Below are 96368 nucleotides of genomic sequence, written 5' to 3' on the forward strand. Positions count from 1 at the left end.
TAATTCCCAACTGCCATCTCCATTATCTGTTAAATCGCCATCACCTTCTGTGTAGGTAACTCCGTTTACTAAGACAGAAATCTCATCAGCAGAATCTAATGTTCCCGTGATTGTTGGTGTGCTGGTGTTTGCTATAAGTTCATCAACTGTTGGAACTGTGGGTGCCACGGTGTCGATAATTAACTCATCTACTGTTGCATCATTAGCAGTATTACCCGCGTCATCAGTTACCATTACTTCAACATCATAAGTGCCATCAGGAATTTCATTTCCTACTGGAATAACTAATTCCCAACTGCCATCTCCATTATCTGTTAAATCGCCATCACCTTCTGTGTAGGTAACTCCGTTTACTAAGACAGAAATCTCATCTACAGAATCTAATGTTCCCGTGATTGTTGGTGTACTGGTGTTTGCTATAAGTTCATCAACTGTTGGAACTGTTGGTGCTACAGTGTCGATAATTAACTCATCTACTGTTGCATCATTAGCAGTATTACCCGCGTCATCAGTTACCGTTACTTCAACATCATACGTACCATCTGGAATTTCATTTCCTACCGGAATAACTAATTCCCAAGTGCCATCTCCATTGTCAACTAAATCTCCATCTCCTTCTGTGTAGGTAACAGTATTTACAGTAACAGATATCTCATCAGCAGAATCTAAAGTTCCCGTGATTGTTGGTGTGCTGGTGTTTGCTATAAGTTCATCAACTGTTGGAACTGTAGGTGCAACGGTGTCGATTGTTAATTCATCAACTGTCGTGTCATTAGCAGTATTGCCTGCAGCATCAGTTACTGTTACTTCAACATCATACGTACCATCTGGAATTTCATTTCCTACTGGAATGACTAATTCCCAAGTGCCGTCTCCATTATCTTTCAAATTACCATCACCTTCTGTATAAGTAACTGTATTTACTGTAACAGAAATCTCATCAGCAGAATCCAATGTTCCGGTGATTTTTGGTGTGCTGGTGTTTGACGCAAGTTCATCAACTGTTGGAACTGTGGGTGCTACGGTATCGATAATTAACTCGTCTACTGTTGCATCATTAGCTGTATTACCTGCAGTATCGGTTACCGTTACCTCTACATCATAAGTACCATCTGGAATTTCATTTCCTACTGGAATAACTAAAGTCCACGTGCCATCGCCATTGTCAACTAAATCTCCATCTCCTTCTGTATAAGTAACAGTATTTACTATTACTGAAATCTCATCAGCAGAATCTAATGTTCCCGTGATTGTTGGTGTGCTAGTGTTTGTTATAAGTTCATCAACTGTTGGAACTGTTGGTGCTACAGTGTCTATGATAAGTTCGTCCACTGTTGCGTCATTAGCAGTATTACCCGCAGCATCGGTTACCGTTACCTCTACATCATAAGTACCATCTGGAATTTCATTTCCTACTGGAATAACTAAAGTCCACGTGCTATCGCCATTATCTGTTAAATCACCATCACCTTCTGTATAAGTAACAGTATTTACTAAGACAGAAATCTCATCTACAGAATCTAAAGTACCGGTGATTGTTGGTGTGCTGGTGTTTGCTACAAGTTCATCAACGGTAGGAACTGTAGGTGCCACGGTGTCGATAATTAACTCGTCTACTGTTGCATCACTGGCAGTATTGCCTGCAGTATCAGTTACCGTTACCTCTACATCATAAATACCATCAGGAATCTCATTTCCTACCGGAATAACTAATTCCCAGGTGCCGTCTCCATTATCAACTAAATCTCCATCGCCTTCTGTGTAGGTAACTCCGTTTACTAAGACAGAAATCTCATCTACAGAATCTAAAGTACCCGTGATTACTGGGGTACTGGTGTTAGCCGCAAGTTCATCAACTGTAGGAACTGTAGGTGCAATGGTATCGATAATTAACTCATCTACTGTTGCATCACTGGCAGTATTTCCTGCAGTATCAGTTACTGTTACCTCTACATCATAAGTACCATCTGGAATTTCATTTCCTACTGGAATAACTAATTCCCAAGTGCCATCTCCATTGTCAACTAAATCTCCATCTCCTTCTGTGTAGGTAACAGTATTTACAGTAACAGATATCTCATCTGCAGAATTTAAGGTACCCGTGATAGTTGGAGTATTTGTATTAGCTACAAGTTCATCAACGGTAGGAACTGTAGGTGCTACGGTATCGATAATTAACTCATCTACAGTTGCATCACTGGCAGTATTACCCGCAGCATCAGTTACTGTTACTACAACATCATACGTACCATCTGAAATTTCATTTCCTACTGGAATAACTAAAGTCCACGTGCCATCGCCATTATTTGTTAAATCACCATCACCTTCTGTATAAGTAACAGTATTTACTGTAACAGAAATCTCATCAGCAGAATCTAATGTTCCGGTGATTGTTGGTGTGCTGGTGTTTGACACAAGTTCATCAACTGTTGGAACTGTTGGTGCTACGGTATCGATAATTAACTCGTCTACTGTTGCATCATTAGCAGTATTACCCGCAGTATCAGTTACCGTTACCTCTACATCATAAGTGCCATCAGGAATCTCATTTCCTACTGGAATGACTAATTCCCAGGTGCCGTCTCCATTGTCAACTAAATCTCCATCTCCTTCTGTATAAGTAACTCCATTTACAATCACTGAAATATCGTCAGCAGAATCCAAGGCACCCGTGATAGTTGGAGTAGCTGTATTTGCTACAAGAGGATCTACCGTTGGAGCGGTTGGCGCTACAGTGTCGATTGTTAATTCATCAACTGTCGTGTCATTAGCAGTATTGCCTGCAGCATCGGTTACTGTTACTTCAACATCATACGTACCATCTGGAATTTCATTTCCTACCGGAATAACTAATTCCCAAGTGCCATCTCCATTGTCAACTAAATCTCCATCTCCTTCTGTGTAGGTAACAGTATTTACAGTAACAGATATCTCATCAGCAGAATCTAATGTTCCGGTGATTGTTGGTGTGCTGGTGTTTGCTATAAGTTCATCAACTGTTGGAACTGTTGGTGCTACAGTGTCTATGATAAGTTCGTCCACTGTTGCGTCATTAGCAGTATTACCCGCAGCATCGGTTACTGTTACTTCAACATCATACGTACCATCTGGAATTTCATTTCCTACTGGAATAACTAAAGTCCACGTGCCATCGCCATTATCTGTTAAATCACCATCACCTTCTGTATAAGTAACAGAATTTACTATTACTGAAATCTCATCAGTAGAATCCAAGGTTCCTGTGATTGTTGGTGTACTAGTGTTTGCTATAAGTTCATCAACTGTTGGAACTGTGGGTGCTACAGTGTCGATGGTAAGTTCATTTATAGTTGCATCTGTAGCTGTTCCACCTATGCCAACTACGGTTGCTTTAACATCATATATACCATCAGTTAAAGCTGCAGGTATTACTAGCGTCCAAGTATTATCGGTATTATCGGTAAGATTCCCATCTCCTTCGGTATAAATTACACCATCTACTGTAACGGTAAGGACATCATCGCTATCCGCAGTTCCAGTTATTGTTGGCGTTGTATTACTAGTTACTTGCGGTACTACTGTTGGCGTTGTAGGAATGGTATTATCGATAATCAACTCATTAAGCGTAATATCGCTCGAGCTATTTCCTGCTAAATCAACAGCTGTAACTGTAACATCATATATACCATTTGCTAATTCATTTCCTACAGGTATAATTAGTGTCCAAGTCCCATTAGCATTGTCTACTAAATTACCATCTCCTTCTAAATAAGTAATTGAATTTACACGAACTTCAATTAAATCAACTGAATCTGCAGTACCCATAATTGTAGGTGTAGTGTCACTAGTTATTTGTGGAAAGACCGTAGGAATGGTAGGATCTATGGTATCAATGATTAGTTCATTTGTAGTATCATCACTAGCTGTGTTTCCTGCAGCATCTGTAACAGTCGCCACCACATTGTAGGTTCCATCAAGAATTTCATTTCCTGAAGGAATAATTAATGTCCAGGTACCGTCTCCATTATCTGTTAAATCACCATCTCCTTCTAAATACGTAACTGTATTTACTGTGACAGAAATCTCATCAACAGAATCCAGAGTTCCTGTAATTGTTGGCGTGGTATTATTTGTAATTTGAGATTCAACGGTAGGTTTTGTTGGTGCTACAACATCTAGTAGATAGGTAATACTGGTTGAAACTGTTGTTTGACATAGCAGTTCTGTAGCCGTAACCTCAGCTTCAATCGTTAAATCTGTATCACCAATAAGCTGATTCCCGGGAACATTAACTGTAAAAGTTAATCCTGCAAGAACTGTTGTATCATACTCAAAAGTATTTACAGTAACTGTTACAGGATCTCCCACTTGCGCATCTCCTCCTACAGTACCAGTTACAGCAACTGGTCCTAAAGACTCCGATTTATTAATAATTCCATCACCGGTTATTGGATCTAATGCAATTGTAGGTTGTGGCCCTGTATTTAAGGTTATTTCTACGACCTTTAGATCACCAGGTGCATTCTCACAGCCGGTAACCGCATCCACAAGACTTATATAGATTTGCGTAGGGGTATTTGCTCCCGTCAAACCTTTAATTTCTAATTCACCTTCGGCATTTATTTCATACGTTAGATCTCCATCAACCAGACCATTAGTTATTTCTACACTTCCGTTTGAATCTAAGTAATACTTAAAATTTCCTTCTAAAGTAGTTGTGGGTATAATATTTAAAATTTCAGGAATACATATAGGAAGATCTAGTCCTAATACTGTGATATCTCCCGACTCTGGCAATGGATTAACAGAAACTTCGACAGGAATTCTACCCGACTCCTCTGCGCAGCTTGGAAGATATGAAGCCACATAAAATGTGGTATCTTCAGTTAAAGCATCAGTTGTAAACGCGTCACCACTATTAACCGTGGCCAGTAAATTACCACCACTTACGCTATCATACCATCTCAATTGTGCTCCAGCTGTATTTGTAGTTGCTGTTAATGAAGCGCTTTCTCCTACACATACTTCAGCATTTAATGATGCACTATCTAAAATAGGAATCCCCGAAGTTATTGCAACATCAAAAAGGTCTATGCGCTGAAAAAGACTGGCGTTTACTAACGATTGATAACGTACTACTATACGATCTGCCGGACCAGCCACATCAAAAGGAACTTGTACAATAGCATTACTTTGTAATAGCCCTAGAAGATCTAAGTTTAAAAGAGATGTTAGATTTGAAGAACTTACTAATTGTGTGCCGTTGTATGCTACTAATTCGATATTGTTTGCCAGACCAACTGCTAGCAGCGTTGGATCTACTCTCAAGCTTACTTTAAAATCCTCATCAGGTTGTGATGGTGTCTCAAAATAAATATTTTGCTCGACTGAACCGGCTACTGCCAATAACCCTAAACTTATCTGTGAAAAAGTAGTTGGATCTGAATCAATTGCATTTTCCGGATTTGTAACTCCGGCTCCAGCTAATCTTAAGGCGTCTAGCGTAATACCGTTTGAACGAAATGAAGTAAATGCCGGCTCATTACAAATTGCATTTCCTGATGCAGTGAAAGCACCTGAAACATATGCATCCCGTGTGGTTCCTAATCCTAACAGCCCATTTCCTGTAGAATTTGTAATACGAATGCTTGAATAAGTTTGATTCGGTTTAAGTGCTATAAAAAAATCACCGTTAGCATCAATTACAACGCGTACCCTATTTGTATTAAATGTATTTGGCTGCCGTGTGTCTGCCGTCAATACTGTAGTGTTTCCGTTTTTTGCCTCTATAACTAGACGTTGTCCACCAAGCACAATATCTAATACATCACCTACTAAGCCGCCAAGGGTTCCACCTAATAGTACATCTATAATTTGATCTTCGGCTTCTATTTTTACATAGGTTACAGCTTCGGCGGGAATGGGGCTATCATATCCTAACTCAAGAACTCCTATCGTAGGAGGATTTAGAACTACACCCAATGCAGTAATTCCTGAGTAGGCGCGAATACGTGCTTCTGTATTTAAATTACCATCTATTGCAAACGGTACAGATGTCACAAATTGACTATCTAATTCATTGGTCGCAAATGTTCTTGTTTGAGAAAATACTGACAAAATGGGAACTGAAAATAAGATCAAGAAAAATAACAGATTGATTTTTATTTTCTGAAATGTAGAGTTCTGCATAATAGTTAGGTTTAAAAATGAGAGTTAAACGAAAGTGATTCACTTAAAAAATTGACAATAAGAACTTAGATCGAAAATGCATATAGCATTCAATCAATAGTCTAGGGGATTTTTTTGAAATTTGGAGAAGGACTTAAATAACTCTAGAATGCACTAGAATTCTGACACTAGCTTTGAGAATTGTAATTTTGGAATCATAAATGAGAGTTTAATAGTTCTATATTAAAATTACATAAACACTCCTTTAAAGACATATTTAATCGATGTAATGCACATATTTAAATGTTATTACTTAAAAATAGCAATATTTTACAAGTGTAAATTAATTACTATAACAACTTTTAAGTATGAATATCGGACACAAAACACAATTTTACTGAGAAATTTTTATAATATATGTATATAATACAATAATTATATAACTCAAAAAAAGTGTAAGCGCTTCTTCTGAAGTTTAATTTTTGTAAGAATTTATTTGTAGGAATTATTTGTTAAAGGTTACTTGAAGAGAATTAACCTTTAGAATCATCGGTCGATGAAATACTCTTTTTGGGTCTTATAATGAGACGTAAATCTTGGTTTTTGGTTAAATATTCAGTAGACCAATTGTAAAAGGTACGTACCCGGTTGCGATAGTCAATTAATGCAAATAGATGAACAAATAGCCAAGCTCCCCAAGCGATAAATCCGTTAAGATGTAATCGTGGACTAGGCACATCTGCCACGGCTTTATTGCTTCCTATAATAGCCATTGATCCACGGTCTTTATAAATAAATGGAATCTGAAGCTTATTAGAATTTTGTCTTTTTAAATTTTTTGCTAGTAATACACCTTGTTGCATAGCTACTTGGGCTAACTGAGGATGCCCTTCAGGAAAACTCGGGTCTGCATAACAAATCGATGAATCTCCTATTGCGTATATCGCTTCCTGACCCGTAATTCTGTTATAAGCATCAACCATTATACGGTTACCGCGTTTATAAACCTCATCGGGTATACCTTGAAATTTATAACCAGTTACACCTGTCGCCCATATAAGATTTTTGCTATAAATATGCGATCCATCTTTCATCATTACTTTCTCACCATCAAAATCTACAACACGAGTATTTAATAAGATCTCAACCCCCATATCCTGCAGCTTTTTATACGTGTATTCCTGACTTTTCTTACTCATAGGTGAAAGCAGTTCTCCTCCCCCATTTACAAGATAAATTTTTGATCCCGATCCTATAAGTTCGGGAAATTCTTTACGGATGGTATTATTGCGTAATTCGGCAAAGATTCCCGAAATTTCAACTCCGGTAGGCCCACCTCCTGCGATAACCATATTAAGGTACGGTAATCGCTCTGACTTATCATTTATTCTGGTAGCCTGCTCCAGACGTTGGAGTAACAAATTACGCATTTCTAAAGCATCCTCCAGTGTTTTCATAGGGATGGCATAACGCTGACATTGATCTAAGCCAAAAAAGTTGGTTTGGGTTCCTGTTGCCATCACCAGATAATCATAAGATAATTTACCAGTATCTAATACTATTTGTTTTAATTCTGGTTTTACTTCAAGCAACTCCCCCATTCTAAATCTAAAGTTTTGCTTTCCTCTAAAAAGATTCCGAAAAGGAAATGTTATACTGGAAGGATCTAAAAAGCCGGTTGATACTTGATATAAGAGTGGTGGGAAAAAATTGTAGTTGTTTTTATCTACGAGAGTAACCTCAAAGTCTGAAGATTTAATTAAATATTTCACAAGATTAATTCCTGCAAATCCTCCTCCTATTACTACTACTCGTTTACTCATATCTTATAAATAATTCTGAAAATTAAAAGTTTTAAGGCAGAACGATATCGTATTTATGTCAAAATTAGGGTTGAATTTAGTTATGTATTCAAAATAACTGGTTAAGGACCTAGGAGGTAATTACATATACGCTACGGATATCTCAAAATACCTTATACATAAGTTAGAATAGCATATTAATTTGATACTAAATTGATAAATTTTCGACCTCATAAAGAGGTAATTTATTGTAATTTGCAATCATTAACTTAATAATCAGCCCTTTTAAGACAACCACCATACATTATGGAAAGACACACTACACTAGGTGAATTTATTATTCAGAATCAAAAAGATTTTCCATATGCAAAGGGAGAACTTAGCTCTCTTTTAAGTGCTATTCGTTTAGCCGGAAAAATGGTAAATCAGGAAATTAACAAAGCGGGACTTGCCGAAATTCGAGGTAAAGCCGGTCAAGAAAATGTACAGGGAGAATCACAAGCAAAACTAGATGTTCTTGCAAATGATATGTTTATAAGTACTCTCAAAGATCGTGGTGAAATTTGCGGATTAGCATCAGAAGAGTTGGAAGATTTTTTAGTCTTTAATGAAGAAAAGCACAAAAATGCAAATTATGTAGTTCTAATTGATCCACTAGACGGTTCTTCTAATATCGATGTAGATATCACTGTGGGAACAATCTTCAGCATATACAGACGTATAAGCCCGGTAGGAACTCCGGTAACCCTAGAAGATTTTCTTCAACCGGGAATTAACCAGGTTGCTGCGGGTTATCTTATCTATGGGACATCGACTATGCTGGTTTATACTACAGGTAATGGCACCCACGGATTTACTTTTGATCCTGGGATAGGTTCATTTTTCTTATCACATCCTCATATGAAACATTCTGAATCTGGACGCATTTATTCTATCAACGAGGGTAATTACGTACACTTTCCGCAGGGAATTAAAAAATTCATACGATGGACGCAAGAGTTAAATGAAGAAGAAAACAGACCTTTTACATCAAGATATATTGGTTCTTTAGTGGCAGACTTTCACAGAAATATGCTACTTGGTGGAGTTTATTTATATCCTACCGGAACAACTTCTCCTAAAGGAAAACTGAGACTTTTATATGAATGTAACCCGATGGCTTTCTTAGCAGAACAAGCCGGCGGAAAAGCTTCAGATGGATACGGCCGTGTTATGGAACGCATCCCGACAGAGCTTCATGAGCGCGCTCCTTTCTACTGTGGTTGTAAAACTGAAGTTGAAAAAATAGAGTGGTTTCTTAACGAAGAAAAAACCAATTAAATGAAAATCCGGAGTAGCTTACTACTCCGGATTTTTTTTATAAAATATAAACCCACCATTACGTTATCGGATAATTTCCGTTAATGTGGATATTTTCCTTCTTTAGCATTTCAGAATATCTTAATTTTGAGTTATGGAAGAAGCGAAGTTTGCCATCATAGATGTTGAAACTACAGGTGGCGGAATAAAGGATAATAAAATTACGGAGATTTGTATCATTGTTCTGCAAAACGGTGAAGAGGTTAATCGTTTTGTAAGCTTAATTAATCCACAGCGTGATATTCCCTATTATATAGAGAAACTAACAGGAATTAATGATGCGATGGTTGCCCATGCTCCTCGATTTGAAGAAGTAGCATCAGCGATAAATGAAGTCACTCGTGATTGTATTTTTGTTGCGCACAATGTGGGTTTTGACTATAATGTTGTTCGCTCTGAATTTGAATCTGCAGGGATAGACTTTAATCGTAAACGACTGTGCACCGTCCGCTTATCTAAAAAATTGATTCCGGGATTATTTTCTTACAGCCTCGGAAATCTTTGTACTTCTATAAACATTCCCCATCGCGACAGACACCGCGCCCAAGGAGATACGGAAGCAACCGTACTATTGTTTAAACGTTGTTTAGAACTTGATCCGGATTATGATGTGATTTCGGGGTTTTTAAATAGAAATTCTAAAGAATCTTATTTACCGCCTCATTTTAAATCTTCAGATTTTGAAAATTTACCTACAACTGCAGGTGTGTATTTCTTCAAAGATAAAAAGGGCACTCCGCTGTATATTGGCAAAGCTATCAACATTCAGAAAAGAGTATTATCGCATTTTAGAGAGAAAAGCAATCGTAAATATGCATTGTTACAAGATACCCATACTATAGATTATGAACGTACTGGCAGTGAACTTCTTGCTCTTCTCAGGGAAGCCGAACTCATTTTAAAATATTATCCAAAATTTAATAAAGCACAAAAAAATCCTGCAAAACCATATAAGCTTACCTCCTATTTAAATAAAAAAGGAATACATCAATTTGCACTTCATAAAAATAAAATAGCTCCGGTAAGTTGGATGCAATTCTACACGCGTGAAGAAGCTATATTTTTTTTAGAATCAATTTGCGAGACTTATAATTTATGTCCTAAATACTGCAGCTTACAGCAAAATAATGGAGAATGCAATCATTATAAAATCAAAGACTGTAGCGGTTTTTGCAAAGAAGAAATAGACCCTGTTACATACAACAAAAGAGTCGCCGAAGCTTTTGAATTTATTAGTACCTATGATGACTCCTGTCTCATTCTTACTGAAGGAAGAACCACAGAGGAGAAATCTTTTATTTATCTGAAACAAGGCAAATATGCCGGTTACGGTTTTATAGAATCTACTGAAAATATAACCAAGGTTGAAGATTTTACAAACCAATTAATTCCTCAAAAGAGTTCAGCTTATGCAGATCGTATTATAAGTAGGTATTTAACGATGTCAGCAAATATTGAAAAAATACAATTACAAAAAGAAGCTGTTTTTGAGTATGACATTTTTGAGCGCTGGGTTTCTTAGTTTTCATCAAATAGCTTCTGGTCTTCTTGCATATCGAGACGCGATCGTACTTATGATCATAATTTGTGATGCGTGAAATAACATAAGTGGCAACAGTATAATTCCTAAAGTTGCCATATTGCCAAAGAGTATTTTAGAGAAAACAGTACCGTGCACCAGTGATTTTTTGGTACCACAAAATTGAGCCGTTATTTGATCTTCGGTATTAAACCCTAAAAGCTTACTCCCATAACTTGTAATTAGAAAAACACACACAAATAATACAATAACACCTAACAATAAAAGACTTAGATCTATAACAGAAACCGTACTGAATAAATTCTCAGAAAACGATTCTGCAAAACTCTTGTAAATTATAAGCAAGATAATTCCCTTATCAAATAGGGTTAGTTTAGAGCTGTGTTTTTGAACAAAATCGCTTAAATTTCTTTGCAATAACATCCCAAAAACTACTGGTAAAATTATCTGAATGATAAGTTTTACATATATATCTGTAAAATTGAAATCACTCTGAGCAGGATCTACAAAAAGTCCCATCCACAAGGGTGTAAGAAGTATACCTATAAGTCCCGAAATACTCGCATTAAATATTGCCGAAGGAATATTTCCTTTTGCTATTGACACCATTACCACAGACGAACTCACAGTAGATGGCAGCGCTGCCAAGAAAAAGAATGCAAGCCATATTATTTCTTGAGATTCAGTAGCTATTAATGGCTTAGTAAGCAAAACTAAAAAAGGGAATATTACAAATGTTGAAGCCTGTATAAGTACGTGAAGCTTCCAGTTGCTTAAACCTTCTTTTAATTTTGACGGACTCAACTTTACGCCATAAAAAAAGAAAATTAATGAAACTCCAATTGTAGTAATTAGATTGATAGGTATCAAGTCCTCTTGAACTCCCCAATCTGGAAAGAGATATGAAACCACTAATACTGCAATAATTGAAAGAACAAATTTATCAGGTTTTATCGCCATATTCATATTTAAAAATTAACTCGCTATTCATCGATCAAAGTTATATCAGAAGTTTTGAAAATATATTGGAGGCGATCATCTATATAGTAAGAATGTAATAATTATAAATTTTTATTGATGTGACAAAAAAACATCAGAAAATGCATAACTTTTCATTCCAAAAACTAAAATATTCAGAATAATGAAAGAAAACTCCAAAACAGCCTCTACACCCAGAAGAGATTTTATCAAAAAAGCATCGTTGGCATCTATAGGAATATCTATTGTTCCGCGTCACGTGCTAGGTGGTGTAGGATTTACGGCTCCCAGTGATAAACTATTGATTGCAGGAATAGGTGTAGGCGGTAAAGGAGAAAGTGATATTAAAAGTTTTGCAGATTCTGGCAAAGCAGACATCGCTTTCTTATGTGATGTTGATGATCGTAGAGCTGCAAATTCAAGAGCTCGTTTTCCTAAAGCTAAATATTATAAAGACTGGCGAGAACTACTTGATAAAGAAGAGAAGAATTTTGATGCGGTTTCCATTGCAACTCCAGACCATAATCACGCAGCTCCTGCAATAGCTGCTATGAAATCTGGTAAGCATATTTATCTACAAAAACCGCTTACTCACGATATTTATGAAGCGCGACAATTAACCAAAGCTGCTGAAAAATATAAAGTAGTTACGCAAATGGGAAATCAGGGCGCTTCTAATGATGGTACGCGTATTATGAGCGAATGGTTTGATGCAGGACTTATAGGTGATATTCAAGAAGTTTATTGTTGGACAGATCGTCCTGTATGGCCTCAGGGGATCCCGTGGCCTAAAACAGCTGCTCCTGTTCCCAGCGAATTAGATTGGGACTTGTGGTTAGGTACGGCTCCATACAAAGATTATGTAGGAGGATTGGTTCCTTTTAACTGGCGAGGCTGGTGGGATTATGGCACAGGTGCTTTAGGAGATATGGGATGTCATCTTGTAGAGGTTCCTATTCGTGTATTAAATCTTAAATATCCTAAAGATGTTCAATGTAGCGTAGGAAGTGTATATGTAGATGAGTTTAAGCGTGGTTACTTCCCAGAAGCTTGCCCTCCATCTAGTCATGTCACTATGACTTTTGCACAAACAGATAAAACAAAAGGCGATGTAAAATTACATTGGATGGATGGTGGAATACAACCGGCACGTCCTGAAGAACTGGGTCCCAATGAAGTTTTTGGAGATGGAGGAAATGGTGTGTTGTTTATAGGTACAAAAAGTAAAATGATGTGTGGTACCTATTCTGAAAACCCACGTCTCATCCCTACTTCAAAAACAGATCAAGTTCAGGTTGCTGAGAAGTACGAGCGAGTTCCAGGAGGTGCTAACGGTCATTATGCGCAATGGGTAGAAGCTTCACTTGCCGGCTACGGAAAGAAAGAAGTGAGCTCGCCATTTAGCGTAGCAGGTCCTTTGACTGAAACATTACTTATAGCCAATTTAGCCATACGCGGTTTTGATGTGCGTAAAGAACGTAGCGATGGACGATTTGATTATCCAGGCCGCTACATTGAAATGCTTTGGGATTCTGAAGCTATGCGTGTTACTAATTTTGAGGAAGCAAACCAATTTGTAAAACGTAATTATCGCGAAGGCTACACATTATAAATAGTAATAACTGTAACGCAATGCAACACCCTATTATGAATAGAAAACTTCGCCTTTTAATGTATTTGTTTCTTATTACTTTTGGTTCTTTATTTAGAGCAAATGCTCAGGATTGGGCAAATCTTAATAAGTATACTGAAGCCAATAAAATGATAGATAGTACTAGTAACCTTCAGAAGAGGGTAGTCTTTATGGGGAATTCAATTACGGAGGGTTGGGTTACAAATGATCCTGATTTTTTCACTAAAAACAATATTGTAGGACGTGGAATTAGTGGTCAAACAACACCACAAATGCTATTAAGATTTAGGCAGGATGTAATTGATTTAAATCCACAGGTAGTTGTTATATTGGCCGGCACAAATGATATTGCCGGAAACACAGGACCTATGACTGAAGCACAGATTGTGGGTAATATAATTTCGATGGCAGAATTAGCTGAAGCCAATTCTATAAAAGTTATTATAGCTTCGATTTTACCTGCTGCAAAATATCCCTGGAAACCCGAAGTGAAATCAATAGAGCCCATTAAAAGAATCAATAACCAACTTCAAGCATATGCTGAACGTAAAGAGTTTATATATCTCGATTATTATTCCGCAATGGTTAATGCATCTTTCGGTATTAAAGATCCGCTTTCTTATGATGGTGTTCACCCTACGCTAGCAGGCTATAAGGTTATGGAACCATTGGCGCTAAAAGCTATTGAATCTGCTTTAAAAAAGTAGCTATTTCAGAACTTTACATAACTTAAAAAGCCGAATACCAGTTTGAATATTGATATTCGGCTTTTCATATGGATTATCATCAAATTATGCCGCACCACTTTGAGGGGCCCAATGTGAACAAAGCATTTCTGGAGCTGCCTTTAAAGGATTTGCACAAGTAGGGCCATGAAATCTTGTACATGTAGTACAATTAGGATCATTTTTTAAAGCCTGCATCATAGTAAAACTATCACAGGTATAATTTGCATTTACTTGTACCCCGTGAATTTTACATTGATTTGTTGCCAAAAGATTCTCACAATTCGAACAACTATTACCGAGTCTGATTGCCATCTTATTACACTTTTTGAGTTAATTATCTTGAATTTACGAATTAGATGATGGAGAATCAGTATAAATAACTAAATATCAGTAGTTTATATTTAGACCTTTTAAAATTAAACCTCGCGTTTCCTCTAATAATTCGTAAATGAGGCCTTAAAATCTAGATAAATTCGATTAAAATATCACAATACGAGGCGCACAAAATTGATTGTTAAATTAATTTTAATGAGTAGAAAATGTATAGTTTAACTTCTAATATATAGTACTTTTAGCCCCCCCTAAAACTTAAAGAATTGATACCCAAAGATATTGTACGCATTCAGAAATTGGCAGACTTAGATCTGGACTACGAGGCTTTGCGCAATGAATTTGGTCCGCTTAGCACCTTAGCGGCAAAAGTTGCAGGCACCGAACTTTCTGAGGTTAATTTAATCGATAACTATACGCAGTGGACAGTTGCAAGTTCGTGTAACGAATTTTCTCAAATGAATCGTGAAGATTCTATTTGCAATATCACGATTCAAGAAGATACTGACTTTAAGTCCAGAGTCGATTTAGATCCGCGGTTCAATCAGTCATCATTTGTCACAAAAGAGGGATACAAATTCTATTATGGTATTCCGCTTAAACTTAATGATAATATCGCAGTAGGAACACTTTGTGTAGGTAGTAAACATATCGAAGACCTGTCTGAAGCACAGATTCAGCAGCTACATATAATTGCTAAACAAATTGTAAAACAACTCGAATTAAAATACGAATTACAAAAGGCAAAGCAATCTATCTATGATGAAAAACTTATTAAACTAAGACTCGCCCACGATATTAGAAGTCCGTTGAGCGGTATATCTCAACTTGTCGAACACATAGATTATGAGAATTTATCAAAAACTGAAATCAAGGAAATCGTCGATTCGATTTCATCCGCTGCTGCAGGTATTCTCCAATTAACCAGCGATATCTTAAAAGATGACAATTTTGGTTCTACACATGTAGACGAAGCTACATTTACAGTTGAATCTTTAGGTAAAAAGTTAACTGATTTATATGCACCGCAGGCAAAATCAAAAGGAATTTCTCTTTCAATAAATGCGGAGTCTAATCCTTTAAAGTTTCCTAAGCGAAACTTATTGCCTCTAGTGGGCAATCTAATTGCAAATGCGATAAAGTTTACTCAATCACAAGAACAAGTTGAAGTAGCGCTTAATATAACAAACTCAGAACAAAGAAAAATCCTTTCTATTACTGTAGCAGATTCAGGAATTGGAATGACACAATCACAGGTTAATTCTATTTTAAATACCCAATCTGTACATAAAAATGGCACCTCTGGTGAATTAGGTTATGGAATGGGACTATTGTTTGTAAAAGAACTAGTAGCAAACTTAGAAGGAATAATGTCGATTGAAAGCGAGAAAAATAATGGAACAAAAATTCAAATTCAGATTCCTATTGTTGAGTAGGACCTAAGTTTGAAAAAATAAAAAGCCCTTAGAATTAAATTCTAAGGGCTTTTTATTAATGATGTATTTAAAACTATTTAGAAGCTATTTTTAAAGCGCTCCCATAAACTAGGTTGTGTTTGTCCATATGCATAACCATATTTATTACCATAACCGAAGTTTGCATTTTTCACATCATTTATTACAAAACTTACATCGTGTAATTTACCCTCATTTGTCGAATCTACGGCAAATTGTAACAAACGTTTCTCGGTGTAACCTGCTCGCGTAACATATAAAATTAGATCTGCGTGCTTGCTAATTAAAAATGTGTCGGTAACGAGCATTGACGGTGCAGTATCTACAATTACATAATCAAATTTCGCCTGAAGTTCCTTTAACATTGTTCCAAATTTGCTCTGTCTTAATAATTCAGATGGATTAGGAGGAATACTACCTGATAAAAATAATTTAAGATTATCATGAAATTTAGAATCGTGTACCAAATCTTTGAGATCGTGATCATTATTCACTAAATAATCACTTACACCTAAAAGACTTTTAGAACCCGTATCGTAACGCTGTAATTGCGGGTTACGTAAATCTGCACCAATTAACACAACCTTTTTACCGGTATTAGCTAATGTCATAGCGAGGTTGATTGAGGTAAAGGTTTTCCCTTCTCCTTTTACAGTTGAGGTAGTATAGATACAATACCCTTTATCCTCATTTTTTGCATTAACTAATAAATATTGCAAATTAGTTGTAAGTATTCTGAAAGACTCCGCTAAAACAGAACGGTCATTTTCTACAATAAGATCAGACTCTCCTTTTGCGATGCTAGGTAGCTCTCCAACAATAGGTATAGATTTAGTGATTTTCTCAATATCCTCTCTACGCTCAATTTTATTATTAAGTAAACGCTTAATATAAATTACCAGAAAAGGTATTGCCAAACCTAGCAATATAGCAGCAGCTAAAACAATTTTAGGTTTTGGAGATAGGGGTATGTTTAAAGAATAGGCACTATCTACAATTTTTGCTTTAGGTGCTGTTGCAGCTAACGATAAAGAATTCTCTTCCCGTTTTTGTAGCAAAAATATATATAATGCTTCTTTGATATTTTGTTGTCTTGAGATATCTCTAAATTGACGCTCTTTAGCAGGAACCTTAGAAATTTCAGAACCTATTAAACGAGATTGTCTGTTTAAATCATTCTCAGCAATTCGTAAGTTAGATAAGGTTTGTTCAAGCCCGTTTATAATATTAGCCTTAAGCTGATTAATCTGAGAATTTAAACGGGTAACGGTAGGGTTCAACTCCGTAGCACCGGCTAAGATACGGTTGCGTTCTAAAACCAATTGGTTATAGTTGGCAATTTGTGTGTTTACAGATTCGCTCTCTAATCCTACATTAGCGGGTAACAGCCCACTGTTGTCGGAATCATTTTTAAGAAAACTCAGCATCGATCGCGATATAGACAGTTGTGTTTGCAATTCCTGCTCGCGCTTTCGATACTCACTCGCATTTTCAATAATAAGAGAGGCTTCGGCTTCGATGTTGGTAAGGCTGTTGTCTTCTTTAAATTCTTCAAGCCCTACCTCTACCGTGTCGAGTTCGCCACTAATTATTTTCAAACGCTCGTCAATAAAACGCGCGGTACTTACCGCCACTTCATTTTTATCTTCAATGGCCTCTTTATTGTATTCAAAAATTAATTGATCTAAAATATTTTGAGCCTTTTCTTTAACCGTACTTCCTAAGCTGAACTCCAGAAGTGTGGCATTATCATCTATTAAATTAATTTGTACAGCTTGTCGGTATTTATCGGCTACGTCAGCAACTTTTTTAACCTTTACCAATACCCGGTTTTTTGCAGAGACCTCTTCTCCATTCCCATTAAAACGATTATCCTTAAACATAAACGTACCAAATGGTAAATTGACCAGTTCCCCAATTTTTACCAATTGGGAGTTCCCGGTTTCCACAAAGGTTAAGGTCAGGGTTCCTTGTTCTTTAGGTTCTACCGTAAACACATTTAACGCTGCGCTGGCGGCTTTACTAAGTAAAGCTTCATCTAAGGTGATAACTTCAACGAGAAAGGGTGTATTTAAATACAACTCATCTTCCTTAACACCCTCTAAATCATAATACTCTACATTCGCTTTAAGCGCCTGTATTGTACTAATCATCAAACGACGGGATTTTAGAAGTCCTATTTCATTTTCTATACTATTGGTGCTCATACCTCCCAGGAGACCCAAATCGGCAAATCCGGCAGCATCACCTAACCCACCACCTTTGCTTTCTTCATCTTTGATGATGACACTGGCTACGGTCTGGTAAACAGGCACACTCAATTTTAAATAAACAAAGGCAATAATTAAAGCGGTAAGCACGCCTAAAATAAACCATGGCCAGTAGCGTAAATACTTATCAAGTTCTTCTCTAATATTGATTTCTTCATTCAGATCATTCATACGTGTATTCAAGTTTAATCTTTTATCTTACAAATAAAACCACTAGAGATATCAACACGGAAGCAACTGATATAAATAACCCACTATTCGGGTTTAAACTTCCTGCCTGTCGTTGAGAATCATTGAGCTCTACGTATAACACATCATTTTGTTTTAAATAATAATATTCCGAATCAATAATGCTGTTATCGGTAAGGTCTAAGTAGGCTTTGGTAACTTTATCATTTTCCTCACGCATTACCAGAACATTATCACGACGTCCAAAGATCTGCATATCCCCGGCTAAACCTAAGGCTTTGGGTATGGTTAAATATTCATTTGTAATCGTATAGGTACCAGGATTCCGTACGGCTCCCAATACCGAAACCTGAAAGTTAGAGAGTTTTACATTGACAATAGGTTTGGTTACATAGGCAGTAATCATTGTTTTCAATTTCTCCGCCAGAGCAACACGGGTTAGACCTCGTACATAAATAGTACCCAATACCGGAAACTCAATATTCCCGTTCTGATCTACCAAATAGGTTTGTAACTGAGAGCCGCCCCCTATGTTGACGGACCCTCCAGATATTCTGCTAGAACCTGTTATTGGGGGATTGAAAGGAAGTGCGGCTTCTTGCTCAATTGCACTCACCGTAATGGTCAATTCATCATTAGGCTGTATCGTAAGAAATGATTTTGAAGGCTGCTCCATGGTTATCGTCGCGGGTATATGCAATTCTTTAGACTCGTAAAAGTAGGTAGTATCTTTACGAGATACGCAGGAGCTAAAGAATAACAACAGTCCAACTATATAAAAACTAAAAATTGAAATACGTTTCATAGGTAAATTTTGCTCAAAAATAGTATTATCTTTTTAAGAAGAAACATTTAATTTAGGTTAGTAAGCTTTCTCCTCGCCCTGAATGGCGTTTAGCACTGTTTTGATAATTATTTTAATATCCAACCGCAGCGACCATTTTTCAACATAAAAGATATCGAGTCGCGTACGGTTGACAATATCAGCCTGTTGTACGATTTCACCCCGGTATCCACGTACCTGTGCCAAACCGGTTATTCCGGGTTTGACAAAATGCCGAACCAAATACTTATCTACAGAGCTTTGATACAGCTCGGTATGCAATTCCATATGGGGTCGTGGCCCTACTACGCTCATATCACCCAGCAGTACATTATAAAACTGCGGTAACTCATCAATACTGGTGCGGCGCAAAATACGCCCCAGCTTGCTCACCCGTTTATCGTTTTTGGTCATCATAGTTTTGTCGGCATCGGCTGTAGTGGTCATCGATCTAAATTTATAACACCAGAATACCTTGCGATCTACCCCATGCCGCTTTTGCTTAAAAAACAGGGGTTCATGAGAATCAAAACGCTGCAAGATAAAAATTAGAGGACTCAACCACGACAAAATGCAAACGATTACTAATAATGAAAAGATCACATCAAAAGTACGCTTAGACCAGTGCGCCCATAGCGTGTCTAGAGGCAATTCCCGCATATTTAAAACGGGTACAGATCTATACATCTCAATCGTCATCGCCCGGGTAAATATTTCTTTATTATCAGGAATGATTTTCAGCTTTTTCATATTGTTATCTGCAAAAGCCATCAGGTTGAGCAGTTCTGCCTGTGACAAGCGGGAAACAGTACAAAAGATCTGATCGATATTGTAGTTCAATACATACTGAAAACACTCTTCTATTTTACCCAAATACGTAGGGCTTTTTGAATGTTGATTGTCAAAATAGCCTTTATAGCGATACCCCAAATCGCCTTCATCAAAAACACTACGCAATTTTTTTAAATTCCGGTCCCGACCGATCACCACGACATTGACCTGATTCCCCCCCATCTCGCGATAGCTACTACGCGCCCAAAAAAACGAAATCCGATAGACCAAAAGGCACGCGTAAATAACACCTAAGGCAAAGGATGGATTCCCAGATGCTGTGATACCCGCTCTTCTAAAGCCAAACCAGGCAAAAAACGCCAACCCAAAAACGATTAACAACTGTACAAATCGGTGGAAGTTTTCCCAAAAACGTTCCTTACGCGCAGTAGGATAGAAATTAAGCCAGTAGGCGCTCAATATCCAGGAAAAATTGAAGTACACAATTGCCCAAAAATTCAGATAGGTTTCGGGTACAAAAAATCCGAGAATTCCATTGATAAGAACTAAATGGATAACAATAGATATCGGAATGGTATATTTTGAGAAGCGCACGAACTACAGGTTTAGGTAGGAGTATTAAAAATACGAGGTGCCAGATATTGCGGGATTTTACGCGCAATTTTGAATGCTAAGGTAAATACACCCCACAGGCCATAGCGCCTGATGATGTGTAAATCTTCTGCAGATTTCTTTTTCTGAAGTGCAGCGGTCGTACTTTTTCCTCCCAAACGCATTTGGACCAACCATCGGTCTAAAAAATAAAACTGAATATCGGGATTTTTAAACCAGCGTAAACTCAGCTCATAATCCCCAGCAATGCGATACCCTTCTTCATACATTCCATACGTTTCAAATACAGCCGCTGTAGCATACATGGTGGTATGTAAGGGTACCCAGCCGTAATTCAGCAAAGCTTTTCTAAAGGGAGCACTTTTATACACCCGCTTGATCTGAGAAGGATCTTCCCGGTTTACAAACATCCCGTTCCCGTAAACCACATCGGCATGGGTCGCTTCAAAAGCGGCTGCCACCTCGCCTAATGTGGAAGAATTAGGATAAAAATCATCGGAATGTAAAATACCGATGATATCTCCCGTAGCTGCACGTATTCCCTTATTTAAGGCATTGTACAGCCCGGTATCGGGTTCCGAAATATAATAACCTAGATTATTTTGGTATTTTTCAATAAGTTGCTGCGTTCCGTCTGTAGAACCACCATCAATTACTACATGCTCTATATTGGGATAGTCCTGACTTAAAACCGCTTGTAAACAGGATTCGATCGTATTTTTATTGTTATAGACTATGGTAATTACCGAAATTTTTAGCATAACGTATTATAGAAGTGTTTCAAAATACCTGATGGTTTTAGACAAACCGGTTTTTAAATCTGTTTGAGCCTTCCAACCCTCTAATTGAGAAAACGCTAACGAAACATCGGGCTGCCTTTGCTTAGGATCATCCTGAGGTAAGGGCATAAATCGGATTTGAGAGGCAGACCCCGTTAAACTCAAAATTGTTTCCGCCAGTTCAAGCATCGTAAATTCTTGGGCATTTCCTAAATTAACAGGACCAGAAACGGCTGATCCCGTATTCATCAGGCGGGTTAGACCTTCAATCAAATCACCTACATATTGAAACGACCGGGTTTGTGTACCGTCACCAAATATGGTAATATCTTCGCCCTTCAACGCCTGTACGATAAAATTAGAGACCACGCGCCCATCCTGAGGATGCATATGAGGCCCATACGTATTAAAAATACGTGCGATTTTAATGGCTACATGGTTCTGGCGGTGATAATCTACAAATAAGGTTTCGGCACAACGTTTCCCCTCATCATAGCACGACCGCGGACCTATAGGATTTACATTACCCCAGTAGCTTTCGGGTTGTGGGTGTACGATGGGATCGCCATATACTTCAGAGGTACTGGCCTGTAAAATTTTGGCTTTTACCCGTTTGGCAAGCCCCAGCATATTGATGGCTCCCATAACCGAAGTCTTCATGGTTTTAATAGGATTATACTGGTAATGTACGGGGCTGGCGGGACAGGCTAAATTGTAAATCTCATCCACCTCGGCATAATAGGGTTCGGTGACATCATGCCGCACCAACTCAAAATAGGGGTTGTCAAGCAAATGAATAATAGTTGATTTGCTACCGGTAAAATAATTATCTAAACAGATCACTTCGTGCCCCTCCTTTAAGAGACGTTCACATAAATGCGAACCAATAAATCCGGCGCCTCCGGTAATTAAAATACGTTTCAATATAACTTAATTTTTCGTTCACGAATAGCCTTTGCCGGATTTCCTTGATAAATCATATTTTCCTCAAATATACCAGAGCCAACAGAACCTGCTGTTAATATTGAATTTTTTTTTAAATAAGAATTTGGGCCTAAAAAAACACTTGCTCCAACCCAAGAGCCATCTTCTAAACTAATAGGTCCATTGCGATAACGAAATGATACATCGCTATAATCGTGATTTCCACCGCATAAAAAAGCACGTTGACTAATACAAACATTATTCCCTATAGTAATAAATTCAAAATTTAATATAAACACTTCCTCTCCAATCCAAACATAATTACCAATTTGTAATTTCCACGGCATATGAATGTTTACTCGAGGCTTAACTACAACGCCTTTTCCAATTTCTGCGCCAAAAAGCCGCAGTAAAATACATTTAAATTGATTAGGATAAGGCAATGCGCTCAAAAAGAACAGAATCTTGGTAAGATACCATAGAATTTCTTTTGATTTTGAGGCACCGCGGTCCAAGCCATGGGTAGAAGTAAATTTATCTAGTCTAATGCGATTCATTCTAATCCACAGTATGTTTCTTGGTTAAAAATTTAATGAGATTTTTTGGAAGAGTACTAAATGTTTTAAAGGAATAAAATTTGTACAATTTTATAGCTCTTATTGGATCAATAAACAAATAAACTAAATGCGCGTGATTCTGTTTTTTTAAATAATTTCTTATTGTCTTTTTAATAGCACTTTCCGAATATCCATAGTTAGATGAATCGAGCAGTATTTGAATATAATACCTAAATTTTAGTCTTGAAACTTTTCGCAAGCTAGCATAACTTGCATTTCCCGGATTAAAGATTATATATTTTTTACTGGTGACATAAACGTTCCCTAAAGAACAGCTATAAAGTGAAAATATTAAAGGTGCTGCTAGATTATGAAATAAATTATGACCTCTCAATATTAATATATTTTCAGGTCTATAAACACAAGCAGTTATAAATAAAAGCGAACCGTAGTTTTCTTCAAATAAATTTAAACCTATATTTTTATTATCTTTAAAAAACCCATTTATTCTATGGGCTGATTTATCAAATACCGTATAGTTCAACAAAAGAAAATTTAAATCTGGATTTCTATTTAGAATTTCAAGTACAAATTTGAAAATACCTTCTTTTAAGTGATCATCATCACTAACAAACCACAAAAAGTCAGTTTTACAATCTTTTGCAACAACATGGAGATTACCGACCAATCCCAAATTCTCAGTATTAACCCGATAATCTAAAAAATTATATTTCTGCTGATATGACTTTACTATTTCAAAAGTATTATCATCAGAACAGTTATCACTAATGACAAACTTAATGCTTTTAAGAAGTGTTGGATAGCACTCAACCTCTTTACCTATAAAATCCAAAGTACGATTTAAATACTTGGAGCGATTATAAGTTGGTATACACACTGTCAACTTACTTGTTGAATGATTGTTATTCACTTTGAATTACGCTTTTAATAATGGAAATTTGTCTCTCAGGATTAAAATAATTATCAATTTGAGCATAACAGGAATTACGTATAATCTCTTCTTTCCCATTACTCAAACTCAACCACTTTTCTATCTTGCTAGCAAGATCAGTACTATTTTGATATTTAAAGAACATTCCTGTTAGACCTTCTTTTATTGCTTCAAATTCTGGCATTTGATTTGGAAAGTTATCATGGGTAATAACTGGACAACCATAAGTCATTGCGTGAATAGCAGTCAAACCCACATTACCAGGGGAGACACAAACGTCCGCAAGTTTATATAAACTAGCAAGTACAGATTCTTCATAACAAGCTCCAAAAAAATGACAATTATCTTCCAAATTTAATTCTGTGACCAATTTTTTTAAACCTTTGCATTCGGGTCCATCACCAATTATAAGAGAATTGACAATAATTCCTCTTTTTACTAGTATTTCTTGTGCCTCTAAAAGTAAATCAATGTTTTTAATTTTTGTTAAACGCCCTGTAAAGATTATAACAGGTGCTTTATCCTTAAAATTAATGTCTTCTATTGATGTGGATGGAGCTGAGTCTCTAAATTGAATTTGATTAAAGTAATCTAAAGAATTATAAATAACGTGTAATTTGTTAGCCTTCAAACCTTCTTCGATCATTAAGTCTCTAGCATAATTACCATAAAGCAAAACCCCAGTTGATAATCTAAAAAAGACTTTTTTTAAAATTTTCTTTACAAGATTCTCACGGCCATACCATCCATGACACCACAAATATGTCTTCTTTCCTGTTATATAATTAATTATTAGCATTACCCAAACGGAAATTATAAATGGGTCTCCAGTTAAAATATAAGATTCATAAGGAGCAAAAGATTTTCTAATAGATTTTTTTAAGATTATAAAATTACCAATGACTTTAATTGTCTCTAATTTCTTTGGATTGCCTTCGAATAAATTATAGTCTATGGGCTTGATCTTTCCTTCCTCGACATCCCCAAAATAAAAGTCGCATCCTAATTCCTGTTCCATTATCAGAAATATAGCTTCTCTATAATGAGGAGGATAATTGAAAATACAACATACTTTGTTTTCCATCTAAATTTTAAAAATTCGTTATTACAGTTTTTGAAGAATGGTAATTCAAGAAAAAAAGTGGAAGGCACGACCAAAAATAACTAATCGTGAAAATACCACCAGAGGTCATTGTTGTAATGAACAAAAGAAAACATAGAATAGATATTAAAACATTAAAATCGTTTTCTCTTGAAAAATTAAACTTTATATGCTTATAAATACTGTAAAATAAAAACAGGATTGGGATTAAACCAATTATCCCGGTCGCCATCAAAACTTCTAAAAAAAAATTATGAGGATAAAAATTATCGAATTTATTTAAATAAGAGTCTCCAATAAAAGGAGAATCCTGGAATTGATTCCAAGCACTTTCCCATTCAAAATCTCGGGCTTCTTTCTTATCCATTTTACGATTATCAATAGACTCGGTAATTCTAATAAATGTTTTTGTTTGAATTAAATTGTCATAATACAGTGTAACAAGTGCTATAAATCCCAAAAAAGCAAATATGATAAAAAAGAAAATTTTATGAATTTTATATTTGTTCTTTTTAATATAATAAAAAATAACAAAAACACTACAAATTAAAAGATTTAGAACGGGTCCTCGTGAACCTGCAATTAATACTGCGATAAGACCAAAACCAAATGTCATTACATAATGCCACTTGTAACGCAAGATCAAAATATTGAATAAACTCGATACTGCTAAAGCAGAACCATATATACCTATTAAGATAGAGTTTATTACAAACTCCCCTTCTGTAGCATCAGTAGTCCCTGACAATTGTATACGTGTATTAAATTGACCAAAAATAGCAAACCCATATTGAATGCCTATCAATAAGAGTAACAGAGTTACTGTTATAGTCAATACGAGATGAATTTTTGATTTTAATTTCTTTACATCTATTTCTCTTAGATATAAAGAAATAGCCAATATTGGTAACAGACCATTAGCTATAGTCATAGCGAAGACAAAATAATCGGGTCGAGAGGAAAAAGAAATATTTTTAAAAATTATATCAATACTCAACCTTATTATATAAATAACAAAAAAGATTACCGTTGCTATTAACCAGCTTTTTGGTCTCCGGAAAGAATTAAGTTTTAATATAAATAATAACATAAAAACTCCAGCATACAAACCTCTACTTAAAATATTTACTATACCTGAATCTAAACCAAATAAAAGTGCGAAGGCAGACTGTAGTGGATACCCAAATGAGGATAAAACACAAAACCAAAGAGCAATTTGTACGCTATTGAACCTCATTGAAATTATAATCAATTATAAATAACACGATGAGCGAATTCTAATGGATTTCGCTCATTTAAAAAAACTAAAGTTTCTGGTTCTACTTCTTTCTCTGATATGTCTAAAGTCGAGATTATAGCATTAGCAATCTCATTTGGTGTAATATCGCTAATCAAGAAGCCTATTCTATAGTTCTCAACCAGCCTTTTTATCAAGCCGGAATCAAGAGCGATAATTTTCCTATTGGAGGCGACTGCATGACCTAAAATCCCACTTGATGCCTCTGTATTTTTATTAGTCATCAATACAATATGTGCAGCATTAAAAGTAATCTTCATCATCTCGTTAGTAACAAAGTCTTTATACCATAAAATTTGTACATCACATAACTTTTTAGCTTTTTCAATGGTTTCACTAATTTTTAATCCAAATTCTTCAGAACTAGATTTGCCGACAATTAATAGGCAAATTTTATTCTGTAAAGCTGAAGGTAGTAAACTACAGGCTTCAATACATTCAAGCGTACCTTTTCTATCACTTAGACCTCCAAAATGTAAGTAGATCAATTTTTCTTTACTTATTCCCTTATAAAAATCATCGAACTTAATATGCCCAGAAATATTAATTTTAGGTATTGGATCTGGCAGTGTTTTAAATATATGAGTGTTGAAAGAAGTATTTAAAGATTTTACAGATTTAGCATCATTTAAGATAAAGATGCTCTTGATACGACTGTTTTTAAGATACAATAAGGTTGTAATTTTTTTTCTAAAATACTTTAGATTATTCTTAACACCAGAAATATCCATAGCAGAAAATTGCTGAAAAAGAATTCCTTTAATTCTATATTTATCTCTTTTGAGAATGCAAGATATTTGTAATGTATTAAAATATAGAGCGATAATTTCATCAACATTGTACTTTTTTGCGTACTTCATCATCAAAGAATACTCTAGAAACGATCTTCTAATTAGATTAGACCGAAATATTTTTTTTAAGCTTTCTCCCTCTACATATTTCCAAAATACATTATTTAAATCCTTAGTCTTATCTACTATAAAACTGAAATCTGAATAAAAATTTGTGTTAACAACAAAAATAAATAAACCTTTAGGTTTATTTGTTTGTAAATACGTAGCTATATGGTCAATGTATTCAGAATGGTGCCCTGTCGACTGAATATCAAAAAACAGAACCTTCATAATTTAAATTTTAGTTTATACTTAAGATGGCTCATAAATAGATTTAGAATTGCTATAATTAGATAAATCTTATTAGATTTTAAAGGAAATATAATCAACAACGACTTAATTCTCTCTAAATAAACCGGATTGCTTTTTGTATATATATTAGATATACGCTCTTGATCATGCCTCAAATAAATATAAAGTGGCTTTTCTATGTAAATCAACGTATCTGCCAATAATGCTGCTTTTTGAAAATAATCGACATCTTGATTTCTATTTAACTTCTCATTCCATTTTACCTTATCTGCCAATTTTCTTAAAATTAGTGGCGATCCACACCCAAATGATCCGTGGGTTTTTAAAATTTTTTTTATTCTAGCAGCATTAGAATGATATACAGTAGTGCCTGAAGGTATATACTTCATAATAAAATCACATAGCATAAAATCAGCTTTGAGACTTTGAGAATTTTTAATTTGAATAGAAAATTTATTGGACTCAATTAAATCATCACTATCCAAAAATTGAATAAAATCACCACTACTTAAGCTATAGCCATAATTGCGAGCAGCGGGAGCACCTTTATTAATTTGCTTTTGAGCTATTATTTTAAAATCTACGGCATTTTTCTTTTGTTGATAATTCTTAATAATTTCAAATGATTTGTCACTTGAACCATCATCAATCAAAACTAACTCTATAGGTCTATAGTCTGAATTATAAACACTATCTAAAGTTTTTAAAATAAATTCTTCCCGGTTATAAACAGGTATTATAACAGAAACTAAGTTATCTGACATCTAAACTATTTTTTTCTATTGAAAAAATTCTTTCCTCTAATTTTATTCTTATAAAAATTCAATAGCAACATTTTAAATTCTGAATTAAAAAGTAAAATAACGAAAAAAGATATCCCAAATAGCACTGATTTTAGGATTAAAAAAATAACGTGTGAATCTATTATTAAAAATTTTTCGACAAGTTTAAACTCAAAACCTATAATTAAAGTAGATATCAATGGAAAATAAAAAATCTTTAAAAAATTCTTAAATGATTTCTTTAAACCAATATGTATTAAAATATAGAAACCCTGGTTAAAATTTATTATAAAAGCAATTAATAAACTTATAGGAATAAAATATATCTCGTTTTTAACATAAACCCCATAAATAATGGCGGTCAGCATTACAAAAGCGCTAAGTAATCCAGATTTAAACAACAAGTCTGTTCTATTTATAGCCTGAAAAATTGATCCAGAACTTGATAAAACCATCTGTATGCCTATTGAAAGGGATAAAATCTTAAACACCGGAATTGCCGCTATCCATTGATTACCATAAAGAATAGTAATAATTTGTTCACCACTAAAATATAAGAACACTGAAAGCGGAAAACCGATTGTAGCAAGGACTTTGACCACCTTTTCATATGCTTTATAAATACGAGAATAATCATTTTGGAAGTCTGATAAAACCGGTAATAGAACTGGCGTTATTACGTGAGTTAAATTCTGAACAGGCATCATCATTAAACGATAGGATTTATCATATAACCCTAGAGGAGCAGCACCAAAAACTTTACCTATCAATAAATTATCTGCATTTCTTGAAAAATAATTAATAAAATTAAATAGGAATTGATAGCTCGCAAAACTGTAGATTTTTTTCAAAGCAGATTTTTCTATTTTGAAATGAATACCTAGTGGCGAAAGGTAATAACTGCCTAAAAATATAAGGAAACTGTCGAGTAAACTTCTTATAACTAATGCCATGTACCCCATTCCACGAAAAGCTAAAACTATAGCAAGGGCTCCGGTTATCGCTTGTACAACAATTTGTATTACACCTATTTTTTTAAATAAAAGTCTTTTGTAGTTTAATGATTTTGGCACAATGTTACAAGCGTACAAAAAAAGTGCTAAAGAAAGATATCTCAACACATTAGTCAACGCATCTTGATTATAAAAAGCACTAATTATCGGAGCAACTGTATAAAAAAGAGCAGCTCCTAAAAAACCTATTATAATGGTAAAAAAAAATATAGATTTTATATCCCTTTCACTTAAAGCTTTGCTTTGAATTATTGCAGGGCCGATTCCAAAGTCACTAAGCAGCTGAAAAAAAGTAATAAACACCAATGCTATAGCAACTATACCAAATTCTGCGGGAGTTATTAATCGCGCTAGAATTGATGTAATTACTATCGTTAATCCTATTCCTGAGTATTTGGATAATGCGGTATAGAAGATACCTGTAGTAACTGATTTTTGGGTTGAGCTCATAATAGCCTGACCTCGAATGAAATTAAGTCTACATTAGGAATCATGTCTATGAAAATATTTTAAAAAGCTCTGGTAATATTTAAGTCGAAATGAATAAAAATAAAAAGAGCTAAATGAGTAATCTGAGGAAGTTATGTAAGTATTTCTAATATAATTAATTTTAGGCGGCATAAAGTCTTTAACAAAATCTATCAAGCCATACTTCTTTTTTAAAAAACCAAATCGATCTGGATATTTGGTAATAAGAATCCGCTGCCCATCTTGAACCCGTTTCAATTTAATTTTTTTTTCTTTATGGTTTCTGGGTGGATGATATACTTGACAACTAGCATCAAATATTTGACTTAAAGACGCGTTATGTACTCGATTCCCAAATTCAAGATCTCCTCCAGATCTTAATTGATTATCAAAGCAACCCACACTATCAAACACTTTTTTCTTAACAAAAAGATTAGCCGTAACCCCAAAAAACAAGTTACTCATGTAACTCTCTATCTTAAATGCAGTACAATAATCGTGGTATTCAGAAATACTTTTAACCTGGTCTAAAATTATTTTTACATCACCCGCTAAATAATCATAGTTAGTGATGCCTTTAACTCCCCGTTCAAGCCATGTTGGCGAGACAATGATATCTGCATCTAAAAAAGCTAAAATTTCACCACGTGCACTTTCTACACCCCTATTTCTAGCATTGTAAGAACCTTGATTAGGATAAATATTCTCAACTTTTATATTTTTCTCTTTACAAAAACTATCAATACGAGTATCTCCACCATCGTTAACAACAATAATCTCAAAATGAGAATACGACTGTTGTTGCAGAGAATTAAGTGTGATTTTAAGACCTTCAAGGTCTCTATAAACAGGAATTATGATGGAAACTCTTGAAAAACTCATTTTTTATACTAATCCCTATATTAACTAAAATTATTTAATAAAAGCTTTTCTATTGATTTCTCAAAAGATGAAATACTAAAAAGTTTTTTAAATTTAAGTTCGGTCATTTTCTGATAGCCTTGAATATCAAATTCTGTGTTCATTAAAATATTTATAGTAGTAGCAATAGAATCTGAGTTTAAATTTTCTGATAAATAAAGTAAATTACGATCAAGACCAAACTCAACGATTGCATTAGACTTTTGAGTAACCATTGGAATACCCAAACTGATTGTATCCACAACCTTATTTAAAAGAACAGTTTTTGCCATTAATGTGTCTCCAAAACTTCCTAAGGAAATATCACAGTTATTTATTAAATAACTTTCCAATCCATTAGAAAAAGTCAAATTATCATAAACATTGACTTCGATATCAAAATTACATTCAGATACTAATTTTTTGAGATAGTTTGCGCGAGATTTATTATTTTCAAAAAGATTTAATTTAAAATCTTTACGTATTCCTTGAAGGTCTTTTAATCCTAACAATAAATTTTCAATACCATGCAACTGTGAGGCTTTACCCCACCAACATATATTATAAATGCTTTTGTTTTTAAATGCTTTCAACTTAGCTTTTTTTCGAAGAGGTCCTTTTAAAGGTATAATATTAACATTCTTATTCTTCAGCTTAGGGTCAAGTAATTCTTGATAAAAGGAGACTTCACTTTCGCTTAAAAATATAACTGCAGTAGAATATTTTAAAGAATATTGGTCAAATTTCTTTGTATATTTTTTTTCCGAATTTTTTCCAAGTTTGATGTTTTCAATACTTACTAAATACCGAGAATTATAAAAATCGAAAATTGTTTTTTTTCCAAAAAAATTCGCAAGTTTTAATGTCCATAGAAACCTAGTATTCATTGGCAAATAAAAAAGAATATCACATCTAAGAATTGCCAAAATAGCTAAGAGGCTATACAAGAGATATATGAAGAAATTTAAAAATTTAGAGATAAAGCTACTACCAGAAAAGAAATAGTAATTTACAGGTAGTAAAGTAACTGAATATTCATAATTTCTATTGCTGAAATAATTCAGTATTAGCTGTGATCTATAAGACCCAATAATATCACCGACTAAAAATATTCTTTTCATAAATATTTCTTTGCTGCCTTAAATCCACTTTCCATTGCCTGATGGCTCCAGTAATATTCCCAAGCTCCAAACCTTCCCGCTAGTGTCACTTCTTTTTTCTTAAGCCAGGCACGCACAACTTCCCTATCATCTTCCATACCCTTATAAAATACCACATTACCGTGGGATAAATGATCATATTTTATAAATTCTATATCCTCATCATTCGCCAACTTCATTTTCTTGAGAGCATATAGACAATTTGCCTTAAGCTCGTCGACCGTGTGCTTTAAGGGGGTTAAAGCAGAATAATAGATTTCAAATTGAACAGAAGATTTTCCTTCTGGGCAATTATCAGGTGATTTTAAACTTGGCGAATAAACTCTTGAAGCTAAAATGTCCTCATCATAAATATAAAACCATAAATCTTTGGGTATATCAGGCTTATTAAAGCCAATGGAAATAAGATGTAATTTGGTAGACCAGAGCCTTGCTGCACGTTTTTTTACCTCATCAGGCACTTCTTTGATACATTCAATCAACTCTGGTAGTGGAATAGTACTAATCAAATTAGAGAATTTATATTGATTTTGATTTTCAGTTTTCAAAATCCGATTATCTAAATCTAATTCTATTATTTTTTCATTATAACTAACATCCAGTTTCTCAATCAAGGGATTTAAAAAAGCTTTGTAACCACCCTTCTTTGGATAGCGCATTTCTTTAGCATAATAAACGTTTTCAGTTTCAGAAGTATAAGATCCTTTCAAAACTTCTTCTATATCCGGGCGATACATTCTATTACCAATCCAATCAACACCTAAATTTTCAGCATTTACAGTCCAATATTTTTTAGTGTACTTTATAGGATAATCTAATGCAAATTGTTCACCGTATTGATAAATTAGCCAATCTCTATAATTTTCAATATCAATCTCTGGTCGATTTATAAAATCATTTATTATCTTAACTTTTTCATCAACTGGCAAAGGTGCTAAATTATTCTGAACAGGATGTCGTAACCAATACTTTCGATCAAAATTTTTGGCTTCTGGATTGTGCTTGTAATAGGGGGTTTGATCAAAAATAGATCTAACTTCCGGTTGATCGGCAAATGATAAATGTATTGCTTTATCAAAACGGAAACCCCGATATTCAATTTTGTCTAGTAACCCACCATAGGTATTTTGCATTTCAAGAATTTCAAATTCTTTACCTGCTTTTTTTAATTGATATGCCGCAGAAAGACCAGCTATACCTGCACCTAGTATAATAGTTTTCATTTCAAATTAAAATTAGCCCATTCCAAACTTTGCTCAATACCCGATCGGGTATTTGTATTGATTTTCCAATCTAAAATTTTGTTTGCTTTGGTATTGTCTGCGACAAAAACTAGTTGATCGCTTTCTCTAAATGGCAGCTGCTTATATTCCATTTTTATATCTAGTAATTCTTCTAAAAGCTTAAAAAGTTCTAAAAGGGATAAACTGTTCACAATACCTCCACCTATATTAAAAACATTGCCTTTTGCTGTAGCAATATTATCTACTGCCTTAAAATACAGATTTACAACATCATCAGCGTGTAATACATCCCGCACCTGCTTACCATTTCCAGATATAGTAAACTTTTGCTGGACACTACCCTTCTTGATTTCTAAAGCTTTTTGGATAAACCAGCCTACCCAACCCTGATCTATAGTTGCATGCTGGTTACCACCATACATAGAAGAGTGTCTAAACACAACCGTCTTTAAACCATAAATCCTATGAAAATCTAATAAATATTGATCTGCTGCTCCTTTTGAACAACCATAGGGAGAATGAAAATCTAAAGGATACGTTTCTGGAAAACCCTTAGGATATTCTGTACAAACATATCGGGTATCTTTTTCTTCAAAATTTAGATCGGCAAAATCTCCATATACTTTATTGGATGAAGAATATAGTATTTGAGCATCAGGTGCATATTTGCGAATACTTTCTAATAAGTTGAAAGTACCTAATGCATTAATTTCAAAATCCATTCTGGGATTTGCAATGGAAGTTGTCATAGCAACCTGACCGGCAAGATGAAATACAACATCTGGCTTTTCCGTTCTTATAACGGTTTCAACATCGTTCGCATTTCTTATATCAAATGGGTAATATTTAAAATCACCTTTTAACCTTAGCCAATCGAGATTTGAAGAACTTCCAAAACGAAAAAGATTATCAAAAACAACTAACTCTTCACCTCTTTTTAGTACTTCTGCCGCTAGATTACTTCCTATAAATCCACATCCGCCTGTTATTAAATATTTCATTTATAATTTTTTAAAGTTTTTTGTATTCCTTCATCAAGGCTATACTTAGGTACCCATCCTAAATCTGCTAAAGTTGAGTTATTTAAAACAGGTTCCATAATTTCAGCTTCCCTGTAAGCTACTGCACCAAAATTCAACTTACTAACAACATCTAACCCTTTAAGATCATATAATTGCTCTGCAATTTTTAATATAAAGGCTTTTACGCTTGTAAATTTTTGAGTTGCTAAATCTAATTCGTTCCAACCAGAAAGTTTGTCTCTATGTTTAATAACTAAATTAAATGCGTCAACTACATCATCAATAAAAATAAAATCTCTCTTTTGTATGCCAGAAGTTAAGTTTATAAGTGACTCATTAGAATCAATCATCTTAGAAACTAACCAGTTTATAAATTTATTAGAATCATCTAATGGTCCATACATATGCTCAATTCTAAAATTTATAACATCAATAACATGAGACCTAGATTTTAACCAAGTTGCAAATTGCCCCTTAGACAAGCTGTAATCATTAATGCTACGCGGCAATAATGTATCTGTATTAATAAATACCTTAACGCCTACTCTTACCGCCTGTTCTAAAATTTTACATCCAAGCAGTATGTTAGTATCAATTAATTCACTGAGATCACTTCCTTTTCTGCCATAATTGCAAATAGTATGAATAACTAATTCTGGTTTAGATTCTGAAAATATTTCTTCAATAGGCTTTTCATTAATATTAAAAGCTTTACATACTTTCAATTCTTCTTCTATTCTCCAGATATTTGATTCTGATCTTTTTAATATTATTACTTCAAAACCTCTACTTAGAAAGTTCTTTACTAGATAACTTCCCAAGAATCCCGTAGCACCAGTGATTAGTATTTTTCGCAAAATTTAAAAATTTAATCCAAAAAATTCTTCCAGTTTTTCCCCAACAAAATCAAAATGTTCCTGTCCTAAAGCAGGATAAATGCCAATCCAGAAGGTACTGTTCATTGTTTCATCTGTGTTTTTCAGATCCCCTACAACTCGATAATCAACATCCTTGAAGTAAGGTTGTTTGGTTAAGTTTCCTGCAAAAAGTAGTCTAGAACCTATTTTATTGTCATCTAAGTATCTCAATAAATCTACTCTATTAACTCCTGCTTCTTCTTTAAGAGTTATAGGAAATCCAAACCAGGAAGGGTTACTATTGGGAGTTGTCACCGGTAATTTAATAAAATCGGTCAATGATTCCAGTCTGCTATATAGTAACTTAAAGTTTTCTCTTCTCTTATCAATAAATCCCTGAGCCTTATCAATCTGAGCAAGACCACAAGCCGCCTGCATGTCTGTTATTTTAAGATTATACCCTGAATGTGAATAAACGTATTTATGGTCATAACCGTACGGTAACTCGCCATGTTTTTGCTCAAAGCGGCAGCCGCAAGTGTTATCACAGCCCGGTGGACAATAACAATCTCTACCCCAATCTCTAAAAGATTCTGCAATTGTTTTTAATTCTGAATTGTTTGTAAATACAACTCCTCCTTCACCCATGGTGATATGATGTGCAGGATAAAAACTTAAGGTAGCAAGATCTCCAAAGGTTCCGCAAAGTTGACCATTGTAGGTTGCCCCCAATGCATCGCATGTATCTTCAATTAACCAAAGCTTATACTTATTACATAGGGCACGAATTTTACCTAAATCAAAAGGATTACCTAAGGTGTGTGCCAGCATGATTGCTTTAGTCTTAGGCGTAATTGCTGCTTCTACAAGGTCGGCATTGATGTTGTGTGTATCTATATCAACATCAACAAAAACGGGAACTGCCCCAAATTGGATAATGGGATTTACAGTTGTGGGAAAACCGGCTGCTACTCCTATTACTTCATCTCCCTTTTTAATGGCGCGATCACCCAATTTTGGAGAGGTAAGTGTTGAAAACGCAACTAAATTTGCTGAAGATCCTGAATTCACAGTCAAACAATGTTTAACCCCAAGAAATTTTTCAAGCTTCCGCTCAAAAAGTTCATTAAATCGACCGGTCGTTAACCAGCCGTCTAATGAAGCTTCAACCATATTTAGAATTTCGTGCTTGTCTAAGACTTTTCCCGCAGGAGGTATCACCGTTTTCCCGGGCTCAAATGCTTTAGGTTTGTATTTTTCTTCTGCAAATTTCGTTACCAGATCTGCAATTTCTTTACGCAATATTTCTTCTTTATTTACTGTTTCCATTTTACCTAATTATAATTAGCAATTTCTTTTTTACACAATTCTTGAACATCAGCCCCCTTTAACCAGGATTGATGCCAGGAAATAATTCTCGAGAGCGTTTCTTGTAAATTCCAGGTGGGCTCCCACTTTAATTGGGCTTTGGCTTTAGAACAATCTAATTTTAAAAAACCCGCCTCATGAGGATTCGTGTTTTTATCCAATTCCCAGGTTGCTGTTCCCTCCCATTTTTCGACCATTTCATCCAATATCCAGGTCACCGGTCTACAATCTTCGTCCTTAGGACCAAAATTCCATCCTTCTGCATAAGAAGCTCCTTGTTCATATAATGCTTCTGCCAAAATTAAATAACCAGACAAAGGCTCCAATACATGTTGCCAGGGGCGCGTAGATAGGGGGTTACGTATCACTACAGCTTCCTCTTTCTCAAAAGCTTTTAAAATATCTGGTATCAACCTGTCTACAGCCCAATCTCCACCTCCGATTACATTTCCTGCACGTGCAGAAGCAAGATTAGCGGTATTCTCTGTTGAAAAAAAAGATTTCCGATAAGCAGCTGTTACCAATTCTGCACAACCTTTACTAGCACTGTAGGGGTCGTGCCCTCCCATAGGCTCATATTCGCGATAGCCCCAGGGCCACTCTTTATTTTCATAACATTTATCTGTAGTAACAGATACGATAGCTTTTAAATTCTTAGAACTTCTGGCAGCTTGCAAGACATTTGCAGTACCCATAACATTGGTCTCAAATGTTTCAAGTGGCTCTTCATAAGATAGTCGCACCAAAGGCTGCGCTGCCATATGAATAAGTACATCAGGATTAAATTCTTCAATAGATTTTTTTAAATTTTGAAAATCACGTATATCCCCTATTTCAGAATTTACCAGTTCAGCTATTCGAGCTTCTTCAAACAGAGCCGGTGTTGTATTTGGAGCTAGTGAATATCCTTTGACTTCAGCACCAAGTTCAGATAACCAAATGGATAGCCAACTTCCTTTAAAACCGGTATGCCCTGTAAGAAATACTTTTTTTCCCTTCCAAAATGAGGGATTTACCCTTCTATTTAATCCTTCCATAATTTCCAGGGGGCTTTATTAGAATCCCAGAGCTCTTCCAGCATATTCTTATCTCTCAGCGTGTCCATAGGTTGCCAGAATCCATTATGACTGTAACTCATAAGCTGGCCATCTGTTGCAAGACCTTTTAAAGGTTCTTGCTCCCAAGTTGAATCATCTCCGGGAATACGATCTATTACTTTTGGTGAGAGCACAAAAAAGCCACCATTAATACGAGCTCCATCTCCTTTAGGCTTTTCCTGAAAGCGCTTTACCTGGTTATCTTGAATATCTAAAGCTCCAAATCTTCCCGGAGGAAATGTTGCTGTTAGTGTGGCGTCTTTACCATGAGATTTGTGAAAATTAATCAATGCCTTAATATCGATATCTGAAACTCCATCCCCGTAAGTAAAACAGAAAGCTTCTTCATCTTTCAGATACTCTGATACGCGTCTAAGTCTACCACCGGTCATAGACTCATCACCAGTATCTACAAGGGTTACGGTCCAGGGTTCAGCTCGCTTTTCATGAACAATCATTTTATTATCTTTCATGTTAAACGTAACATCCGATTGATGCAGAAAATAATTAGCGAAATATTCTTTTATAACGTACCCTTTATACCCACAGCAAATGATAAAATCATTAATCCCGTGATGAGAGTACATTTTCATAATATGCCATAGAATAGGTTTACCCCCAATTTCTACCATAGGCTTTGGTTTTGACACCGTTTCTTCACTTAAACGGGTTCCGAGCCCGCCTGCTAAAATTACAAGTTTCATACTTAAATTAATTTGAGATTACAAAGGCATCAGAATAAAAATTAGATTCCTGAAGGCCGTTATCAGTTAACAATTTTTGAGATGTATTGATCATGGCTTCAGAACCACAGGCATATACCTGAGCATTCGTAAGGTTAATATTTTGTTGTATCACTACATCTTGAACATAACCTATATCACCAGTCCAATCTTGATTTGATCTGGATAAAACAGGTATATACTTCAAATTTAACTTTTTAAACTCCGGCTCCCAGAAAAAATCAGGAGTAAAACGACCTCCCCAAAAAAGATAAATTTCCGTTTTAAGAGTTTCTTCTTGTTCGGCTAGTTTTTCTAAAATAGCTTTTATTGGAGCTATACCGGTACCTGTAGCCAGAAAAATAACGGTCTCCACGTTCGCTATATTTCTTAAAAAAAAAGTACCTAACGGACCTTCAATTCTTAAAAGATCTCCTATGGTAGCTTCATTAAACCAGTAATTACTCATCACCCCACCTGGATAGTTTTTGATAAGGAATTCCAGCTTACCGTCAGAACGTAGGGAATTTGCGATTGAATAACTCCGCTTGATATCTGCTTTAATAATGTTTACATATTGACCTGATAGAAAATTAAGCTTCTGTGCGGGTGGGGTACGAAATACGATTTGAACAACATCTTTTTTAAGATAATTAATCGCATCAATCTTTGCGGGGATGGTTTTAGTATCTGGTATATTATACGAACCTAAATCTTCAATATCCAATTCTATATCTGAACACGGCTTAGCATTACAAGTCAAGGTATATCCTAGTTCTTTTTCTTCGCTTGATAATACAAATTCATCTTGGATGTTTTCAACTTGACCCTTTATAATTAATGCTCTACAACTTTTACATCGTGCAGTCAAACAACTATGCTCCAATAATATACCATTTCGTTTCGCTCCTTGGAAAATGGTTTCTGAGCTTTCGCAAGTAAAAGTTTTTGAATCTTTTAATTTTACTTCAAACATGCTTTAATTTTTATACCACTGGTAGGCTTGTTCAACTCCAGATTCAAGCATTACCTCATACTCCCAACCCAACGCTTTTAATTTGGAGACATCGGTCAGTTTTTTCATGGTTCCATCAGGCTTCTCGGTATTAAAATAGAGTTCTCCGTTAAAACCTACCGTTGTTTTAACTAGATGTGCCAGATCGTAAATGGAAATATCTTCTCCCGTGCCAATATTGATGTGGGTGTTGCGAATTTCACCGGTATTGCCCTTTTGCCCCTCGACTGCGCTCGGGGTGACATCACTAAAATCGCGGTTTTCCATAATAAAGACACAGGCATCGGCCATATCTTCACTCCACAAAAATTCGCGCATAGGTTTACCAGTTCCCCAGATCTCCACCCGTACCGAGTTCCCCTCCTGACCTTCCCCAAAGGGGAAGGTACTACGTATTCCGTAGTTGCCTAATATTGTAAGTATAGCCTCTTCTGAAGCATTACCATCTACGCCTTCAATCGGCAGCTTATTCAAGTCTTTCCGAAGCGCTTCCCAGTTATTTTGCTCCAGAGCTTTACCTAGATGCATTTTACGAATTAAAGCCGGAAGTACATGTGATTTCTCTAAATCAAAATTATCATTAGGTCCATACAAATTAGTAGGCATCACCGAAATAAAGTTGGTACCGTATTGCAGGTTATAACTTTCACACATCTTAATCCCCGCAATTTTTGCAATAGCATACGGTTCGTTCGTATATTCTAAAACATCGGTCAGCAGATACTCCTCTTTCATAGGTTGCGGACAGTTCTTCGGGTAAATACAGGTACTCCCCAAAAACAACAGCTTTTTCACCCCATGTAAATACGCCTGATGAATCACATGGTTTTGAATCATGAGATTCTCATAAATGAAATCGGCTCTATACGTGTTGTTCGCTACTATACCTCCAACTTTTGCCGCAGCAAGAATCACATATTCGGGTTGTTCAGCTTCAAAAAATGCAGCTACTGCATTAGAATCTCTTAAGTCAAGTTCGCTACTGGTACGATACACCAGATTGGTATATCCCTTAGATGTGAGATTATTTACAATCGCAGAACCCACCAGTCCGCGATGTCCTGCTACATATATTTTAGAATCTTTATTCATACGTTTATATCACAGATTTTAATTTTGATTGCGCGGATTATGCTCAGATTGCTGACGTATTAATTAATCGTTTCCAGGTCAGACTTTTTTCACCGAAATTAATTAGCAGTCCGACCTGTTTATGTGTTGCTTTTAAATAGTTAATCACCTGTTTTTCCATTGATTTATTTATAAAGGTAGCAGTCTTTAATTCTAAAATAATACGATCAAAACACAGAAAATCAGCCCTATAATACTTATCTAACTTTTGACCCTTATAATAAATGGGTAGTAGTTTTTGATCCTCAAAAGGTATTTCTTCTTCTATAAATTCTCTGCATAACACTTCTTGATAAACAGATTCTAAAAACCCAGAGCCGAGATTACGATGAACGTTCATACACACGCCTATTATTTTAAAGGTTTGATCCTCATATAATAATCCTGACATTTGATTCTAAAAATAAAGGCAAATGTGATCTTCATTTATAATCCGCGTAATCAGCTTTTCGAATCTGCGCAATACCATCTCTATTTACTCGAAATAATTTAAGATACGATACCCGCCATCCTTCAAGTACTGATCCTTTTTCATAAGCTTCAAATCACTCTGCATCATATCAGTAACCAGGTCTTTCAATTCATATTCCGGAACCCAACCTAATTTTTCTTTGGCTTTGGTCGCATCTCCAATCAATAAGTCAACTTCCGTAGGTCTAAAATATTTAGGATCTACCGCTAAGACTTCCTTCCCAATTTCAAGTTGGTATTCGGGGTTGTTACAGGCTTTGACATAACCTTTCTCTTCAACGCCTTCACCTTTAAATTCGAGTTCAATACCCGCGTGTCCAAAAGCCATACGTACAAAATCACGTACCGGTGTAGTTTTATTGGTTGCGATTACCCAGTCTTCAGCTTCGTCTGCCTGTAAAATCATCCACATCATACGTACATAATCTTTGGCATGTCCCCAGTCGCGTTTCGCATCCAGATTTCCTAAATAAATTTTATCCTGAAGTCCTAAAGCAATACGCGAAGCTGCGCGGGTTATTTTACGGGTTACAAAAGTTTCTCCACGTATTGGAGACTCGTGATTGAATAAAATACCATTACACGCATACATCCCATAGGCTTCGCGGTAATTCACAGTAATCCAATACGCATACATTTTTGCAACTGCATATGGAGAACGTGGGTAAAAAGGAGTCGTTTCCGTTTGTGGAACTTCCTGTACTTTACCATATAACTCGGAAGTAGACGCCTGATAGATTCGTGTTTTATCGCCTAAGCCTAATAAACGCACGGCATCTAGAATACGTAATGTTCCTAAACCATCTGCATTACCCGTATATTCCGGAACTTCAAACGACACCTGAACATGACTCATCGCCGCAAGATTGTAGATTTCATCAGGTTGTATTTCCTGTATTAAGCGGATTAGGTTTGTACTATCGGTCATATCCCCATAATGCAATATAAAATTACGATGTTCTACATGAGGGTCCTGATATAAATGATCAATACGATCGGTATTAAACAACGAAGATCTACGCTTTAAGCCGTGTACCTGATATCCTTTTTTTAATAAAAACTCACTTAAATATGCGCCGTCCTGCCCCGTTACGCCGGTGATTAATGCTACTTTCATAATTGATGGGTATAAAAAATAAAATTTAAATGTGTTACGAACCTATGGCATAAAATTCAAATCCCAGAGCTTCCAGTTCGTGACGGTCTAATAATCTGCGTCCGTCAAACAGAAATGCCGGCTTAAGCATATTGTGATACACTTGCTTCCAGTCTAATGTTTTAAAAGCATCCCACTCAGTCATAATGGCAACAGCATGGGCTCCCTGGGTTGCTTCCAAGGCGCTATTCACTACGGTAATGTTTGCGCGGTTTTCTTCGGCGCTTCGGGTGTTTAAATAATCTAAATCGGCTAAGATTTGCTCTTCACTCACTTTAGGATCATAAACTACGACTTCGGCCCGCTCATTCAATAAATAATCAGCTACATAAATCGCGGCAGATTCTCGCGTATCATTGGTATCTTTTTTAAACGCCCAGCCTAGCATGGCTATTTTCTTACCCGAAACAGTATTGTACAAGGTCTTTACCATCTTAGCTGCAAAACGACGCTTCTGGTGATCGTTCATGATAATTACCTGCTCCCAATAATCGGCCACTTCAGTTAAACCCAATGATTTTGAAATATAAACCAAATTCAAAATATCTTTTTGAAAGCATGACCCCCCAAATCCTACAGAAGCCTGTAAAAATTTAGGTCCTATACGACTGTCCATACCTATAGCCTTAGCCACTTCTTTAATATCTGCACCTGTTTGCTCACACAATTCCGACAAGGCGTTAATGCTGGAAACACGCTGCGCTAAAAAGGCGTTTGCCGTTAATTTAGAAAGCTCGGAAGACCAAACATTGGTTGTTAATATATTTGTTCTAGGAACCCAATGTGCATACACGTCAACCAGTGCGTTAATCGCTTCTTTACCGGCTTCGGTATCGAGATCACCTCCTATCAACACGCGATCGGGAGCTTGTAAATCGTTAACAGCAGTTCCTTCCGCTAAAAATTCAGGATTGGAGAGAATTTGAAAATTCACCCCATTACCCGTATTATCTAAAATACTCTTCAAGGCTTCTGCAGTTCGTACTGGCAAAGTAGATTTCTCCACTACAATCTTATCGGTTGTAGAAAACCGTGCTATTTGTCGTGCACACAACTCGATAAACTTTAAATCAGCAGCCATCCCTTTACCAATTCCATAGGTCTTGGTTGGCGTATTTACCGAGATAAAAATCATATCGGCTTCATCAATAGCTTTATCAACTTCCGTGGAAAAAAATAAATTACGACCTCTGGCTTCTGCTACGACTTCAGCAAGTCCCGGCTCATATATCGGAATATTTTTAACATCTGCATCATTCCAGGCTGCGATACGTTTCTCGTTGATATCGACAACAGTTACTTTAATACCAGGTGCTTTTTGAGCTATGATCGCCATCGTAGGACCTCCTACATAACCCGCACCAATACAACAGATGTTTTTAACTTTCATTATATCACTTTTTAATTAATCTTATTTCAAATTCTTATCACGGCTTCGCCGTTGTAAGTCCCATTTAGGACTCACTTATAAATTACCAATCTCAAATTATCTCAGCTAATCGCTAAGCTTCAAGCACATCTTTAAACTTTGCCTGAACAACCATTCCCAGACATTTAAGATATAGCCTCATTTTATTACCACTTACTTCTATGATTTCTGCATCGCGTCCCTTCAAAACACCTTTAGTGAGTTGAATATTGCTTCCGGGTACATAATTCTCCAATTCTATATCTTCCAGATTATCATGATCAAGCCATTTTTTTATAGTCTCGATCTCCTCATCTCGTACCACTGCAGGTTTCCCTAACCAAAATAAATAGCGTACCGCTCCCGGAACACTAAATACTAAATTGCGTTCTGATGCGCTAAGATTAACAAATATATAGGATTTAAAAAGGGGAGTTATTACTTTCTTTTTTCGGTCACTCCAAATCCTGGTTTCTGTAATGGTAGGGCAAAAAACTTCTATACCTTTATCTTGAAGTGCCGAAGTTACTTTCTTTTCAGATTTGGATTTAACATACAGTACATACCAGCTCATGAAACTAAGACTCTGATTTTATATCTCTAATTAATAAATAATTAAGATTTAATTCGCCGCGAAAATAAAGCAAACCAACCGTTAAGCAAGGGTAATTTAGCATTAAATTAAGAAACCACAATCAAGCAGTATACTATATCTTGGTTCGCAAACGATATAAGCTTAATCTTTAAATGTACCTATCCTTAGTTTAACTAGGAACAAAAAAAAGAGCCCGTTGGGCTCTTTCTTTTGCTTACCTTTTAACTCCTATTCTTCCTGATAGGTAACCTCTCCATCCCATTCCATAAAACCTCCTATAAGATTATAAGTGGTTTCAAAACCCAACTGATCCATCAACTGAGCAGCCTGACCACTACGGTTTCCAGATCGGCAATAGATGTAGTAATTTTTAGATTTATCCAGCTCATTTACCTTATCTATAAAACCCTGACCTTCATAAATATCTATATTGTGAGAGTTTGGTAAAATCCCCTCATCCACCTCATTCTGAGTGCGCACATCTAATATATAAGCATTGTCATCTTTCGCAAGCTGCTCCTCCCACTCTTCTTGTGTTATATTTTTCATCTTATGTGTATTTAAATTTGATACTCAAAAATAAGAATTGTTCCTTTCTTAATCAGATTTTCACGCTTATTCTTTAATTGAACAACCTATCGCTTTCGTAGTCGTTGTCTTTATATCCTCATCACTAAGAAGTGAATTAATGGCGTTTTCTACATATTTTTCGGTTACCGTTTCAGAATCACGCACACTGTTATCAATAGCTCCTATATATTTAACAACTAAATCATTTTCCTTTTTTAAGATAAATACGTGAGGAGTTTTTGTTGCTCCGTACTGCGGATAAACCTGCTGCCCTTCATCAAATAAATAAGGAAACGTGAAGTTTTTCTCCTTGGCGCGTTGTTGCATCGCTTCAAAACTATCACCCGGACTTACAACGGGGTTATTGGGATTTATGCCTATTACCGGGAATCCGACCGACTTATATTTTTTATCTAGTGCTAGTATGCGTTCTTCGTTAGCAATTGAAAACGGACAAGTATTGCACATGAAAACTAGAATAAACCCTTTTGCATCATTAAACTGAGATAAGGAAACTTGATTACCACTAACATTTTTTAAACTGAAATCTGTAGCTATATCGCCCACTTCGTATCCTGATTTGTAATCCCGCATTCCAAAAATTACGGCAGCTGCTGCAACTAAAGCAACCGTTAACAGGAATAATATTTTTAATGTTTTCATAGTATAATGTCTTATTCTTCTAATAATTCTTCGATTTCAAGCGCTAAATCCCTATAAGAAAATGACTTTTCAAAAAATTTGTAGCTGTCTTGAGTGATTATTACGGTTGCAGGGATTGCACCACTCCAGTCTTCAGAAACTTGCGGTATCCATTTGTTACCATACGGGTCGTCTAAAAATAAGATTTTAGATTTTAATTTTTGCTTTTGAATAAATGGAATTACACGGCTAACAAGTTGCCCAGGAAAATCTAAACTAACCAGCGTTACCTCCACCCCGTTGTCTTTGTAATTAGTATTAAGCTTTTCAAAAACAGGAAGTTCTTCTACACAAGGCGCACACCAGGTAGCCCAAAAGTTAATGACCTTTATCACTTTGTCTTCAGGGTTATCAAATAAAGGTTTTAGACTTTCAAAGTCGTGTACTTCTAAAGCTACATCTCCCTCTTTTACAATTTTATTTGGTATCAGAATTCCAGCACTTGTGTTAACTGAAGAACAACCACTTATAAGAAGACTAAGGAATATTGAGAGAAGAAAATATCGCAAAATAGAAACTAATGATTACGTGCACAAACTTAACGAATTAGCGTATTCAGTTTAGCGTTTTAAGATTTGTATAACATTTTCAGCATCCTTTGAAAATAGTTCTGGCTATTAAATATTAGTTAAAATTAGAATTAACAAAAAATTGAACACTGACTTGCATTACATTTGTACCTACAAATATTGTATCAACAACATTAAATGAAAATAGAAGACGCACTTAAATTAAGTTCGAACACAGATCTTAAATCAAAGACTTTAATAAATCTGCATTATACCTCCAGATTTTTTGAAGAACGTTTTGCATCGTTATTAAAAGAGTTTGACCTCAGCGTTCCTCAGTTTAATGTGTTGCGCATTCTTAGAGGGCAGAAAGGGAAGCCGGCGAGTTTAGCGTGTATTCAAGAACGTATGGTCGATAAAAACAGTAATACCACCCGTCTGGTTGACAAACTCATTCTTAAAAATCTCGTACTACGTAAAGTATGTCCTGAGAATAGAAGAAAAATAGAAATAACCATTACAGAACAAGGTCTGGATTTACTTAAGACTCTTGACCCAGTAACCCAAAAAAGCAACGCCGATCATACTTCGGCTTTAAATACCGAAGAGTTAGAATTATTAAATAATCTATTAGATAAACTTAAAAGTCATGAATAACTATATCGAAGATTTAAAATGGCGCTACGCCACTAAGAAGTTTGACGCAACTAAAGAAGTTAGTCCGGAAGAACTCGAAAACCTAAAAGAGGCTGTTCAACTATCAGCGTCATCGTATGGCTTACAACCTTATAAAATACTCATTGTTAAAGATTCTAAGGTTAAAGCTCAACTTAAAGAAGCTGGTTACAATCAATCGCAATTCACAGATGCTTCAGAAATATTTGTATTTGCACATCAAACCGATTTTGGTCCTGAATTAGTAGACAGTTATATCGCTCATGCAGAACGCATTCAAGATGTAGAAAAAGGAAGTATGGATGACTATGCTAATATGATGAAAGGTAGCCTTGTTTCTCTTCCGCAAGAAGCAAAAGCGGGATGGACAGCAAGACAAACATATATAGCTATTGGAAACTTATTAAGTGCTGCTGCAACTTATAAAATCGATGCGTGCCCAATGGAAGGTTTTGATGCTGAAAAATTTGATGAAATTCTAAACCTTAAGGATACCAATTTACACGCAATAGCAGTAGTTGCTATCGGCTACCGAAGTGAAGATGATAAATATCAACATGGCAAAAAGGTAAGACGTCCTCAATCTGAACTTTTTAAAACTATATAAATCAACAATAAATAATCTAAATACATATTATTATGAAAACCACTATTAAATCAATTCTTATTCTTGCTGTGGGCGTTGCAGCAGCATCATTTACCTCAAAACCCGTAGAGCGCGTAACTGTCAAAAAAAGTACCATTAACTGGGAAGGAGAAAAAGTAACCGGATCACACAACGGTACAATTAATCTTAAAGAAGGTTATTTTGAAATGGACGGTGATGCAATAACTGGTGGCGAATTTGTTATCGATATGACCAGCATCGCTGTAACCGATCTTGAGGGTGATAGTAAAGGACAACTAGAAGGACACCTTAAAAGTGATGACTTTTTTGGCACAAGCTCTCATGCTACTGCAAAACTTGTAATCACCAAAGCTGTAAAGCAAGGATCTACTTATAAAGTAACTGGAGATTTAACTATTAAAGACATAACTAAACCGATTAGTTTTGATTTAAACAAAGCGGGCAACACGCTGTCAACAGAGCTTACAGTAGATCGCACAAAATATAATGTTCGATATGGTTCTGGAAGCTTCTTTGATAACCTTGGAGACAAAACGATTTATGATGACTTTAAATTAGATATTAAACTATACATATAAATTTTTTAAAAGTTATTTTGAATTTTGTTTGTTAGCTGTTCTTCAATAATTATCTTTGATGTAAATATGAAAAACAAAGCATTAAATATTTGGTGGTGGATCTCGCAACAGTAACGTCGTGAACAAACCTTGTATTTAAAATTCAAATAAAGAAAGGCCTGTCTCACGACAGGCCTTTTTTGTTATTAGCAGATCAACATCATAATGAAATACACTTTAAAAACTTTTAGAAAAAAAATACTTGCAGATACGATAACTCCTGTTTCAGTATACTTGCGTTTGCGGGATAAGTTTCCTAATAGTCTACTACTTGAAAGTAGTGACTACCGGGCTAACGACAACACCTTCAGTTACATTTGCTGTAAACCCATCGCGTCTATTACGGTTCAAGATGAATGTGTAAAAGAGATTTTTCCTGACGGCACTACCAGAGAAACAAATATTACTTCAGAAACCGATGTGGTAGGTATTATTGAGGTTTTCGCTAAAACTTTTGATACAGATACAAATGACCAGAAATTTATTCAAAACGGTCTTTTTGGTTATATGAGTTATGATGCTGTGCGTTATTTCGAAAATATTTCGGTTACTAAAAAAGAAGGGGCTTTACAAGTGCCTGATATTTATTATGCAGTCTATCAAAATATTATTGCAATAAATCACTTCAATAACGAGGCACATATTCTCTCTCACACCTATAATGAAGATAATAATCTGGAAGAAATCGCTCAGTTACTTAAAATCAAAAGCTTTGCAGAATATAGTTTTAAGTTAGAAGGTGAGCGCACAAGTGTTACCACAGATGAAGAGTTTAAAGAACTCGTAAGCACTTGTAAAAAACATTGTCAACGAGGTGATGTTTTTCAGATTGTACCATCAAAACGGTTTTCACAAGCGTTTAGTGGTGACGAATTTAATGTTTACAGAAGCTTGCGCAGTGTAAACCCTTCTCCATATCTGTTTTATTTTGACTATGGAAACTTTAAAATTTTTGGCAGCTCTCCTGAAGCACAATTAATTGTTCAGGATGGTAAAGCTGAAATTCATCCTATTGCAGGTACTTTTAAACGTACAGGTAATGATGAGCAAGATGCAGATTTAGCTAAGAAACTTTCTGAAGATGCTAAAGAAAATAGTGAGCACGTAATGCTTGTTGACCTCGCGCGTAATGATCTTAGTCGCAATGGTTCTAATGTTAAGGTTGAAACCTATAGAGAAGTACAGTTCTTTTCTCACGTAATTCATTTAGTGAGTAAAGTTACTGGTACTAAACACCCGGAAACGTCAACTATGCGTGTGGTGGCAGATACTTTCCCTGCAGGCACCTTAAGTGGTGCACCTAAACACAACGCAATGAAATTACTTGAAAATTATGAGCCTATTAATCGTGACGTTTACGGTGGGGCAATTGGTTTTATGGATTTTAATGGCAATTTTAATCACGCCATAATTATTCGTTCATTTTTGAGTAAAAATCACAAATTACATTACCAAGCTGGAGCTGGTGTTGTTAGCGATAGCGTTCCTGAAAAAGAATTGGAAGAGGTTTATAACAAACTAGGAGCACTTACTAAAGCACTTGAACTGGCTGAAGAAATTTAAAATAATTAATTCGCAGACAGAATTAATTTCTTTGCTTCTGCTCTTAAAGTAGAAGCGTAAAATAAATAATGAATAGTAAAGCATTTTATGCTAATTAAATATGGAAACTAATAATACAAATACAAAAGCGTCAGCATCTTTAGAAGGCTCTAAACAGCTTAAAATATTAGTTATAGATAACTATGACAGCTTTGTATATAATTTAGTACACTATCTGGAGGAATTGGATTGTACGGTTACTGTTAAACGCAATGACCAGTTAGATCTTAATGAGGTAGAGCAATACGATAAAATACTACTATCTCCGGGTCCCGGTATTCCTGATGAAGCAGGATTACTTAAGGAAATTATCAAACAATATGCTCCTACAAAGAGTATGCTTGGTGTTTGCCTTGGTCAACAGGCAATAGGAGAAGTTTTTGGTGGTAACTTGACTAATTTAGACAAAGTTTTTCACGGAGTTGCAACCTCAGCAACACAATTAGTGGAAGACGAGCCGCTTTTTAAAAACATTAATAAAGAATTTGAAATAGGTAGGTATCATTCTTGGGTAGTTTCTTCTGAAAATTTCCCTTCAGATTTAGAGATTACCTCACTGGATCAAAACGGACAAATAATGTCATTGCGACACAAACACTATGATGTACGTGGCGTGCAGTTTCACCCGGAATCTGTATTAACTCCTGAAGGAAAAAAAATGATTAAGAACTGGGTGGAAAGTTAATTTTTTCACTTCAGCTACAGCGCCAAGCAACCTATTTCTAAAAGTAGACTTGGAAGCTTTTATAATATAATTACCAATTAAAAACAGTTCTCTCTAAATGGGGAGATGCCTTGAGCAGCGAGCAATTATGAAAACTATATTAAACAGACTCATTAATCACGACCAACTCTCTAAAAGCGAAGCACGTGAGGTATTAGTAAATATATCTGAAGGAAAGTATAATTCGAGTCAGATTGCTGCATTTATTACTGTTTATATGATGCGCAGTATTACCGTAGAAGAGCTTGCCGGTTTTAGAGATGCTCTTTTAGATTTGTGTATCGCCGTTCCCTTTGAAGGTTATAATACTATTGATTTATGCGGTACAGGAGGTGATGGTAAAGATACTTTTAATATCTCTACGCTATCCTCATTTGTAGCAGCAGGTGCAGGTGTTCAGGTTACAAAACACGGTAATTACGGAGTCTCTTCTGTAAGTGGAAGCAGCAATGTGATGGAACATTTAGGAATTAAATTTAGTAGCAATAAAGATTTTTTAAAACGTTGCCTTGATGAAGCAGGTATTTGTGTGTTGCACGCTCCCCTATTTCATCCCGCAATGAAAAATGTAGGTCCTATACGTCGTGAATTGGGAGTTAAAACCTTTTTTAATATGCTCGGCCCTATGGTTAATCCTGCATTCCCGCAGAACCAATTGGTAGGTGTTTTTAATTTGGAATTAGCAAGAATGTATGGCTATTTATACCAGCAGGCAAATAAGAATTTCACCATTCTTCATAGCATAGATGGATATGACGAAATTTCTCTTACAGGAGCTACAAAAGCGATTAGAAACAAAAGTGAACGCATGTTATATGCTGAAGACTTTGGGGTAAAACAGATTACTCAAAAAGAAATTTATGGCGGTGATACCATAGAATCCTCTGCAGCTATATTTAAAAAAGTAATAAGTGGCAAAGGCACTGAAGCACAAAATAATGTGGTAGCGGCAAATGCAGGAATGGCCATTGCAACTGTAAATAATCTCGAGCCCAAAGAAGGTTTTGACCTGGCAAAAGAATCTTTACTTAGTGGTAAAGGTTTAGAAAGATTGAATAAACTAATCGAATTAAGCAAAAATCACTAGTTGAAAGCTGATTGCTTAAAAGTTTTTATTAATAGTATTAGAAAATTATAACGTGAATATTCTAGATAAAATAGTCGCAGATAAATACAAGGAAGTTGCACTAAGAAGGCAGTTAATCCCGATAAAACAACTTGAAAATTCAGTATTATTTGAACGCAGGTGTACATCTCTTGCAGCTGCTTTAAGTAAGAGTAATTCTGGAATCATCGCAGAGCATAAAAGACGTTCGCCCAGTAAATCTACCATAAATAATGGTTTAAACGTTCAGGATGTTGCAATGGGTTATCAGAATGCCGGAGCCTGCGGAATGAGCGTTTTGACAGATGGTAAATATTTTGGTGGTTCCTTAGATGATCTAATACTTGCACGTGCAGCAACAAGTTTTCCCTTATTACGTAAAGAATTTATAATTGATACCTATCAAATTCTGGAAGCTAAAGCTTGCGGTGCAGATGTTATTCTTCTCATTGCGGCTGTTCTTTCTCAGCAAGAAATTAAAAATCTTTCTGAATTTGCAAAATCGTTAGGTATGGATGTTTTATTAGAGGTTCACGATCTTGACGAGTTGCAAAAATCTATTATGCCGTCGCTGGATATGCTGGGTGTAAATAATAGAAATCTCAAGACTTTTGAAGTAAGCCTGGATATAAGCAAAACATTATCAACTTCGATTCCCGATGATTTTATAAAAGTATCAGAAAGCGGAATTAGCAGTGTTGCTGCAATAAAAGAACTGATGCCTTATGGCTATAAAGGTTTTTTAATAGGTGAAAACTTTATGAAAACAGATAATCCAGGATTAAACGCGGAAACGTTTATTAATCAATTATAAATTAAGATCTCATAACTGAAATACACAAGATGACACAAAATAATAGTCCATCTTCTAGCAATAATTTGGCTCCTGAAAAAGCGGAAGCATTACGTATTAAAGTTTGCGGAATGAAGTCGAACACAGCTGAGGTTTCGAGACTTCTGCCAGACTATTTAGGATTTATATTTTATGATAAAAGTCCGCGTAATTTTGAGTTGCAGCAAATACCATCTATACCAGAAGGTGTAAAAAAAGTAGGTGTATTTGTCAATGCGGAGATTGATTTTATTTTAGAAAAAGTGCAGCAGTTTAACTTTGATGTAATTCAACTGCACGGTAGCGAATCACCGGAATATTGCCAGGAACTGAGAAAACGCTGTCAGATCGAGCGCAGTCGTGATCTGCAAAAAAATGCTACACCGACTGCATTCGAGGTGTCTTCCGGAAATCAAATCAAACTCTGGAAAGTTTTCAGTATTAAAGATGCTTTCGATTTTTCAATATTAGAAAGCTATGAGGCGGTAGTCGATGCATTTTTATTTGATACAAAAGGGAAAGAGAAAGGTGGGAATGGGTATACTTTTGATTGGAATGTGCTAAAAGCTTATTCTTCAAAAAAACCATTTGTTCTGAGTGGTGGTATTGGACTCGAAGAAATTGAATCTGTAAAAGAATTGATAAAATTAAATCTTCCCCTCTATGCTATCGATGTTAATAGCAAATTTGAAATAGAACCGGGATTAAAGAATACAGCTGATTTAAGTGATTTATTTTCAGCTTTTAAAACTAAAAAATAAAAAATCTGTCCTCGCGGAAATAAAAATAATTATATGAATTACAACGTAAACGAGAAAGGATACTATGGTGATTTTGGAGGTGCATACATTCCAGAAATGCTTTATCCTAATGTAGAAGAGTTGCGCCAGAATTACATAAAAGTAATGCAGGAGCCAGAATTTCAGAAAGAATTTAATGAGCTTCTTAAAGAATATGTAGGACGCCCTACTCCACTGTATTTTGCCAAGCGATTTTCTGAAAAGTACGGGGTTAAAATATATCTCAAGCGTGAAGACTTATGCCATACAGGAGCGCATAAAGTAAACAATACCATTGGTCAGATCTTAATGGCAAAACGTCTAGGTAAAACGCGTATTATAGCAGAAACGGGTGCAGGACAACACGGCGTGGCAACTGCAACAGTTTGCGCTTTAATGGGACTAGAATGTATTGTCTATATGGGTGCTGTGGATATTAAGCGTCAAGCACCTAATGTTGCTCGTATGAAAATGCTGGGTGCCACGGTCGTATCTGCAGAATCTGGTAGTAAAACATTAAAGGATGCTACTAACGAAGCAATTCGTGATTGGATCAATAATCCTACAGACACACATTATATTATAGGCAGTGTGGTGGGACCTCATCCTTACCCGGATATGGTGGCTCGTTTTCAGAGCGTTATTTCTGCGGAAGTAAAAAAGCAATTACTTGAAAAAGAAGGACGAGAAAATCCAGATTATGTAGTTGCTTGTGTGGGTGGCGGCAGTAATGCAGCAGGTATTTATTATCATTATCTTGATAATCCAGAAGTAGGTATAATCGCTGTAGAGGCAGCAGGAAAAGGAATTCATAGTGGTGAAAGTGCGGCTACTTCAGCCTTAGGTAAGGAAGGAATAATTCACGGTAGCAAAACGTTGCTTATGCAAACGGCAGACGGTCAAATTACAGAGCCTTATTCTATCTCTGCAGGTCTCGATTACCCAGGTGTAGGACCTATGCATGCTAATTTATTTAGAAGTGGCAGAGGTGAATTTATTAGTGTCACTGATGCTGATGCTATGAAAGCCGGTCTTGATTTGAGTAAATTAGAGGGTATTATTCCTGCTATAGAAACTTCCCATGCACTTGCTATTTTTAACGATCGTAAGTTTAAAAAGGATGATATTATAGTTATTAATTTAAGTGGCCGGGGTGACAAAGACCTTAATACGTACATCGAATATTTTGACTTAGCATAGGGGCGCTTCCCTACTCTATTGAGCAGGGTCGGGCTTTCGGCAGTCGCTTTTTTCAAATAGTATTTACTACTTAAAAAAGAGCTCCAACAAAGTCTCAATCCCTAACTCGAATTCAAAACATATAATAATTTCCGCCTTTGCAGAAATAACTAAAGACATCTCAAATGAATAGAATAAATAAACGATTACAAGAAGATAAAGAGCTTCTATCGATATACTTCACCGCCGGTTATCCAGATTTAGAAGATACCGTTCCTGTACTTGAAGAGCTAGTAAAATCTGGAGTTGATATGATTGAAATAGGTCTTCCTTTTAGTGATCCACTTGCAGACGGACCAACAATACAGCAGAGCTCTACAGCAGCATTAAAAAATGGAATGACTACTGCAAAGCTTTTTGACCAAATAAAGGATATTAGAAAAACAGTAGATATTCCGCTTATTGTAATGGGATATTTTAATCCAATGCTACAATATGGCGTTGAGGCTTTTTGTGCAAAATGCGCCGAAATAGGAATTGATGGTCTAATAATGCCAGATTTACCACTTGCCGAATATCAAGAGCACTATCAATCAATATTTGAAAAGTATGATTTAAAAATGGTCTTTTTGATTACTCCACAAACTACAGACGAGCGCATAAGACAAATCGATGATGCTACTAATAGCTTTATTTATATGGTGAGTAGTGCAAGCACTACAGGTAAAACATCAGGTTTTGGTAATGTACAAACCGATTACTTTAAACGTATCGCAGCATTATCACTTAAAAATCCGCAAATAGTAGGATTCGGAATAAAAGATGAAGACACTTTCAAGGCTGCTACGGCAACAGCTAAAGGAGCAATAATAGGATCTGCTTTTATAAAAAGCCTTACTGAAAATGGCATTTCCGGGATTGCCGACTTTATTAAATCTATTCGACCTTAAATATTTAAATCTTAAACCGTTTAGTTGCTGAGTCTTAACCTTGTTTTAGGATGCCGTTATAATATATTAACAAGGCTACTTTGTAAATTTATAATGAACTAAAAAACAAGAATCATGGATAAGAAATTTGATAGAAAAACAGACCAAACAACTCCCACTAATCCAACGGGAAATAGAAATATAAAAACAAATAAAGTTGATATTGATGAACCAACAATCAAGGATCAGCAAAACAAAAAATAGCTGAATTATTCAGCATAAAAAAAGGCATTACTAACGTAATGCCTTTTTTTTATTTAAGCTCGAAATATTATTCTGTTTTGTTTTCAACAAGCTTATACGTAGGATCTTCCATAATATTTACATCTATTATAGCCTCTGCATTCTTTAACAAGCGAATGCAGTCTTTACTTAAATGTCGCAAATGAACTTTCTTACCTACCTTATGATAACGCTGCGTGACAACATTTAAGGCTTCAATTGCAGACATATCTGAAACGCGACTATCTTTAAAATCGATAATCACTGTTTCGGGATCGTTTACTACATCAAATTTCTCTATAAAATTTGTCGTTGACGCAAAAAATAACGGTCCGTATATCTCATAGTGTTTAATACCATCCTCGTCGACAAATTTTCGAGCTCTAATGCGTTTAGCACTTTCCCAAGCAAAAAACAAGGCCGATAAAATCACACCTACAAGTACTGCTAACGCAAGGTTATGAAGCACTACTGTAATTACAGCAACAATTATAACTAAGAAGATATCCTTTTTAGGTACTTTATTAAAAATTTTAAGACTTACCCATTCAAAGGTTCCTATAGCTACCATAATCATAACTCCTACTAAAGCCGCCATAGGTACCTGCTCGATTATAGGAGCACCAAATAAAACGATCATTAATATAGTTAGGGCAGCGATTATTCCAGAAAGACGTGCTCTTGAACCTGCTGATAAGTTTACAAGGGTTTGTGCAATCATCGGGCATCCTCCCATCCCGAAGAAAAAGCCATTAAGCATATTAGAACTTCCCTGAGCAATACACTCTCTATTGCCATTACCTTTTGTTTCAGTAATCTCGTCGACAAGATTTAAGGTAAGTAAACCTTCTGTAAGACCTACTGCAGCCATCACCATAGAATAGGGCGCAATAATTTTCAATGTTTCAAAACTTATGGGAATATTTGGGATATGAAATGGAGGGAAACCACCACTCACCGATGCAATATCTTTAACCGTTTTAGTATCTATTCCTAAGAAATAAACCAGTACAAATACAACAATTATAGCTACTAATGAAGAAGGTACTGCTTTGGTGAATTTTGGTAAAAAAACAACTATAGCAATAGTGAGAGCAACAAGACCAGCCATTATTAATAAAGGTGTACCGGTTAACCAGGCAATCTCTCCATTAACAATAGTCTTAAACTGTTTAATTTGTGACATAAAAATCACAATAGCAAGACCATTCACAAATCCAAACATTACAGGATGTGGTACCAGCCTAATAAATTTACCCAGTTTAAACAGACCTATCAAGATTTGAATCACTCCGGCTAAAGCTACTGCGGCCAGAACATATTCTAGACCATTAGAATTCATTAAAGCAATTAAAGTAATCACTGTGGCTCCTGCCCCACCAGAAATCATACCTGGTCTTCCTCCAAATATTGCTGTTATTAATCCTGCTATAAAAGAAGCATACAATCCCATTAAAGGAGAAAAACCAGCTAAAATGGCAAATGACAATGATTCTGGAATCATTGTCATTGCAACGGTAAGTCCTGCAAGAATTTCGGTTTTGTAATTTACTTTTTGTGTTAAGTCGAAGAGGTTAAATACTTTTCTCATAAAATATATAAGGTTGCATTCGGTAATTATAGTATCGCTATTTTCAATTCAAGTGGCATTCTACGATGCTTAAAGAATAATTTAAAGAGCGATTAATACTTAGAAAAACCGAAAATGACTGTAACTAAAGGGGTTAATTTTTATACATTCAAGCTGCAAAATTAACCTTTTATAAGAGAAGAGTAGTCTAGACTTTTAAAGAATAGTTTATATAAAATAAGAGAAACATTTTATGGAAGTTTCAGTTTAAAACTGCTGCTATATAAAATTGATTTGATTCTTATAATTAAGCCTAAAACTTTATCAAATTAGAAAATATCGAGCTTATCCATAAGATTTCTAATAATTATAAGTAGTTCGTAACCTGTATTTACACTCCCGTTAAATTTATACTAATGCGCTGATATAAAGTCAATGCAAAATTCTTATATATTATTTTCGTAAAAAATTAAATTTATGAAAACATATCTCTACGCCGCAGTTAGTTTATTGATGCTTTCGGCATGTAAAAATGAAAAATCTGTTTCTGATGCTGAGAAAGAAGAACTAGCAGACAATGGAATTACTACAGTACAAACTGCTGTAGGTTCGCTAGATCTTGTAGCTCCTTTTTCATCTGAATCTCAAGTAAAAGAGAGTAAAGTTGTAGGATGGGAAAATGGGAAAACACCTATTGCTCCAGAAGGTTTTGTTGTAACTCGTTTTGCAGACTCTTTAGAACATCCTCGATGGACGTATGTAGCTCCTAATAATGATATTTTTGTTGCTGAAGCAAACACAAAAAATAGCGCTAATCGCATTACACTTCTTAGAGATAGTAACAATGATGGTGAAGTTGATGAACGTTTTATCTTTAAAGATGGTTTAAATCAAAACTTCGGAATGCTTGTTTTAAACAATTATTTCTATATCGCCAATACAGATGGTTTGTACCGATACCCATACAAAGAAGGCCAGACCAAATTAGAAGGTGAAGGAGAAAAAATTGTCCCTCTTTCTGCTAGTGGTTATAATAATCACTGGACTCGTAATATTATCACCAACAGTGCTAAAGATAAAATTTATATTTCTGTAGGATCTGCTAGTAATGTAGGTGAACAAGGAATGGAAAAAGAAGAACGTCGCGCAACAATACTAGAAGTAAATCCAGATGGTAGTGGTGAAGTTGTTTATGCATCAGGTCTTAGAAATCCTGTAGGAATGGACTGGAATCCAGTAACCGGAGATTTATGGACAGCTGTTAATGAGCGTGATGAATTAGGAAATAACTTAGTACCAGATTACGCAACTAGCGTTCAAAAAGGAGGTTGGTATGGATGGCCTTACAGTTATTACGGCCAAATTAAAGATCCGCGTTGGGCAGATGATCCACACCAGGATTTAGTTGACAAAGCTATTATGCCAGATGTACCGTTAGGATCTCATACTGCTTCATTGGGCTTTACTTTTTATAAGGCAGACAAGTTTCCTGCAAAATATAAGAATGGAGCATTTGTAGGTCAGCACGGCTCTTGGAATCGTGTTCCTTTCTCAGGTTACAAGGTGGTTTTCATACCTTTTAAAAATGGTAAACCTCAACCTGCAGAAGATTTCTTAACTGGATTTATTGCTAATGATGGAGAAAATGAAGTTTACGGTAGACCAGTAGGAACAACTGTAGGCCCTGACGGATCATTATTAGTAAATGATGATGATAGTGGCATTATCTGGAAGATCTCTGCAAAATAATCTATGAATAACATAGCTATTCTTTTTCTGCTGTTACTTTCAACTTTTGCTCAGGCACAAGTGAAGGCAACAGCAGATTCTGTTTTGACCCGTAACGCACTAGGCGAAGTTTATATAACTTCTACTCCTATTCAAAATGAATTGCAACGCATACCTGCTTCGGTAAACGTAATCAGTTCTGAAGACTTACAACGTGGCGATCAACTTTCTATCGCAAACGAAATAAACAAAAATCCTGGAATACAAATGCAGCAAGGCGCACTCAATACGAGTCGTATTAGCATAAGAGGTCTGGGAGCTCGCAGTCAATATTCTACTAATCGAGTTAAAGCTTATATTGAAGGTATTCCCCTAACCACCGGTGAAGGTGAAACCACACTTGAAGATATAGACCTCAACTTGATAGACCGCCTTGAAATAATTAAAGGTCCGGCAAGTAGTAGTTATGGAGCCGGTTTAGGTGGCGCGATTAATATTTCGGTTATAAAACCTAAACCACAAAGTACTTCTGTAAGATTAAATAGCCTAGGTGGCTCATTTGGTCTTTTTAAAGGTGGTGCTACAGCTATGCTTGCTTCAGAAAACACAGCCGGCTATTTTAGCTATAATCATCTTGAAAAAAATGGATATAGAGCTAACAGCAATTACAATCGCAACACGTATACCGCTTATGCCAAGACTCAAATTAATGCAGTAAGTGCTCTTACTTTTTTTGGTAATTATACGCGCTTAAAAGCTTTTATACCGAGCTCCATAAACGAAGATGATTTCAAAAACAATCCTGAGAAAGCAGCTTTCACCTGGGCTCAGTCACAGGGGTATGAATCTTACGATAAAGGGTTAGCCGGGCTTTCTTATAATTGGAATTTAAATGAATCAAATTCCTGGACGACCAGCATATTTACAAATTTTAGAGATGGCTATGAGCCTAGACCGTTTGATATTTTGGACGAAAACTCAGTTGCTTTTGGAGTACGTAGTAATCTAGCTTCTTCCTTTTCAGTTTTAAATATTCCCATAAGCAGCAATATTGGTGTTGAATATTTTGATGAGCATTATAAAGCAAAACTGTATCAAAACCTATACGAAGATACTAATGGCAACGGCAGTTTACAGGGAGATCTTTTTAGTAATCAGGAACAAGATCGTAAATATCTCAATTTATTTGCTCAGGCAAATCTTAAGTTGTCAGCGCGTTTACAAGCTGAAATTGGGCTTAATTATAACCATAGCAGATACGTACTTGATGATTATTTAAACGAATCAGAAATAGATAATTCTGGAGTGTATACGTATCCGCGTTTGTTTTTACCTCAAGCAGGATTAACCTACGAACTAGTGAATGATAAATTCTTATATGCCACAGTGAGTCGTGGTTTTTCACTACCTACAGTTGCAGAAACACTTACTCCTGAAGGAGCCATTAATCCTGAAATTAAACCAGAAACCGGATACAATTATGAACTGGGTCTAAAAGCACAATGGCTTGATAAAAAACTATACACAGAACTAGCCTTTTATACGGTTCAAGTTTCAGATTTACTAGTTGCAGAACGTGTAGATAATGATCAGTTTGTAGGTAGAAATGCTGGAAAAACTTCTCATAATGGAATAGAAGTTTTGATGAATTATAAAGATCTTACGTTTAATTCGCTATTAATTAATCCTTACGCTTCACTTACTATTAACGATTATTCATTTGAAGATTTTACCGATAATGATATTGATTTTGCGGGGAATGACCTTACCGGAGTGGCAGACAAAGTATTTAATCTTGGTTTGGATTTAATTCACGATTCGGGTTTACGCTTTAATGTAAACTATAGACATACTGGAGAAATCCCACTAGATGATGCAAACAGCATTTACAGTGACAGTTATAATCTTGTAAATCTGCGGGCTGATTACGAGTTTAAAATAGCTCAGCACTTTACTACTACGCTTTATAGTGGTGTAAATAATGTTTTTGACACCAATTATGCCGCTCAGGTTTTACCTAATGCAACAGGATTTGGTGGTGCTGCACCCCGTTATTATTATCCCGGAGATCCGGTTAACTTCTATATTGGACTTAATTTGAATATCTTTTAAAACATAAACAGCTGCTTACTAGCCGCCTTCTGACTCCTTATTAAAGTTTTCAAGCTCAGCTTTAAAATTTGCACTTAGTTTCATCAAGGCGTCTAGTAAATCTAGCTGATGTTCGGGTAGTAGAAGTTCTCCCTTTAACTGCATAGCATCACAGTACTCAAAAAATAAATTTTGATAGTAAGGTTCGATCTCTAATTGACGGGTTAAAAATTGCTGATCAAAATAATCACTAGTATTAAATAGCTCTTGATACTGCTCATACGTAATAGGTGAATATTCCATTTGTTGCTTTGACGGATCTTTTTTGAATAACCCCATAAAACGCTTAGCCAGCATTATAAAATCTACCCCATTACTGGTATATTGAGGTCTGTATTTTTGAGGATTTTGCTTGATGTCATTTTGAATTAGGGTATTAACTTCGGCGGTATATTCTTCCTGACTAAATTTTTTCTCCTTTGGGGCTTCCGTAAGACGCACCTCATCTAATTCATTTAAGTTTTCATTAAGCTCTACTACCCAACGCTTTTCTAGCTGAAAAGGTTCTATGATAAAAATTTGAGTTTCCATAAAGGGAGCGCTAAAAATCAAAGAGTCATTGATTCTTGCAGCAATACTAAAATCGCCTTCATCTGTAGTTACCATACTCCTATTTTGAGTACGATTTTCTACCAGTACTCCCGGTACTCTTTTATCTCCAGCGTAAACTTTACCGCTAGTATTTTGTGAATAGCCTGAGAAGGTCAATATAAATATCCCCAGAAATAGAAGTACTTTATAATTCATATACAAAACTAGAGATTAAATGTGTTAGTTTTCGGTAATTGCTAGATCGTGGAATTCATCGCTTCTCTTCAATAAAAAATCTAAAAACCGAATTTGATTCTTTTTATCTAATAATCTGGAATCTATCTGCTGACTTTGACAATAGTCAAAAAATGTAGGCTCCTCTTTTTTAGAAACGGCTAATTGATTCCGAAGCAAATCTTCATTAAAAAAATCATCTTTCTTAAAGAAAACAATTAATTCTTCAAGACCTAAAATTCTAAAACGCTTGGCTGCCTGATTATCATTTCTCTTTTGATTATTAATACCCTTAAGTATCATTTTGCCTAAAGCAATAACATCGATTCCGTCCCCAGAAGATTGCGGACTATAAGCGTAGGGGTTATCTCTAATATCTTTTTGAAGCCAGTTGTTAAAGTTTTTGCTGTACTCGGCAACACTAAACTCCTTCGCCTTAGACATACCCGTTAAAAGCACCTCATCAAGTTCGTTTCTATTTTCTAATAATTCTACAACCCAAACCTCATTTAAGTGATATTCTTGTACACGAATTATTTGAGTTTTAAAAAAGGATGCGCTAAAAACTAAAGAGTCGCCAATATTTGCAGCAAAATTAAAATCTCCTTTAGCATTTGTTGAAGCCATGCTATTTTGAGTAGTATTAATTATCAACACACCTTCCATAGGTTTGTTATCTGCATACACCTTACCCGTAGTTTTTTGAGAATAGCCCTTAAAAACACTAAAAAGAATAATGATAACTAGAATTTTTCTCAGCATAAAATAGATCTGTTAATTAAAGACCTATTCGCTATCAAAAAGTTGCAAAGATTTAAATGCGGACAGCGTCTGGTACCAACCCCGTGTAGTCACCTCCGTTACGTATAACGTCTCGCACTATTGATGAGGAAATATAACTTTTTCCAGATGATGTAAGCAGGAATACGGTTTCAATTTGAGAAAGTTTTCTATTTGTATGTGCGATTGCCTTTTCAAATTCAAAATCTCCAGGGTTTCTGAGTCCACGCAATATAAAAGCACTATCTGTTTCATTACAAAAATCAACCGTAAGTCCTTTGTAGGTCATTACCTTAATTTTTGGCTCGTCTTTAAATGATTCTTTCAAAAAAGTTTCTCGCTGTTCTAAGGTGAACATATACTTTTTATCTGCATTAACACCTATAGCTAAAATAATCTCGTCAAAGAGTTTTAACCCACGCTCAATAATATCGTAGTGACCTAAGGTAAGTGGATCAAAAGATCCTGGAAAAACTGCGCGTTTCATAGACGTTATATCGATTGAAATTAAAAGTACAAAATGTATGAGGAATATGTATTGAATCAATTAAGCTTTCAACTGAAAGCCTATTGACACTTTTATATAACCTCTATTGGTTAAGCGCTTGCTCGATTACATTATCAAATAAATCTGCCAGACTGATGCCTGCTACTTTTGCCTGCTGGGGAATTATACTAGCAGGACTCAAACCCGGAGTAGTATTTACTTCTAGAAAATGAGGCTCCCCATTATGAAAAATAAATTCTGCACGTGTAAGGCCTTTTAGTTTTAATGCTTTAAAAACCTTTTCTGCTTCTCGCTGTACTGCGCTTGTTTGCTCATCGCTGATGCGTGCAGGAGTGATTTCTTGTGATTTACCAGCATATTTTGCTTCATAATCAAAGAAGTCATTGTCGCTTACAATCTCGGTGACTGGTAACGCTTGTATTTTTCCGTAGTAATTAATTACACCTACAGAAACTTCTGTACCCTCTAAAAACGATTCGATTATAATTTCGTCATCCTCTTTAAACGAAATTGCAATGGCCGCTTCGAGTGCGTCTTCTTCATATACTTTAGACACCCCAAAACTGCTACCTGCTTTATTGGCTTTTACGAAACACGGTAAACCTACCTTCGCAACAATTTCTGAAGTATTTATAACATCTCCTTTATTTAAAAAATAATTTGTCGCCGTTTTAATACCATACGCACTAAGTACACTTATACAATCACGCTTATTAAACGTAAGGGCTGCTTCATAATAATCACAAGCTGTTTGAGGAATACCCAGCAACTCTAAATAGGCTTGAAATGTGCCATCTTCTCCGGGAGTTCCGTGAATTGTATTAAACACACAGTCAAATTTTATCTTTGTACCGTCTATAGTAATAGAAAAGTCACTTTTATCTACCGGAAATGGTTTGTGATCAGAATGGCTGCAAAACCAACCTTCCTTTATTATAGAAATAGGATAAACTGTATACTTTGAAGTGTCAAGATGTTTACAAACTGTATTTCCGCTAAGCATTGATATCGCTACCTCGCTAGAAAAACCACCCATTATAACCGCTATATTTTTTTTTGACATAGTAAATAATAACTCTTTGCGTTTCTTGATAATAAATCGGGTTCAAAGAACGCTATTTTTAGAATAAATAGGCAAAAAAAATGATTGCAATTGAGGGTCACCCAATTTTAAACTAAGTTTGTAGCCGCAAAATCGCATGTGTATGGGACTAATAAAATTTATATTTAGCAAAGCATTTTTAATGCAGCTACTTCTTGCCTTAATCGTATTGGTTATTTTAGGATTTGCCTTTATGTTTTGGCTTAGCTCTTCTACAAATCATGATGAGCGCATTGCAGTTCCCGATCTTAGTAAAATGTCGTTAAGCTTAGTAAAGCAAGAGCTTGACAATGCTAACTTAAATTACATTGTGATTGATTCTTCTAATTACAATCCAGATTACCCTACGTACTCTGTCATAGAGCAAAATCCTGCAGCAGGAAAATTTGTAAAAGAAAACAGAAAAATATATCTCGTTCTAAATCCTTCAGGATACCGCGAGATTGCAATTCCTGCACTTGTAGGAAGAACACAGCGCCAGGTAGAACCTACACTACTAGCTTTAGGATTCAAAGTAGGGAGAATAGACCTGCGCGATCACATTTCTGAAGATGAAGTTTTAGAATTAAGACACAACGGGACTACCTTAAAAGAAGGTGACAGATTGCGTAAAATGTCTGTTATAGACCTTGTTGTAGGCAATGGAAAAGATAATTATTACAATAATGCTACTGAAGATTCAGTAGATATAGATGATTCTATTAACGAAGATGAAGAATTAGAAGATGCAGGATTTTAATACAGAAGGACCAGACGAACAAGAAGATGAGCTTTTTGAACATTATAATTTTACCGCAGGAAAAGGTCAAGAACCGCTGCGTGTAGATAAGTTTTTAATGAATTTTATTGAAAAAGCAACGCGTAATAAAATTCAAACTGCAGCTAAAAATGGAAATATTCAAGTTAATGGTGCAGTTGTAAAACAAAATTATAAAGTAAAAGCAGGTGATGTCGTTCGCGTAATGTTTGAGCATCCGCCGTATGAGTTTTTACTTACTCCAGAAAATATTCCGTTAGATATAGTTTATGAAGATGACACACTGCTAGTGGTAAATAAACCTGCTGGCATGGTCGTTCATCCGGGACATGGTAATTACAGCGGTACATTAATAAATGCTCTAATCTATCATTTCGAAAATTTACCCGAAAACAGTAGCGGCAGACCGGGACTTGTACATAGAATTGATAAAGATACAAGTGGCCTGCTGGTGGTTGCAAAAACCGAAGCTGCAATGACTCACCTTGCCAAACAATTTTTTGATAAAAGTAGCGAGCGCGAATATGTAGCAATCGTTTGGGGAAATGTCGAAGAAGAAGAAGGTACTGTTGAAGGTCATATAGGCAGACACCCTAAAAATCGTATGCAGAATACAGTTTTTCCGGATGGTGATCAGGGCAAAGAAGCTGTAACGCATTATAAAGTCCTAGAACGTCTGGGTTATGTAACTAAGATTTCGTGTAAGTTAGAAACCGGTCGTACCCATCAAATACGCGTGCATTTAAAATACATAGGACACACCCTATTTAACGATGAGCGCTATGGAGGAGATGCTATTTTAAAAGGTACCACCTTTACAAAGTACAAGCAGTTTGTAGACAATTGTTTTAAAATATTGCCTAGACAAGCGTTACACGCTAAAACATTAGGTTTTGTGCACCCTAAAACCGGTGAATGGATGAGCTTTAACAGTGATATTCCACAAGATATGGTAGACTGCATCGAGAAGTGGCGTGGTTATGCTAAGCATGCGATGGAGTAATTTTTGATAGCGCTTACGCGGAAAACTTATAGTTTATCTTAAATTTAAAGTATGCTAGATTTTATACCTGAAAATTTACAGACAATACTCATTGTCGTTGTCCTTGCCTTATTATTTCTTGCGGTAATGAAAAATAATAAGCGTAATCAAAGTAAAATGAGGGATCGAAAACGACGCAGTTTTAGAGCGGACTACTTTGAAAGAAAAAACCAGCGCGATCAGGGAAATAATTCCTCAAATTAAAAATTCAATATCTTGAAAATTTATACAAAAACCGGAGATAAAGGTACTACAGCACTCTTTGGAGGAACGCGTGTTTCTAAACACGACATTCGCATTGAAAGTTACGGTACACTTGACGAACTTAATTCACATATAGGTTTACTACGCGATCAAGAAATAGATTTAAATAGTAAAAAACAACTCATTACCATTCAGGAAAAACTATTTGTCATAGGCGCAATTCTCGCGACTGACCCTGAAAGGGCAATCTTAAAAAATGGTAAAGAACGATTAGATATTAAACGTATAAATGATCTTGATATCGCACTTCTGGAAACTGAAATGGACATCATGGATGAACAGCTACCTCCTATGACTCACTTTGTACTTCCAGGAGGGCATCAAACAGTGTCATTCTGTCACATAGCGCGCAGTGTATGTCGTAGAGCAGAACGACTGGCAACTGCTCTTTATCAAGAAGTTCCGTTTGAAGATAATGCCTTAAAATATTTAAACCGTCTTTCTGACTATCTCTTTGTAATGGCACGTTTCTTGTCAAATCAGCTACAAGCAAAAGAGATTAAGTGGATACCTGAAAAATAGCTTTTTAGTATTCATTTTAAGTCATAAGTACCGTTATCTTAACAGATTACACACGTTCTTAAAAATAATATTGAATTAATTGATATTTTCCTTGGTTATTACGCTAATAAATTTATTTTTGCAAAAAATTAAATACGTTAACTATGTACTGGACATTAGAACTAGCCTCTCACCTAAGCGATGCACCTTGGCCGGCTACCAAAGATGAATTGATTGATTATGCAATTAGAACGGGAGCGCCACTTGAGGTTGTAGAAAATTTACAATCTATGGAAGATGAAGGTGATTCTTATGATTCTATTGACGAGATATGGCCAGACTACCCGTCTGACGACGACTACCTCTGGAATGAGGATGAATACTAGATTTCACATCACGTAAACACATAAAAAGTCTCGCATTGAGGCTTTTTTTTTGCTTAAATTTGAACTGCTTGAGAAAGCAAATTGTCGTAACATAGCGTTGCGTTTATCGGAAGATTAATTTATTAATAGCCACGCCTCAAGCGCAACTTAAGCAATCTATTGATAATAAACTATTTACCAAATTATGGGCTTATTAGATAAAGTATTAAAGGTATTTGTAGGAGACAAGTCAAAACAAGATGTCGCCTCTATACAACCTATTGTTGAAAAAATAAAAAGCTTCGAATCTCAACTCGAGAAACTTTCTCACGATGAATTGAGGCAAAAAACTACTGAGTTTAAAGCTAAAATTGCTAACGCTCTCGCAGATAATAATGCTGCTCAACTTAAATTACAGTCAGAAGCAGATGAGACTGAGGATATAGATCGCAAAGAAGAGATCTACTCAGAAATAGATAAGCTAAAGGATGACGCGTACACTATAAGCGAGCAGGTACTTAATGATATTTTACCAGAAGCTTTTGGCGTTGTTAAAGAAACTGCTAAACGTTTTTACCACAACACGTCTATTAAAGTTACCGCAAACGCATTTGATCGCGAATTGAGTGCAGAAAAAGATTATGTCACCTTAGATGGTGATCACGCAGTCTGGGCTAATAGCTGGGATGCAGCTGGTAAAGCAATTACGTGGGATATGATACATTACGATGTACAGCTCATAGGTGGTGTGGCAATGCACCAAGGTAAAATTGCTGAGATGCAAACAGGTGAGGGTAAAACACTAGTGGCTACTCTTCCGGTTTATTTAAATGCGCTTACTGGAAAAGGGGTTCACTTAGTAACAGTAAATGATTACTTAGCTAAAAGGGATAGTGCCTGGATGGCACCTTTGTTTAATTTTCACGGTCTTACCCTTGATTGTATAGATTTTCATAAGCCTAACTCAGCAGCGCGTCGCAAAGCATACGCAGCAGATATAACTTACGGTACAAATAATGAATTTGGTTTTGACTACCTAAGAGATAATATGGCTCACGCGCCAAATGATCTGGTACAACGCGCTCCTAATTATGCAATTGTTGATGAGGTCGACTCGGTACTTGTAGATGATGCCCGTACCCCATTAATTATTTCTGGGCCTGTTCCTAAAGGGGATCAACACGAGTTTGATGCTTTAAAACCTAAAATTGATAGCTTAGTTAATTTGCAACGCCAGCAATTAACAGGTACGCTTTCAGAAGCCAAAAAATTAATAGCTTCCGGCGACACAAAAGAAGGAGCTATATTATTACTACGCGTTTACAGAGGTTTACCTAAAAACAAAGCGCTAATTAAATTTCTTAGTGAAGAGGGAATTCGCTTACTGCTACAAAAAACTGAAAATCAATATATGCAGGATAACAATCGCGAAATGCATGTGATTGACTCTGACCTATATTTTACAATAGATGAAAAAAACAATCAGATAGAACTTACCGATAAAGGTATAGAGCATCTTTCTGGTAAAGACGATCCTAATTTCTTCATCATGCCAGAAATGGGCGTAGAAATTAATAAGATCGAAAGCGCTAACTTAACTTCTGAAGAAGAAGCTGAAAAGAAAGAAGAACTTTTTAGAGAATTTAGCATTAAGAGTGAGCGTATTCATACGATGAATCAATTGCTTAAAGCTTATACCTTATTTGAAAAGGACACTGAATACGTGGTAATGGACAACAAGGTAAAAATTGTTGATGAGCAAACTGGTCGTATTATGGATGGGCGTCGTTACAGCGATGGCCTACATCAAGCTATCGAAGCAAAAGAAAATGTAAAAATTGAAGACGCTACTCAAACTTTTGCAACCGTAACGCTTCAGAATTATTTTAGAATGTACCGCAAACTTTCAGGGATGACTGGTACAGCTGTTACAGAAGCAGGTGAACTTTGGGAAATTTACAAGTTAGATGTTGTAGAAATCCCTACAAATCGCCCAATCGCACGAGATGATCGTGATGATAAAGTTTATAAAACTAAACGCGAGAAATATAATGCTGTTATAGACGAAGTACAAAATCTTGTAGATGCGGGAAGACCTGTACTTATAGGTACCACTTCGGTAGAAATCTCAGAATTGTTAGGTAAAATGCTTTCGTTAAGAAAAGTTCCTCACAATGTATTAAACGCGAAGTTACATAAGAAAGAAGCAGATATTGTAGCAGATGCAGGTAATTCTGGTCAAGTAACTATTGCTACCAACATGGCAGGTCGTGGTACAGATATTAAACTTAGCAAAGCTGTGAAAGATGCCGGTGGTCTCGCTATCATAGGTACAGAACGTCACGATTCAAGACGTGTAGACCGCCAGTTACGTGGTCGTGCCGGTCGTCAAGGTGATCCAGGCAGTTCGCAATTCTATGTTTCTTTAGAAGATAACTTAATGCGCCTTTTTGGTTCAGAACGTATCGCGAAAATGATGGACCGTATGGGTCTTAAAGAAGGAGAAGTTATTCAACACGGAATGATTTCTAAATCTATAGAACGCGCTCAAAAGAAAGTAGAAGAAAATAACTTTGGGGTACGTAAGCGATTACTAGAGTATGATGATGTGATGAATGCACAGCGTGAAGTAATTTACAAACGTCGCTACCATGCCTTGTTTGGGGAACGTCTGCGAGTAGATATCGCAAATATGATTTATGATACTTCTGAAGTAATTGCTGAAACAAATAAAGCGGCTCAGGATTATAAGAATTTCGAATTTGAATTAATTCGTTTCTTCTCAATGAGTAGTCCGGTTGATCAAAAGGAATTTGAGTCAACTTCAGCTAAACAACTAGCTTTAAAAGTTTATGATGCTGCTCTTGTACATTACAGAGAAAAAATGGAGCGCAACGCAGCAGTTGCCTTCCCTATCATAAGTAATGTTTATGAGAATCCAGATAGTAATTATGAGCGTATTGTTGTTCCTTTTTCTGACGGTATCAAAGAACTTAAGGTTGTAACAAACCTTAAAGAAGCTTATGAGTCTAAAGGGAAACAGTTAATTACAGATTTTGAAAAGAATATAACATTAGCAATAATTGATGACGCCTGGAAAACTCATTTACGTAAAATGGATGAGCTTAAACAAAGCGTTCAATTAGCTGTTCACGAGCAAAAAGACCCTTTATTAATTTATAAGTTTGAAGCTTTTGAATTGTTTAAGCAAATGATTGACCAGGTTAATAAAGATGTAATTTCTTTCCTATTTAAAGGAGAATTACCTGTACAACAAGAAAGCCAGATTAGAGAAGCTCGACAAGTGAAGCAAGCTGAAAAAGTGCAAACAAGCAAAGAAGAAATTCCTAATCTTGATGAGCGCGCTTCACAAAACAGATCTGCCGGCAACACGCAACCTCAACGTCAACAAGTAACTGAAACTATTACTCGTGAACGTCCTAAAATAGGTCGTAATGATAAAGTTACTATCAAGCACGTTATGAATGGCGAGAACAAATCGATGAAATTTAAACAAGCAATTCCATTACTAGATAATGGAGATTGGGTTCTTGTAGATGAATAAGAAAACATCCTAAAATTCTTTAAAAACACCCGTTAATAACGGGTGTTTTTTGTTAATAACATTCGTGAAATCACTCCGAAATATTCTTCACACAAACTTAATATTGTAGCCAACAAAGAGACATCCAATACCCTTATTTTTATACCCTAACTACTTTATAAATTGTACAGTAAAAATCGCTTACATCAAGAATTAAAAGAGGCTACTAATATGAAAGCCGTTGAGTTACGTGCCTGGTTGCGCACCGATATCGCACCATTAACCGTAGCTAATTATGACGATGCTCCATCTATGGATCAATCGAACAAACTTCTAGTGATTTTAATGAAAGATACCGAAGATCTAACAAAATCTGACTGTCTTTTTATTCAAAGCATTTTGCAGCGTATTAAATATATTAAAAATACAAGAAGCCGAGTTCCTCATACTAAACTAGACTGGGAAAACTCATTACGCAACTTGGGTTATGATGTGAAAAAGAAAGATCAAGCGAAGAAAAAAGTAAAAGAATTTAATTAATTCTCGCTTACAAACCACCAGCCACACCTACCCTTTTATTTATACATACTTCTCCTAAGCACAGAATATTTCTATAATTAATTTTTTATAGTATCTTCATAATTGCTTTAATACTTGAGTTATGACATTTCCACGTCTAGAACTGAAATGGGCTTTTATCTACACCATATTTTTGTTGGTTTGGATGTGTGTTGAGCGCTTTTTAGGCTGGCACGATGAGAAAATTAACGAGCATCATCTCTACACTCTATTCTTTTATTTACCGGCTATTGCCATTTATTTTATCGCTTTAATAGACAAAAGAAATAATTTCTACGGAGGAATAATCACCTATAAACAAGCTTTCATATCGGGATTAATTTTAACTGTATTCATTGCAATTCTAGCCATCCCCGCTCAAATTATCATTAGTGAAGTTATTAGTCCGTATTATTTTAAAAATGTAATAGAATATGCAGTTTCTAGTGGCATAGCAAGTCCCGAAGAAGCTAAAGAGTTATTTAATTTAAAAAGATACTTAATTCAATCTGTGGTAAGTAGTTTAACATTTGGATTTGTTATAACTGCAATAGTTTCCGCATTTATTAAAAGGAAATAAAGCGGTTATTCTTTATTGAAAAATGCTTGTGTTATCTTTGAATAATGGAAAGAAAACTAAAACTTCTTTGTTCTGATATCGATGGAACAATACTCAATACAGATCGTGATATTGCTCCCGAAACAGCATTGGCATTTGCAAAGCTACCTAAAGATTTTCCGATAATACTGGCATCTTCACGGATGCCTTCTGCGATGTATTATGTGCAAGAGAAAATAGGTGCACACGGGAGTCCGTTAATTTGCTACAACGGCGGGCTAGTCCTTGACAGCAGAGGATCAACTTTGCATAGTCACACGGTCTCACTTGCCTTTCTAGATACGGTAATCCAACATCAAAAGAATTTTGATTACAACATTAGCACATATTGCACAGATACCTGGAGAACTGCTGAAGAAGATTACTGGACCACACGCGAAATAAGAACTACTCGCGTAGAACCCGTTCTAATACCATTAGAGGATCATATTGCCATATTAGAGGCAATTAATGAACAACCTCATAAAATTATGTGTATGGGTAATCCTGAGGCTTTAGACGATTTAATTAAGGTGCTGGAGAAAGAGCATGGAAGTGAAGCACACTTCTACAGATCTAAGGATACGTATCTTGAAATAAGTGCAAAAAATATAGATAAAAGCACTGCGCTCGAACAGCTCATTAGAGACACCTATAATCTAGAAATGGAGGATGTGATTGCATTTGGCGATAATTATAATGATATTACAATGATTAAAAATGTAGGATTCGGAATTGCTGTTGCAAATGCTACACAAGAAGTGAAAGAAGTTGCAGACTATGTAAGTGATTTTTCTAATAAAGAGAACGCAGTTGCACTAGCAATTGAAAAGTTTCTTCATTAACTATAGAATTAGAATTTAGTAACTAATAGAAAAAAAAGCGCCCGAGGGCGCTTTTTTTTATTCTTAATTTCATTACCTTATTAAAAGCGAGAGGCGCCCTCCAACCAAAAAGTGCGCCTCTCAAAACAACCTAACCAATAATCTTACTAACCAATTATTATCTTCAATTATTAATTCAAATATTTTGTGTAATTATTTACTGTAATTTTTGCACCTAGATCGTGCATTAAATTATACAAACCAAAAAAGGTTCTGTTTATATATAAAAAATGCTTGCTTCCCCTATTCCCGTTCATTTTACGCAATTGGGTATCCTTAGAATACTTATCACTTAGATCTGCAATATGGGCAAAAAATGACTCATCGCTAAAATCAAAGATTTCGTGATGAAATGGCTTAGTAAATAAACTAAGCATCTCGTGAAACAACTCTGAAAAGAATTTAAGCTCTTCGTCAGAATCATCTGCTCTCAGAATCTCTAACTCAAACATTTTATTTCTAAAAATATCTGGGTTATTGATATTTTCAGGTTTAGCTAATTCAAAATAGGGAGTGTAGAATTCTTCAGGAACTTTTTTAATGCAACCAAAATCGATTGCGATTAAATTATTCTCTGAATCTACTAAGAAATTACCTGGATGAGGATCTGCATGTACTGCTTTTAAATGATGCATTTGATACATATAAAAATCCCACAGGGCCTGCCCTATTTTATCTGCAGCAACTTGATCTTGATTATAAGCTGTAAATTCACTTAAATGCTCTCCAGTCATCCAGTCCATTGTGATGATTCGTTCACTTGATAAATCTGGATAATAATTAGGAAATTTTAAGTTCGGAATTACACTACATTTTTCAGTAATCGACATACTTTGACTTACTTCTAAAATATAGTCTGTCTCTTCTAAGAGCTTGTCTTCGACTTCCTGAAAATACTTTTCTTTGTCCTTACCTTTTAGATTAAACATCCGGCTAGCAATAGGCTTCACTAGAGCCAAATCACTACTAATACTATCTGCAACTCCCGGGTATTGTATTTTCACAGCAAGATTTTTCCCATCTAATGTTGCCTTGTGCACCTGACCGATACTAGCAGCATTTACACTTTGAGTTGTGAATGTATCAAATATCTCTTCCGGATATTTATCTAAATATTTTTTAAACGTTTTTCTCACTAAGGGTGCAGACAATGGTGGTACAGAAAATTGGGATAGTGAGAACTTCTCCACATATGCCTTTGGCAATATGTTTTTTTCCATACTTAACATTTGTGCTACTTTAAGCGCACTACCCTTTAAACTTTTTAAGCCATCGTATATATCTTCAGCATTTTCGGAATCTAACTCTTCTCGAGTTAATTCGCCATTAAATGCTTTCTTTCCGTAATATTTTGCATAATTACCCCCTACTTTCACGCCGGTTCGAACTAACTGTGAAGCACGCTGTAATTTATTAGTTGGGATGTAATCTATCGTTTTCATAGGTTCTTAATTGGATCTTGAAAAATTCTCTTTAAATATAAATTTCCCAAAATCAAGAATACTTTCTAATGGTGTAGTATTGAACACATCAAAAATTGCGTTTACTGACTTTTCTATAGCTACATCGGTTTTTTCAAAACGAGCAGAATTGTCGTCTATCCAAAATTTAATCAAGAATAAAGTTTGCAACCAAGCACCCTCACTAAATATCGAAACCGGGTTTTTAGTAAGACGTGATGATTTTTCCTCGTTAGCTTCCTCTATCAAGTTACCTGCAAAATCTCTCACTTTCAATCTTAAATCTCTCAATTGACCTAAACTTTTTAAAGCATCCTTTTGCTCTTGCAAAGCAAAAAGCACATAACTACGATTTGCAGTTAAAACCTCAAAAAAAGTGTAAAAAAATGAAAGCATTTTCTCCCTGTTCGGGTATGTTGCGTAGGCTGGATTCTTGTATAATACCGCAACCGTATTTTCATAAAAACTCACCCAAATATTTTCTCTTATACCCTGAAAAGAACCAAAATAATTATAGAAAGCACCTTCCTCGATATTATGGTCTTTACAAAACTTAAATACCGAAAATGGTCGATGACCATTTTCTAAAACATACTCCATATACATTGTCGTAATTGACTCTTTAGAGAGACTGGGAGCAATTTGTTTAATAGTGTTTTTTTTATTTGTGGTAGCCATATCTTATTGGTTTACTGATGTAAATTTAAAACTGTTTAACCCCTAATCAAAAAAAGTAAACAAAATCTTTAGTTAAAGTTCTTTCAGCAATTTTGAAAGTTGTGTCAGTTTGTCACAACCCTACATTTGGTACTTTTTTTGACTTTAGGGAAGAGAATCTGGTAGTATTACTAGGTCACGAATTAAAACATAAATAATCCGATAAATTAGTCGGCTATTTTAAAAAAATCATACACTATGTCTACAGGTAAAATTAATGTTGCTGTTGAGAACATTTTTCCGCTAATCAAGAAATTCTTGTACAGTGACCATGAAATCTTTTTAAGAGAATTAGTTTCAAATGCAACTGATGCTACGCTAAAATTAAAGCACCTAACTAATATAGGTGAAGCTAGTGTAGAATATGGGAATCCTATAATCGAAGTTAAAGTCGATAAAGAGGAAAAAACCATCCGTATTATTGACCAAGGTCTTGGTATGACTGAAGAAGAAGTTCAGAAATACATTAATGAAGTTGCATTTTCTGGAGCAGAAGAATTTTTAGATAAATATAAAGATTCGGCTAAAGATAGTGGTATTATAGGTCATTTTGGACTTGGTTTTTATTCTGCATTTATGGTTGCTCGTAAAGTAGAAATTATAACTAAATCTTTTAAAGATGAGCCAGCTGTACGTTGGGAATGTGATGGTTCTCCAGAATTTACACTTACTCCAGCAGATAAAACAGAACGTGGTACAGAAATCGTTTTACACGTTGCTGAGGATTCGGAAGAATTTTTAGAAGAAAATCGCATTAGTCAGTTGCTAAATAAGTACAACAAGTTTATGCCTGTGCCTATTAAATTTGGCACAACTGAAGAAGCAATACCATTACCTGAAGACGCTCCAGAAGATGCTGAAGCAGAAACTAAAACTGTTGACAATATAATCAACAACCCAAACCCGGCTTGGACAAAGCAACCTACAGATCTTGAAGAGAAAGATTATAACTCATTCTACCGCGAGTTATATCCTATGCAATTTGAGGAGCCTCTATTTCATATTCACTTAAATGTAGATTATCCATTTAACTTAACTGGTATTTTATATTTCCCGCGTTTAGGACAGGATATGAATATCCAAAAAGATAAAATTCAGCTTTATCAAAACCAAGTTTATGTAACAGATAATGTAGAAGGAATTGTACCAGAATTTTTAACGATGTTACGTGGTGTGATTGATTCTCCAGATATTCCACTTAACGTATCACGCTCATACTTACAAGCAGATGGAGCTGTTAAGAAGATATCAAGTTATATTACACGTAAGGTTGCAGATAAACTAAAATCACTTTTCAACGAAGATCGTGCAGATTTTGAAAAGAAATGGAATGATATCAAAGTAGTAATTGAATATGGTATGCTTAGCGAAGATAAATTCTTTGAAAAAGCAGATGCCTTTGCACTATATCCTACTGTAGATAATACCTATTACACTTTTGCAGAATTGCAAGAGAAAATTAAAGACACTCAGACAGATAAAGACGGTAAGCTTATAGTTCTTTATGCATCTAATAAAGATTCGCAACATCAATATATTGAGGCTGCAAAAGCAAAAGGATATGAAGTACTTCTATTAGACTCTCCTATCGTTTCCCACTTATTACAAAAACTAGAAACTTCTAAAGACAATATTAGCTTTGTACGTGTAGATGGAGACAATGTTGAAAGTCTTATTAAAAAAGATGAAGAACAAATCTCAAAACTTTCTGATGAGGAAAAAGAAAGTTTAAAAACACTTCTTGAAGAGACAATTGCAGATAAATCCTATACTGTAAAATTAGAAGCTATAGATAGTAGTGCAGCACCATTTATGATTACTCAACCAGAATTTATGCGTCGTATGAAAGAGATGCAGGCAACTGGTGGCGGTGGTGGAATGTTTGGTATGGGGAACATGCCAGATATGTACAATGTAATTGTTAACACTAACAGTGATCTTGTTAATGAGATTTTAGCAACTAAAACTAAAGAGAAACAAGAACGATTAATAACTCAGTCTATGGACCTTGCTCGTTTATCTCAAGGTTTGCTAAAAGGAGAAGCTTTAACTAACTTTGTTAAGCGTTCCTATGAGATGATCAAATAGGAAGTTAGATCTTAGATTTGAGAAGCTAGATCTTAAATCCTAACTTAAATATTAAGAGCCACTCGTTTTGAGTGGCTTTTTTTATAGCTACTGTTTTCTAACGTTTCTTTAACCCTCAATCGCAAAGCTTTAATCCGTTTATTAGTAAATTCACATATACTAAATACTTATTATGTTTCAATACACCGCAACCTACACAGACCTCTACCAATTGAGTATGGCGCAGGTTTATTTCAATAAAAAACAAAACCAAGAAGCAACATTTGATTATTATTTTAGAACACTTCCGTTCAAAGGTGGATATGCTGTTTTTGCAGGTTTAGAAGAACTCCTTACAATTATAGAAGAATTGCGATTTTCTAAAGAGGATCTGGCATATTTGAAAACACTTGATTTTGAAGATGAATTTTTAAATTATCTAAAGGATTTTCGCTTTGGCGGAAAAATAACATCAATGTCTGAAGGAGAAATTGTATTTGGTACAGCACCTATTCTTCAGGTAGAAGCAAATCTTATCGAGGCACAAATAATAGAAACTATATTATTGAATACCCTCAACTTTCAAACTTTAATTGCTACTAAAGCCAGTAGAATTAGACAAGTTGCAGGAGATAAAACTCTACTTGATTTTGGTTTGCGACGTGCACAAGGTCCAGGTGGTTATTATGCCTCTCGCGCAGCAATAATTGGTGGGTTTGACGGCAGCAGTAATGTTATTACAGGAAGAGACTTTGACATAAAGATTAGTGGTACAATGGCACACGCTTTTGTGCAAAGTTATGATGATGAACTCACGGCATTTAGAGATTTTGCAGAAAACAGACCTTCTAATTGTGTATTATTAGTAGACACGTATGACACGCTTAAAAGTGGTGTTCCTAATGCCATTAAAGTGGCCAAAGAAATGGAAAGCCGAGGTCAAAAATTATTGGCCATACGTCTCGATAGTGGCGACCTTGCCTATTTATCCAAAAAATCAAGAGCCATGCTGGATGATGCAAATTTAACTTATGTACAGATTGCTGCTTCAAACCAGCTTGACGAATATGTTATTCAAAGTTTACAAAACCAAAAAGCTCCTATAGATATATATGGTGTAGGCACAAACCTAGTGATTGGTAAACCTGATGGAGCTCTTGACGGAGTCTATAAATTGTCTTACGCCAATGGTAAACCCCGCATAAAAATTTCAGAAAGTATATCTAAAGTAACCCTACCTTATAAAAAACAGGTTTATCGAATTAAAAATAGTGAAGGAGTTTTAATAGGTGCAGATGCGATAGCTATAGCAGATGAATATCACGTAGAGCGTATGAATCACCCTGTAGAACCTTTCAAAAATCTAACTATAAAGTCGCTTAACCAAGAGCCGATGCTAAAACCCGTGATGGAAAATGGGAAGCGTATTAATAAAATAAGAACGATACAAGAAATTGCATCTTACAGTAAAGAAAAGCTCTCTGGACTTCCGGAAGAATACAAACGTTTTGATAATCCGCATATATATAAAGTGGGTATAAGCGATAGATTAAAACAAGAACGTGATAAGCTCATCGCAGAACACAAAAGATAAATGTGACCTTTAAAATAAACCAAAGTCTAATTCATATAAAACGGAATGAAAGCACTGATAATTATTGATATGCAAAATGATTTTATGCCAGGTGGTTCACTCGCTGTCCCCGGAGGAGATCAAATAATTCCGCTTATTAATAGTTTACAAGAAAAATTTGATCTTGTTATTGCAACCCAAGATTGGCATCCAGATAATCATTCAAGTTTTGCAGAAAACCATACCGGTAAATCTGAATTTGAACAGATAAACCTAGATGGCATACAACAAGTTTTATGGCCGGTACATTGTATTCAAACAACTAGTGGCGCAGACTTTCACCCCCATTTAAATGTATCTCGAATAGAAGCTATTTTTAGAAAAGGTACAGATCCAAAAATTGATAGTTATAGTGGGTTTTATGACAATGCTCATAAAAAATCTACAGGTCTTTCTGGCTATTTAAAAGGCAAAGGAGTTACATCTCTTTATTTCTGTGGACTCGCAGCAGACTATTGTGTTTCATATTCCGCATTAGATGCTCTGACTGAAGGTTTTAAGGTTACCTTATATGAAGATGCGACGAGAGCTATAGATCACAATAAATTTGAGGAAATGAAAACGCAAATTATCGCTGGCGGCGGAAGAATTAAATATGCTGAAGAAAAATTCTAAAGTTTTCTAGCTAAGGGTTAATTTTTAATAATACTCATTTTGTATATGATTAAAAATTTTGAATATTTCACTATCAATAAACGCTTTTAATTAAAAAATACTGTATAACACTGTATTTCAGATATTTTAATAATTATATTTAAATTCTTTTGGTAACAAAGAATTATGAAATTTAAATGAAAAAAGTATTTAAATTAGTTTGCTTTTATTGACTTATATCACTGAAAGCAATTTATTGAAGTTTTGAATCTATCTAATTTTAAATGCTTTTATGATACATCCACACACTGAAATACGTTTCATTAATGAAATTATCGGTCACGGCGTTGTTGCTACAAAATTTATCCCTGCCGGCACTATAACCTGGGCTTTAGATCGTCTCGATCGAGAGTTTACACCTGGTGAATTTGATAAGTTAGATCCATTATATCAGAATATTCTAGAAACATACAGTTATAGAAATAAACTAGGTAATCTAGTGCTCTGCTGGGATAACGGAAGGTTTGTAAATCACAGTTTTAAAAGTAATTGTTTGAGCACTGCATATGATTTTGAAATAGCTATACGTGATATTCATCCTGGTGAGCAACTCACAGACGATTATGGTTATTTAAATGTAACCGAACCATTCACAGGAATAGATGAAGGTACAACCCGCAAAACCGTTTATCCCGATGATTTATTAAATTATGCATCACAATGGGATGAGCAAGTAAAAGCAGTATTTGATGATATTCTAGAAGTTGAGCAGCCATTGGGATCATTACTCTCTAAAGAAGTTTGGAATACTATAAATCTTATTAAATCAAGAAAAATAGAAATGGCCTCAATCGCTGAAAATTATTATAATCCTAGTAATCTCATAAATCATCAGCTTATTATTGATTAATGTATCCATTATAAAATCCCGATCTATTCGGGATTTTATAATGATTTAAAGAATTTTCTTATTGCTAAATAATATTTTAATTGACTTTAAAAAATCAAGTTATACCTAACTTATATAGCTACAAATAATAAAATTTTAATTAAATACTAATAATTATAGCATTCTGTAGAAAAAAAATTCAATCTGGAGTATTATATTGCCAGCCAATAATCTAAATATCAGGTATGATGATATTTAAGCATTTTAATAGTTTGAAATCACCCCAATGAAATCAAAATTTATTACAATTATCAATTATGAAACGACATCTTTTTATGAAATCTCGAAGTATCATTAATCAAACATCCCCTACTTATTGTTTATCAACAATTGGGAAAGATGGAACTGGAAAATAAAAAGAACACTACATTCATTACATTAGTAATTGCTATTATTTGGCTAATATTTGTAATATTTAGGATCGTTCGCTATTCAACATTTAGTTGGTTTGACCTACTTATGCTTGTACTATCTATCTATTACTTTAGCAAGTACTACTACCTGCGTACTCATCCCTATCTTGCATTAACAAAAACTCATTTTATTAAATATTGCATACTTAGGAACACCCGAATACCTTTAAACTCATTAAAAGGCTTTAAACATAATAATCAGGGAGATCTTATAATAGTAGGTAAAAAAGATAAAATTTGGATTTCACCAAAGTCAGTAGATTCAGAGATGTACGGGAAATTTGTAAATCATATTAAACACATAGACTTCAATTCTTCAGATTCTCAGAATTGAGATCGTGCCTAATAGTGACTAAGCGAATTCTAAATGACTAAATTGCTTCACGTAGTAATAGAATTCAAATAATCTCAAGCAAATTTCAATATGAGTATATATCCCTGGCATCTTTACTTAATGGCCGCAATGTATATCATTGCAGGTATTATGCATTTCATTAAACCAAAGGCCTATTTACGTATAATGCCTAGATACTTACCAAGTCCAAAATTATTAGTTTATCTAAGCGGGTTAGCGGAGATTATTCTAGGTGTGGGTTTATGCTTTGCAGTCACCAAAGATTATGCAATATGGTCTATCATAGTTATGTTGGCTATTTTTCTACTTGTTCACTTTTATATGCTGTCTTCTGCTAAAGCAGGCCTCAATCTACCCAATTGGGTTTTATGGGGAAGAGTTATTTTACAGTTCGGTTTGATGTATTGGGCGTATATTTATCTAGCCTTATAAAATAAATAAAGCCCTCAATTGAGGGCTTTACTATATAAAAGTTTAGATGTGTAATTTAATTTATTTCAATCTCTTTTGAGAAATAATCCTGACCTATAGTTATACCTACTAAGTAAGTTCCATTTTTTAAACCTGAGAGATTCAATGCTTGTTTTACAACAAGATTTCTATCTGTAATAGATTCAATAACCTCTCCATTTTCATCATAAACACGTGTTGTAGTCTTAACTTCTTTAGGATTTGTAAAAGAAATTAGTACGATGTCATCTTGTATTCTGTAATTAGGCTTAAAAATTGTTCTTGCCTCATCACTTACGATATCTAGACCTGTATTTTTCTTATTAATAGATGTGTATGACTTCGCATAGTCATCTTCATAAACAAGATAATATTTACCAGTAGGTAATGCCTCAAGACTTAACGTTTTATAATCGTTAGCATTTTTACCTGCAAATTCTTTGAATAATTTTTGCCCTCTAGAATCCTCTAAATAAATCTGAGCTCCCTCTATTGCATTTGTATATTCTACTTTAACAATAAAGTTTTCATTTATTGTAACTGCAATTCCATCTGCGGCATTCATGTTAAAGCTTACAGCTAGAACTAATGCCAATACCAAAGTTTTAATAGTTGTCTTCATAGTTTTGGGTTTTGTGATTTATAAAAAATTTCACATTACAAATGTATGCACATCTTAGACTCAAAAATAGAAGCAACTAAACCTATTTATGTACTATCTTACCCTTACAAATAGTTTATTTTGTTATTTTGCGAAAATTATACATATTAAGGTCAATTTAGCATTGAACTTAAGCTAACTTCTTGTTTATATTTATAATTAATCAATACTAAGAATATGATTAAGTCTGCAAAACCTGCATTCGAGAAAATAGAGCCCGGTTTTGGAAGTTCCTTTTCTTGCAGGACTTACGACGAAAATAATGAGAATAATAGTCATACTTTTTGGCATTATCATCCTGAATTAGAACTAGTTTACGTAAAGGGTGGCACAGGAAAAAGACAAGTAGGTAGTCATATTTCCTATTATCGAAACGGTGAATTAATACTTATAGGTTCTAACTTACCTCATTGTGGTTTTACAGATTCTCTAAATAATTACGAGCAGGAGACAGTAATCCAGATGCGACCAGATTTTTTAGGAGAATCTTTTTTTGATATACCTGAAATGAGAAGTATTAAAGCCCTTTTTGAACGCGCCAAAATGGGTATTGTATTTCACGGGGATGTGAAAAGACTTGTAGGTTCTAAAATCGAAGAACTTAGAAGCGCTTCTAATTATGACAGACTTACAGGACTCTTAGAAATCCTAAAACTTCTAGAGGCTGCTGAAAATTATACCGTATTAAATGCCCAGGGTTTTATTCTGGAGACAGAATTACAAGACAATAATAGAATTAATGTAATATTTAATTTTGTCAAAGAGCAATTTAAAAGACAAATTGCTCTTGAGGAAATCGCAGAATTAGTAAGTATGACCGTTCCCGCCTTTTGCCGTTATTTTAAAAAAATAACCGGCAAAACATTTACTCAGTTTGTCAATGAATATAGGCTTGTTCACGCTGCAAAATTACTTCACGAAAAACCGATTAGTATTACTGATGTTTGCTTTGAAAGTGGCTTCAATAATTTCAGCCATTTTAATAAACAATTCAAAAAGTTTACCGGCAAAACGCCTTCCACCTACAGGAATGAGCTTAAATTTATAATTTCATAAATTCAGTTTACTAACTAGCGGCTTCAACTAAAAGACACATAATTTCGAATTATTTTTTTTACAACTTTCTAATTATCAATATTTTAGTTAAATTTGCTATATATTGAAGCGATCTGTTATCTTCTAAAAGTTGTTTGACACTTCTACTTTTTTCCGTCGATATAATCACTTTATCAAGATCCAATCTAATTTCTCTATTAATTTGAATTCTTCCTATGGAATTCATATTAATTATCATAAATTAAAAGTATAAATCCCTTATACCCCTATCATACATATGCAAAAAACAAATTTTACCAATTATGACTCAATTGAATCTACAGGATATATTTCTTATACAACGTTTTACAACATCGCGATGGGATAGTCAACCCAAACAAGATTTCTATTTTGAAATTATTTTTATTGAAGATGGGAGTGGTAAAATACTATTAAATGGAAAGACACACACTTACAAAGCGAGAGATCTATTTGTTCTAAGTAAGGACGAGGTGCTCGATGTTAAGATTCACGAGACCACAACTTTCGTTATATATAAATTTACGCAGCTACTACTTTCAAGTAAAATCAGCTTTCCAGATAGACAATATTGGTTAAGAAGAAGCGAGTTTGTATTAAACCATCCTAAACGGGTTTTTAAGGATGCAATGAATAATACCGAGGATCGTGACTTAATCTGGAGAATAGTTTTCTTTATTAGAAAGGAAAATAATAATAAGGAACAATATTATTTGCACATAATTGCAAATATGGTAAGTACAGCATTAAGTGTTATAGCCCGAAATATCACAGAAGCAAATCCAGAAAGTAAAATTATTAGAGCACCAGCTAAGTCAAATCGCATCGAGGAGATCTACGCTTACATCCGTTACAATATCTATGATTCTCGACTACTTAAAATTTCGACTATAGCTAAGCATTTTAAAATTACAAGCAGTACTTTAAGTAATTATTTCAAGAAAGAAACTGGAAATTCACTTCACAACTATATCCTATTATACAAATTAGGAATAGCTAAAGACAGACTGGGAAATTCAAATTTCACAGTTTCTCAAATTGCGAACCAACTAGGCTTTACAGATGAAAGTCATCTCACACGGATCTTTAAAAAATACTGTGAAAAAACCCCTAAGCAGTACAAAGACTCCTTAACTGCAGACAAGTAACCGATTAGTTAAATAACTCATTTAAGACAGCTGCAAGACGTATTCCCCCTTTTCTAATTTGTTCTTGCACTGTTTCAAAGTTATCTGCCTGGTAACGGTAACTTAGCTTTTCTCCTACTTCTGCAGATGCATATACTTCTTTTGCTAAATCTTGACCTTCATTTACCCAATCAATTAGAGTTCCTTGGGTTATATTTTTCTGTTCTGCCTTAGTTACAGATCCAAAATTTGATGCCAACTCAGAATAAGACATTCCGTAGCTATCAATCATTTTACTATCCCAAATTGAGTGAAGATTTGTGCCGTCATTAAACCAACGCACTTGAAAATCATTGCCTCCTTTATCTGCTGCGTTACCAAGGTGAAGCGGTTGATGTAGATCTCCTATAAAATGAATAAGTAATTTTAAATAAAATGTCTTATCCTCGTTTGAAGCATCGTCAGAGAGTAAAACTTCTTTACATTTATTAATTCCTTGTATAAGATCTCCTTCCGGGTTCTTTGTATCTTCAAAATACGTTAATCCTGGTGCGATGTTTACATAATGCCAAGAGCTATATTTTCTATATTCTTCATAACTCTTAATATCATCAGCATATGTAGATACGGTTACCAGATTGTCTGATCCTAACAACTTCTTAATTTCTTTTTTAGTTTTAGACGTCAAATAGCGCTCTGCCACAGCAGCCGTTGCACGGTGACCGGTTCTTCCCCAATCATTTGCACTTAAGATATTTGTACTTAAACCAATAAAAATTAATACAATGTAAAGATGTCTCATTAGATGATTTTTTTTTGCAAATCTAAGCGATTCTCTTCGTATAAATTGAGGTACGTTTCTTCAAAATCTCAATAGAATATTATTAAGCTGATTTTTAGACACATAAAATTTGTCAGTGTCATTTTACTTAATAACATTTAAGTTTAACTTACGTTTTATAAATTAGTGATCCCCATTTTTAGTAATAACTTTACCACACACTATAAATTTATGAAGTCAAATAAATATCAATATGTTTAAAGAGATACAACGCTTTGATCAATGGTGGTTAAGATTACTATTGATTGTAATTTTATGTATCGCTATAAGTCCGTTAGTGATGGATTATGACACGCTCATTTTATCAAGATTTGAATTGGCTTCTGTGATTCTAAGTATTTTAGTAATTCTTGGTCTCTTTATAGGTTTTTGGTATATTTTCAAACTAGAAACTACCATTGATGAAACTGGTGTTACTTACCGTTTTGTCCCTTTTCATATAAAATCTCGATTTAGATCCTGGGCAGAAATAAAATCTGCAACCGTGCGTAAATACAACCCTATTAGAGAGTATGGAGGTTGGGGATATCGTATTTCATTCACAAAGCGTAAAGCACTTACTACAAAAGGAAATCGTGGTATACAGCTTGTATTTCAAGATGGAAATGAATTGTTACTAGGAACACAGCATCCTGATAAAATAATAGCAATACTAAAACAGTATAACATTCCTATAAATATAAGTTCTAAATGAAAATTTTAGTTTTTATCCTTGTTATCTTCATTGGAGAATTTGCTCAAGGTCAGGAGATAATAGAATCTGATGTACGCATAAATACATTTGTTAACGGAACCCTTTTGCAGCCCAAAAATGCACAAGACACTATTGCTATAATTATAGGTGGTTCTGGTCCTACAGATCGTAATGGGAATCAACGCACCTCTCAGAATAATAGCCTAAAAAAATTAGCTCAAGGCTTATCAAATGATGGCATTGCTACCTTTAGGTATGACAAACGTATTTTTGCACTTATACAACAAAATGCTCTTGTTGAAGAAAAAATAAGTTTTGATGATTTTGTAAATGATGCAATTGCCGTTATAGATTATTTTAATACTAGAGGTTTCTCCACGATTATACTTGTAGGTCATAGTCAAGGAGCTTTAATAGCAACATTAGCTGCGCAGAAGAGAGACGTGGATAAGCTGGTTTGCATTGCCGGTGCCGGTCAAACTATTGATAAAGTTATTGTTGATCAATTGGCTCTACAAGCTCCCGGTCTTGTAGATAATGCCACACAAGCTTTTGCAGATCTCAAGGAAAAAGGTAAATCCGAAAAATTCAATATTGGTTTAATTTCTATTTTCAGACCTTCTGTTCAACCATTTATGAAAACTTGGATGCGCTATGATCCTGCAACCGAATTATCGAAAATATCCGTTCCTATATTACTTGTTAACGGTTCTAAAGATTTACAGGTAAATGAAAAAGAAGGTGAAATTCTAAAAAATTCTAATCCTAAAGCAAAATCTATACACGTTAAGGATATGAATCACGTATTAAAAATTATAGAAGGAGATGATCTTGAAAATAGTAAGTCTTACAATGAATCCTATAGACCTGTGGCAACAGAGCTAATTGAACATTTAGTAACCTTCATAAAATCTTAATTAAGATTTTAATCAACCTCATTAGATAATTGTGAAGGGTTTGTAATTAATAGTATTTTTAGTCCACTTCATAACAAAATCAGGTAACTTCAATTTAAGCCAATTATTAAGTATTCTAGTTTTTAAAAAAGAATTTAGGCATATTTGCACCAAATCAAACCAAAAAAAATGCGAATTAAAATTACCTTATTAATTATTTGTCTCACAACACTAATAGGTTGTAATAGAGATGCCGATTTTGTACTTACCGGAAAAATTAACGGATTAAAAAAAGGTACAATTTATTTACAGCGTGTAGAGGATACAACTTTAATTAACCTTGACAGCTTAATAGTTAATGGTGATTCAGAATTCGAATTTTACGCAAAGCTAAAAGAACCACAAATTCTGTATTTGACATTAGAAAAAGTGGATGCATTTGAATACGATGATCGAATCATGTTTTTTGCAGAACCCGGTGAGATGACATTGAATACTTCTCTTAAGAATTTTGAAAGTCAAGCTGCTATAACGGGATCAGAGAATCAACTAAAGTTAGAAGAATACAACAAAATTATTCATCGATTCAATGATGAAAATCTGGATTTAATTAAAAAAAGCTTCGAAGTACGCAAACAGGAAACCGAAGATTCTATAATATATTACGATCAGAAATTGCAAAACTTGACAAAACGTAAATATCTATATACGGTAAATTTTGCTATGAATAATAAACAGCATGAGATTGCTCCTTATCTTGCCATATCTGAGATCTTTGATGCAAATGTTAAGTATTTAGATACGATTTATAATTCTTTAGAACCTAAAGTTAAAAAATCGAAATACGGTGATATTTTAAAAGACTTTATTAAAGACCGAAAAACCTCTGATAAAGAAGAAGAAACAACTCAAATTACTACAGTTCAAGAATAAAATAGTCTAAACTAAAAAAAAGCCCCAATACTAATTTTTATTGGGGCTTTTTTTATGTGATAAATGAAAATTTATAGTGAATTAACACGCTCTATAAGCGCTCTTCCTCTAGTCTCTAGTTCTGCATTTACCGCTTTAAGATGTTTGCTTCTGTTTTCAACTTTATTGTCGTTAACCTTAGCTATTAATTCATCAAAAGTTACGATTGCATCGTCGACAACAGCCTCAGATTTAGCGTGATCTTCTTTAGGATTTAAAGCCTCCCAAAGGTATACTGCGTCTATAATATCTCCTAAAACAAAGTTTATATCTTTCTTAAGATCTCTAATATTTGCCATAATTTAATTTTTTGCAAAAGTACACTAAATTTTTATTAATTAAAGATACACCTCAAGTATTTCACTAGTGGAAGACTCTAGTACAACACCAGAATTTTCGGCAGGTATTAATAAAGTCTCTCCTGCTGCCAATGTTCCTTGTTCGCCATCACCAGAAAACACTAAACTTCCTGCTACAACTATAATAATGGTAAACGATTCAGTACGATGTATAGAATAAGGTTTATTACTCAATTTAACCCAATCGGTCTTAAAATAAGTATGATGCTTTACAACTTGAGCCGTATTCAAGCTATCTCTATTGTAATCTAACATAAAATCTTCTGTAAGCTCAAAATCTAATACTTCTCTTGATTCAGCAACATGCAAATCTCTCAGATTTCCAAAGTCATCTTTACGATTATAGTCATATACCCTATAAGTAACGTCTGATGTTTGTTGAATTTCGGCTAATAAAACCCCTCCACCTATTGCATGTATACGGCCTGCGTTAATGAAGAATGCATCCCCCTCATTAACGACGTGTTCATTCATCACCTCTTCTATACTCAAATTTTCAATATGAGCGTCGTAATCCTCTTTCGTGATTTTCTCTTTAAATCCTACAGTTAGTTTAGCTCCAGGATCGGCTTGCATAATATACCACATCTCCGTTTTACCTACACCGGTAGGTGAGGTTTCATCTGTAGGATGCACCTGAATGGATAAATCACTAGCTGCATCGATAAATTTTATTAGAAGAGGAAATTGTTTACCAAATCTTTCATAAACACTTTTTCCTAAGAGACCTTCAGGATTTTTAGCTATAATTTCATTTAAAGTTGCTCCTTTTTGAGCACCGTTATTGACTGTACTTTGACCTTCTTCTAAATCTGCAATCTCCCAACTCTCCCCTAACTTTGAGGTGGTATTTTCTCCTTTATTAAACAGAGAATTTAATTTTTTTCCACCCCATATTTTTTCTTTTAGGACAGGCTGAAACGTAAAAGGATATAATTCTTGGCTCATAATTTCTTAAGTATGATTAAGGGCTTTAAGTGCTTTTATAATATGATTCTTACTTTTAATACTATTATAACGCATTATTAATTTTCCTGTTTTATCAAAAACAAATGTTTCTCTTCCCGGCAAAAGACCTAAAAGAGATGACTTAACATCAAATAATTTTCTCAATTCGCCTTGAGAATCAGAAAGCATAATAAAGGGCAGATTGTGTTTTTTAGAAAACTTAGCGTGAGAATCTGTATCGTCAGAGCTTACACCTATAACTTCTGCTCCAGCATCTTTAAAATCTTCGTACTTATCTCTAAATTCGCAAGCTTCTGCAGTACACCCCGGAGTAAAATCTTTTGGGTAGAAATATATAACAGCTGCTTTGCCTTCTAACGAACTAGAATTAAACCGCTCAGCATACTGGTTCTCAAGTTCAAAATCTGGTATTTTATCTCCTAACTGCATCATTTTTAATTTCCAGAGTAGGTCACAAAGTTACGAGCAGTTTCATATAGCGTGATTTCAATATCAAACTTAGCTTCCAATTTCTTTCTAAGTTTATCATAAATAACAACACAGATATTTTCTGCTGTTGGATTTAAGTGTTTAAACTCAGGAACATCAAGATTGAGGTTTCTATGGTCGAATGGCTCTTCTATTTCAGTTTTAATAAGATCCTTTAAAATTTTTAGATCAATAACAAAACCAGTCTCTTGATCTATTTCTCCAGTAACTGCCACAATTAAGTCGTAATTATGACCGTGGTAATTAGGAAGGCTACACTTACCGAAAACATCAAGGTTCTTATCTGCATCCCATTCCTTTCTAAAAAGGCGGTGAGCAGCATTAAAATGCGCTTTACGTTTAACTGTTACCTTCATTGTTCGATATGCGTATAAAATTTATCAAATATGATCTTAAACCATTCTGTATAAATATCGGGATTTTCTAACATATCTGTATTAATATCAGATAAAGACATCCATTTCCATTCTGATACTTCATCGGGGTTTAAATTGGGATTATCTTCATAGTTACCTAAAAGGATATGATCAAACTCATGTTCTGTAAGACCGTTATCAAATGGAGCTTTATAAATAAAAGATATGCTCTCTTCAAGATTAGTCTCAAAACCCATTTCTTCCATCAACCTGCGTTTACCCGCAGCAATATTTGATTCTCCCTGACGCTGATGACTACAACATGTATTTGTCCATAATCCCGGAGAATGGTACTTATGGCTAGCTCTACGTTGCAACATCAACTCTTTATTCTTATTAAATACAAAGACAGAAAATGCTCGATGCAATAGTGCTTTTTCGTGCGCCTCCATTTTTGGCATTAATCCGACTTCTTTATCATTTTCATCAACTAGAATGACAAGTTCTTCGCTCATAGTTCTTTTTATATGTAAATGTACAAATACCTCAAGGTGCCTACAATAGAAAAAGCCTTCTAATTAGAAGGCTTTTTCTATTGTATACTTAAAAATACAGACTAATAATCTTGTACTATAAATTCACTTCTACGGTTAAGTTGATGATCTTCTTCACTACATTTTACTCCATTACTGCATTTATTCAGCAGTTCTGTTTCACCATAACCTCTTCCAGACAAACGTTCTTTTGCAATACCGCCTTTCTCGATGATATAATTAATCGTAGATTGATTACGTCGTTCTGATAATGATAGGTTATAAGCATCAACACCACGACTATCTGTATGTGATCTTACATCAATACGCAGTTCTGGGTATTCTTTTAATACCTCAATAATCTTAGCTAACTCTACTGCCGCATCTGAACGAATATTTGATTTATCAAAATCAAAATAAATAGGATTTATCAACTTACCTAAATCAAAATCTGGCGGAATAGTAGTTATTGCCGGTTCTAGTTCAATCACAACAGTTACATCGCTCGATTCTTTAGGAACATTTATCAGCTTTTCTGCAGTACTGTAACCTTCCTTTTCTGCTCTTACAAAATAATCGGCATCACAAGACGGATTTTCGAATAGGTAACTTGCATTAGGAGATTCTGTCTCTCCCGAAACTAAAAGTTCATTATCCAAATCACGCACTCCAACTAATGATTTGTTGAGTGGTTCTCCAGTCGCTTTATCAACAACCAGAATGGTAACTCTACTTTCACAAGCTGTACGGATAAATTGATAAATATCATCATCTAATGGATCATTTGCTCTGTTTGAAGCAAAATAACCAGTTTCAGATTCTGTATTATAAATAAATGTAAAGTCGTCTGAGGTACTATTAATAGGCTCACCTAAATTAGTAATTTCATTTTTTTCAGAATCAAAACTATATACATCAAGACCACCTAAACCGCCGCGTCCATCTGTAGAGAAATATAATTTTCCATTATTATCTACAAAGGGGAATGTTTCTCTTCCTGGAGTATTTACTGATGTTCCTAAATTTTCAGGCGAACTGTAATTCCCAGATTCATCGACTGTAACTTTCCAAATATCAGACTCTCCAAAAGTACCATCTCGATCTGAGGCAAAGTATAAAACTTTTCCATCTGGAGATAATGCAGGATGTGCGGTTGAGAAAGAATCACTATTAAAAGGCAATTCTGAAGCAACTCCAAACTCTCCATTTTTATCTCTGATAGATTTATAAAGTTTTAATTTATTTGTTCTCTTAGAATCGCTTCGGTATTGATCTTTAGTAAAATTATTTCTTGTAAAATATAATGTGTTTCCATCTGCAGATAGTACAGCCGTACTTTCATGAAATTCTGTATTTACAGAACCTTTGAGCTTGGTAGCCTGTCTAACTTGTCCGTCGTTTTCTACGTTCGCAGAATAAAGATCTAAAAATGGCTGATTATTCCATTTGTGAATACGAGTACTCATTGATCCTGTATCTCTAGTAGATGCGAATAGAATTTGTTCTCCATAAAATGACGGTGCAAAATCTGAATAACCTACTGAATTTACGTTTAGTTTTTCAATCTCATACGTTCCGTTTACGTAACCGGTACGCACTTCTGCACTACTACCATTGTAATAATTAGCATCCTCAGTATTCATCATATCCTTATATCGAGATATCATTTCTACCGATTTATCATACTCTTTATTTGCTCGCAGAGCTTGAGCATATCTAAAATATTGATCAGGAGTTACTTCAGAAGGATATTTTTCTACGAGTTTATCATACCAGGTTTGGGCTTCTGAATAATCAGCATTATAATAAAATGCATCTCCCAACTTACTAAAAAGTTCTGATGACTCATAACCCGCTTCTGCAACCTTTAAAAATATCTTTTGAGAGTCTACAAACGCATATTTATTAAACTGCTTTGTTCCGCTAGCTATTTCTCGCTCCTGAGAATTCCCAGTAAAATTAAAGGTGAGTATTATAATAAGTGTATAGAGTAATTTGTGATTCATGGGATTGAAAATTTAGGGAATTAAAAGAATCGCGGCGTTAGCATTCTATTGTACTCCTTGAAAAGTTCAAATCGAATAAATAATTCGTAAGTACCGTCATTATAAGTTGCATTACCTAAGTCTGTACTCTCTCTATCGTATGCAAATCCTATAAGCATCCCATCTGAGACTTGAAAACCTACTAAAGCACTCAAGGCAGCACTCCATCTGTATGATGCCCCAAGAGTTAACTTATCATAAAATAAGAAATTTGCGTTTACATCAACGGCCAATGGAGCTCCTGCAACCATTTTTACAAGAGTTGACGGCTTAAATTTTACATCACGCCCTATATCAAACACGTAACCTGCAAGACCGTAATAATGAATGCGCTCTTCAGCCACAAAAGTTTCAGCACCGCCTGTCGTCCCACTTCGTTCAAAATGGTCTGTTTGTAATAAGTAAGGCGCAGATAAACCTCCATAAAATTTAGAGTCATGATAGAATAAACCTACACCAACATTAGGTGATACTTTATTATCAATATTCTGTATAAACGGGTCTCCTGAATTAAATGGATTTGTTCTACTAAAATCAACATCCAATAAATTTAATGTTCCTTTAATACCAAAACTCAATTTACCTTCAGCTCCTGTCTCAATGGTGTAACTAAAATCTCCACTGAAATTTGTTTCTCTTGCCGGACCTAAAGCATCATTAACAAGACTAAAACCAAGACCTACTTTGCCAAGTCCTATGGGACTATGAACAGAAAGATTTTGAGTACGAGGGGCACCATCTAAACCTACCCACTGGCTACGGTGAAGTAAGAGTATACTTGTCACCCCTCGGTTACCTGCGTATGCAGGATTTATTACTAAGGGATTATACATGTATTGTGTATACTGTGGATCTTGCTGACCGTAACTTGAGCTTGCAAAAAGCAACACTACAAGTACTAATATCTTACCAAAATTTTTCTTCATCATTATAAGCGTGTTACTATAATTACTCATTGAGTGATGCTTTTTTAGTTAATGTATAAGAATGAAGCCAACTTGCGTATCTCTCCTCCGTCTCTTTCATATGTAATTATATAATAATAAGTACCTGTTGGAAGTCGCTCTCCCCTTCTTACCGTTGCACGACCATCGGAAAAACCTCTAAAGGCATTATCTGAATTAGGATCATAACCTTTTGTACTAAAAACTTCTACTCCCCAACGGTTAAATATTTGTACCGTGTTATTCGGGAAACTTGTAATGTTTTGAATCATAAATACATCATTCAATCCATCTCCGTTAGGAGTCATTACATTATACACTATTATATCTTCAATAGGTAAAACACCATCAAGTCTTGTAAATGTAGGATCATTAGTTGGATCACCATCAATATCATCTGTATCAAAGGTACTTTCCTCTTCATCGTCCCCATTATCAGAGATATCTTCTATAACAGTACCATTTGAAAGAACACCACTACCAATTGCTTGATTCTTCACGCCTGCATTTTCTATATCAGATTGTGTGATCACATAAATAGCACTAAAAGTATCTGTATCAACAGCTCCAATTGCAAGATCTATTGGGCCGCCAGTAACCGTTACTAATGGATCATCAATTACGATATCAAATATAGCAGTCTGACCCGTATTTCTAACTGTGAAAGTATATGTGATTGTCTCACCAACTTCTGGCAACTGATCTCCATCTTCATCGTTCCAAGTTCCGAATTTGTAAACGCTTAACGCACTTAATCCCGGAGTATTAGTAATTGTAGGATCATTTGTTGGGTCACCATCACCATCCTCATCTACGGTTTCATCTCCATTATCAGAAGTATCAGTCACCTCTTCATTATATGGATCTGTTCCAGTTGCTAATGCTGAGTTCGTAACAAAACCAGTTTCAATATCAGTTTGAGTAATTTCATAACTCGCCGTTACAGTTCCTACTTCACCTGGCAATAAATTAGCCGGTGCAATACTCAATCCATTAATACTTAAGAAAGCATCATCAATTGCAATAGCATTTACAGGAGTATTCCCCGTATTTGTAACAGTAAAGGTATACGTTATTGTCTCTCCTACTTGAGCAAAAGTATCTGCATTCTCATCATTAAATAACCCAGTTTTCACTAGAGTAATCTCAGGGTTTGGTTTTTCAGAAATTAATATATAAACCGTAGCAATATCTGTAGCAACAGGAGATCCTGCGTCAAATATCGAATATGTAAATTGATCAGTTCCTGCAAAATCAGTATTTGGAGTATATTCAAAAGTCCCATCGGGATTTATAACTAAAGTCCCATTCGCAGGTCCATTTGCGGGTGACAATGCCACATCAACAGTCTGGGTTTGACCTTCTGGATCTGTATCATTATCTAATACATTTCCGCTAATACCCGAATTGATTTCAGCAAAGTATACATCATCATTTGCATTTGTAATATTTCCAGAATCAGGAACCACTTGTATTACTACAATTGCCGTATCACAAGCCTGTGGAGTACCATTATCACATATGGTATACTCAAAAGAATCCTCTCCTGTAAAGCCAGGATTTGGAGTATATGTATACGTACCATCTGGATTTACTACCGCTGTTCCATTATTTGGAGTTGTATTACCGGTTACTGTAATGGTATCTCCGTCAGGATCAAAATCATTTACAATTACATTACCATTAATACTTACACCCACTTCAGTTGTGTTTGTATCGGCATTTGCTACTGGCGGATCATTTTGAGTAGTTTCTAAAGGTACTACTTCAAGATAAACACTAGCCGTATCACAAGCCTGTGGACTTCCACCATCACATATTTGATAAGTAAATGTATCCTCTCCTACAAAGTTTGTATTTGGTGTGTAAGTATAACTTCCATCAGGATTAAATACTAACGTTCCATTTACTGGCTGAGTTACTACTGTAAATACTTCTGTTCCTGCAGGACCATCAGGGTTCTGATCGTTAGTTCCTACATTTCCACTTACCGGTTGATTAACAAACGTATCGTTAATGTCATTAACAGCTAGGATTTCATTTCCTCCGTTTGGACTTGGATCAATACTGATATAAACCGTAGCAGTAGCAGTTGCTCCTGCAGCGTCAGTAATTGTATACGTGAACTGATCTGTTCCGCTATACGTTCCATTTGGTGTATAGGTTAAACTTCCGTCTGCATCTAATACAACCGTTCCGTTTGAAGCTGCTGTATTTGAACTTACACTGAAACTATCTCCTTCCGGATCACTGTCATTAGTCAACACATTTCCTGTGATAACTGTTTCGATAAATCCAAAGTACGCATCATCATTAGCTACTGTAGTATTTCCAGCATCACCTATTACTTCTATAGTAACTGTTGCTGTACTACATAATGATGGAATACCACTATCACAGATCGTATAATCAAATGTATCTTCACCCGTAAAGCCTGGATTTGGAGTATATGTAAAGCTTCCGTCAGGATTAACTACTACAGTTCCATTGTTTGGTGTTGTATTACCAGTTACTGTAATGGTATCTCCGTCAGGATCAAAATCATTTACAATTACATTACCAGAGACAGGTATTCCTGCTTCTGTAATTGAGGTGTCATCGTTAGCTACCGGTGCAGCATTATCTGGACCTCCTTCCGGAAGTACCTGAATAGTTACACTAGCCGTATCACAAGCCTGTGGACTTCCACCATCACATATTTGATATGTGAAGGTATCCTCCCCTATAAAGTCTGTATTTGGTGTGTAAGTATAACTTCCATCAGGATTAAATACTAACGTTCCATTTACTGGCTGAGTTACTACTGTAAATACCTCTGTACCTGCAGGACCATCAGGGTTCTGATCGTTAGTTCCTACATTTCCACTTACCGGTTGATTAACAAACGTATCGTTAATGTCATTAACAGCTAGAATTGTATTTCCTCCGTTTGGACTTGGATCAATACTGATATAAACCGTAGCAGTAGCAGTTGCTCCTGCAGCGTCAGTAATTGTATACGTGAACTGATCTGTTCCACTATACGTTCCATTTGGTGTATAGGTTAAACTTCCGTCTGCATCTAATACAACCGTTCCGTTTGAAGCTGCTGTATTTGAACTTACACTGAAACTATCTCCTTCCGGATCACTGTCATTAGTCAACACATTTCCTGTGATAACTGTTTCGATAAATCCAAAGTACGCATCATCATTAGCTACTGTAGTATTTCCAGCATCACCTATTACTTCTATAGTAACTGTTGCTGTACTACATAATGATGGAGTACCACTATCACAGATCGTATAATCAAATGTATCTTCACCCGTAAAGCCTGGATTTGGAGTATATGTAAAGCTTCCGTCAGGATTAACTACTACAGTTCCATTGTTTGGTGTTGTATTACCAGTTACTGTAATTATATCTCCGTCAGGATCAAAATCATTTACAATTACATTACCAGAGACAGGTATTCCTGCTTCTGTAATTGAGGTGTCATCGTTAGCTACCGGTGCAGCATTATCTGGACCTCCTTCCGGAAGTACCTGAATAGTTACACTAGCCGTATCACAAGCCTGTGGACTTCCACCATCACATATTTGATATGTAAATGTATCCTCTCCTACAAAGTCTGTATTTGGTGTGTAAGTATAACTTCCATCAGGATTAAATACTAACGTTCCATTTACTGGCTGAGTTACTACTGTAAATACCTCTGT

The 96368-nt window shown here is 35.2% G+C and carries 86 protein-coding genes; 36 read left to right on the forward strand and 50 right to left on the reverse strand.

Annotation, left to right across the window (positions count from 1 at the left end; genetic code table 11):
* Both DSM00_RS14635 and DSM00_RS14640 read right to left on the reverse strand, forming a co-directional pair.
* On the reverse strand, positions 1-6168 hold a 6168-nt coding region (locus DSM00_RS14635), incomplete at its 3' end, for an Ig-like domain-containing protein (protein ID WP_128758726.1).
* A gap of 512 nt (positions 6169-6680) precedes the next feature.
* Positions 6681-7970, reverse strand: a complete 1290-nt coding sequence (locus tag DSM00_RS14640) for an NAD(P)/FAD-dependent oxidoreductase (protein WP_128758727.1) — start codon at positions 7968-7970, stop codon at positions 6681-6683.
* A gap of 285 nt (positions 7971-8255) precedes the next feature.
* Here DSM00_RS14640 and fbp point away from each other — a divergent pair, with 285 nt between their 5' ends.
* Entirely contained in the window at positions 8256-9269 is a 1014-nt protein-coding gene (fbp, locus tag DSM00_RS14645; RefSeq protein WP_128758728.1) for a class 1 fructose-bisphosphatase, read from the forward strand.
* Positions 9270-9402: 133 nt separating this feature from the next.
* Positions 9403-10830, forward strand: a complete 1428-nt coding sequence (locus DSM00_RS14650) for an exonuclease domain-containing protein (RefSeq protein ID WP_128758729.1) — start codon at positions 9403-9405, stop codon at positions 10828-10830.
* 6 nt (positions 10831-10836) lie between these two features.
* Here the strand turns inward: DSM00_RS14650 and DSM00_RS14655 are convergent, their stop codons facing one another.
* Positions 10837-11808, reverse strand: a complete 972-nt coding sequence (locus tag DSM00_RS14655; protein WP_128758730.1) for a bile acid:sodium symporter family protein — start codon at positions 11806-11808, stop codon at positions 10837-10839.
* A 181-nt stretch (positions 11809-11989) separates the two neighbouring features.
* Between DSM00_RS14655 and DSM00_RS14660 the strand changes: the two genes are divergently transcribed.
* Together DSM00_RS14660 and DSM00_RS14665 are read left to right on the forward strand one after the other, a co-directional pair.
* Positions 11990-13438, forward strand: coding sequence for a Gfo/Idh/MocA family protein (locus tag DSM00_RS14660; protein WP_128758731.1), 1449 nt, complete (start codon positions 11990-11992; stop codon positions 13436-13438).
* A 35-nt stretch (positions 13439-13473) separates the two neighbouring features.
* Positions 13474-14166, forward strand: coding sequence for an SGNH/GDSL hydrolase family protein (locus DSM00_RS14665; protein WP_128758732.1), 693 nt, complete (start codon positions 13474-13476; stop codon positions 14164-14166).
* A gap of 84 nt (positions 14167-14250) precedes the next feature.
* Here the strand turns inward: DSM00_RS14665 and DSM00_RS14670 are convergent, their stop codons facing one another.
* Positions 14251-14499 carry a hypothetical protein gene (locus tag DSM00_RS14670; protein WP_128758733.1) on the reverse strand — a complete coding sequence of 83 codons (249 nt, stop codon included), beginning with the start codon at positions 14497-14499 and terminating at the stop codon, positions 14251-14253.
* 284 nt (positions 14500-14783) lie between these two features.
* Between DSM00_RS14670 and DSM00_RS14675 the strand changes: the two genes are divergently transcribed.
* The gene (locus tag DSM00_RS14675) at positions 14784-15953 is read left to right on the forward strand and encodes a GAF domain-containing sensor histidine kinase (protein WP_128758734.1); all 1170 of its coding nucleotides are present in this window, start codon (positions 14784-14786) and stop codon (positions 15951-15953) included.
* A 77-nt stretch (positions 15954-16030) separates the two neighbouring features.
* Here the strand turns inward: DSM00_RS14675 and DSM00_RS14680 are convergent, their stop codons facing one another.
* The 29 genes from DSM00_RS14680 to DSM00_RS14820 all read right to left on the reverse strand — a co-directional run bounded on the left by DSM00_RS14680 (position 16031) and on the right by DSM00_RS14820 (position 45603).
* Positions 16031-18412, reverse strand: coding sequence for a GumC family protein (locus DSM00_RS14680; RefSeq protein ID WP_128758735.1), 2382 nt, complete (start codon positions 18410-18412; stop codon positions 16031-16033).
* A 22-nt stretch (positions 18413-18434) separates the two neighbouring features.
* The gene (locus DSM00_RS14685; protein WP_128758736.1) at positions 18435-19235 is read right to left on the reverse strand and encodes a polysaccharide biosynthesis/export family protein; all 801 of its coding nucleotides are present in this window, start codon (positions 19233-19235) and stop codon (positions 18435-18437) included.
* A gap of 57 nt (positions 19236-19292) precedes the next feature.
* Positions 19293-20639, reverse strand: a complete 1347-nt coding sequence (locus tag DSM00_RS14690) for an exopolysaccharide biosynthesis polyprenyl glycosylphosphotransferase (protein WP_128758737.1) — start codon at positions 20637-20639, stop codon at positions 19293-19295.
* 11 nt (positions 20640-20650) lie between these two features.
* Positions 20651-21418, reverse strand: a complete 768-nt coding sequence (locus DSM00_RS14695; protein WP_128758738.1) for a glycosyltransferase family 2 protein — start codon at positions 21416-21418, stop codon at positions 20651-20653.
* Positions 21419-21424: 6 nt separating this feature from the next.
* Complete coding sequence (locus DSM00_RS14700; protein ID WP_128758739.1) at positions 21425-22360, reverse strand: UDP-glucuronic acid decarboxylase family protein; 936 nt, start codon at positions 22358-22360, stop codon at positions 21425-21427.
* Complete coding sequence (locus DSM00_RS14705) at positions 22357-22917, reverse strand: WcaF family extracellular polysaccharide biosynthesis acetyltransferase (protein ID WP_128758740.1); 561 nt, start codon at positions 22915-22917, stop codon at positions 22357-22359. Before DSM00_RS14705 ends, DSM00_RS14700 begins: the two co-directional genes overlap by 4 nt.
* Before the next feature lies 1 nt (position 22918).
* Positions 22919-23848, reverse strand: coding sequence for a glycosyltransferase family A protein (locus DSM00_RS14710; RefSeq protein WP_128758741.1), 930 nt, complete (start codon positions 23846-23848; stop codon positions 22919-22921).
* A complete protein-coding gene (locus DSM00_RS14715; protein ID WP_128758742.1) occupies positions 23841-24953 on the reverse strand; it encodes a glycosyltransferase in 1113 nt (370 codons plus the stop codon). Before DSM00_RS14715 ends, DSM00_RS14710 begins: the two co-directional genes overlap by 8 nt.
* Positions 24954-24960: 7 nt before the next feature.
* Positions 24961-25902 carry an O-antigen ligase family protein gene (locus tag DSM00_RS14720; RefSeq protein ID WP_164916354.1) on the reverse strand — a complete coding sequence of 314 codons (942 nt, stop codon included), beginning with the start codon at positions 25900-25902 and terminating at the stop codon, positions 24961-24963.
* Positions 25903-26219: 317 nt separating this feature from the next.
* On the reverse strand, positions 26220-27392 hold the full coding sequence (locus tag DSM00_RS14725; RefSeq protein ID WP_128758744.1) for a glycosyltransferase: 1173 nt from the start codon (positions 27390-27392) through the stop codon (positions 26220-26222).
* Positions 27389-28177 carry a glycosyltransferase family 2 protein gene (locus DSM00_RS14730; RefSeq protein ID WP_128758745.1) on the reverse strand — a complete coding sequence of 263 codons (789 nt, stop codon included), beginning with the start codon at positions 28175-28177 and terminating at the stop codon, positions 27389-27391. Before DSM00_RS14730 ends, DSM00_RS14725 begins: the two co-directional genes overlap by 4 nt.
* 5 nt (positions 28178-28182) lie before the next feature.
* Positions 28183-29658 carry a lipopolysaccharide biosynthesis protein gene (locus tag DSM00_RS14735; protein WP_128758746.1) on the reverse strand — a complete coding sequence of 492 codons (1476 nt, stop codon included), beginning with the start codon at positions 29656-29658 and terminating at the stop codon, positions 28183-28185.
* Between the two features lie 33 nt (positions 29659-29691).
* A complete protein-coding gene (locus DSM00_RS14740) occupies positions 29692-30558 on the reverse strand; it encodes a glycosyltransferase family 2 protein (RefSeq protein WP_128758747.1) in 867 nt (288 codons plus the stop codon).
* A gap of 20 nt (positions 30559-30578) precedes the next feature.
* A complete protein-coding gene (locus tag DSM00_RS14745; protein ID WP_128758748.1) occupies positions 30579-31697 on the reverse strand; it encodes a glycosyltransferase family protein in 1119 nt (372 codons plus the stop codon).
* Positions 31694-32959 carry a protoporphyrinogen/coproporphyrinogen oxidase gene (locus DSM00_RS14750; protein WP_128758749.1) on the reverse strand — a complete coding sequence of 422 codons (1266 nt, stop codon included), beginning with the start codon at positions 32957-32959 and terminating at the stop codon, positions 31694-31696. The genes DSM00_RS14745 and DSM00_RS14750 overlap by 4 nt, the downstream gene beginning before the upstream one ends.
* Entirely contained in the window at positions 32956-33981 is a 1026-nt protein-coding gene (locus DSM00_RS14755; RefSeq protein ID WP_128758750.1) for a GDP-mannose 4,6-dehydratase, read from the reverse strand. Before DSM00_RS14755 ends, DSM00_RS14750 begins: the two co-directional genes overlap by 4 nt.
* Complete coding sequence (locus DSM00_RS14760) at positions 33978-34859, reverse strand: NAD-dependent epimerase/dehydratase family protein (RefSeq protein WP_164916355.1); 882 nt, start codon at positions 34857-34859, stop codon at positions 33978-33980. The genes DSM00_RS14755 and DSM00_RS14760 overlap by 4 nt, the downstream gene beginning before the upstream one ends.
* Before the next feature lie 3 nt (positions 34860-34862).
* Positions 34863-36188: a lipopolysaccharide biosynthesis protein RfbH gene (gene rfbH / locus DSM00_RS14765; protein WP_128758752.1), complete on the reverse strand. Its 1326-nt coding sequence runs from the start codon at positions 36186-36188 to the stop codon at positions 34863-34865.
* Positions 36189-36193: 5 nt separating this feature from the next.
* The gene (gene rfbG / locus DSM00_RS14770; RefSeq protein WP_128758753.1) at positions 36194-37264 is read right to left on the reverse strand and encodes a CDP-glucose 4,6-dehydratase; all 1071 of its coding nucleotides are present in this window, start codon (positions 37262-37264) and stop codon (positions 36194-36196) included.
* The gene (rfbF, locus tag DSM00_RS14775; RefSeq protein WP_128758754.1) at positions 37252-38028 is read right to left on the reverse strand and encodes a glucose-1-phosphate cytidylyltransferase; all 777 of its coding nucleotides are present in this window, start codon (positions 38026-38028) and stop codon (positions 37252-37254) included. The genes rfbG and rfbF overlap by 13 nt, the downstream gene beginning before the upstream one ends.
* 7 nt (positions 38029-38035) lie before the next feature.
* Positions 38036-39022 (reverse strand): FAD-binding oxidoreductase, encoded by a 987-nt coding sequence (locus DSM00_RS14780; protein WP_128758755.1) that lies wholly within the window; start codon positions 39020-39022, stop codon positions 38036-38038.
* Positions 39023-39025: 3 nt separating this feature from the next.
* Positions 39026-40153 (reverse strand): GDP-L-fucose synthase family protein, encoded by a 1128-nt coding sequence (locus DSM00_RS14785; protein ID WP_128758756.1) that lies wholly within the window; start codon positions 40151-40153, stop codon positions 39026-39028.
* A gap of 43 nt (positions 40154-40196) precedes the next feature.
* Complete coding sequence (locus tag DSM00_RS14790) at positions 40197-40583, reverse strand: GxxExxY protein (protein WP_128758757.1); 387 nt, start codon at positions 40581-40583, stop codon at positions 40197-40199.
* 84 nt (positions 40584-40667) lie between these two features.
* Complete coding sequence (gene gmd / locus DSM00_RS14795) at positions 40668-41780, reverse strand: GDP-mannose 4,6-dehydratase (protein WP_128758758.1); 1113 nt, start codon at positions 41778-41780, stop codon at positions 40668-40670.
* Between the two features lie 34 nt (positions 41781-41814).
* On the reverse strand, positions 41815-43209 hold the full coding sequence (locus DSM00_RS14800) for a nucleotide sugar dehydrogenase (protein WP_128758759.1): 1395 nt from the start codon (positions 43207-43209) through the stop codon (positions 41815-41817).
* Positions 43210-43321: 112 nt separating this feature from the next.
* A complete protein-coding gene (locus tag DSM00_RS14805; protein WP_128758760.1) occupies positions 43322-43801 on the reverse strand; it encodes a UpxY family transcription antiterminator in 480 nt (159 codons plus the stop codon).
* A 249-nt stretch (positions 43802-44050) separates the two neighbouring features.
* The gene (locus DSM00_RS14810; protein ID WP_128758761.1) at positions 44051-44371 is read right to left on the reverse strand and encodes a rhodanese-like domain-containing protein; all 321 of its coding nucleotides are present in this window, start codon (positions 44369-44371) and stop codon (positions 44051-44053) included.
* 66 nt (positions 44372-44437) lie between these two features.
* Positions 44438-45055 carry a thioredoxin family protein gene (locus DSM00_RS14815; RefSeq protein ID WP_128758762.1) on the reverse strand — a complete coding sequence of 206 codons (618 nt, stop codon included), beginning with the start codon at positions 45053-45055 and terminating at the stop codon, positions 44438-44440.
* Positions 45056-45066: 11 nt separating this feature from the next.
* Positions 45067-45603: a TlpA disulfide reductase family protein gene (locus DSM00_RS14820; protein ID WP_241652432.1), complete on the reverse strand. Its 537-nt coding sequence runs from the start codon at positions 45601-45603 to the stop codon at positions 45067-45069.
* Between the two features lie 198 nt (positions 45604-45801).
* On the opposite strand from DSM00_RS14820, the gene DSM00_RS14825 reads away from it, so the two are divergent.
* From DSM00_RS14825 to DSM00_RS15725, 11 genes are all read left to right on the forward strand, one after another.
* A complete protein-coding gene (locus DSM00_RS14825) occupies positions 45802-46260 on the forward strand; it encodes a MarR family winged helix-turn-helix transcriptional regulator (RefSeq protein WP_128758763.1) in 459 nt (152 codons plus the stop codon).
* Positions 46253-46885 carry an NAD(P)H-dependent oxidoreductase gene (locus DSM00_RS14830; protein WP_128758764.1) on the forward strand — a complete coding sequence of 211 codons (633 nt, stop codon included), beginning with the start codon at positions 46253-46255 and terminating at the stop codon, positions 46883-46885. Before DSM00_RS14825 ends, DSM00_RS14830 begins: the two co-directional genes overlap by 8 nt.
* A 32-nt stretch (positions 46886-46917) precedes the next feature.
* Positions 46918-47484, forward strand: coding sequence for a YceI family protein (locus DSM00_RS14835; protein WP_128758765.1), 567 nt, complete (start codon positions 46918-46920; stop codon positions 47482-47484).
* Between the two features lie 204 nt (positions 47485-47688).
* Entirely contained in the window at positions 47689-49086 is a 1398-nt protein-coding gene (locus tag DSM00_RS14840; RefSeq protein ID WP_128758766.1) for an anthranilate synthase component I family protein, read from the forward strand.
* Between the two features lie 100 nt (positions 49087-49186).
* Positions 49187-49810 (forward strand): anthranilate synthase component II, encoded by a 624-nt coding sequence (locus tag DSM00_RS14845; RefSeq protein ID WP_128758767.1) that lies wholly within the window; start codon positions 49187-49189, stop codon positions 49808-49810.
* A 127-nt stretch (positions 49811-49937) separates the two neighbouring features.
* The gene (gene trpD / locus DSM00_RS14850; protein ID WP_128758768.1) at positions 49938-50936 is read left to right on the forward strand and encodes an anthranilate phosphoribosyltransferase; all 999 of its coding nucleotides are present in this window, start codon (positions 49938-49940) and stop codon (positions 50934-50936) included.
* A gap of 52 nt (positions 50937-50988) precedes the next feature.
* Positions 50989-51768, forward strand: a complete 780-nt coding sequence (trpC, locus tag DSM00_RS14855) for an indole-3-glycerol phosphate synthase TrpC (RefSeq protein ID WP_128758769.1) — start codon at positions 50989-50991, stop codon at positions 51766-51768.
* Between the two features lie 29 nt (positions 51769-51797).
* The gene (locus DSM00_RS14860) at positions 51798-52547 is read left to right on the forward strand and encodes a phosphoribosylanthranilate isomerase (RefSeq protein ID WP_394365810.1); all 750 of its coding nucleotides are present in this window, start codon (positions 51798-51800) and stop codon (positions 52545-52547) included.
* Between the two features lie 33 nt (positions 52548-52580).
* Positions 52581-53765: a tryptophan synthase subunit beta gene (gene trpB / locus DSM00_RS14865; RefSeq protein ID WP_128758770.1), complete on the forward strand. Its 1185-nt coding sequence runs from the start codon at positions 52581-52583 to the stop codon at positions 53763-53765.
* Positions 53766-53929: 164 nt separating this feature from the next.
* On the forward strand, positions 53930-54694 hold the full coding sequence (trpA, locus tag DSM00_RS14870) for a tryptophan synthase subunit alpha (RefSeq protein ID WP_128758771.1): 765 nt from the start codon (positions 53930-53932) through the stop codon (positions 54692-54694).
* Between the two features lie 114 nt (positions 54695-54808).
* Positions 54809-54937 (forward strand): hypothetical protein, encoded by a 129-nt coding sequence (locus DSM00_RS15725; RefSeq protein ID WP_262707489.1) that lies wholly within the window; start codon positions 54809-54811, stop codon positions 54935-54937.
* 67 nt (positions 54938-55004) lie between these two features.
* On the opposite strand, the gene DSM00_RS14875 is transcribed toward DSM00_RS15725, so the two are convergent.
* Positions 55005-56546, reverse strand: coding sequence for a SulP family inorganic anion transporter (locus tag DSM00_RS14875; protein ID WP_128758772.1), 1542 nt, complete (start codon positions 56544-56546; stop codon positions 55005-55007).
* 456 nt (positions 56547-57002) lie between these two features.
* Here DSM00_RS14875 and DSM00_RS14880 point away from each other — a divergent pair, with 456 nt between their 5' ends.
* Positions 57003-58274, forward strand: a complete 1272-nt coding sequence (locus DSM00_RS14880; protein ID WP_128758773.1) for a PQQ-dependent sugar dehydrogenase — start codon at positions 57003-57005, stop codon at positions 58272-58274.
* Positions 58275-58277: 3 nt separating this feature from the next.
* Positions 58278-60365 (forward strand): TonB-dependent receptor family protein, encoded by a 2088-nt coding sequence (locus DSM00_RS14885; protein WP_128758774.1) that lies wholly within the window; start codon positions 58278-58280, stop codon positions 60363-60365.
* A gap of 18 nt (positions 60366-60383) precedes the next feature.
* Here the strand turns inward: DSM00_RS14885 and DSM00_RS14890 are convergent, their stop codons facing one another.
* From DSM00_RS14890 to DSM00_RS14905, 4 genes are all read right to left on the reverse strand, one after another.
* On the reverse strand, positions 60384-61151 hold the full coding sequence (locus DSM00_RS14890; RefSeq protein WP_128758775.1) for a hypothetical protein: 768 nt from the start codon (positions 61149-61151) through the stop codon (positions 60384-60386).
* A gap of 24 nt (positions 61152-61175) precedes the next feature.
* Positions 61176-61931, reverse strand: coding sequence for a hypothetical protein (locus tag DSM00_RS14895; RefSeq protein WP_128758776.1), 756 nt, complete (start codon positions 61929-61931; stop codon positions 61176-61178).
* A 52-nt stretch (positions 61932-61983) separates the two neighbouring features.
* Positions 61984-62436, reverse strand: a complete 453-nt coding sequence (gene coaD, locus DSM00_RS14900; RefSeq protein ID WP_128758777.1) for a pantetheine-phosphate adenylyltransferase — start codon at positions 62434-62436, stop codon at positions 61984-61986.
* A gap of 103 nt (positions 62437-62539) precedes the next feature.
* Positions 62540-63520 (reverse strand): D-alanine--D-alanine ligase, encoded by a 981-nt coding sequence (locus DSM00_RS14905; RefSeq protein WP_128758778.1) that lies wholly within the window; start codon positions 63518-63520, stop codon positions 62540-62542.
* A gap of 142 nt (positions 63521-63662) precedes the next feature.
* Between DSM00_RS14905 and DSM00_RS14910 the strand changes: the two genes are divergently transcribed.
* The 8 genes from DSM00_RS14910 to DSM00_RS14945 all read left to right on the forward strand — a co-directional run bounded on the left by DSM00_RS14910 (position 63663) and on the right by DSM00_RS14945 (position 72033).
* The gene (locus DSM00_RS14910) at positions 63663-64298 is read left to right on the forward strand and encodes a PASTA domain-containing protein (protein ID WP_128758779.1); all 636 of its coding nucleotides are present in this window, start codon (positions 63663-63665) and stop codon (positions 64296-64298) included.
* On the forward strand, positions 64285-65319 hold the full coding sequence (locus DSM00_RS14915) for an RluA family pseudouridine synthase (protein ID WP_128758780.1): 1035 nt from the start codon (positions 64285-64287) through the stop codon (positions 65317-65319). Before DSM00_RS14910 ends, DSM00_RS14915 begins: the two co-directional genes overlap by 14 nt.
* A gap of 255 nt (positions 65320-65574) precedes the next feature.
* Positions 65575-66144, forward strand: a complete 570-nt coding sequence (locus tag DSM00_RS14920) for a cob(I)yrinic acid a,c-diamide adenosyltransferase (RefSeq protein WP_128758781.1) — start codon at positions 65575-65577, stop codon at positions 66142-66144.
* 143 nt (positions 66145-66287) lie between these two features.
* Positions 66288-66509 (forward strand): DUF2795 domain-containing protein, encoded by a 222-nt coding sequence (locus tag DSM00_RS14925; protein WP_028374482.1) that lies wholly within the window; start codon positions 66288-66290, stop codon positions 66507-66509.
* A 184-nt stretch (positions 66510-66693) separates the two neighbouring features.
* A complete protein-coding gene (gene secA / locus DSM00_RS14930) occupies positions 66694-70053 on the forward strand; it encodes a preprotein translocase subunit SecA (RefSeq protein ID WP_128758782.1) in 3360 nt (1119 codons plus the stop codon).
* A gap of 162 nt (positions 70054-70215) precedes the next feature.
* Complete coding sequence (locus DSM00_RS14935; RefSeq protein WP_128758783.1) at positions 70216-70572, forward strand: DUF3140 domain-containing protein; 357 nt, start codon at positions 70216-70218, stop codon at positions 70570-70572.
* 121 nt (positions 70573-70693) lie between these two features.
* Entirely contained in the window at positions 70694-71170 is a 477-nt protein-coding gene (locus tag DSM00_RS14940; protein ID WP_128758784.1) for a DUF4199 domain-containing protein, read from the forward strand.
* A 44-nt stretch (positions 71171-71214) separates the two neighbouring features.
* On the forward strand, positions 71215-72033 hold the full coding sequence (locus DSM00_RS14945; RefSeq protein ID WP_128758785.1) for a Cof-type HAD-IIB family hydrolase: 819 nt from the start codon (positions 71215-71217) through the stop codon (positions 72031-72033).
* Positions 72034-72203: 170 nt separating this feature from the next.
* Here the strand turns inward: DSM00_RS14945 and DSM00_RS14950 are convergent, their stop codons facing one another.
* Positions 72204-73514: an ABC1 kinase family protein gene (locus DSM00_RS14950; protein ID WP_128758786.1), complete on the reverse strand. Its 1311-nt coding sequence runs from the start codon at positions 73512-73514 to the stop codon at positions 72204-72206.
* A 6-nt stretch (positions 73515-73520) separates the two neighbouring features.
* Entirely contained in the window at positions 73521-74210 is a 690-nt protein-coding gene (locus DSM00_RS14955) for a TetR family transcriptional regulator C-terminal domain-containing protein (protein ID WP_128758787.1), read from the reverse strand.
* Positions 74211-74447: 237 nt separating this feature from the next.
* Between DSM00_RS14955 and htpG the strand changes: the two genes are divergently transcribed.
* The 5 genes from htpG (at position 74448) to DSM00_RS14980 (ending at position 80692) form a co-directional block, all read left to right on the forward strand.
* Positions 74448-76337, forward strand: coding sequence for a molecular chaperone HtpG (gene htpG, locus DSM00_RS14960; protein WP_128758788.1), 1890 nt, complete (start codon positions 74448-74450; stop codon positions 76335-76337).
* Positions 76338-76509: 172 nt separating this feature from the next.
* Complete coding sequence (locus DSM00_RS14965; RefSeq protein ID WP_128758789.1) at positions 76510-77910, forward strand: nicotinate phosphoribosyltransferase; 1401 nt, start codon at positions 76510-76512, stop codon at positions 77908-77910.
* 45 nt (positions 77911-77955) lie between these two features.
* Positions 77956-78564 (forward strand): bifunctional nicotinamidase/pyrazinamidase, encoded by a 609-nt coding sequence (gene pncA / locus DSM00_RS14970; RefSeq protein WP_128758790.1) that lies wholly within the window; start codon positions 77956-77958, stop codon positions 78562-78564.
* 271 nt (positions 78565-78835) lie between these two features.
* Positions 78836-79453: an SET domain-containing protein gene (locus DSM00_RS14975; RefSeq protein ID WP_128758791.1), complete on the forward strand. Its 618-nt coding sequence runs from the start codon at positions 78836-78838 to the stop codon at positions 79451-79453.
* A gap of 876 nt (positions 79454-80329) precedes the next feature.
* On the forward strand, positions 80330-80692 hold the full coding sequence (locus DSM00_RS14980) for a DoxX family protein (RefSeq protein ID WP_128758792.1): 363 nt from the start codon (positions 80330-80332) through the stop codon (positions 80690-80692).
* 55 nt (positions 80693-80747) lie between these two features.
* On the opposite strand, the gene DSM00_RS14985 is transcribed toward DSM00_RS14980, so the two are convergent.
* Positions 80748-81332 carry a T9SS type A sorting domain-containing protein gene (locus DSM00_RS14985; RefSeq protein WP_128758793.1) on the reverse strand — a complete coding sequence of 195 codons (585 nt, stop codon included), beginning with the start codon at positions 81330-81332 and terminating at the stop codon, positions 80748-80750.
* Between the two features lie 216 nt (positions 81333-81548).
* Here DSM00_RS14985 and DSM00_RS14990 point away from each other — a divergent pair, with 216 nt between their 5' ends.
* Positions 81549-82427, forward strand: a complete 879-nt coding sequence (locus DSM00_RS14990; RefSeq protein ID WP_128758794.1) for an AraC family transcriptional regulator — start codon at positions 81549-81551, stop codon at positions 82425-82427.
* Between the two features lie 302 nt (positions 82428-82729).
* Positions 82730-83593, forward strand: a complete 864-nt coding sequence (locus DSM00_RS14995) for an AraC family transcriptional regulator (protein ID WP_128758795.1) — start codon at positions 82730-82732, stop codon at positions 83591-83593.
* Positions 83594-83597: 4 nt separating this feature from the next.
* Here the strand turns inward: DSM00_RS14995 and DSM00_RS15000 are convergent, their stop codons facing one another.
* Positions 83598-84374, reverse strand: coding sequence for a S1/P1 nuclease (locus DSM00_RS15000; protein ID WP_128758796.1), 777 nt, complete (start codon positions 84372-84374; stop codon positions 83598-83600).
* A gap of 232 nt (positions 84375-84606) precedes the next feature.
* On the opposite strand from DSM00_RS15000, the gene DSM00_RS15005 reads away from it, so the two are divergent.
* The 3 genes from DSM00_RS15005 (at position 84607) to DSM00_RS15015 (ending at position 86936) form a co-directional block, all read left to right on the forward strand.
* Entirely contained in the window at positions 84607-85107 is a 501-nt protein-coding gene (locus tag DSM00_RS15005; RefSeq protein WP_128758797.1) for a hypothetical protein, read from the forward strand.
* Positions 85104-86024, forward strand: a complete 921-nt coding sequence (locus tag DSM00_RS15010; RefSeq protein ID WP_128758798.1) for an alpha/beta hydrolase — start codon at positions 85104-85106, stop codon at positions 86022-86024. Before DSM00_RS15005 ends, DSM00_RS15010 begins: the two co-directional genes overlap by 4 nt.
* A 168-nt stretch (positions 86025-86192) precedes the next feature.
* Positions 86193-86936 carry a DUF4369 domain-containing protein gene (locus DSM00_RS15015; protein ID WP_128758799.1) on the forward strand — a complete coding sequence of 248 codons (744 nt, stop codon included), beginning with the start codon at positions 86193-86195 and terminating at the stop codon, positions 86934-86936.
* Between the two features lie 71 nt (positions 86937-87007).
* Here DSM00_RS15015 and DSM00_RS15020 read toward each other — a convergent pair whose 3' ends face one another.
* The 8 genes from DSM00_RS15020 to DSM00_RS15055 all read right to left on the reverse strand — a co-directional run.
* On the reverse strand, positions 87008-87274 hold the full coding sequence (locus tag DSM00_RS15020) for a hypothetical protein (RefSeq protein ID WP_128758800.1): 267 nt from the start codon (positions 87272-87274) through the stop codon (positions 87008-87010).
* 39 nt (positions 87275-87313) lie between these two features.
* Positions 87314-88282 carry a type I phosphomannose isomerase catalytic subunit gene (locus DSM00_RS15025; RefSeq protein ID WP_128758801.1) on the reverse strand — a complete coding sequence of 323 codons (969 nt, stop codon included), beginning with the start codon at positions 88280-88282 and terminating at the stop codon, positions 87314-87316.
* A gap of 6 nt (positions 88283-88288) precedes the next feature.
* Positions 88289-88732, reverse strand: coding sequence for a peroxiredoxin (locus tag DSM00_RS15030; RefSeq protein WP_128758808.1), 444 nt, complete (start codon positions 88730-88732; stop codon positions 88289-88291).
* 5 nt (positions 88733-88737) lie between these two features.
* On the reverse strand, positions 88738-89148 hold the full coding sequence (locus tag DSM00_RS15035; RefSeq protein ID WP_128758802.1) for a 6-pyruvoyl trahydropterin synthase family protein: 411 nt from the start codon (positions 89146-89148) through the stop codon (positions 88738-88740).
* On the reverse strand, positions 89145-89663 hold the full coding sequence (idi, locus tag DSM00_RS15040) for an isopentenyl-diphosphate Delta-isomerase (protein ID WP_128758803.1): 519 nt from the start codon (positions 89661-89663) through the stop codon (positions 89145-89147). The genes DSM00_RS15035 and idi overlap by 4 nt, the downstream gene beginning before the upstream one ends.
* 101 nt (positions 89664-89764) lie before the next feature.
* Complete coding sequence (locus DSM00_RS15045) at positions 89765-91687, reverse strand: OmpA family protein (RefSeq protein WP_128758804.1); 1923 nt, start codon at positions 91685-91687, stop codon at positions 89765-89767.
* Positions 91688-91707: 20 nt separating this feature from the next.
* On the reverse strand, positions 91708-92655 hold the full coding sequence (locus tag DSM00_RS15050; RefSeq protein WP_128758809.1) for a PorP/SprF family type IX secretion system membrane protein: 948 nt from the start codon (positions 92653-92655) through the stop codon (positions 91708-91710).
* Positions 92656-92696: 41 nt separating this feature from the next.
* A partial coding sequence (locus DSM00_RS15055) for an Ig-like domain-containing protein (RefSeq protein ID WP_128758805.1) occupies positions 92697-96368 on the reverse strand: 3672 nt, incomplete at its 5' end.

The organism is Leeuwenhoekiella aequorea (assembly GCF_004104375.1).
Taxonomy (GTDB): Bacteria; Bacteroidota; Bacteroidia; order Flavobacteriales; family Flavobacteriaceae; genus Leeuwenhoekiella; species Leeuwenhoekiella aequorea.

What these genes read in the sequence shown, in the direction of transcription:
- DSM00_RS15010 (WP_128758798.1), top strand. Translation starts at nt 85,104, where the DNA reads ATGAAAATTTTAGTTTTTATCCTTGTTATCTTCATTGGAGAATTTGCT.
- trpA (WP_128758771.1), top strand. Translation starts at nt 53,930, where the DNA reads ATGAATAGAATAAATAAACGATTACAAGAAGATAAAGAGCTTCTATCG.
- trpB (WP_128758770.1), top strand. Translation starts at nt 52,581, where the DNA reads ATGAATTACAACGTAAACGAGAAAGGATACTATGGTGATTTTGGAGGT.
- DSM00_RS14950 (WP_128758786.1), bottom strand. Translation starts at nt 73,514, where the DNA reads ATGAAAACGATAGATTACATCCCAACTAATAAATTACAGCGTGCTTCA.
- DSM00_RS14785 (WP_128758756.1), bottom strand. Translation starts at nt 40,153, where the DNA reads ATGAATAAAGATTCTAAAATATATGTAGCAGGACATCGCGGACTGGTG.
- rfbG (WP_128758753.1), bottom strand. Translation starts at nt 37,264, where the DNA reads ATGGAAGGATTAAATAGAAGGGTAAATCCCTCATTTTGGAAGGGAAAA.
- DSM00_RS14825 (WP_128758763.1), top strand. Translation starts at nt 45,802, where the DNA reads ATGAAAATAGAAGACGCACTTAAATTAAGTTCGAACACAGATCTTAAA.
- DSM00_RS14725 (WP_128758744.1), bottom strand. Translation starts at nt 27,392, where the DNA reads ATGAAGGTTCTGTTTTTTGATATTCAGTCGACAGGGCACCATTCTGAA.
- DSM00_RS14790 (WP_128758757.1), bottom strand. Translation starts at nt 40,583, where the DNA reads ATGTCAGGATTATTATATGAGGATCAAACCTTTAAAATAATAGGCGTG.
- DSM00_RS14980 (WP_128758792.1), top strand. Translation starts at nt 80,330, where the DNA reads ATGAGTATATATCCCTGGCATCTTTACTTAATGGCCGCAATGTATATC.
- DSM00_RS14845 (WP_128758767.1), top strand. Translation starts at nt 49,187, where the DNA reads ATGGAAACTAATAATACAAATACAAAAGCGTCAGCATCTTTAGAAGGC.
- fbp (WP_128758728.1), top strand. Translation starts at nt 8,256, where the DNA reads ATGGAAAGACACACTACACTAGGTGAATTTATTATTCAGAATCAAAAA.
- DSM00_RS14740 (WP_128758747.1), bottom strand. Translation starts at nt 30,558, where the DNA reads ATGAGTTTTTCAAGAGTTTCCATCATAATTCCTGTTTATAGAGACCTT.
- htpG (WP_128758788.1), top strand. Translation starts at nt 74,448, where the DNA reads ATGTCTACAGGTAAAATTAATGTTGCTGTTGAGAACATTTTTCCGCTA.
- DSM00_RS15050 (WP_128758809.1), bottom strand. Translation starts at nt 92,655, where the DNA reads ATGATGAAGAAAAATTTTGGTAAGATATTAGTACTTGTAGTGTTGCTT.
- DSM00_RS14965 (WP_128758789.1), top strand. Translation starts at nt 76,510, where the DNA reads ATGTTTCAATACACCGCAACCTACACAGACCTCTACCAATTGAGTATG.
- DSM00_RS14670 (WP_128758733.1), bottom strand. Translation starts at nt 14,499, where the DNA reads ATGGCAATCAGACTCGGTAATAGTTGTTCGAATTGTGAGAATCTTTTG.
- rfbH (WP_128758752.1), bottom strand. Translation starts at nt 36,188, where the DNA reads ATGGAAACAGTAAATAAAGAAGAAATATTGCGTAAAGAAATTGCAGAT.
- DSM00_RS14835 (WP_128758765.1), top strand. Translation starts at nt 46,918, where the DNA reads ATGAAAACCACTATTAAATCAATTCTTATTCTTGCTGTGGGCGTTGCA.
- DSM00_RS14720 (WP_164916354.1), bottom strand. Translation starts at nt 25,902, where the DNA reads ATGACTATAGCTAATGGTCTGTTACCAATATTGGCTATTTCTTTATAT.
- DSM00_RS15025 (WP_128758801.1), bottom strand. Translation starts at nt 88,282, where the DNA reads ATGAGCCAAGAATTATATCCTTTTACGTTTCAGCCTGTCCTAAAAGAA.
- DSM00_RS14860 (WP_394365810.1), top strand. Translation starts at nt 51,798, where the DNA reads ATGACACAAAATAATAGTCCATCTTCTAGCAATAATTTGGCTCCTGAA.
- gmd (WP_128758758.1), bottom strand. Translation starts at nt 41,780, where the DNA reads ATGAAAGTAGCATTAATCACCGGCGTAACGGGGCAGGACGGCGCATAT.
- DSM00_RS14905 (WP_128758778.1), bottom strand. Translation starts at nt 63,520, where the DNA reads ATGTCAAAAAAAAATATAGCGGTTATAATGGGTGGTTTTTCTAGCGAG.
- DSM00_RS14755 (WP_128758750.1), bottom strand. Translation starts at nt 33,981, where the DNA reads ATGAAATATTTAATAACAGGCGGATGTGGATTTATAGGAAGTAATCTA.
- DSM00_RS14815 (WP_128758762.1), bottom strand. Translation starts at nt 45,055, where the DNA reads ATGAAAACATTAAAAATATTATTCCTGTTAACGGTTGCTTTAGTTGCA.
- DSM00_RS14995 (WP_128758795.1), top strand. Translation starts at nt 82,730, where the DNA reads ATGACTCAATTGAATCTACAGGATATATTTCTTATACAACGTTTTACA.
- idi (WP_128758803.1), bottom strand. Translation starts at nt 89,663, where the DNA reads ATGAGCGAAGAACTTGTCATTCTAGTTGATGAAAATGATAAAGAAGTC.
- DSM00_RS14705 (WP_128758740.1), bottom strand. Translation starts at nt 22,917, where the DNA reads ATGAATCGCATTAGACTAGATAAATTTACTTCTACCCATGGCTTGGAC.
- DSM00_RS14655 (WP_128758730.1), bottom strand. Translation starts at nt 11,808, where the DNA reads ATGGCGATAAAACCTGATAAATTTGTTCTTTCAATTATTGCAGTATTA.
- DSM00_RS14840 (WP_128758766.1), top strand. Translation starts at nt 47,689, where the DNA reads ATGAAATACACTTTAAAAACTTTTAGAAAAAAAATACTTGCAGATACG.
- rfbF (WP_128758754.1), bottom strand. Translation starts at nt 38,028, where the DNA reads ATGAAACTTGTAATTTTAGCAGGCGGGCTCGGAACCCGTTTAAGTGAA.
- DSM00_RS14895 (WP_128758776.1), bottom strand. Translation starts at nt 61,931, where the DNA reads ATGCTGAGAAAAATTCTAGTTATCATTATTCTTTTTAGTGTTTTTAAG.
- DSM00_RS14695 (WP_128758738.1), bottom strand. Translation starts at nt 21,418, where the DNA reads ATGCTAAAAATTTCGGTAATTACCATAGTCTATAACAATAAAAATACG.
- DSM00_RS14745 (WP_128758748.1), bottom strand. Translation starts at nt 31,697, where the DNA reads ATGAAAAGAATATTTTTAGTCGGTGATATTATTGGGTCTTATAGATCA.
- DSM00_RS14885 (WP_128758774.1), top strand. Translation starts at nt 58,278, where the DNA reads ATGAATAACATAGCTATTCTTTTTCTGCTGTTACTTTCAACTTTTGCT.
- DSM00_RS14940 (WP_128758784.1), top strand. Translation starts at nt 70,694, where the DNA reads ATGACATTTCCACGTCTAGAACTGAAATGGGCTTTTATCTACACCATA.
- DSM00_RS14660 (WP_128758731.1), top strand. Translation starts at nt 11,990, where the DNA reads ATGAAAGAAAACTCCAAAACAGCCTCTACACCCAGAAGAGATTTTATC.
- DSM00_RS14890 (WP_128758775.1), bottom strand. Translation starts at nt 61,151, where the DNA reads ATGAATTATAAAGTACTTCTATTTCTGGGGATATTTATATTGACCTTC.
- DSM00_RS14800 (WP_128758759.1), bottom strand. Translation starts at nt 43,209, where the DNA reads ATGAAAGTTAAAAACATCTGTTGTATTGGTGCGGGTTATGTAGGAGGT.
- DSM00_RS15000 (WP_128758796.1), bottom strand. Translation starts at nt 84,374, where the DNA reads ATGAGACATCTTTACATTGTATTAATTTTTATTGGTTTAAGTACAAAT.
- secA (WP_128758782.1), top strand. Translation starts at nt 66,694, where the DNA reads ATGGGCTTATTAGATAAAGTATTAAAGGTATTTGTAGGAGACAAGTCA.
- DSM00_RS14640 (WP_128758727.1), bottom strand. Translation starts at nt 7,970, where the DNA reads ATGAGTAAACGAGTAGTAGTAATAGGAGGAGGATTTGCAGGAATTAAT.
- DSM00_RS14945 (WP_128758785.1), top strand. Translation starts at nt 71,215, where the DNA reads ATGGAAAGAAAACTAAAACTTCTTTGTTCTGATATCGATGGAACAATA.
- DSM00_RS14955 (WP_128758787.1), bottom strand. Translation starts at nt 74,210, where the DNA reads ATGGCTACCACAAATAAAAAAAACACTATTAAACAAATTGCTCCCAGT.
- DSM00_RS14830 (WP_128758764.1), top strand. Translation starts at nt 46,253, where the DNA reads ATGAATAACTATATCGAAGATTTAAAATGGCGCTACGCCACTAAGAAG.
- DSM00_RS14915 (WP_128758780.1), top strand. Translation starts at nt 64,285, where the DNA reads ATGCAGGATTTTAATACAGAAGGACCAGACGAACAAGAAGATGAGCTT.
- DSM00_RS14735 (WP_128758746.1), bottom strand. Translation starts at nt 29,658, where the DNA reads ATGAGCTCAACCCAAAAATCAGTTACTACAGGTATCTTCTATACCGCA.
- DSM00_RS14875 (WP_128758772.1), bottom strand. Translation starts at nt 56,546, where the DNA reads ATGAGAAAAGTATTTAACCTCTTCGACTTAACACAAAAAGTAAATTAC.
- DSM00_RS15725 (WP_262707489.1), top strand. Translation starts at nt 54,809, where the DNA reads ATGGATAAGAAATTTGATAGAAAAACAGACCAAACAACTCCCACTAAT.
- coaD (WP_128758777.1), bottom strand. Translation starts at nt 62,436, where the DNA reads ATGAAACGCGCAGTTTTTCCAGGATCTTTTGATCCACTTACCTTAGGT.
- DSM00_RS15020 (WP_128758800.1), bottom strand. Translation starts at nt 87,274, where the DNA reads ATGGCAAATATTAGAGATCTTAAGAAAGATATAAACTTTGTTTTAGGA.
- DSM00_RS14650 (WP_128758729.1), top strand. Translation starts at nt 9,403, where the DNA reads ATGGAAGAAGCGAAGTTTGCCATCATAGATGTTGAAACTACAGGTGGC.
- DSM00_RS14730 (WP_128758745.1), bottom strand. Translation starts at nt 28,177, where the DNA reads ATGTCAGATAACTTAGTTTCTGTTATAATACCTGTTTATAACCGGGAA.
- trpD (WP_128758768.1), top strand. Translation starts at nt 49,938, where the DNA reads ATGAAAACTATATTAAACAGACTCATTAATCACGACCAACTCTCTAAA.
- DSM00_RS14985 (WP_128758793.1), bottom strand. Translation starts at nt 81,332, where the DNA reads ATGAAGACAACTATTAAAACTTTGGTATTGGCATTAGTTCTAGCTGTA.
- DSM00_RS14810 (WP_128758761.1), bottom strand. Translation starts at nt 44,371, where the DNA reads ATGAAAAATATAACACAAGAAGAGTGGGAGGAGCAGCTTGCGAAAGAT.
- DSM00_RS14750 (WP_128758749.1), bottom strand. Translation starts at nt 32,959, where the DNA reads ATGAAAACTATTATACTAGGTGCAGGTATAGCTGGTCTTTCTGCGGCA.
- DSM00_RS14715 (WP_128758742.1), bottom strand. Translation starts at nt 24,953, where the DNA reads ATGGAAAACAAAGTATGTTGTATTTTCAATTATCCTCCTCATTATAGA.
- DSM00_RS14910 (WP_128758779.1), top strand. Translation starts at nt 63,663, where the DNA reads ATGGGACTAATAAAATTTATATTTAGCAAAGCATTTTTAATGCAGCTA.
- DSM00_RS15045 (WP_128758804.1), bottom strand. Translation starts at nt 91,687, where the DNA reads ATGAATCACAAATTACTCTATACACTTATTATAATACTCACCTTTAAT.
- DSM00_RS14680 (WP_128758735.1), bottom strand. Translation starts at nt 18,412, where the DNA reads ATGAATGATCTGAATGAAGAAATCAATATTAGAGAAGAACTTGATAAG.
- pncA (WP_128758790.1), top strand. Translation starts at nt 77,956, where the DNA reads ATGAAAGCACTGATAATTATTGATATGCAAAATGATTTTATGCCAGGT.
- DSM00_RS14990 (WP_128758794.1), top strand. Translation starts at nt 81,549, where the DNA reads ATGATTAAGTCTGCAAAACCTGCATTCGAGAAAATAGAGCCCGGTTTT.
- DSM00_RS14665 (WP_128758732.1), top strand. Translation starts at nt 13,474, where the DNA reads ATGAATAGAAAACTTCGCCTTTTAATGTATTTGTTTCTTATTACTTTT.
- DSM00_RS14925 (WP_028374482.1), top strand. Translation starts at nt 66,288, where the DNA reads ATGTACTGGACATTAGAACTAGCCTCTCACCTAAGCGATGCACCTTGG.
- DSM00_RS15015 (WP_128758799.1), top strand. Translation starts at nt 86,193, where the DNA reads ATGCGAATTAAAATTACCTTATTAATTATTTGTCTCACAACACTAATA.
- DSM00_RS14805 (WP_128758760.1), bottom strand. Translation starts at nt 43,801, where the DNA reads ATGAGCTGGTATGTACTGTATGTTAAATCCAAATCTGAAAAGAAAGTA.
- DSM00_RS15030 (WP_128758808.1), bottom strand. Translation starts at nt 88,732, where the DNA reads ATGCAGTTAGGAGATAAAATACCAGATTTTGAACTTGAGAACCAGTAT.
- DSM00_RS14685 (WP_128758736.1), bottom strand. Translation starts at nt 19,235, where the DNA reads ATGAAACGTATTTCAATTTTTAGTTTTTATATAGTTGGACTGTTGTTA.
- DSM00_RS14780 (WP_128758755.1), bottom strand. Translation starts at nt 39,022, where the DNA reads ATGTTTGAAGTAAAATTAAAAGATTCAAAAACTTTTACTTGCGAAAGC.
- DSM00_RS15035 (WP_128758802.1), bottom strand. Translation starts at nt 89,148, where the DNA reads ATGAAGGTAACAGTTAAACGTAAAGCGCATTTTAATGCTGCTCACCGC.
- DSM00_RS15005 (WP_128758797.1), top strand. Translation starts at nt 84,607, where the DNA reads ATGTTTAAAGAGATACAACGCTTTGATCAATGGTGGTTAAGATTACTA.
- DSM00_RS14975 (WP_128758791.1), top strand. Translation starts at nt 78,836, where the DNA reads ATGATACATCCACACACTGAAATACGTTTCATTAATGAAATTATCGGT.
- DSM00_RS14880 (WP_128758773.1), top strand. Translation starts at nt 57,003, where the DNA reads ATGAAAACATATCTCTACGCCGCAGTTAGTTTATTGATGCTTTCGGCA.